The organism is Bradyrhizobium sp. IC3123 (assembly GCF_020193625.1).
GTDB lineage: Bacteria > Pseudomonadota > Alphaproteobacteria > Rhizobiales > Xanthobacteraceae > Bradyrhizobium > Bradyrhizobium yuanmingense.
The window spans coordinates 171,598-286,940 of record NZ_JADYVF010000005.1; the positions used below are offsets into that span (position 1 = coordinate 171,598).

At 65.2% G+C, this 115,343-nt stretch carries 95 protein-coding genes and 2 pseudogenes (2 of these 97 only partly in view); 44 read left to right on the plus strand and 53 right to left on the minus strand.

Annotated features, from left to right (window positions below; translation table 11 throughout):
• Positions 1–278: the 3' portion of a hypothetical protein gene (locus I6F20_RS18400; RefSeq protein ID WP_036006098.1), read on the plus strand. 220 nt of this gene lie to the left of the window's left edge; only the last 278 of its 498 coding nucleotides appear in the window; its start codon lies off the left edge, out of view; the stop codon is at positions 276–278.
• 91 nt (positions 279–369) lie between these two features.
• Complete coding sequence (locus tag I6F20_RS18405; protein ID WP_225127275.1) at positions 370–1,203, plus strand: hypothetical protein; 834 nt, start codon at positions 370–372, stop codon at positions 1,201–1,203.
• Between the two features lie 16 nt (positions 1,204–1,219).
• On the opposite strand, the gene I6F20_RS18410 is transcribed toward I6F20_RS18405, so the two are convergent.
• From I6F20_RS18410 to I6F20_RS18430, 5 genes are all read right to left on the minus strand, one after another.
• Complete coding sequence (locus I6F20_RS18410) at positions 1,220–2,002, minus strand: class I SAM-dependent methyltransferase (protein ID WP_225127276.1); 783 nt, start codon at positions 2,000–2,002, stop codon at positions 1,220–1,222.
• A gap of 73 nt (positions 2,003–2,075) precedes the next feature.
• Positions 2,076–4,442, minus strand: a complete 2,367-nt coding sequence (locus tag I6F20_RS18415) for an efflux RND transporter permease subunit (protein WP_225127277.1) — start codon at positions 4,440–4,442, stop codon at positions 2,076–2,078.
• A gap of 207 nt (positions 4,443–4,649) precedes the next feature.
• Positions 4,650–5,435, minus strand: coding sequence for an ethanolamine ammonia-lyase subunit EutC (gene eutC / locus I6F20_RS18420; protein WP_225127278.1), 786 nt, complete (start codon positions 5,433–5,435; stop codon positions 4,650–4,652).
• Between the two features lie 6 nt (positions 5,436–5,441).
• The gene (locus I6F20_RS18425) at positions 5,442–7,028 is read right to left on the minus strand and encodes a B12-binding domain-containing radical SAM protein (RefSeq protein ID WP_036006106.1); all 1,587 of its coding nucleotides are present in this window, start codon (positions 7,026–7,028) and stop codon (positions 5,442–5,444) included.
• Positions 7,029–7,176: 148 nt separating this feature from the next.
• Complete coding sequence (locus tag I6F20_RS18430) at positions 7,177–8,559, minus strand: ethanolamine ammonia-lyase subunit EutB (RefSeq protein ID WP_225127279.1); 1,383 nt, start codon at positions 8,557–8,559, stop codon at positions 7,177–7,179.
• A 235-nt stretch (positions 8,560–8,794) separates the two neighbouring features.
• On the opposite strand from I6F20_RS18430, the gene I6F20_RS18435 reads away from it, so the two are divergent.
• Positions 8,795–10,534, plus strand: a complete 1,740-nt coding sequence (locus I6F20_RS18435; protein ID WP_225127280.1) for a methyl-accepting chemotaxis protein — start codon at positions 8,795–8,797, stop codon at positions 10,532–10,534.
• Positions 10,535–10,748: 214 nt separating this feature from the next.
• On the opposite strand, the gene I6F20_RS18440 is transcribed toward I6F20_RS18435, so the two are convergent.
• The 8 genes from I6F20_RS18440 to I6F20_RS18475 all read right to left on the minus strand — a co-directional run bounded on the left by I6F20_RS18440 (position 10,749) and on the right by I6F20_RS18475 (position 18,627).
• Positions 10,749–11,042, minus strand: coding sequence for a hypothetical protein (locus I6F20_RS18440; RefSeq protein ID WP_225127281.1), 294 nt, complete (start codon positions 11,040–11,042; stop codon positions 10,749–10,751).
• 156 nt (positions 11,043–11,198) lie between these two features.
• Complete coding sequence (locus I6F20_RS18445) at positions 11,199–12,413, minus strand: acyl-CoA dehydrogenase family protein (RefSeq protein WP_225127282.1); 1,215 nt, start codon at positions 12,411–12,413, stop codon at positions 11,199–11,201.
• Between the two features lie 295 nt (positions 12,414–12,708).
• The gene (locus I6F20_RS18450) at positions 12,709–13,920 is read right to left on the minus strand and encodes an ABC transporter substrate-binding protein (RefSeq protein ID WP_036006122.1); all 1,212 of its coding nucleotides are present in this window, start codon (positions 13,918–13,920) and stop codon (positions 12,709–12,711) included.
• Positions 13,921–14,143: 223 nt separating this feature from the next.
• Positions 14,144–14,719: an HdeD family acid-resistance protein gene (locus I6F20_RS18455; RefSeq protein ID WP_036006124.1), complete on the minus strand. Its 576-nt coding sequence runs from the start codon at positions 14,717–14,719 to the stop codon at positions 14,144–14,146.
• 144 nt (positions 14,720–14,863) lie between these two features.
• Complete coding sequence (gene folE / locus I6F20_RS18460) at positions 14,864–15,490, minus strand: GTP cyclohydrolase I FolE (RefSeq protein WP_057027130.1); 627 nt, start codon at positions 15,488–15,490, stop codon at positions 14,864–14,866.
• Between the two features lie 171 nt (positions 15,491–15,661).
• The gene (locus tag I6F20_RS18465; RefSeq protein WP_225127283.1) at positions 15,662–16,555 is read right to left on the minus strand and encodes an alpha/beta fold hydrolase; all 894 of its coding nucleotides are present in this window, start codon (positions 16,553–16,555) and stop codon (positions 15,662–15,664) included.
• Between the two features lie 134 nt (positions 16,556–16,689).
• Entirely contained in the window at positions 16,690–17,517 is an 828-nt protein-coding gene (locus I6F20_RS18470; protein ID WP_036006127.1) for an HD domain-containing protein, read from the minus strand.
• Between the two features lie 210 nt (positions 17,518–17,727).
• The gene (locus tag I6F20_RS18475) at positions 17,728–18,627 is read right to left on the minus strand and encodes a LysR family transcriptional regulator (protein WP_109144435.1); all 900 of its coding nucleotides are present in this window, start codon (positions 18,625–18,627) and stop codon (positions 17,728–17,730) included.
• A gap of 150 nt (positions 18,628–18,777) precedes the next feature.
• On the opposite strand from I6F20_RS18475, the gene I6F20_RS18480 reads away from it, so the two are divergent.
• The 5 genes from I6F20_RS18480 (at position 18,778) to I6F20_RS18500 (ending at position 23,904) form a co-directional block, all read left to right on the plus strand.
• Positions 18,778–19,929, plus strand: coding sequence for an ABC transporter ATP-binding protein (locus I6F20_RS18480; RefSeq protein ID WP_225127284.1), 1,152 nt, complete (start codon positions 18,778–18,780; stop codon positions 19,927–19,929).
• Positions 19,922–20,869 (plus strand): carbohydrate ABC transporter permease, encoded by a 948-nt coding sequence (locus I6F20_RS18485; protein ID WP_225127285.1) that lies wholly within the window; start codon positions 19,922–19,924, stop codon positions 20,867–20,869. The genes I6F20_RS18480 and I6F20_RS18485 overlap by 8 nt, the downstream gene beginning before the upstream one ends.
• On the plus strand, positions 20,866–21,702 hold the full coding sequence (locus tag I6F20_RS18490) for a carbohydrate ABC transporter permease (RefSeq protein WP_225127286.1): 837 nt from the start codon (positions 20,866–20,868) through the stop codon (positions 21,700–21,702). The genes I6F20_RS18485 and I6F20_RS18490 overlap by 4 nt, the downstream gene beginning before the upstream one ends.
• A gap of 28 nt (positions 21,703–21,730) precedes the next feature.
• Complete coding sequence (locus tag I6F20_RS18495) at positions 21,731–23,011, plus strand: ABC transporter substrate-binding protein (RefSeq protein WP_225127287.1); 1,281 nt, start codon at positions 21,731–21,733, stop codon at positions 23,009–23,011.
• A 68-nt stretch (positions 23,012–23,079) separates the two neighbouring features.
• Complete coding sequence (locus I6F20_RS18500) at positions 23,080–23,904, plus strand: phosphodiesterase (protein ID WP_225127289.1); 825 nt, start codon at positions 23,080–23,082, stop codon at positions 23,902–23,904.
• Positions 23,905–24,046: 142 nt separating this feature from the next.
• Here the strand turns inward: I6F20_RS18500 and I6F20_RS38165 are convergent, their stop codons facing one another.
• On the minus strand, positions 24,047–24,634 hold the full coding sequence (locus I6F20_RS38165; RefSeq protein WP_158284419.1) for a helix-turn-helix domain-containing protein: 588 nt from the start codon (positions 24,632–24,634) through the stop codon (positions 24,047–24,049).
• A 674-nt stretch (positions 24,635–25,308) separates the two neighbouring features.
• On the opposite strand from I6F20_RS38165, the gene I6F20_RS18510 reads away from it, so the two are divergent.
• Genes I6F20_RS18510 through I6F20_RS18520 form a run of 3 tightly spaced genes read left to right on the plus strand, consistent with a single transcriptional unit; the run spans position 25,309 to position 29,023 of the window.
• A complete protein-coding gene (locus I6F20_RS18510) occupies positions 25,309–25,935 on the plus strand; it encodes a (2Fe-2S)-binding protein (protein WP_036006185.1) in 627 nt (208 codons plus the stop codon).
• 2 nt (positions 25,936–25,937) lie between these two features.
• Positions 25,938–26,915, plus strand: a complete 978-nt coding sequence (locus I6F20_RS18515) for an FAD binding domain-containing protein (protein WP_225127291.1) — start codon at positions 25,938–25,940, stop codon at positions 26,913–26,915.
• Complete coding sequence (locus I6F20_RS18520) at positions 26,912–29,023, plus strand: xanthine dehydrogenase family protein molybdopterin-binding subunit (RefSeq protein WP_225127293.1); 2,112 nt, start codon at positions 26,912–26,914, stop codon at positions 29,021–29,023. The genes I6F20_RS18515 and I6F20_RS18520 overlap by 4 nt, the downstream gene beginning before the upstream one ends.
• Positions 29,024–29,097: 74 nt before the next feature.
• Here I6F20_RS18520 and I6F20_RS18525 read toward each other — a convergent pair whose 3' ends face one another.
• The 8 genes and pseudogenes from I6F20_RS18525 to hpaR form a co-directional block, all read right to left on the minus strand.
• Complete coding sequence (locus I6F20_RS18525) at positions 29,098–29,976, minus strand: transglutaminase family protein (protein WP_225127295.1); 879 nt, start codon at positions 29,974–29,976, stop codon at positions 29,098–29,100.
• Positions 29,973–32,486, minus strand: a complete 2,514-nt coding sequence (locus tag I6F20_RS18530) for a circularly permuted type 2 ATP-grasp protein (protein ID WP_109144443.1) — start codon at positions 32,484–32,486, stop codon at positions 29,973–29,975. The genes I6F20_RS18525 and I6F20_RS18530 overlap by 4 nt, the downstream gene beginning before the upstream one ends.
• A 27-nt stretch (positions 32,487–32,513) precedes the next feature.
• Positions 32,514–35,783, minus strand: a complete 3,270-nt coding sequence (locus tag I6F20_RS18535) for a transglutaminase family protein (RefSeq protein WP_225127297.1) — start codon at positions 35,781–35,783, stop codon at positions 32,514–32,516.
• A 290-nt stretch (positions 35,784–36,073) separates the two neighbouring features.
• Positions 36,074–37,376 (minus strand): annotated as a pseudogene (locus I6F20_RS18540) (methyl-accepting chemotaxis protein).
• The gene (locus I6F20_RS18545; protein WP_036006163.1) at positions 37,354–37,872 is read right to left on the minus strand and encodes a PAS domain-containing protein; all 519 of its coding nucleotides are present in this window, start codon (positions 37,870–37,872) and stop codon (positions 37,354–37,356) included. Before I6F20_RS18545 ends, I6F20_RS18540 begins: the two are co-directional and overlap by 23 nt.
• Before the next feature lie 236 nt (positions 37,873–38,108).
• The gene (locus tag I6F20_RS18550) at positions 38,109–39,632 is read right to left on the minus strand and encodes a D-arabinonate dehydratase (RefSeq protein WP_225127299.1); all 1,524 of its coding nucleotides are present in this window, start codon (positions 39,630–39,632) and stop codon (positions 38,109–38,111) included.
• Between the two features lie 96 nt (positions 39,633–39,728).
• Positions 39,729–40,505 (minus strand): HpcH/HpaI aldolase family protein, encoded by a 777-nt coding sequence (locus I6F20_RS18555; RefSeq protein ID WP_124160740.1) that lies wholly within the window; start codon positions 40,503–40,505, stop codon positions 39,729–39,731.
• Positions 40,506–40,621: 116 nt separating this feature from the next.
• Entirely contained in the window at positions 40,622–41,140 is a 519-nt protein-coding gene (gene hpaR / locus I6F20_RS18560) for a homoprotocatechuate degradation operon regulator HpaR (RefSeq protein WP_225127300.1), read from the minus strand.
• Between the two features lie 111 nt (positions 41,141–41,251).
• Here hpaR and hpaH point away from each other — a divergent pair, with 111 nt between their 5' ends.
• The 6 genes from hpaH (at position 41,252) to I6F20_RS18590 (ending at position 47,646) form a co-directional block, all read left to right on the plus strand.
• Positions 41,252–42,058 (plus strand): 2-oxo-hept-4-ene-1,7-dioate hydratase, encoded by an 807-nt coding sequence (gene hpaH, locus I6F20_RS18565; protein WP_225127301.1) that lies wholly within the window; start codon positions 41,252–41,254, stop codon positions 42,056–42,058.
• Positions 42,059–42,078: 20 nt separating this feature from the next.
• The gene (locus I6F20_RS18570) at positions 42,079–42,477 is read left to right on the plus strand and encodes a 5-carboxymethyl-2-hydroxymuconate Delta-isomerase (RefSeq protein WP_036023039.1); all 399 of its coding nucleotides are present in this window, start codon (positions 42,079–42,081) and stop codon (positions 42,475–42,477) included.
• Positions 42,470–44,008 carry a 5-carboxymethyl-2-hydroxymuconate semialdehyde dehydrogenase gene (gene hpaE / locus I6F20_RS18575; RefSeq protein WP_036023037.1) on the plus strand — a complete coding sequence of 513 codons (1,539 nt, stop codon included), beginning with the start codon at positions 42,470–42,472 and terminating at the stop codon, positions 44,006–44,008. Before I6F20_RS18570 ends, hpaE begins: the two co-directional genes overlap by 8 nt.
• A gap of 134 nt (positions 44,009–44,142) precedes the next feature.
• Positions 44,143–45,126 carry a 3,4-dihydroxyphenylacetate 2,3-dioxygenase gene (gene hpaD / locus I6F20_RS18580; RefSeq protein ID WP_225127302.1) on the plus strand — a complete coding sequence of 328 codons (984 nt, stop codon included), beginning with the start codon at positions 44,143–44,145 and terminating at the stop codon, positions 45,124–45,126.
• Complete coding sequence (locus I6F20_RS18585) at positions 45,126–45,995, plus strand: fumarylacetoacetate hydrolase family protein (RefSeq protein WP_225127303.1); 870 nt, start codon at positions 45,126–45,128, stop codon at positions 45,993–45,995. The genes hpaD and I6F20_RS18585 overlap by 1 nt, the downstream gene beginning before the upstream one ends.
• Before the next feature lie 25 nt (positions 45,996–46,020).
• Positions 46,021–47,646, plus strand: a complete 1,626-nt coding sequence (locus I6F20_RS18590) for a thiamine pyrophosphate-dependent enzyme (protein WP_225127304.1) — start codon at positions 46,021–46,023, stop codon at positions 47,644–47,646.
• On the opposite strand, the gene I6F20_RS18595 is transcribed toward I6F20_RS18590, so the two are convergent.
• From I6F20_RS18595 to I6F20_RS18615, 5 genes are all read right to left on the minus strand, one after another.
• Positions 47,624–48,865 carry an MFS transporter gene (locus tag I6F20_RS18595; RefSeq protein ID WP_225127305.1) on the minus strand — a complete coding sequence of 414 codons (1,242 nt, stop codon included), beginning with the start codon at positions 48,863–48,865 and terminating at the stop codon, positions 47,624–47,626. The two genes, I6F20_RS18590 and I6F20_RS18595, sit on opposite strands and share 23 nt — an antisense overlap.
• A gap of 53 nt (positions 48,866–48,918) precedes the next feature.
• A complete protein-coding gene (gene alkB, locus I6F20_RS18600) occupies positions 48,919–49,572 on the minus strand; it encodes a DNA oxidative demethylase AlkB (protein ID WP_225127306.1) in 654 nt (217 codons plus the stop codon).
• A 9-nt stretch (positions 49,573–49,581) separates the two neighbouring features.
• Positions 49,582–50,328, minus strand: coding sequence for a 2OG-Fe(II) oxygenase (locus tag I6F20_RS18605; protein ID WP_225127307.1), 747 nt, complete (start codon positions 50,326–50,328; stop codon positions 49,582–49,584).
• Between the two features lie 354 nt (positions 50,329–50,682).
• Entirely contained in the window at positions 50,683–51,369 is a 687-nt protein-coding gene (locus I6F20_RS18610) for a DUF2848 domain-containing protein (protein WP_225127309.1), read from the minus strand.
• Complete coding sequence (locus I6F20_RS18615; RefSeq protein WP_225127310.1) at positions 51,362–52,711, minus strand: amidase; 1,350 nt, start codon at positions 52,709–52,711, stop codon at positions 51,362–51,364. Before I6F20_RS18615 ends, I6F20_RS18610 begins: the two co-directional genes overlap by 8 nt.
• Before the next feature lie 176 nt (positions 52,712–52,887).
• On the opposite strand from I6F20_RS18615, the gene I6F20_RS18620 reads away from it, so the two are divergent.
• From I6F20_RS18620 to I6F20_RS18630, 3 genes are all read left to right on the plus strand, one after another.
• Positions 52,888–53,301, plus strand: coding sequence for a Zn-ribbon domain-containing OB-fold protein (locus tag I6F20_RS18620; protein ID WP_027558650.1), 414 nt, complete (start codon positions 52,888–52,890; stop codon positions 53,299–53,301).
• A 4-nt stretch (positions 53,302–53,305) separates the two neighbouring features.
• A complete protein-coding gene (locus I6F20_RS18625; RefSeq protein WP_225127312.1) occupies positions 53,306–54,445 on the plus strand; it encodes a thiolase C-terminal domain-containing protein in 1,140 nt (379 codons plus the stop codon).
• Positions 54,446–54,632: 187 nt separating this feature from the next.
• Positions 54,633–55,547 carry an SDR family NAD(P)-dependent oxidoreductase gene (locus I6F20_RS18630; protein ID WP_225127313.1) on the plus strand — a complete coding sequence of 305 codons (915 nt, stop codon included), beginning with the start codon at positions 54,633–54,635 and terminating at the stop codon, positions 55,545–55,547.
• Between the two features lie 70 nt (positions 55,548–55,617).
• Here the strand turns inward: I6F20_RS18630 and ppc are convergent, their stop codons facing one another.
• Positions 55,618–58,416 (minus strand): phosphoenolpyruvate carboxylase, encoded by a 2,799-nt coding sequence (gene ppc, locus I6F20_RS18635; RefSeq protein ID WP_225127315.1) that lies wholly within the window; start codon positions 58,414–58,416, stop codon positions 55,618–55,620.
• Between the two features lie 2,378 nt (positions 58,417–60,794).
• Complete coding sequence (locus I6F20_RS18640) at positions 60,795–61,130, minus strand: hypothetical protein (RefSeq protein WP_225127317.1); 336 nt, start codon at positions 61,128–61,130, stop codon at positions 60,795–60,797.
• 15 nt (positions 61,131–61,145) lie between these two features.
• Between I6F20_RS18640 and I6F20_RS18645 the strand changes: the two genes are divergently transcribed.
• The 3 genes from I6F20_RS18645 (at position 61,146) to I6F20_RS18655 (ending at position 64,331) form a co-directional block, all read left to right on the plus strand.
• On the plus strand, positions 61,146–62,252 hold the full coding sequence (locus I6F20_RS18645; RefSeq protein ID WP_036006206.1) for a TRAP transporter substrate-binding protein: 1,107 nt from the start codon (positions 61,146–61,148) through the stop codon (positions 62,250–62,252).
• A gap of 94 nt (positions 62,253–62,346) precedes the next feature.
• Positions 62,347–62,910, plus strand: a complete 564-nt coding sequence (locus I6F20_RS18650) for a TRAP transporter small permease subunit (RefSeq protein ID WP_085968941.1) — start codon at positions 62,347–62,349, stop codon at positions 62,908–62,910.
• A 26-nt stretch (positions 62,911–62,936) separates the two neighbouring features.
• Entirely contained in the window at positions 62,937–64,331 is a 1,395-nt protein-coding gene (locus I6F20_RS18655) for a TRAP transporter large permease (RefSeq protein WP_225127319.1), read from the plus strand.
• 73 nt (positions 64,332–64,404) lie between these two features.
• On the opposite strand, the gene I6F20_RS18660 is transcribed toward I6F20_RS18655, so the two are convergent.
• The 3 genes from I6F20_RS18660 to I6F20_RS18670 form a co-directional block, all read right to left on the minus strand.
• The gene (locus I6F20_RS18660; protein WP_225127321.1) at positions 64,405–64,809 is read right to left on the minus strand and encodes a YccF domain-containing protein; all 405 of its coding nucleotides are present in this window, start codon (positions 64,807–64,809) and stop codon (positions 64,405–64,407) included.
• A gap of 171 nt (positions 64,810–64,980) precedes the next feature.
• On the minus strand, positions 64,981–66,525 hold the full coding sequence (locus I6F20_RS18665; protein ID WP_225127323.1) for an acyl-CoA synthetase: 1,545 nt from the start codon (positions 66,523–66,525) through the stop codon (positions 64,981–64,983).
• 140 nt (positions 66,526–66,665) lie between these two features.
• On the minus strand, positions 66,666–67,475 hold the full coding sequence (locus I6F20_RS18670) for a crotonase/enoyl-CoA hydratase family protein (RefSeq protein WP_225127324.1): 810 nt from the start codon (positions 67,473–67,475) through the stop codon (positions 66,666–66,668).
• Positions 67,476–67,591: 116 nt separating this feature from the next.
• Here I6F20_RS18670 and I6F20_RS18675 point away from each other — a divergent pair, with 116 nt between their 5' ends.
• Positions 67,592–68,464: an SDR family oxidoreductase gene (locus tag I6F20_RS18675; protein WP_109144463.1), complete on the plus strand. Its 873-nt coding sequence runs from the start codon at positions 67,592–67,594 to the stop codon at positions 68,462–68,464.
• Positions 68,465–68,761: 297 nt separating this feature from the next.
• Positions 68,762–70,339 carry a fatty acid--CoA ligase gene (locus I6F20_RS18680; protein ID WP_225127325.1) on the plus strand — a complete coding sequence of 526 codons (1,578 nt, stop codon included), beginning with the start codon at positions 68,762–68,764 and terminating at the stop codon, positions 70,337–70,339.
• A 142-nt stretch (positions 70,340–70,481) separates the two neighbouring features.
• On the opposite strand, the gene I6F20_RS18685 is transcribed toward I6F20_RS18680, so the two are convergent.
• Complete coding sequence (locus I6F20_RS18685) at positions 70,482–71,756, minus strand: acyl-CoA dehydrogenase family protein (RefSeq protein ID WP_225127326.1); 1,275 nt, start codon at positions 71,754–71,756, stop codon at positions 70,482–70,484.
• Between the two features lie 211 nt (positions 71,757–71,967).
• Between I6F20_RS18685 and I6F20_RS18690 the strand changes: the two genes are divergently transcribed.
• A complete protein-coding gene (locus I6F20_RS18690) occupies positions 71,968–72,747 on the plus strand; it encodes an enoyl-CoA hydratase-related protein (protein WP_036016254.1) in 780 nt (259 codons plus the stop codon).
• 252 nt (positions 72,748–72,999) lie between these two features.
• Here the strand turns inward: I6F20_RS18690 and I6F20_RS18695 are convergent, their stop codons facing one another.
• The 3 genes from I6F20_RS18695 to I6F20_RS18705 are packed head-to-tail and all read right to left on the minus strand — an operon-like array spanning position 73,000 to position 75,152.
• The gene (locus tag I6F20_RS18695) at positions 73,000–73,377 is read right to left on the minus strand and encodes a DUF6285 domain-containing protein (RefSeq protein ID WP_036016253.1); all 378 of its coding nucleotides are present in this window, start codon (positions 73,375–73,377) and stop codon (positions 73,000–73,002) included.
• Positions 73,378–73,380: 3 nt separating this feature from the next.
• Positions 73,381–74,367: a phosphotransferase family protein gene (locus I6F20_RS18700; RefSeq protein ID WP_225127327.1), complete on the minus strand. Its 987-nt coding sequence runs from the start codon at positions 74,365–74,367 to the stop codon at positions 73,381–73,383.
• On the minus strand, positions 74,364–75,152 hold the full coding sequence (locus I6F20_RS18705; RefSeq protein ID WP_225127328.1) for an enoyl-CoA hydratase/isomerase: 789 nt from the start codon (positions 75,150–75,152) through the stop codon (positions 74,364–74,366). The genes I6F20_RS18700 and I6F20_RS18705 overlap by 4 nt, the downstream gene beginning before the upstream one ends.
• 166 nt (positions 75,153–75,318) lie before the next feature.
• Here I6F20_RS18705 and I6F20_RS18710 point away from each other — a divergent pair, with 166 nt between their 5' ends.
• From I6F20_RS18710 to I6F20_RS18725, 4 genes are all read left to right on the plus strand, one after another.
• Positions 75,319–76,098, plus strand: coding sequence for an SDR family NAD(P)-dependent oxidoreductase (locus tag I6F20_RS18710; RefSeq protein ID WP_036044683.1), 780 nt, complete (start codon positions 75,319–75,321; stop codon positions 76,096–76,098).
• A 106-nt stretch (positions 76,099–76,204) separates the two neighbouring features.
• Positions 76,205–76,585: a VOC family protein gene (locus I6F20_RS18715; protein ID WP_036023004.1), complete on the plus strand. Its 381-nt coding sequence runs from the start codon at positions 76,205–76,207 to the stop codon at positions 76,583–76,585.
• Positions 76,586–76,959: 374 nt separating this feature from the next.
• Entirely contained in the window at positions 76,960–78,237 is a 1,278-nt protein-coding gene (locus I6F20_RS18720; protein WP_036023003.1) for an acyl-CoA dehydrogenase family protein, read from the plus strand.
• 168 nt (positions 78,238–78,405) lie between these two features.
• Complete coding sequence (locus tag I6F20_RS18725; protein WP_036016244.1) at positions 78,406–79,020, plus strand: flavin reductase family protein; 615 nt, start codon at positions 78,406–78,408, stop codon at positions 79,018–79,020.
• A gap of 195 nt (positions 79,021–79,215) precedes the next feature.
• Here I6F20_RS18725 and yghU read toward each other — a convergent pair whose 3' ends face one another.
• The gene (gene yghU, locus I6F20_RS18730) at positions 79,216–80,088 is read right to left on the minus strand and encodes a glutathione-dependent disulfide-bond oxidoreductase (protein WP_036023001.1); all 873 of its coding nucleotides are present in this window, start codon (positions 80,086–80,088) and stop codon (positions 79,216–79,218) included.
• Positions 80,089–80,373: 285 nt separating this feature from the next.
• Between yghU and I6F20_RS18735 the strand changes: the two genes are divergently transcribed.
• Both I6F20_RS18735 and I6F20_RS18740 read left to right on the plus strand, forming a co-directional pair.
• A complete protein-coding gene (locus I6F20_RS18735) occupies positions 80,374–81,507 on the plus strand; it encodes a nitronate monooxygenase (RefSeq protein WP_225127329.1) in 1,134 nt (377 codons plus the stop codon).
• A 123-nt stretch (positions 81,508–81,630) separates the two neighbouring features.
• Positions 81,631–83,139 (plus strand): acetyl-CoA acetyltransferase, encoded by a 1,509-nt coding sequence (locus I6F20_RS18740; RefSeq protein ID WP_036044696.1) that lies wholly within the window; start codon positions 81,631–81,633, stop codon positions 83,137–83,139.
• 140 nt (positions 83,140–83,279) lie between these two features.
• On the opposite strand, the gene I6F20_RS18745 is transcribed toward I6F20_RS18740, so the two are convergent.
• The 6 genes from I6F20_RS18745 to ltnD form a co-directional block, all read right to left on the minus strand.
• Positions 83,280–84,974 carry a methyl-accepting chemotaxis protein gene (locus I6F20_RS18745; RefSeq protein ID WP_225127330.1) on the minus strand — a complete coding sequence of 565 codons (1,695 nt, stop codon included), beginning with the start codon at positions 84,972–84,974 and terminating at the stop codon, positions 83,280–83,282.
• 231 nt (positions 84,975–85,205) lie between these two features.
• Positions 85,206–86,894 (minus strand): methyl-accepting chemotaxis protein, encoded by a 1,689-nt coding sequence (locus I6F20_RS18750; RefSeq protein ID WP_225114883.1) that lies wholly within the window; start codon positions 86,892–86,894, stop codon positions 85,206–85,208.
• A gap of 244 nt (positions 86,895–87,138) precedes the next feature.
• Positions 87,139–88,830, minus strand: a complete 1,692-nt coding sequence (locus I6F20_RS18755) for a methyl-accepting chemotaxis protein (RefSeq protein WP_074447503.1) — start codon at positions 88,828–88,830, stop codon at positions 87,139–87,141.
• Between the two features lie 168 nt (positions 88,831–88,998).
• The gene (otnK, locus tag I6F20_RS18760; RefSeq protein ID WP_225127331.1) at positions 88,999–90,273 is read right to left on the minus strand and encodes a 3-oxo-tetronate kinase; all 1,275 of its coding nucleotides are present in this window, start codon (positions 90,271–90,273) and stop codon (positions 88,999–89,001) included.
• The gene (gene otnI / locus I6F20_RS18765; RefSeq protein ID WP_128263420.1) at positions 90,270–91,052 is read right to left on the minus strand and encodes a 2-oxo-tetronate isomerase; all 783 of its coding nucleotides are present in this window, start codon (positions 91,050–91,052) and stop codon (positions 90,270–90,272) included. Before otnI ends, otnK begins: the two co-directional genes overlap by 4 nt.
• Positions 91,053–91,065: 13 nt before the next feature.
• On the minus strand, positions 91,066–91,983 hold the full coding sequence (ltnD, locus tag I6F20_RS18770; RefSeq protein ID WP_225127332.1) for an L-threonate dehydrogenase: 918 nt from the start codon (positions 91,981–91,983) through the stop codon (positions 91,066–91,068).
• 106 nt (positions 91,984–92,089) lie between these two features.
• Here ltnD and otnC point away from each other — a divergent pair.
• A pseudogene (gene otnC, locus I6F20_RS18775) lies at positions 92,090–92,761 on the plus strand (3-oxo-tetronate 4-phosphate decarboxylase); the annotation flags it as partial.
• Positions 92,762–93,049: 288 nt separating this feature from the next.
• On the opposite strand, the gene I6F20_RS18780 reads toward otnC, so the two are convergent.
• From I6F20_RS18780 to I6F20_RS18805, 6 genes are all read right to left on the minus strand, one after another.
• Positions 93,050–93,754 (minus strand): ABC transporter ATP-binding protein, encoded by a 705-nt coding sequence (locus I6F20_RS18780; RefSeq protein WP_036025699.1) that lies wholly within the window; start codon positions 93,752–93,754, stop codon positions 93,050–93,052.
• Positions 93,738–94,469 (minus strand): ABC transporter ATP-binding protein, encoded by a 732-nt coding sequence (locus I6F20_RS18785; RefSeq protein WP_036025702.1) that lies wholly within the window; start codon positions 94,467–94,469, stop codon positions 93,738–93,740. The genes I6F20_RS18780 and I6F20_RS18785 overlap by 17 nt, the downstream gene beginning before the upstream one ends.
• Complete coding sequence (locus tag I6F20_RS18790; protein WP_036004933.1) at positions 94,466–95,449, minus strand: branched-chain amino acid ABC transporter permease; 984 nt, start codon at positions 95,447–95,449, stop codon at positions 94,466–94,468. Before I6F20_RS18790 ends, I6F20_RS18785 begins: the two co-directional genes overlap by 4 nt.
• A complete protein-coding gene (locus I6F20_RS18795) occupies positions 95,449–96,327 on the minus strand; it encodes a branched-chain amino acid ABC transporter permease (RefSeq protein ID WP_036004931.1) in 879 nt (292 codons plus the stop codon). The genes I6F20_RS18790 and I6F20_RS18795 overlap by 1 nt, the downstream gene beginning before the upstream one ends.
• A gap of 174 nt (positions 96,328–96,501) precedes the next feature.
• The gene (locus tag I6F20_RS18800; protein WP_036043192.1) at positions 96,502–97,746 is read right to left on the minus strand and encodes an ABC transporter substrate-binding protein; all 1,245 of its coding nucleotides are present in this window, start codon (positions 97,744–97,746) and stop codon (positions 96,502–96,504) included.
• 89 nt (positions 97,747–97,835) lie between these two features.
• Positions 97,836–98,651 (minus strand): putative hydro-lyase, encoded by an 816-nt coding sequence (locus tag I6F20_RS18805; RefSeq protein WP_225127334.1) that lies wholly within the window; start codon positions 98,649–98,651, stop codon positions 97,836–97,838.
• A gap of 120 nt (positions 98,652–98,771) precedes the next feature.
• On the opposite strand from I6F20_RS18805, the gene I6F20_RS18810 reads away from it, so the two are divergent.
• The 5 genes from I6F20_RS18810 (at position 98,772) to I6F20_RS18830 (ending at position 103,787) form a co-directional block, all read left to right on the plus strand.
• On the plus strand, positions 98,772–99,689 hold the full coding sequence (locus I6F20_RS18810; RefSeq protein ID WP_036004923.1) for a LysR family transcriptional regulator: 918 nt from the start codon (positions 98,772–98,774) through the stop codon (positions 99,687–99,689).
• Positions 99,690–99,721: 32 nt separating this feature from the next.
• Complete coding sequence (locus tag I6F20_RS18815; protein WP_225127336.1) at positions 99,722–100,972, plus strand: Zn-dependent hydrolase; 1,251 nt, start codon at positions 99,722–99,724, stop codon at positions 100,970–100,972.
• A 12-nt stretch (positions 100,973–100,984) separates the two neighbouring features.
• Complete coding sequence (locus I6F20_RS18820; RefSeq protein ID WP_036004881.1) at positions 100,985–101,896, plus strand: NAD(P)-dependent oxidoreductase; 912 nt, start codon at positions 100,985–100,987, stop codon at positions 101,894–101,896.
• An 11-nt stretch (positions 101,897–101,907) separates the two neighbouring features.
• On the plus strand, positions 101,908–102,981 hold the full coding sequence (locus I6F20_RS18825) for a malate/lactate/ureidoglycolate dehydrogenase (RefSeq protein WP_109144483.1): 1,074 nt from the start codon (positions 101,908–101,910) through the stop codon (positions 102,979–102,981).
• 164 nt (positions 102,982–103,145) lie between these two features.
• The gene (locus I6F20_RS18830; protein ID WP_225127338.1) at positions 103,146–103,787 is read left to right on the plus strand and encodes a suppressor of fused domain protein; all 642 of its coding nucleotides are present in this window, start codon (positions 103,146–103,148) and stop codon (positions 103,785–103,787) included.
• 247 nt (positions 103,788–104,034) lie between these two features.
• On the opposite strand, the gene I6F20_RS18835 is transcribed toward I6F20_RS18830, so the two are convergent.
• Complete coding sequence (locus I6F20_RS18835) at positions 104,035–105,108, minus strand: tartrate dehydrogenase (RefSeq protein WP_036004872.1); 1,074 nt, start codon at positions 105,106–105,108, stop codon at positions 104,035–104,037.
• Between the two features lie 153 nt (positions 105,109–105,261).
• On the opposite strand from I6F20_RS18835, the gene I6F20_RS18840 reads away from it, so the two are divergent.
• On the plus strand, positions 105,262–106,038 hold the full coding sequence (locus I6F20_RS18840; RefSeq protein ID WP_036004871.1) for an SDR family oxidoreductase: 777 nt from the start codon (positions 105,262–105,264) through the stop codon (positions 106,036–106,038).
• A gap of 116 nt (positions 106,039–106,154) precedes the next feature.
• On the plus strand, positions 106,155–107,573 hold the full coding sequence (locus tag I6F20_RS18845) for an amidase (RefSeq protein ID WP_225127340.1): 1,419 nt from the start codon (positions 106,155–106,157) through the stop codon (positions 107,571–107,573).
• A gap of 114 nt (positions 107,574–107,687) precedes the next feature.
• On the opposite strand, the gene I6F20_RS18850 is transcribed toward I6F20_RS18845, so the two are convergent.
• The 3 genes from I6F20_RS18850 to I6F20_RS18860 all read right to left on the minus strand — a co-directional run bounded on the left by I6F20_RS18850 (position 107,688) and on the right by I6F20_RS18860 (position 111,518).
• Positions 107,688–109,124, minus strand: a complete 1,437-nt coding sequence (locus I6F20_RS18850) for an extracellular catalytic domain type 2 short-chain-length polyhydroxyalkanoate depolymerase (protein WP_225174842.1) — start codon at positions 109,122–109,124, stop codon at positions 107,688–107,690.
• Between the two features lie 100 nt (positions 109,125–109,224).
• Positions 109,225–110,334: an amino acid ABC transporter permease gene (locus tag I6F20_RS18855; RefSeq protein ID WP_225127344.1), complete on the minus strand. Its 1,110-nt coding sequence runs from the start codon at positions 110,332–110,334 to the stop codon at positions 109,225–109,227.
• A 2-nt stretch (positions 110,335–110,336) separates the two neighbouring features.
• A complete protein-coding gene (locus tag I6F20_RS18860) occupies positions 110,337–111,518 on the minus strand; it encodes an amino acid ABC transporter permease (RefSeq protein WP_225127347.1) in 1,182 nt (393 codons plus the stop codon).
• Between the two features lie 87 nt (positions 111,519–111,605).
• On the opposite strand from I6F20_RS18860, the gene I6F20_RS18865 reads away from it, so the two are divergent.
• The 4 genes from I6F20_RS18865 to I6F20_RS18880 form a co-directional block, all read left to right on the plus strand.
• Positions 111,606–112,478 (plus strand): MurR/RpiR family transcriptional regulator, encoded by an 873-nt coding sequence (locus I6F20_RS18865; RefSeq protein WP_225127349.1) that lies wholly within the window; start codon positions 111,606–111,608, stop codon positions 112,476–112,478.
• 3 nt (positions 112,479–112,481) lie between these two features.
• Complete coding sequence (locus I6F20_RS18870; RefSeq protein WP_225127351.1) at positions 112,482–113,831, plus strand: aspartate aminotransferase family protein; 1,350 nt, start codon at positions 112,482–112,484, stop codon at positions 113,829–113,831.
• A gap of 12 nt (positions 113,832–113,843) precedes the next feature.
• The gene (locus I6F20_RS18875; protein ID WP_225127352.1) at positions 113,844–114,854 is read left to right on the plus strand and encodes an amino acid ABC transporter substrate-binding protein; all 1,011 of its coding nucleotides are present in this window, start codon (positions 113,844–113,846) and stop codon (positions 114,852–114,854) included.
• 168 nt (positions 114,855–115,022) lie between these two features.
• A protein-coding gene (locus tag I6F20_RS18880; protein ID WP_225127353.1) for an aspartate/glutamate racemase family protein crosses the window boundary here: on the plus strand, positions 115,023–115,343 show its 5' portion. The gene runs 318 nt beyond the window's last position; the window shows 321 of its 639 coding nt (coding positions 1–321); its start codon is at positions 115,023–115,025; its stop codon lies beyond the right edge, outside the window.

Genomic DNA, 115,343 nt, shown 5'->3' on the forward strand with positions numbered 1-115,343 from the left:
AGCAGGCGCTGAGCTGCGCCTCCGACAGCTACAAGTTCAACCTCACCAGCGACGTGACGAGCCAGGGCGACCGCATCTCCGGCAACTGGAGCGAGTCCAGCCGCAACATCTTCGGCAATCTCCAGGGCACCGCCGGCGGCGGCCAGATCGAGGTCTTCGTCGAGGCCAACGGCTTTGCCGCCAACCTGTCGCTGCGCACCAACGGCACCAAGCAGACGGTGCAGATCTCGTCCAAGGGCGAGATCCGTGGCGTCAACATCACGATGACGAAGGGCTGAAGGCCTTTCGCACGCAATGAGGAACATGCCCCCGGTTCTCGCGAGCCGGGGGCTTTTTGCTGACACGAACTGACCGGCTGGATTTGCTGAGATGGACCCGATCCGCAGACATCTGCTGAAGGCCGCCGGGCTCTTCGTGGCCAGCCGCGCCTTCGCCAGCGATCAGCAGGGAGCGAACATGCAGCCTTCGTCCGTGAAGCCGCGTCACGTACTCTGCTTCCTCGGCAAGAATGAAAGCCTGCTGCATCCGCCCAAGGCGGTGGCGAAGACGATCGCCGATTTCGGCTTCGAGATCGACCGCACCTATTCGCAAGCCAAACCCGATCCGCACATGGAGCGCTCTTTCGGTGTGTGCTGGGACCGCGTCTTTCCGAAAGCGTGGTCCGAGGCGGACGAAATGGCCGTACTCAATCACAAAGCGGTCCTCTACGTGCTGAGCCCGCCGATGGAGCAGCACAAGACGGTCGCCTATTCAGCTGCCGCCTTGCGAATTGTCGAGGAGATGATCGAGGCCGGCGCCACGGCCGTGAAAGGAGAAAGCGCGGGCGTTGCCCACGGCCTGGCGCGATGGCGGCAACTGGCCCGCGAGTGCAAGGCCGCCGCAAACACGAACCAGGGCCTTACCGTCACGCCAGCGATGGGCCGATCCTGTCGCCTCGCCTTCGCCAAGCGTCCGCTTGCCGGCGACACCTACAACGAAAGCGTCGGCTTCCACCTCGTCGGACTGCCGGAAATCTATGTCGCGCGATCGCGCGGCAGCGACCGGAACGCAGCGAATCTGATGGACGAAATCGCGGACGCAATGGCCGAGCGCGGCATCGAGGCAACGCTGCGCGACCGCAAGCTCGCGCTGTCGCGGGAGCAGGACTACGCCGAGGGCGACTTCAAGTTCAATCCCTATGGAATCGTCCGCGTCGAGGCGTGAGCCGAACCGCGCCGGATCAGTCCTTTCGCGCGATGCATTCGCAGCGGCATCGGAAATAGACCGCGTCCGGATCGCGTTCCCAGGCCTTCCAGCCGGCAAGCGCGGCCCGGATCTCATCGTCTGTCGCGAGCCGCCTGGCCACGAGTTGCGGTCCGAGCCCCAGCAGGCTCCGCTGCGCATCGGCAACGGCCTCGCTGCGGCTCTGCGCATCGGCACTGTGGTTGACGTAGCTCGCACCGGCCCAGACCGGCGCGAAGCCGTGGGCTCGGAGGATGGAGCCCTGCCGGCGCCCGAAGCGAAGCGCCTCCGGATCGTCGTGCTGGTACCAGCGTTGCCAAAGATCGAGCGCGAGCCGCACGCCGTCGATTTCAGGGTGAAGAACGTTGCCGCCGACGTCGGCATCGCGCGTTGCGACGAGGCCGCCCGGCTTCAGCACACGTCGCGCTTCGGCCAGCGTTCGCGCCAATATCTCTCGGCTCTGATGGTAGAGCACCGCGTGAAAGAACACGGCATCGAACGTTCCATCGTCGAACGGCAGCGCCGTCATGTCGGCTCCGACAAAGGCCAGATTGGTCGAGCCCGCCGCCGACACGAGCCGATTGGCGGCGGTAATGGCCGTCGGCTCGATATCGAGGCCGACGGCCCTTTCGACGTGCCCCGCCAGCGCTGCCGTAATGGTGCCGGGCCCGCAGCCGGCGTCGAGCAGGGTCATACCCGATGTCAGGAACGGGACGAAAAAGGCGGCTGAATCGCCGCCTCGCTTCTGCTGAAACGCCACGATCGCGCCGTCGTGCTGCATGATTCGTCCCCGACCGGAACTCCGGCGCAGTCATTCAGACTGCGCCGATTCCATGTCCGGTGGATGAAGCCCCTCAGATCGCCTGCTTGTCCGCGCCATGCAGCTTGGCGTGCAGATTGATCAGCCACATCGCCGTCGGCCGGAGGATGAAGAGATCAGCGACCAATGCCATCACCATCGAGAAGGCGCTGAGCCAGCCGAACAGACGCAGCGATGGCAGGTCGGAGAACACGGTGACGACGAGGCCGCAGGCGAGCACCACCGTGGTCAGGATCAGCGCAGGTCCCACCAGCACGGTGGCCCGCTCCACCGCGAGCGCCGAGCCGACACCCGGCTTGTTCTCCAGCCGCAGGCGGTTGAGGAAGTGGATGGTAGCGGAAAGGCCGAGGCCGAACGAGACCGTGAGCGCAACGACGCTGGCGAATTGCAGCCCCTCGCCCATCGCCCACAGCACCGTGCCCGACATCACCACCGGGAAGATGCCCGGCAGGATGCAGGCGAGTGTCACCACCCAGGAGCGGAAGGCGAGGCCGATGAAGATCGCGACCAGCGCGAATTCGATCGTGAGGCCGTGGTTCAGCTTCTCGATCATGTTGGCCGAGTTACGCGCGGCGATAGCGGCGAGACCCGTCACGGCGATCTCATAGCCCGGATGCTTCTTGCGGACGGCGTCGAGCTCCGAATCGAGCTTGTCGACGATCGGCAGGAGCTGGCTGGAATCCTTGTCCGGCACGCGGCCGGCCACCACGACAGCGTCCTGCTCGGCGTCGATGAAGCGGCGCACCAGGTGCTCGGGGATGACGCTGACATATTCCTTCAGCGTCGCGACGTCGGCACTGCCGGCCTTCTCCGCCAGCCAGCGGCGCAGCGTCTCCAGCGACCACACGTTGCCGACCCCTGCGGATTTCTCGACTGTCGCGTGCACCTCGGCGATGGTCTGGAGCGTCTGCGGCGAATAAAGCGATTCACCCTTCGGGAACGCGATCAGCACGTTGACGGGATTGGCGCCGGTCAGCTTGGCGTCTAACCGGTCGCTGGCGGCAACCGCCTGGCGCTTGTCCGGCACCTGGTCGGCGAGCCGGTAGCGCGGCTCCAGATTGGCATAGATGACGCCGAGGCCGCCGACGAACAGCACCGCCAGCAGGCTGAACAGGCCGGGCCGGCCGACCATGCGCACCGCAATCCAGTAGCAGAAATTGCGCAGCGCCTGTACGCCGGCATCAGCGCCCTGGAACTTGACTGCAAAGACCTTCTCGTTGCGCACGAACAGCACGCCGAAGACAGGCACCAGCGACAGCACCGCGACCAGCGCGATGATGGTGGCGGCAAGGCCCGCCTCGCCGAACTTGCGGATCAGATCGGAGTCGGAGAATTGCAGCGCGATGAAGGAGATGCCGGCGGTGCCATGCGTCAGCACGCAGGCCGGGCCCACCACCAGCACCGCGTTCTTGAACGCGGTGAACTTGTCCTGGCCCGCGATCAGCCTATCGCGCGCGGCGAAGGTCAGCTGCATCGAGTCGGAGAAGCTGATCACCATGATGAGCGGCGTCATCACGTTCAGGAACATGTTGAGGTTGAAATTGGCCCAGCCGAGCGCGCCTAGCGCCAGCAGGATAGCGATCATCGGCGGGAATGCCGCCGCGATCATGAAGGAGATCTTGCGGAAGAAGATGATGGCGATGATGCAGCCGGCGAGGATGCCGAGGATGTTGTAGGTCAGCCCGTCGCGCTCAACCGCGTTGCGGATCTCGAGCTGCATCACCGGGACGCCGGAGAGCTGCACGTTGAGGCCGGTGTCCCCGAGCGTCTCCTTCATCAGCGCACGGATGTCGGCGACGGTCTTGGTCAACTTGTTGGAAGCGACCACCTCCGGATCGAGCGACAGCACGACCAGCGCCAATGTGCCGTCCTCCGACAGCAGCTTGCCGCGGATGATCTCGTTGTTCTTGACGGTCTCGATGAACTTGTCATAGGCCGCGCCCTCCGGTAGCTCGGGCGGGAACAGGGCCGCCGGCAGCTTGCCGGGGGCCGGCGCCTGGCGCGCCGAGAACAGCGAGACCAGCCCGCGCGTGCCTTCGACCAGCTGCAGGTCGGTGACGAAGTCGCGCAGCTTCTCGAGGTTGCTGCGTTCCAGGAGGGTCTTGCCCTCGACCACGACGAGGACGTCGAACTCCTCCGCCGGGAATTTCTTGGTGACCTCTTCGTACTGGCGGAACTCGCGGGTGTCGGAGCGGAACAGCTGCGACAGCGAATCGTCGATCTTGATCCGGTAGATGCCAAACACCGCGCCGACGATCAGCGCGAGCAGGATGATGCAGGAGACGATCGGGGCCCGAACGGCGATCAGCCCGAGACGCTCCAGCCCGAAGGCGATGGAGGACGTAGATCCCTGCTCGACCTTGTCGACATGAACCTCACTCTCGCTGTGCTTTTCGAGCATGCCTTGTCCAGTTCCTAAATCGGCTCGGGCTGTGAGCTTATCGCGCCGCGCGACCGGCTTGAAAACGCCATACCAATGGGAGGCTTGCCCTTTGAAAATGCGCGGAAAATCGCCGGCAGCGGTTTAGCAGGTCAACAGGTCTTTTCGCAAGCAGGCCAAGCCCGGCCGAATCGATCGAAAAGCGGCGATCCGGGCCTGGAATGACCGTCATCCCGGCGAGGATGTGCCAATCTGGCGCGGCGCGCGGTCCGCACTCTCGTCCTTCAGCGCCACGCCGGTGATCTCCCGGGCCAGCCCCTCGCGGACCAGCCAGGCGATCTTGAACGCCGCTTCCTCGTGGCTCAACCCGGCGTGGTGGATGTTGGAGACGCAATTGCGCTCGGCATCGGTGCGGCCGGGCCTCGGCGCAAAGGTCAGATAGGCGCCGAGGCTGTCGGGCGCGGACAGGCCGGGCCGCTCGCCGATCAGCATCACGACCATGCGTGCACCGAGAATAGCGCCGATCTCGTCGCCGAGCGCGACGCGCGCGCCCGATGCGACGACGACACGGCGAACCGCGACAGCATCCCCCTGCGCAAGCGATTGCAACAGGCGCCTTACCACGATCGCCGCATGGCTATGGACCGCCGCCGCGGACAGGCCGTCTCCGATCACGACCGCGAGCTGGCACGGCGCCGAGATGCTTCGTGCCAGACGCTGAGCCGAGCCGGGGTCGAGCTGTCGTCCCAGATCCGGCCGCCGCAGATAGTCGCCGCGATCGACCGCCCGGCTCCTGACCTCGGTCACCGCAACACCGAGTGCGTCGAGATCGGCGATGAGACGCGGCGTGTCGAAGGCCGCATGCACAGCATCGCGCGCGCGGGCATGGTCCAGCGTGAAATCGAGCAACGCTCTCGTCGGCAGGCTCGCGCCGCTGCGCCCCAGCGCGACGCGCGCAGGCGTAAACGAGCGCAAATCGAGGGTCGGACGGCGCGGCAGGGCCGGGTCAGACATGTGGCATCATTCGGCGGGCACGGCGGCCTCGCGCAGCCGGATCGAATAGTTCGAGGCGTTCTGCTTGCCGCTGGAGGCCGCGCGCGCAAAGGTGATGAGATGGTGCGCGACCAGCGTGCAGCCGATCAGGCCTTCGATGTCGCCGCGCTTGATGCGGCCCAGCGCGAACTTCCAGAACACGCGCCTATAGTCGCCGAGCACGCCGACCTTCCAGAAGATGTTGCGCAGTATGACGAGGCCGCGCCGGATGCTGCGCCAGGTCTTCATCTCGTCCGGCACCGGTACCTTGAGCCGGTTCACATAGACGTGGTCGCATTGGTGCTGATAGCGCGCGTAGACCTTGTCGGGCGCGTAAGCGACTGCCATGGCGTGCTTCCAGGACGCGACGACCTCGTCATAGGGCAGCAGGAAGTCGACGTTGGAATCGCGGCCATCGTCCTCGACCAGCCGCCCCTCGCGCTCAAGCCGGTCCCATAGCGGCGTCTTCGGCAGCGCCTGCAGCAGATTGATGGTGAGCAGCGGAATCCGGGACTCCTCGACGAAGGCGAGCAGCGCCTCCGAGGTGTTCGGCTTGTCGGTGTCGAGCCCCATGATGATGCCCGAGACCACCTCCATGCCGTAGGAGTTAATGGTGCGCACGCCCTCCAGGATCGGGACCATCATGTTGTGGTCCTTCTGCATCGCCTTCAACGCGTCGGGATCCGGCGTCTCGATGCCGCAGAAGATGGTGATGAAATAGGCCTCGCGCATCTTCTCGAGGATCTCGGGGCGCTTGGCGATGTTGAGCGTGGCCTCGCAAGCGAGCCGCACCACGTAGCCGGTCCGCTTCTGCCACTCGATCAGGTGCGGCAGCAGGTCCATGGCCGCCTTGCGGTTGCCGATGAAATTGTCGTCGACGAAATAGACCGTGTCGGTCATGCCGCATTCGCGCAGGCGGTCGAGCTCGGCGATGATCTGCTGCGGCGTCTTGATGCGCGGATTGCGGCCGTAAAGGCCGGGGATGTCGCAGAACTCGCACTGGTAGGGACAGCCGCTGGAATATTGGATGCTGCCGAGGAAGTACTTCTTCACGTCGGCGAGCTCGTAGGCCGGGATCGGAAACTCCGTCATCGGCACGCGGTCCTTGGTCGTGAGCACGACTTGGCTCTCCGGACGCGAGGTGTCGCGCGACAAGATCTCGATCAGCTGGTTGGTGGCGTCGCCGAGCTCGCCGACATGCAGATAATCGAAGGACGGGTAATAGTCGGGACAGGCGCTGACGGAAGGCCCGCCGAGCGCGACCGGCAGATCGAACTCATGAGCGCGGCGGCAGATGTCGTTCATCTGCTGGCGCTGGATGTGCATGCCGCTGACGAAGACCGCTTCCGCCCATTCGAACTCCTCCCTCGTCGTGCGGCGCAGGTTCTCGTCGACGAATTTGACCTGCCATTCCTTCGGGAGATAGGCGGAGATCAGCAGCAGGCCCTGCGGCGGCATGAAGGCGCGGACGCCATCGGTCAGGGGATAGGAATGCTCGAACGTGCCGAAGGACGAGGTGTAGCGCGGAAACACGCAGAGAATCCGCCGGGACGTTCCGTTACTTTCAGCTCGCATCAAAGCTCCCCCGCCACACTCAACCGATGGTGCGGAAATTGCCAGCCCGACACATAGCGTAATGCTGTCGCCGGAATTTCTCAATATTGTGGCGTAAGCATAATTCCGAGAGGCGCCGATGGTTTCCCAACCGAGTTGACCTTCCGCCTCATGCGATCAGCCGCGCGGCAAAATCGGGCAGCAGGCCTGCATCGCCGGCAATCCGGAAATCGGCACCTGCAATGCCCGAGCGCGCCAGCCAGTCGTCGAATTCCGGCGCGCGGCGCAGCGCGAAGACGTCCCTGACATAGAGCGCGTCGTGAAAAGACGTCGACTGGTAGTTCAGCATGACGTCGTCGGCACCGGGAACACCCATGATGAAGGTGACGCCGGCGGCGGCGAGCAGCGTCAGGAGATTGTCCATGTCGTCCTGATCTGCCTCGGCGTGGTTGGTGTAGCAGATGTCGACCCCGAGCGGCAGGCCGAGCAGCTTGCCACAGAAATGATCCTCCAGCCCCGCGCGGATGATTTCCTTGCCGTCATAGAGATATTCCGGGCCGATGAAGCCGACCACGCTGTTGACCAGCAGCGGAGCGAAGGCGCGGGCGACCGCATAGGCGCGCGCCTCGCAGGTCTGCTGGTCGACGCCGTGATGGGCGCCCGCCGACAGCGCCGAGCCCTGGCCGGTCTCGAAATACATCAGGTTCCGCCCGACCGTGCCGCGCGACTGCGACAGCCCGGCCTCTTGCGCCTCCTTCAACAGTGCGAGGTCGATGCCGAAGCTGCGGTTGGCGGCCTCGGTGCCCGCGACCGACTGGAAGACGAGGTCGACCGGCACGCTTTGCCCGATCAGCGACAGCGTCGTCGTGACATGGGTCAGGACGCAGCCTTGCGTCGGGATCTGCAGCCGCGCGATGATCTCGTCGAGCAGCCGCAGCAATTGCGCGATGACGGCGGGGTCGTCGCTGGCGGGATTGATGCCGATGCAGGCATCGCCCGCCCCCAGCAGGATGCCGTCGAGGATTGAGGCGGTGATGCCCCTTGCATCGTCGAAGGGATGGTTCGGCTGCAGGCGTGTGCTCATCCGCCCCCTCAGGCCGATAGTGTTGCGAAAGGCGGTGGTGACCTCGCATTTCCGCGCCGCCAGGATCAGATCCTGGTTGCGCATCAGCTTCGACACCGCGGCCGCCATCTCCGGCGTGATGCCGGGCGCCAGCTTGCGCAGGATCTCGGGCGTTGCGGCGTCCGACAGCAGCCAGTCGCGGAAGGCGCCGACCGTCAGCGATGCCACCGGCGCGAACGCCCTGGCGTCATGGCTGTCGATGACGAGGCGGGTGACCTCGTCGGCCTCGTAGGGAACGACGGCTTCCTGCAGGAACTGGCCGAGCGGCACATCGGCGAGCGCCATCCGCGCGGCGATCATCTGCTCGGAGCTGGCAGCGGCAATGCCGGCCAGCCGGTCGCCGGAGCGCGGGGGTGTCGCCTTGGCGAGCAGGTCGCGCAGGTCAGGGAAGCTGTAGGTCGTGGCGTCGATGCTGTGGCGGTAGACCAAGGGTCTCTCCGGGGTTGCTCGGCCAACGGCCGACTCCAAGACTATCCCAAAAGACTATCCTGAAACTAAACCTTCGGATCAAGACGCTGAAATGACTTGCCTTTCCTTCGACCAAGGACGGAGGCGGCCAGGCCGCGCGTTAACGAGGCGTCCATCTTCGTTCTGCATAGTTTTGCAACAATTTGCCTGACCCCGTTCACCGGCCGGTCAGGCCAATCCGGGCTCCTTGAACATCATGACATCCGACCGATCTGGGAATGCCGCCAAGCCGGCAGGCCGCTTCACGCTTGCCAGCAAGCTCTATGCGATCTTCGCGCTGTTCGCGCTGCTCACGGCAGCGATCGCGATCTTGTCCGACTACAACAGCCGCCGCAGCGCGGACCTCGCAGTCGCCATTGAGACGGCCAATGCCGCCGCGCTGAACGTCGAGCGGGTCAACTCCCTCGTCTATGCGGTGGTGATGGAATCGCGCGGCATCTACATGTCGACCGAGCCGGCCGTGGTGAAGAAATACGGCGACGGCCTGCTCAAGTTCAACGCCCAGATCCTCGACGTCGTGAAGCGCTGGGAGACCATCGTCAAGGCCGACGATGCCGAGCAGTTCGCGACCTTCAAGAAGCGCATCGAGCAGTTCGTCGAGTTCCGCAAGGAGCTGGTGCGGCGCGGCGTCGAGATCAACGCGGCAGCGGGCCGCGAATGGGGCGACAACGACGCCAACCGCAGCGTCCGCTCGGCGCTGAACAAGGACCTCGAGGCGCTGTCCAAGGTCTATGCCGAGCGCGGCAGGCAGATCGCGCAGCAGACCGAGACCGCCCGCACATTGTCGTTCATCCTCACCTGCCTCGGCGGCGTGGCGCTGGCCCTCGTCGTCGCTGGCATCGTCATCATTGCCCGCTCGATCGCCCGGCCGCTCGCCGCGATCACCGCAACCATCAAGCAGGTCGCCGACGGCGCCGCCGATGTCGTGGTGCCGCACTCCGACCGCGCCGACGAGATAGGCGCGCTGGCCCGCGCCATCCAGGTGTTCCAGGACTCGATGGGGCGCAACCGCAACCTCGCCTCGCAAGTGTCGCAAGACGCCGCCGCGCGCGAGGAGCGCGCCCGTCACGTCGAGCGGTCCGTCGAGCAATTTCGCGAGGCGATCGGCGCGATCATGCGCGGCCTCAGCGACAACGCCTCCGTCATGCGCGAGACCGCGCAGACCATCACGCGTGTCACTGCGGATGCGAGCAGCCGCGCCGGCACCGCGGCGAACGCCACCGAGCAGGCCTCGCACAACGTCACCGCGGTGGCGGGCGCGGCCGAGGAGCTTTCGGCCTCGGTGGTGGAGATCGGCCGCCAGGTGCGACAGAGCGCCGGCGCGGTCGAGCAGACCGGCCAGCGCACCGAGAAGTCGATCTCCGAGATCGAGAGCCTCGCTGCAGCCACGCAACGCATCGACGGCGTGCTCAACCTGATCCAGGCGATCGCCGAGCAGACCAACCTGCTCGCGTTGAACGCCACCATCGAGGCGGCGCGCGCCGGCGATGCCGGCCGCGGCTTTGCCGTCGTCGCCCACGAGGTGAAGGCGCTCGCGGGCCAGACCGCCAAGGCCACGGCCGAGATCAGCGAGAACGTCGCGATGATCCAGGCCTCGACGCGGAACGCCGTCGACGCCGTGCGCGAGATCGGCGGGGCGGTGCGCGAGATCAACGAGGTCACGTCCGCGATTGCCGGCGCCGTCAGTCAGCAGGACCAGGCCACGCGCGAGATCTCCTCCAACGCGCAAAGCGCTGCCCAAGGCAACGAGACGCTGGTGGCGAACATCACCTCGTTGCGCGATGCCATCGGCGAGACCGATACCGCGGCGGCTTCGGTGTTCACCGCAGCCAGCAGCCTGACCGAGACGGCGCAGACGCTGTCGCGGGAGGTGGAGACGTTCTTCCAGAATCTGCGCGCGGGGTCGGCGGACGGTCGCATCGCCAAGGCGGGGTAGCGGCCCGCCTGGCGCCGCGAAAACGGTCGCTCCAGCAAAAACGGAAAAACAACCCCATGCACAGTAGACGGGGGTCAGCTTTTTCAATGGCTTGGCGGCCCGGCGCGAAGCCCTGCTGTTTTTACGGACCGATTTTGACTCGTCGGGCAAAACAGGGGCATGATGTCAGCATGCCGAGCGTGGCGCCTGTGCCGCGGCTGGCAACCGAACGGGGTTACCGCTCCGAACCCGATCGAGCGACCAAGATCCGGACGCGGCCGCCGGCATCCTCGAGCTCGCGGTAACGACTTAGTTCGGCCTGGAGCTCCGGATCGGACCTTGCCCAGGCCAGCCAGTCGAACGGGACCGCGCTGAGCAGCCGGGTATCCACGAGGATCACATCCGGACGACCGGCGCGCAGGTCCGCGAGCAAGTGCCGCCGCTCGAAATCGATGATGCTGTCCAGTCTTGCGCGCTCGCCTTCGGCATCGGACGTTTTCTCGCGCAAAAGCGATCTGTGCTCTTTCACCTGGGTGAACCCGCCATGGCGTGCAGGGTCACTCTCGGTCAGCAGTTACTATCGTACTACACTGATCTGAGGCCATACTGCATCGCGGCCAAAAGACTTGCCCGTCGCGGCGCTTCGAAGCGCCGCCGATGCGCAATCCGGCCAAGGGCCACGGCGCTACCCCATCACCCCGCCGCGCCTGATCAGCTCCTTGCCGACGGCCGCGAGATGCACTTGGTCCGGCCCGTCGCCGATGCGGATGAAGCGGGCGTAGACGTAAGCCCGCGCGAGGAACGTGTCCTGCGAGACGCCGGCGGCGCCGTGGATCTGGATGGCGCGGTCGATGACGCGGGCGGCCATGCTGGGGACCACGATCTTGGCCGCGGCGATCAGGTCGCGCGCGGCCTTGTTGCCCTCGCGGTCCATCTTGTCGGCGGCCTGCAAGGTAAGCAGGCGGGCTTGCGCGATCTCGCAGAAGGAATGCGCGATGTCCTCGCGCACCGAGCCCTGCTCTGCGAGCGGCTTACCGAAGGCGACGCGCGAGACCGCGCGCTGGCACATCAGTTCGAGCGCACGCTGGGCGCAGCCGATCAGGCGCATGCAATGGTGGATGCGGCCGGGGCCGAGCCGGCCTTGCGCGATCTCGAAGCCGCGGCCCTCGCCGAGCAAAACGTTCTCGGCGGGCACGCGGACGTTGTCATAGACGATCTCGGGATGGCCGACCGGCGCATCGTCATAGCCGTAGGTGAGCATGTCGCGGACGATGCGCACCCCACGCGTATTCTTCGGCACCAGGATCATGGATTGCTGGCGATGGCGGTCGGGATGGTCGGGTGCGGTCTTGCCCATCACGATCAGGATCTCGCAATCCTCGTTCATCGCGCCCGAGGTGAACCATTTGCGGCCGTTGATCACGTAGTCGTCGCCGTCACGCCGGATCTCGCACTGGATGTTGGTGGCGTCGCTGGAGGCGACCTGCGGCTCCGTCATCGAGAAGCCGGAGCGGATGCGCCCCTCCAGGAGCGGCTTCAGCCAGCGCTCCTGCTGCGCCTTGGTGCCGTAGTTTGCGAGCACCTCCATGTTGCCGACATCGGGCGCGGAGCAGTTGAAGACCTCGGGCGCCCAGAGGATGCGGCCCATGATCTCCTTCACCGGCGCGTATTCGAGATTGGTCAGACCCGGCCCGTGCTCGCCGGACAGGAACAGGTTCCAGAGCCCCTGCTCGCGCGCCCGCCGCTTCAGATCCTGAAGGATTTGCGGAGTCATGTAGCGTGAAGCTTCCGGCTTGACCTGCTCGTAGTAGAGCTCCTCGACCGGCTCGACATGGGCCTGCATGAACTGGCGAACGCGGTCCTGGAGCTCCAGCGAACGGGCGGAGTGGTGAAAGTCCATGGTGGTCTCCTGTTCGCTACATTTGAGGTCGTCATGCCGGGCTTATCCCGCCTGCGCGGCCGAAGCCGCTTCGGCGAGGCGAAGGCCCGGGCATCCACGTTCTTCGTGCCGCGGGGAAATGCGTGGATGGCCGGGACAAGCCCGGCCATGACGTGATGGAGACATCAGTCTCGTAGGCTGGGCAAAGCGAAGCGTGCCCACGCTCTTTCTCGGTCATCATTGATAGATCGTGGGCACGGCGCAAGTGCGCCTTTGCCCACCCTACGATTTCGCATCCGCCGCGAGAACCCGCCTCTCACGTCCCGCGCAACAGCTCGCTTGCCACCACCCAGTCGTTGCCGTCGAACTGGAGCATGTAGCCGTCCTTGATCGGGCGGAAATCCTGCGGCGTGGTGTTGAGGGTGATGCCCGGCATCAGGAGCGACAGCGGCACGTTCTTCAGATTCGCGGCCTGCGCCATGATGTTCTCGCGCGTCAGATTGTCCTTGCACTGCTTCAGCAGCGCCACCAGCGCCTCGGCGACGGTGTAGCCATAGAGGCCGGCGACGTTGTTGATGTCGGCATTGGGCAGGCGCTTCTTCATGAAGTCGATATAGGCCGTCATCGCCGGATCGTCCTTCGGCGCCTCGACGAACGGCTTGAGCGCGCCGAGCGACAGCACACCCTTGCCGGCCTCCAGGCCAGCGGGCGCCATCACGGTAGCCTTGTTGGCGCAGCCGGAGGCCAGAAAGCGCGTCGGCTGCCAGCCGACCTCGTGCGCCTTGCGGATCGCCTGCGCGCAGGCGCGCGGCGTCACCGAATAGATCATGAAGACGTCGGCCTTGGTATTGGCGAGCGTCAGGACCTGGGAATCGACGGTGGGATCGGCGACCTCGAAGCTCGAGGCCATCGCGATCGCCTTGTCGGCGTCGGCACCGAGCGCCTCCTTGACGCCGCGAAGATATTCCTTGCCGGCGTCGTCGTTCTGGTAGAGCACCGCAAAGCGCGCATTCGGGTTCCTGGCGCGGGCATAGGCGACGTCGATCGCAGCCTCGCTGGTGTAGTTCGGCGCCCAGGGCAGCGCGATCGACCAAGGCATGTTGGCGGGATCGTTCCACTTCGAGGCCGAGCTGATCAGGAAGATCTGCGGCACCTTGTTGCTGTTGAGATATTTTGCGATCGCCGAGCTCGGCGCCGTGCCCATGGTGGCGAAGATGAAGGCGACGCCGTCGCCTTCGACGAGGCGCCGCGCGGCTTCCATGGTCTTGGGCGGCGAGAAGGCATCGTCGAGCGAGATCAGGTTGAGCTTGCGGCCGCCAACGCCGCCCTTCTCGTTGATCTCGTCGAAATAGGCGGAGATCACCCGTCCCGTGATGCTGAGCGGCGATGCCGGGCCGCTATAGGGCATAGTGTTGCCGATCTTGATCTCGGTGTCGCTAACTCCAGGACCGTAGGATTTTTGCGCGGAGACAGGAGCGGACAAGCAGGCGGCAGCCAGCGCTGCGGCCAGGGCCAAAGCGGCTTTCATGGTTTCTCCCCAATGATTGTCGCCGCGGCGAAACGACCGCGCGGCGCGCTGCTTCTTGTCAGCGCGTCAGATCAGCGGAGTTCATCAAGATGGTCTTGCGTCGAGTTGCTGATGGCATCGCCTGAAGCGCGACGAGATTTTGATGAATCGTCATCGTGCGTCAGGTTGTTCTTGACGCATGAGCTTTCCGGAAAACCGCTTCGGCACTTTTCCGGATCATGCTTTAGCCGCGCCGCTTCAAGGCGAAGCCCAAGCTGACCCATCCGGCACCGGCCATGATCAGGTCGATGCCGAGGAACAGGCCGAGGATGTAGACGCTGTTCACCGGCCAGCGCACCAGGATCAGCAGCCCGAGCAGCAGCGTGACGACGGCCGACACCGCCACCCAGCCCCACGGGCTTTCGCGCTTCATGCTGAAGGCGAGAAACAGCCTGACCGCGCCGGAGGCCAGCAGCGAGGCGCCGAGGAACAGCGTGAGCAGAACCGCGGCGAAGAGCGGGTTCGCGAAGGTGAGGAAGCCGGCAACGATGTAGAGCACGCCGAGCAAGGCCCAGATCAGGAACTTTCCCCAGCTCTTCATCTGGAATGCGCCGATCACCTCGGTGACGCCGGCGACGATCATCATTGCGCCGACCACGATCACGCTCGCCACCGTTGCCATCACCATGCTGCCGAGCGCGACGAAGCCGGCAATCAGGTAGACGACGCCGAGCGCGACGATCCAGCCCCATTTGGCGTGTAGCGCAGCCATTCCCGAGCCGAGACCGGACGGATGAGACGTATCTGACGCAGTTGTCATGGGCCACTCCTGCATGCGAAGCCCCCGGGCACACGCCATGATAGCACGCACCCGACCGAGACAACACCCAGCAGAGCAGACCTCGCCTGCCGCAACCTTGACGCAAATCAAGATCGAATGCGGCGGGTCAGCGCCGAGCGCAGGTCAATCGTCCGAACTGGCGAGCCCCAGCAGTTCCTGGCGCGTCAGCGCATTGTCGCGGAACACACCCAGCATACGGCTGGTGACGAGATCGGTCCCGGGCTTGTGCGCGCCGCGCGTGGTCATGCAGTGATGCGTCGCCTTGATGATGACGCCGACGCCTTCGGGCTTGAGCACGTCGTTGATGGTGTTGGCGATCTGTGCGGTCATCTTCTCCTGGATCTGGAGCCGTTTTGCGTAGACGTCCACCACGCGTGCGAGCTTGGAGATGCCGACGACGCGCCCCTGCGGAATATAGGCGACCCAGGCGCGACCGACGATCGGCGCCATGTGGTGCTCGCAATGACTCTCGAAGCGAACGCCGCGCAGGACGATCATCTCGTCATAGCCCTCGATCTCCTCGAAGGTCTTTTGCAGGATCTCGGTCGGATCCTGCGCGTATCCGGAAAAATACTCTGCGAACGCGCGTGCAACGCGAGCAGGTGTCTCGCGCAAACCGTCGCGCGCGGGATCATCGCCGGCCCAGCGGATCATGGTCCGGATCGCCTGTTCGACCTCCGCCCTGTCAGGCCGATCGGTCGGCGTCTGCGCCACGGCGACACGTTCCAGCTTGCGCACTTGTGACTTCATCAAGCTTCTCCCCTGCAACGAGCCCGCATATGGAAGCGGGCCCACAGCTTGGACGGCCGCAATCGGAAAAGGTTCCCGAAAGTCGGGGAAATTTGGGGAACGGATGGATGGCCTAGTGCCGACCCGCCAATCCCCTCATGATGAGGTGCGCCGAGGGCGCCTCGGGGCCGCCTATGACGCAGCCGCTTTCCGCACGTCGATCACGGCCTGAGCCCATTCGGCCGGCCGCTCCTGCGGCAGATTATGACCGGCATCGATGAAGACGCGCCGCTCGAAAAATGCCTCGAACTTGCGCGCGTGGTGGGCGGTGCCGGAATTGACGCCGTCGCTGTCGCCGTCGACCGCGATCGTCGGGACACGGATCGGCGGCTGCGCGGCGAGCTTTGCCTCGATCCCCGCATAGGCGGGATCGCCGGCCACGAGCGCGTAGCGATGGCGGTAGGAATGGATCACGACATCGACGAAATCGGGATTGTCGAAGGACACGGCGCTTGTCTCGAACGTCGCGTCCTCGAAGGCCCATTTCGGCGACCACATCGTCCAGAGCTGACGGGCAAAGCCGCGGCGGTTGCGCTGCAGCGCGCGGCGGCCGCGCTCGTTGTGGAATAAATATTGATACCAGAACGCCGCCTCCTCCGGCGGCGAAGCCGGCTCCATGGCGAGGGCGATGTTCTGGATATTGTAGGAATTGCCGGAGACGAGACCGACCACGCGCTCCGGATAGAGCGCCGAGACCACACAGGCGGCACGCCCGCCCCAATCGTAGCCGCCGACGACGGCGCGCCTGATACCGAGCGCATCCATGAAGGCCAGGAGATCGGCACCTAACGCCGCCTGCTCGCCGGAGCGCAGCGTCTCAGCGAAGCGAAACCGCGTCGGCCCGTACCCGCGCAGCCAGGGCACCAGCACGCGTGCGCCGGCCTCGGCGAGGATCGGCGCGGTCTCGGCATAGGCGTTCGCGTCATAGGGAAAGCCATGCCCCATGACGCAGGGCCAGCCGTCCGGCGCACCGTATTCGCGATAAGCGATGTCGAGGATATCAGTGGTGATGGTTTTTTGTTGCATGATTTGCTCACGGATGATTTCGTTGCGCAGAGCTCTTGTAGCCCGCATGGAGCGAAGCGCAATGCGGGGACGCCTGTATCCGCGAATCCCGGATTTCGCTTACGCTCCGTCCGGGCTACGAGGCTACAAGGCGCCTATTTCTGCGGACCGGACAGCGAGATGTCACGTTCGGCGCGGAACACGTTGCTGTAGAGGTTGGCGATCCATTGGCGGCCGATCTCGGTCTTGTTGAGATAACCGATCTCGGTCTGGATGTGCGGAGCAACGCTGTTCCAATAGAATTGCGGGTAGCGGTTCACGATGTCGGCGGGCGAGTCGTAGCCGAGCTGGCGGTTGATGCCGACCTCCTCGAACTCGTAATAGAGCGCGTTGGCCTTGCGCAGATAGTTGGGATCGCCGAGCTGGCCGATGAAGTCGGCCGCACGCAGGATCGAGGCTTCGTCGTCGTATTCCTGGCCTTCACGGGCGGGAAAGCGCGTCCCCTCGATGGCGCGGGCAACGCGCTCCGGATCGACTCCCGGGATATGCCGCAGCCTCCGCGTCACGTACAGCTTCGAACGATCGACATGATACATCATCAGGCTCGCGTCCGACGCGCCGCGCGGCAACGAGATTTTGGTTTCGGCCGCATCGATGACGAAACCGTCGGCGTCGTCCTCCTCGAACAGCCCGCGGACATAGCCGATGTCGTGGGCGAGGCAGGCGATCAGGACATGAACGTAATCTTCCGCCGAAAGATGGGTATGAAGGCTTCGGCCGCGGAGGATCGCCTGGGCGGCCAGGGTCACCAGCATCGTATGCTCGATATTGTGGTAGAGCGCATCGCTGTTGCCGATGCATTCCATCGCGGTACGGGTTGCGCTGGCAACGATGCTTGCGGAAGTCTCATCGTACCGGCGGCGCATGAAGTTGCCGAGGAACTGCTCCAGCGATTCAGCTGCCAGTCTGGGTAAGGTTATCATGGACGCAGCCCCGTCCGCCGCTGGTATCCCATGCCATCTCCCGACGTCTCATTCTTGTCGTCGACGCAGCGGGGAGCATAGCCCATCTTGGGCCGGGTAACCAAACTTCGGGGACGGAAAATACGCAAATACCTTACCGTCCCGCTGCGCAACATCACGGCTGCCGTCACAGTTCAGCACAACCCAAAGCGGCGGGAAGGCGGCCGCCGCTCAGGGCGCAGCCAGGATATCGGCGCCGTCGGCCGGGCGCGAAAGGCTTCGGGCCAGGTAGAACAGCTCGACCAGCTTGCCGCGCTTGCCCGCCAGCGAGAAGATGTATTCGGGCGACTCCGCCTCGATTTCCGCGATCGCCACCTTCGCGATCCGGTCGATGCGGCTCGAGCCGTGCTCCCAGACGAAGCCGACGCCAAGCCGGTTGGCGACCGCCTCCAGCATCCCCTCGCGCGTATTGACGATGATCGCCGGACTGGCGCGCAGGTTGAGGGCGCGAAACGCCCGGTCGACGGCGCGCTGGGTCGCGGAATCCCGGGTCCGGAACACCAGCGGATATTGCACGAGGCCGGCGATGGACACGCGCGACTGGCGGCTGAGGTCGTGAACGGGATGGCAGATCGCAACGACGCGTTGCTGCACGCAGGGCTCGCGCCGGAAGCGGTTGTCCTGCGGCACCTCCGGCAGTACGGCGACGTCGACGCGCTGGTCGACCACCGCGGCCATGATCGCCGACCAGCTGCCGATCTCGATGTTGATCTGGATCTTCGGATAGAGATTGCGGAACGCCGCGATCAACGCCATGCCGGGCATGGCGTTGCCGAGCCCGATGCGAAGCTCACCCCCCGTGAGCTCGTCGCGCTGCTGCAGGATGGCGAGCGCATCCGCCTCGACCGCCTGCATGCGGCTCGTTGCGGCATAGAGCCGCCGGCACAGCGACGTCGCGATCAGGGTCTGGCCGTGCCGGTCGAACAGCGCCACCCCGAACTCGGCCTCCAGATCCCGCACCAGCTGCGCAACGGCCGGCTGCGACACCCCGAGCCGCCTTGCCGCAGCGGCAAAGCTGCCGGTCTCGAACACCGCATTGACCGCCCGGACACGCGACGACGTCAACGCCACGACAACAACCCCAAGATGATATTCCCCGTCGGACCGGGCGAAAGCAAAACCTGGGATGACCATAAGGAAGGCCATTGACCGTTATGTGAATGTCAGACGCGCTTCCTACTCCTCATGCGCCGCAAACGGGCCAGCAGGGGATCAGCGCGCATGGCGCAAATCGAACTTTCCGCAATCCGCAAGTCCTTTGACGGCACCGACGTCCTGAAAGGCATCGATTTCCGCATCGCCGACGGCGAGTTCATCTCGCTGGTCGGCCCGTCCGGCTGCGGCAAGTCGACCCTGCTTCGCATCATTGCCGGGCTCGAGCCGCAAGATTCCGGCGAGGTCCACATCGACGGCCGCCCCGTGGACGGCATTCGCCCGAGCGCGCGAAACCTCGCGATGGTGTTCCAATCCTATGCGCTTTATCCGCATTTGAGCGCCTTCGACAATATCGCGGTGCCGCTGCGGATGCGGCGCCTCTCCGCGATCGAGCGACTGCCACTGCTGGGTGCGCTGCTGCCGGGCCGGCGCGCCAAGGAACGGCACATTCGCGCCGACATCGAAGGCATCGCCGAGCAGCTCGACATCAGCCCATTGCTGCGGCGCAAGCCCGGACAATTGTCCGGCGGACAGCGGCAACGCGTCGCGGTCGGACGCGCCATGGTGCGCGAGCCGGTGGCCTTCCTGTTCGACGAACCGCTCTCCAATCTCGACGCCAAGCTGCGCGTCCACATGCGCGCAGAGCTCGCCGAGCTGCATCGCCGCCTCAAGGCAACGTTCGTCTACGTCACGCACGACCAGGCCGAGGCGATGACGATGTCGAGCCGGATCGCCGTCATGATGGGCGGTGAGCTGATCCAGGCCGGCACGCCGGCCGAGATCTACAACGAGCCCGGCGACATCCGCGTTGCCGAATTCATCGGCAGCCCCAAGATCAACGTCCTCCCCGGCCGGATCCGCAAGGACGGCGGCGTCGATGTGCTGGGGACCGCCTTGAAACTTACGTGCAATGCGGCGGCCGGCGATTGCCGCATCGGGGTCCGCCCGGAGCGGGTCGAGCTCGGCACCGGGCCGTTCTCCGGAACCGTCGTCCATCTGGAGAATCTCGGCGCCGAGGCCTTCGTGCATCTCGCGGTCGAAGGCACCGGGTCGCGCCTGATCGCGCGGCTCGCGGACCTCAAGCATTTGCCGGCGTTGGCAAGCTCCGTCGCCTTCGGCTTCGCACCAGACGCGGTGCGGATGTTCGATCCGGCCGGGAAACGGATCGAGCTCAGAGTGGAGCAGGCCGAGCGCATCCGTGAGCCCGCCCATGTCTGACGGCTCCATGACGATCGGGGCGACCATCGCTCCCACGGGCACGACGAGGCGCAGGCTGCCGGCCCATGGCAGCCGACGGACCCATACCGCCTACGCGCTGGTGACCCCGGCCGCCGCGCTCATGCTGGTCATGCTGCTCGGTCCGCTCGCCGGCGTGATCGCTCTCTCCTTCACCGATTATCAGCTCGGCGCGCCGCATTTCTCCTGGATCGGGCTCGCCAACTACCAGGACCTGTTCGCCGACAAGGTGTTCTGGACCGCACTGCGCAACACGCTGACTTACGTCGTGATCGTGGTGCCCGGCGCCGTGATCGCCGGCCTTGCGATCGCGCTTCTGATCCAGAGCGGCACCAGTCTGCGCAGTCTCTACCGGACGATCTATTTCCTCCCCGTGATGGCGACCCTGATCGCGATGGCGGTGGTGTGGGAATTCATGCTGCATCCACAATTCGGCCTGGTGAACGGGCTGCTCCGCGGCGCAGGCCTGCCGGCCTTCGCCTGGCTGCAGGACCGCAACACCGCGCTCTATGCGCTGTGCGCGATCGGCATCTGGCAGGCCGTCGGCTTCAACATGGTGCTGTTTCTCGCCGGCCTCGTCTCCATTCCCAAGCAGCTTTACGAAGCGGCGGAAATCGACGGTGCCTCGAGCGGCTGGGCACGCTTCCGCCTCGTGACCTGGCCGATGCTGGGGCCGGTCACGACCTTCGTCGTCGTGATCTCGGGCATCCGCTCGTTCCAGGTGTTCGACACCGTGCACGTCTTGACCAAGGGCGGCCCGTCGAAGTCCACGGAGGTGCTGATCCACAGCATGTACACGGAAGGCTTCGAGTTCTTCCGCTCGGGCTACGCCGCGGCGATCACCGTGGTCTTCCTGGTCTTCGTCCTCCTGCTCACGCTGATCAAATCGAGGCTCGCCGATCGCGGCGTGCACTACACATGAGCAACGCGCATCCCATCCCGTTCCGGGCGATCCTCCGTCACGTGCTGCTGATCGCGGGCGCCGCGCTCATGCTGGCCCCCTTCATCTGGATGATCTCGACCGCGTCCAAGCCGCAGACCGAGATCTTCTCCAGCGAATTGCACCTGATCCCCTACCGGTTCGCGCTGATGGAAAACCTGCGCGAGGCCTTCGCCAAGGCCAATCTGCTGCGCTTCCTGCTCAACGGAATCATCGTCACGGCCTCGATCTTCGTGCTGCAGGTGATGGTGGCGCTGCCGGCGGCCTACGCGCTCGCAAAACTCCGCTTCCTCGGCCGCGAGACGCTGTTCGCGCTCGTGCTGTTCGGGATCCTGATCCCGCCGCAGGCGACCGCGATCCCGGTCTTCCTGCTGCTGCACAAGATCGGCCTGCTCGACAGCTATGCCGCGCTGGTGCTGCCCTTCACGATCTCGGTGTTCGGCATCTTCCTGATGCGCCAGTTCTTCAAGACCGTGCCCGACGATCTCGTCGACGCCGCGCGCATGGACGGCATCTCCGAATTCGGCATCGTCTGGCGGGTGATGCTGCCGGCCGCGATTCCCGCAGTGACCGCCTTCGGCATCTTCTCCGTGGTCGCGCATTGGAACGACTATTTCTGGCCGCTGATCGTGCTCAACAGCGAGCATTTGCGCACGCCGCCGCTCGCGGTCGCCCATTTCCGCAACAGCGAGGCCGGCACCAGCTACGGCCCGCTGATGGCGGCGGCGATGGTGATCATCGCGCCGCTCGTCATCGCTTTCCTCTTTGCCCAGCGCCGTTTCATCGAGGGCATCACCCTCACCGGGATCAAGTAGCCACGTCACCTCAAACAAGGAGTCTATCATGCTGAAGACCATCATCGCCGCGGCGGCTCTGTCGCTTGCGGCCGGATCTGCGCTCGCGCAGACAAAGACCGAGATCGTGATGCAATATCCCTATCCGGAGCTGTTCACCGAGACGCACAAGCGCATCGCCGAGGAATTCACCAAGGTGCGCCCGGAGATCAAGGTCACGATGCGGGCGCCTTACGAATCCTACGAGGACGGCACCCAGAAGGTGCTGCGCGAGGCCGTGACCAATCAGACGCCTGACGTCTCGTTCCAGGGCTTGAACCGCATCCGCGTCCTGGTCGACAAGAACATCCCGGCCGAGCTCGACGGCTACATCGCCGCGGAGAAGGATTTCGACAAGCAGGGCTTCCACCAGGCGATGTTCGACATCGGCACCGCCAGCGGCAAGGTCTACGCCCTGCCCTTCGCGATCTCGCTGCCGATCGTCTACGTCAACCTCGACCTGGTCAAGCAGGCCGGCGGCGACGTGAACAATCTGCCGAAGAGCTGGGACGAGCTGATCGCGCTGGCCAAGAAGATCAAGGCGCTCGGCAACGACACCAACGGCGTCACCTATGCCTGGGACATCACCGGCAACTGGCTGTGGCAGGCGCCGGTGTTCGCGCGCGGCGGCACCATGCTCAATGCCGACGAGACCAAGGTCGCGTTCGACGGAGCGGAAGGCAAGTTCGCCATCAATACGATCGCGCGGCTCGTCAACGAGGCCGGCATGCCCAATCTCGACCAGCCGTCGATGCGCGCGGCGTTCGCGGCCGGCAAGACCGGCTTCCACGTCACCTCGACCTCGGACCTCAACAAGGTCACGCAGATGACCGGCGGCAAGTTCGCGCTGAAGACGATTCCGTTCCCGGACGTCGCCTCCACCAAGGGCAGGCTGCCGGCCGGCGGCAACGTCGTGCTGATCCTCGCCAAGGACAAGGCCAAGCGCGATGCCGCCTGGGAAGCGGTGAAATTCTGGACCGGCCCCAAGGGCGCCGCGATCATGGCGGAGACCACCGGTTACATGCCGCCGAACAAGGTCGCCAACGAGGTCTATCTGAAGGACTTCTACGTCAAGAACCCCAACAACTACACCGCGGTCAGCCAGCTCGCGCTGCTCACCAAATGGTACGCCTTCCCCGGCGACAACGGCCTGAAGATCACCGACGTGATCAAGGATCATCTCAATTCGATCATCTCGGGCGCCCGCGCAAAGGAGCCGGAGGCCGTCCTCGCCGACATGACGGCTGACGTGCAGAAGCTGCTGCCGAAGACCACAGGCGCGGCGCGCTGACCATCCTCACATCCCCCGGCACGGGACGTCCTCGGCGCCCCGTGCCGCCTCGATGACCGGAGCTGGCGATGAAACTGCTGCATCTGAGCGACATTCACCTGACGGCGCCCGGTGCGACCATCGGCGGCCGCGATCCGCGCGTCAATTTCGAGCGGGCGCTGGCGCATGCGCTGCACGATCATCACGACGCCGAATTGATGGTGATCACCGGCGACCTCTCGGATTGGGGCGATCTCGCCGATTATCAATGGCTCAAGCAGCGCCTCGACGCATATCCGCTGCCGGTGCGCCTGTGCATCGGCAACCATGATCGGCGCGCCGCCTTCCTGAGCGTGTTCCCCGACCTCGCCGACGACAACGGCTTCGTCCAGGGCATCCACGATACGGCTGCCGGCCGCTGCCTGTTCCTCGACACCGCCCATCCGGAAACGCACGCCGGCCGTTATTGCGACGATCGTCTCGGCTGGCTCGAGGCCCGGCTTACCGAGCATGACGGGCCGTTCCTGCTTTTCATGCACCATAACCCGATGCCTGTGCATCTCGTCCCGTTCGACCAGATCGGCCTGATCGACGAAGCTCCTTTCCGCCATCTCGTCAGCCGTCATCGTGCGAAGATCCGCCACGTCTTCTTCGGGCATTGCCACTTGCCTCTCGCAGGCTCGATTGCAGGCGTCCCCGTCTCGTCGCTGCGCGGCACCAACCATGCGAGCTTTCCGCTGTTCTCCGAGACGCAGCTGCTGAGCGCCTGCGACCTGCCGCAATCCTACGGCGTCGCATTTTTCGGGGAGGACTATGTGACCGTGCACATGGTGGAATACGGCTACGACGGTCCGATCCGCATCCAAGGTTCGCCCGACTACAAGGCCTGGGATCGCGAGACCATGGTGCGGTGACGGCGAGCGCCGACCCTTTCCAGGGGCGCGTATTCATAAGCCCGCGCTGCACTCCTTGGAGAGTCCGCTCCACCTCGATAGCAGCGCGCTGGCGTCCTCGCCCGGGTCGGAGATGGGCCAGAAGCTGACATCCGATGTGAGGCTACAAGGATCGGCGGAAATTTCGCGGCGTCGTGCCGACAATTCTGCGGAAAGTCTGGGCGAAAGCCGACGGCGTTGAATATCCGACTGCGAGCGCAACTTCACTGATCGATAGATTTGGATCATTCAGCAGGCGTTGTGCAAGCAACATGCGTTGCCGAGTTAGCCAGACATGCGGCGTCAATCCTGTCGAGAGACGGAACGCCGAGCAAAAATGATAGCGGCTGCGGCCGACCAGGGACGCTAGTTCGTCAAGGCCGATCGGCTTGTCGAGATGCGCCAGCATGTATTCGGTCACACGCCTGAGCTGCCAGCGCGCGAGCCCGCCGCGAGTATAAGCGAGGCTCTGCGGCATCTGCACTATGCTGTGCGAACGCAATAGCTGGATGCAGAGTAGGTCAACCGCGCGATCGACCAGCAACTTTGCCGAAGGATCGACAATGACGTCGGGGTCGCTGAGGATTGCAAGAAGCTGTGAGGTCACAGCGTCTTCGCTGCCGACGCGTGGCGCCAGCTCTACCTTGCCTCGCCCACCGATGAGTGTTCGGCAATGCTCCAGTCGTTCGTTGGTGAGATAGACATGGGACACGTGGAGCGGTCCTTCAACTTCCCAATCTCCATCATGCCGGTCGGGAATCACAGTGATAGAATTCGGCCGCAGCGGGGCAGAGAGCCGCCGTCGCTCAACCGTCCACGCACTGTGCTGAGGCTCTCCATAGTAGGTGCCGACAAGGTGTCCGGGCATGCCTGGGGCATAGCCATAACGCGTGCCGCGAACAAAACGATGAGTGAGTTGTGTGCCGCAGTTTAACTGGATGGGTGCCAAAGGCGGCGGGGCTTCCGATAGCAGCCGGACCATCGTCTGAAAAGGATTTCGATCAGGCATCGCTTTGGTTATGTCATATTTGGCCGCACCCGCGACAGGCGCTTCATCGACATACCATGTTTCACGACATGGCGGGAATGGAAGCTGCGGTCGAAATGTCGCAATGTCTGGCTGATTGCACAAATAGTGCGCATGATTGACTTCGCGGTATCGAGACAACTCCGATGGCAAGTGGCACGTGGGTTGGGCTTGATCTCATTGCGCCCGGTCTACCACTCACAGCTGGGCTGCCTTGGCCGCGATGGGCGAGAAGCAGAGTCCACAGGCGCGGGCGCCACTTCGTCGCAAGATTGCGATAGTCGCCGCAATATCGGAACGGTGCGTCCGTCGGGATCATGGCCTACTGGGCCGGATCATCCGAGGGGATCCCGACCACCATGACAAACCAAGAACCGTTCGCCGCCGGCGCTGCTGAGACCGAAAGCACGCGGGGCGGAGTATCGCGCCGTTCGCTCCTGCTGACTGTCGGCGGAGCGGCTTCCATGGCGGTGGTGCCCCAGGTTACCGCGCAACCCGCATCCGAAAGCAAGCCCGCTGCATCGACGGCACGGGTTCGTCTGAACGTGAACGGAACGAGACAGGAGCTCGACTTGGATACGCGGCAATCCCTGCTCGACCTTCTGCGCGAAGATCTCGGTCTCACCGGTACGAAGAAGGGCTGCAATCAGGGCGCCTGCGGCGCTTGCACCATCCTTCTCAACGGCAGGCGGGTCGTGTCGTGTCTGACGCTGGCTGCGATGCATGACGGGGCCATTGTCGAGACGATCGAGGGCCTCGAGAAGAATGGTGAGCTTCATCCGCTCCAGAGCGCATTCGTCGAGCACGACGGCTTGCAGTGCGGCTTCTGTACCCCCGGGCAGATCATGTCGGCCGTCGGCTGCATCGCCGAAGGCCATGCGGGCTCGCCGGAGGACATTCGGTTCTGGATGAGCGGCAATATCTGTCGCTGCGGGGCGTATCCCGGGATCGTCGCCGCCGTTGCCGACGCCGCCAAGAGGGTCTGACCATGCTCCCGTTCACGATCGAGAAGGTGACCTCCATCGAGGCCGCCGTCGCCGCCGCATCCTCCGGAGGCCGCCTCATCGCCGGCGGCACGACATTGGTCGATCTCATGCGCGACGAGGTGGAGCAGCCACAGCAGCTCGTCGACATCAACGCGCTTCCGCTGTCCGGTATTCGCGTCGACCGGTCCGACCTCGTCATCGGCGCGCTCGCGCGGATGGCCGACATCGCCGCCCATTCCGATGTTCAGCGTCTTTACCCGCTGATCTCCGAGAGCCTGATCGAGGGCGCCTCGCCGCAACTGCGCAACATGGCCTCGATCGGCGGCAACCTGCTCCAGCGCGTGCGCTGCCCCTACTTTCGGATGCTCGACGCATCCTGCAACAAGCGCAGCCCTGGCTCGGGTTGCGCCGCACGCGACGGCCTGAATGCCGGTCACGCCATTCTCGGCACCAGCGATCACTGCGTGGCGACGCACCCCTCGGACGTTGCGGTCGCGCTGGTCGCGCTCGATGCCACTATGCGGGTCAGGGGGCCGAAGGGCGAGCGCACTTTCCCGGTCGAGGAGCTGTTTCGCTTGCCCGGCGACACTCCCCATCTCGAACACACGCTGCTGCCGGGCGAGCTCATCGTTGAAGTGCGGGTCCCCGAGGGGCCTGATAGCCGCCGGGCGCGCTATCTCAAGGTGCGCGACCGCGCGTCCTACGAATTTGCGCTGGTCTCCGCGGCAGCGGCGCTCGACGTTGTGGACGGCGTGATCCGCGGCGCGCGGCTCGCGGTTGGCGGGGTCGGCACCCGACCTTGGCGCATGCGCGCGGTGGAAGCGGCGCTAATCGGCAAGGTACCGGGCCGGCAGGTGTTTGAGGCGGCCGCCCGATCGGCGTTGGAAGGGGCCCGCCCGCTGTCCGGCAATCATTACAAACTCGAACTCCTGCCGCGGACGATCGTCCGCGCCTTCGAAATGACGGGAGGAATTGCATGACCATCAGCGTCATCGGACAGCCGCTGCCCCGCGTGGATGGCCGTGCCAAGGTCACGGGCTCCGCGCGGTACGCGGCCGATTTTAATCAGCCCGGCCAGGCCTATGCCGTGATCGTCAGCGCCACAATAGGGCTTGGACGAGTGACCGGCGTGGACAGCGCGGCGGTCGAGAAGATGCCGGGCGTTCTCGCCGTCCTCTCGCATCTCAACGCGCCACGCCTGGCGTACCGCCCGCACAAGAGCTACATCGATCCGGCGACGGGCGAGCGGCTGCATGTGCTGCAGGACGACCATGTGCGCTTCCACGGACAGCCGGTGGCGCTCGTCGTTGCCGCAACCATTGCGCAGGCGGAGCGCGCCGCCGCGGCGCTGCGCCTCACCTACAAGGCCGAGCGGCCAATCATCGATTCCGCAGGTCCCGAAGCCCGTCCCATCGTGCCCGAGGCTGGCAAACAGCCGGACGCCCGGCTGCCCGCCGACAAGGCGCGCGGAAGTGCGGATAAGGCCCTGGCCGACGCGCCGGTGAAGGTCGATGAGACCTATGACATCGCGCGCGAGAACCACAATCCGATGGAGCCGCATGCGACGATCGCCAGCTGGAACGGCGACCGCCTGACGCTTTGGAGCAAGAGCCAGTTCGTCGTCAACGAGCAGGCCGAGATCGCGGCGATCTTCGGTCTGTCGCCCGAAAAAGTGACGGTCTTCTGCCCGTTCATCGGCGGGGCCTTCGGGACCTCGCTCAGAACCTGGCCCCATGTGACGCTCGCGGCCATGGCCGCCCGGCACGTGGGGCGCCCGGTGAAGCTCGTCCTAACGCGTAAGCAGATGTTCTTCACCACCGGACATCGGCCGCGCACGGTGCAGAGGATCGCTCTCGGCGCCACGGCGGACGGAACGCTCATCAGCGTGGTGCACGAAGGCACGGGCGAGACCAGTCGCTACGAAGAATTCATGGAAGCTCTGACCTCGGTCACGACGTTCCTCTACTCCTCGCCCAACGTGCGGACGCGCTACCGTCTGGTCCCGCTCGATACCGGAACGCCAAACCACATGCGTGGTCCCGGTGAGGCCAGCGGCGTTTTCGCGCTCGAATGCGCCATGGACGAGTTGGCTTATAAGCTCCGCCTGGATCCGATCGATCTGCGGCGCCGGAACGAGCCGGAGATCGACGAGGGAGAAAACAAGCCCTTCTCCAGCCGATCGCTGATGAAATGCTACGATCTCGGGGCCGAACGGTTCGGCTGGTCGCGCCGTACGCCCGAACCGCGCTCGATGCGCGACGGCCGCCTGCTGATCGGGATGGGAGTAGCCTCGGCAAGCTATCCCGCCTTTCACGCACCGGCCACTGCGCGGGCGCGGCTGCTTCGCGACGGGACAGCCGAGGTCGAGATCGCGGCCAGCGACATGGGTCCGGGCACCTATACGTCGATGACGCAGGTCGCCGCCGAGACTCTCGGGCTCCCTGTCGAAAAGGTGCGCTTCAGCCTTGGTCGCTCGGATTATCCGCCTGCCCCATCCCACGGCGGCTCTTGGACCATGGCCTCGGTGGGCTCCGCGATCCGCGCCGCCTGCATCGCCGTGCGGGAACAGGCCGCGAAGGGCCGGAACGATCGACCGATCGAAGCCACGGCATCGTCTCAGCGCGACCCCGAGGCCGCTGCCAGGTTCTCGATGCATTCATTCGGCGCCGTCTTCGTCGAGGTCGCCGTCGATCCCGACGTCGGCACGATCCGCGTCCGCCGCGCGGTCGGCGCCTATGGCATCGGCCGCGTCGTCAACCCGCGTCTCGCCCACAGCCAATGCACCGGCGGCATGGTCGGCGGCATCGGTATGGCGCTGATGGAGCGCACCGTTCTCGACGCGCGCGACGGCCGGCCGGTCAACGCTCACATGGCCGACTACCTGATGCCCGTCAACCTGGACATTCCCCAGATCGAAGCGCACTTCGTCGAGGAGGCTGATCCGCACGTCAATGAACTCGGGGTCAAGGGTCTCGGCGAAATCGCCCTGGTCGGTATCGCCCCCGCGATCGCAAACGCCGTCTTTCATGCGACCGGCAAGCGCGTCCGCACCCTGCCGATCCGGATCGAAGACGTGCTGACCGCTTAGCGCTGTAAAGAGGGCGGCATACGCCACTCCTGGGCATGTGGTTGTGCTGCATCGAAGAGGCTGACGTACCCACCCTACTCCACCAGCAGCACGTCGACGGCGACGCCGAGCTTCTGCTTGGGCGAGCCGACGATGATGCCGTCGACCGGCGAGACGTCGGAAAAATCGCGCCCCATTGCGAGCACGATGTGATCGTTGCCGATGAGGAGATCGTTGGTCGGATCGAGATCGACCCAGCCAAGCTCGGCCCCGCACCAGAGAGACACCCAGGCATGGGTGGCGTCGGCCCCTTGCAGCCGCGGCTGGCCCGGCGGCGGAATGGTGCGCAGATAGCCGCTGACATAGGCCGCCGGCAGGCCGAGCCCGCGCAGCCCGGCAATCATGACATGCGCAAAGTCCTGGCAGACGCCGTGACGCTTGTCGAAGACTTCGTCGAGCGGCGTCGAGATCACGGTCGCCTTCGGATCGTAGCGGAATTCGCCGCGGATGCGTCGCATCAGGTCGACGGCGCCGGTGAGGATGCCCACGCCGGGCGGAAAGCTCACCCCGGCATAGGCGCTGACCGGGCGCAGCACCGGCACCAGGGGGCTGGCAAAGACATAACCGACCGGCGAGGACGGCCCGAGGCTGGTGGCTTCGAACGCGATGTCGCGGACGCTCTCCCAGGGCGGGCTGACCGCATCGCGCGCCGGCGGTCGGCGCGAGATCGAAACCCGCGAGCGCGAGTCGATGCGCAGATTGCGATGCGCGGCTTCGATCGTCACGCTCTCGGTCAGCGTGCCGAAGAAGTCGCGCCGCACATTGCGCTCGGCCGGGCGCGGTTGGATCTCGACCTCGTGCGAGATCAGCTCCTGGCCGACGCCGATTCTGGGCTCCAGCCGCAGCGTGCAGCGGGCGAAGCTGACGGGATTCTCGTACTCGTAGGTGGTGACGTGACGGATGTCGTAGATCACGCCAGCCCCGTCAACTTTTCCGGCCGGCTGGCATTGGGACCGTGCGGGAAGTAGTGCTGCCCGATCGCCTCGCCGAGGCTGAGCAGATCCTGCTCCAGGGCGAACAGCGTCTTGACCTCGAGCTTCTCGGCCTCGGCGGTCGCGAGCATCGCCTGCATCGCCACGGCGAGACGCTGCGGTTTCTCGATCAGGCCATGCTCCTTCAGGCTCGGCAGCGCCGCAATGTGCTCGTTCAGCGTCGTCACCTGAAACGCCACCGAACGCGGATTGTAGCCGTCGAGCACCGCGAGGTCGCGCACCGGGGCCAGAATGGGCGCCAGCAGATAACGCGAGCGGTAGGTGATCTGGCAATCCACGAGCGTCAGCAGGATGTCGAGATCCTCGTCGCCGGCCTCGTCATAGGCGAACTGGCGGGTGAAGCGCGTGGTGTTGATGGCGCGCTCGATGCGGCGGCCGATGTCGAGGAAGCGCCAGCCCGCGGCGCGATTCATATTCTCCTGCGCGAGCCCTGCGAAGCTCGCCAGCTCCTGCAAGGTCAGCTCGGCGGCGCTCAGCACGCTGTCGTCGTCCTCCACCTCGATGGCGAGGCGCTCGGCCATCTCGGTGATCACCTGCCAGGCATCGGGCGACAGCCGCTCGCGCAAGGAGGTCGCCGTGCGCTGCGCCGCCCTCACCAGCGACAGGGCCGAGCCGAAACGCTCCGCGCCCTGCAGCGCTTCGGCGACGATACGCCCCGCGGCCGTGCGCGAGGATTGCGAGACCGCGCCCCAGGCGACAAGGAGGCGCTGGATGCGTTCGGCCGATTGCACCGAGGCCGCCGTGCCCTTGTTCGGCCCGCTCGGCGAGCCCAAAGCGCGCACCAGCCGCAGCGTCGCCTCGGCGCGCTCGAGATAGCGGCCGAGCCAGAACAGATTGTCGGCGGCGCGGCTCGGCAGCACGCCAGCGATGCGGCGGATGCGCACCTTGTCGGTCGCCGGCAGGAGCGTCGCGGTCGCGACCTGCTTGTCGGAGACGACCCAGACGTCGGCGGCGCGCGCGCCGTCGCCCATCGACACCGCGCGCGCGTCCGGCTGCTCGGCGATGCGGCAGAAGCCGCCGGGCATGATGGCCCAGCCGTCCGGCGTGGCGGCGGCGAACACGCGCAGCACGAAGGGGCGCGGCGTGAGCTGCCCGTGCTCCCACACCGGCATGGTCGAGAGCCGCACCACCTCCTGGCCGACATAGTCCATGCCGCGCGCGCTGATCGCATCGATCAGGCGCTGCCGTCCGCTGGCGTCGAGCTCGCTCGCGAGCACCGGACCATTGCTGTCGAAACCGGGAACGCCGCGCCGATAGGCGCCTTCGATCGCGACCTCGTCGAGCCGCGCCAGCACCTCGTCGCGCGCCACGCGCTGGCCGCACCACCAGGTCGCGATGTGCGGCATCTTCAGGTCTTCGCCGAGCAGGCGGCGGCTCAGGGCCGGCAGGAAGCCGAGCAGCGCCCGCGCCTCCAAAACGCCCGAGCCCGGCATGTTGGCGACGACGACGCCGTCCTTGCGCAGCACGTCGATCAGGCCGGGCACACCGAGCCGGGAGGAGGCATCGAGCTCGAGCGGGTCGAGCGAGTTGGAATCGACCCGGCGCAAGAGCACATCCAGCCGCTTCAGGCCGGCGACGGTGCGGATGTGGACGCGGTCGTCGCTGACCGCGAGATCGTCGCCCTCGACCAGCAGGAAGCCGAGATAGCGCGCCAGCGTCGCGTGCTCGAAATAGGTCTCGCTGAAGCTGCCGGGGGTGAGCACGCCGATCCTGGGCTCGTCGCGATCGGCGCGCGCGCGCAAGCTGTCGCGGAACGCCTCGAAGAACGGCGCGACGCGCGGCACGTTCATCGACTTGTAGAGATCGGAGAAGGCGCGCGACAGCACCAGGCGGTTCTCCAGCGCGTAGCCCGCACCCGATGGCGCCTGGGTGCGGTCGCCGAGCACCCACCAGCGGCCGTCGGGCCCGCGGCCGACATCGGCGGCATAGATCGAGAGATAACGTCCGCCGGGCGGCGGCACGCCGCAGACCGGACGGAGATATTCGGGACTGCCGGCGATCGCCGCGGCCGGGAGCGCGCCTTCGGCCACGAGGCGCCCCTCGCCATAAATGTCGCGCAGCACGCGCTCGAGCAGCTCGGCGCGCTGGGTGATGCCGGCGCAAAGCTGCTGCCAGTCGGCCTCGTCGATCAAAAGCGGCAGATGGCTGATCGACCAGGGCCGGTCGGCGCTATCGCCGGGCGCGCGGTAGGTGACGCCGGCCTCGCGGAGATGGCGATCGGCCATGCCGAAGCGGCGCTCGATCTCGTCGGGCGCCAGCGCGCCGAAGGCGTCGAAGAAGCGGCTCCAGACCGCGCGCGGCGCACCGTCGGGCCCCAGGAACTCGTCGGGGATGCCGGGCAGGCGGCTATAGTCGCGGACCCACTGCGCAATCCGCTGCTGGGCATTTGCCCTGCCCGCCTGGTCGTTGTCTTCGGCTGCGCCCTCGCCCATGGGCCTTTCCCTCCCCCACCATCATACTCATTGCAGGAGCGGGGTCCGCAAGTCGAGGGTCAGCGGAAATTCATTTGTGCGTTCCTCGGGCGGCGGCTGCATCGGACCCGGGGTGTGGCCGTGGTCCTGGAAGCGCGCCAGCCGCCGGGCCTCGGCCTCGTAGGTATTGACCGGCTTGGTGTCGTAGTTGCGCCCGCCAGGATGGGCGACGTGGTAGACGCAGCCGCCGAGCGAGCGGCCGTTCCAGGTATCGATCAGGTCAAAGGTCAGCGGCGCGTGCACGGGGATGGTCGGGTGCAGGCCGGAGGCCGGCTGCCAGGCCTTGAAGCGGACGGCAGCCACAGCCTCGCCGGAGCGGCCGGTCGGGGTCATCGGCAGGCGGCGGCCGTTGCAGGTGACGACATGGCGGCCCTCGACGAAGCCTTCGGCCTTGACCTGGAGCCGCTCGACCGAGCTATCGACATAGCGCACGGTGCCGCCGGCCGAGCCCTCCTCACCGAGCACGTGCCAGGGCTCCAGCGCCTGCCGCAGCTCCAGCGTCACGCCGCCATGGTGGATGCGGCCGAAAGCGGGAAAGCGGAATTCGAGCTGGGCCAGATACCATTCCGGCTCGAACGGATAGCCCGATTGCTTGAGCTCGCCGAGCACATCGAGAAAATCTTCCCAGATGAAATGCGGCAGCATGAAGCGGTCGTGCAGCGCGGTGCCCCAGCGCACGAACTTGCCGCTCAGCGGCTCACGCCAGAACTTTGCGATCAGCGCACGGATCAGGAGCTGCTGCGCCAGCGACATGCGTGGATCCGGCGGCATTTCGAGCGCGCGGAATTCGACGAGGCCGAGCCGGCCCGTGGGTCCTTCCGGCGAATAGAGCTTGTCGATGCAGATCTCGGCGCGGTGGGTGTTACCGGTGATGTCGACCAATAGATGCCGGAACAGCCGGTCCACCAGCCAGAGCGGCGTCTGGTAGCTGGGCGGCGGCACGTGCGAGAGCGCGATCTCGAGCTCGTAGATGCTGTCGTGGCGCGCCTCGTCGATGCGCGGCGCCTGGCTGGTCGGGCCGATAAAAAGACCGGAGAAGAAATAGGACAGCGCCGGATGGCGCTGCCAATACAGCACCAGGCTCTTCAGAAGATCGGGCCGGCGCAGGAACGGCGAGTCCTGCGGTGAGGAGCCGCCGACCACGACGTGATTGCCGCCCCCGGTGCCGGTGTGACGGCCGTCGACCAGGAAACGGTTGGCGCCGAGGCGGACCTTGGCCGCATCCTCGTAGAGGCCGGTGGTGATCTCGACCGCATCGCGCCAGCTCTTGGCCGGCTGGATGTTGATCTCGATGACACCGGGGTCGGGCGTCACCTTGATCATCTCGATCCGCGGATCGAACGGCGGCGGATAACCCTCGACATGGACCGGAAGCTGCATCTCCTCGGCGGTGTCCTCGAGCGCCGAGATCAGCTCGAGATAATCCTCGATGCGCTCGACCGGCGGCATGAAGGCGCAGATTACGCCGTCGCGGATCTCCACGGCCATCGCCGTGCGCACGGGTATAGCGGTGTTGAGATGCTCGGGGGCCGTACGCGGCGGCGATGGCGGACGCGCCATGCGGGTGAACACCGGCAGCCTGCCCCGCGGCTCCATCGGGTCCTGCTCGACGATGTAGGGATATTGGTTGGGCGGGACGTGACCGAGCGAGCCGATCGGCAGGCGCAGGCCGAGCGGTGAATCGCCCGGCGTCAGGAACAGATGATTGCGCCGCAGCGGCCAGCGTTCGCTGCGCCAGCGCGGCGGCGCATTCCAGCGCTGGATCGGCAGCACGAAGCCGCGCGGCGTATTCAGACCCTGATCGAACACCCGCGCCATCCGTGCGCGCGCTTCGGGATCGGACAGCTTTGAATCGGTGGGATCGACGTTGACCGGAAGCTCCGCTTCCTTCTGCAGCCAATAGGCGGGATCCTCATAGGCCGGCATGATGTAGCCGAGGTCGACGCCGAGCCGCGCCGCCGTGCCTTCCATGAAGGCCTCGGCATCCTTGACCTCCGGTCTCCTGGGCTTCTCGATTCTGGCGATGAGGTCGGCGTTCTTCCAGATCGGCACGCCGTCCTTGCGCCAATAGAGGCCGAAGGCCCAGCGCGGCAGGCTCTCGCCCGGATACCATTTGCCCTGGCCGTAATGCAGCAGCCCGCCCGGCGCGAAGCGCGTGCGCAGGCGGCGGATCAGATCGTCGCCGAGCGTGCGCTTGGTCGGACCGACGGCCTCCGTGTTCCACTCGCCGGCCTCGAGATCGTCGACCGAGACGAAGGTCGGCTCGCCGCCCATGGTGAGGCGCACGTCCGCGCTGGCGAGATCGCCATCGACCTGCTCGCCGAGATCGTCGAGGCGCGCCCAGGATTCGTCGGAGAACGGCTTTGTGATGCGCGGCGCCTCGCGGATGCGCCTCACGCTCATGTCGAAGGAAAACTCGACCTCGGCAAAGCCGGCCCCACCAGAGATCGGCGCCGCCGAACGGTAGTGCGGCGTGGCTGCGACCGGGATGTGCCCCTCGCCTGCGAGCATGCCCGAGGTCGCGTCGAATCCGATCCACCCCGCGCCGGGCAGATAGACCTCGGCCCAGGCGTGCAGATCGGTAAAATCGTTCTCGACTTCCGGCGGCCCCTCGATCGGATCGATGTCGGGACGGATCTGGACCAGATAGCCCGAGACGAAGCGGGCGGCGAGCCCGAGATGGCGCAAGGTCTGGATCAAGAGCCAGGCGGAGTCGCGGCATGAGCCTGCGCCGGAGACAAGCGTCTCCTCCGGCGTCTGCACGCCCGGCTCCATGCGGATGATGTAGCGGACCTTCTTCTGGATCTCGCGATTGAGGTCGACCAGGAAATTGACCGTGTTCGGGGCTTCGTGCGGGATCGAATCGAGGAACTTGGCGAACAGGCGATCGGGCTTGATGGTCTCGAGATACGGCGCGAGCTCCGTCTTCAGATCCTTGGGATAGTCGAACGGGAAGCTGTCGGCATAGGGCTCGACGAAGAAGTCGAACGGGTTGACCACCGTCATCTGCGCCGTGAAGTCGACCTCGAATTTCAGCTCGGTGGTCTTCTCCGGAAAGACGTAGCGCGCCAGCCAGTTGCCCTGCGGGTCCTGCTGCCAGTTCACGAAATGATTGGAAGGCGTGACCTTGAGCGAATAGCTCAGGATCGGCGTGCGCGTATGCGGCGCCGGTCGCAGCCGGATGGTCTGCGGGCCAAGGTCGATCGGGCGGTCGTATTTGTAATGCGTGACATGGTGTAGCGCGACGTAGATCGACACGGGTTGCGGTGCTCCAGCAGCTTTTTTGAGCAGAACACCTGAGGTGAACGCGATCAAGCACTAACAACGGGCACGGGGTGCCTAGGTAAGGTGCGGGGCGGGTGATGGTGATTGTTATTGGGCCGCGCCGGCGAGGCTCTTCCCTTCTCCCCTTGTGAAAAGGTGGCGCGAAGCGCCGGATGAGGGGTCTCTCTCAACCCGCAAAACCGCTCGTGAGGATAGAGACCCCTCACCCGGCTTCGCTTTCAGCGAAGCCACCCTCTCCCACAAGGGGAGAGGGTTTGAAAGCCCTACGCCGCCGAGGTCAGCCTTTGCAGGAATTGGGTCACTTCGCGGCGGAGCGTCTCGACTTCGCCGTGGACGCGTTCGGAGGCGTGGTTGACGCGTGCAGCGACGCGGCCGGTGTCGGCGGCGGCCTCGCTGATGCCCGTCACGTTGGAGGAGACCTGCGAGGTGCCGGCGGAGGCTTCGTGAACGTTGCGGGCGATCTCGCCTCGCCGCGCCCTGCTGCTCGATCGAGGCGGCAATCGAGGCAGTGATGCCGTTGATCTCGGCGATGGTCTGCGCGATCGCCTCGACGGCCGCGACCGAATTGGTGGTCGATTGCTGCATCTCGCCAACCTTGGCGCTGATCTCTTCGGTCGCCTTGGCGGTCTGGTTGGCGAGGCTCTTGACCTCGGAGGCCACCACCGCGAAGCCGCGGCCGGCGTCCCCTGCCCGCGCCGCCTCGATGGTGGCGTTGAGCGCGAGCAGGTTGGTCTGCGAGGCGATCTCGCTGATAAGCTTGACGACGTCGCCGATCTGCATCGCGGCGTCCGCAAGGCTCCGGATCTCGCTGCCGGCGCGATTGGCTTCGTTCACCGCCCGTCCCGTGCTCGCGGTCGAGCCGGCCACTTGGCGATTGATCTCGGCGATCGACGATGCGAGCTGCTCGGCGGCGCTGGCGACAGTGGCGACGTTGCGCGAGGCCTGGTCGGACGCGGAGAGCACGCCGGAGGTTTGCAGGCTGGTCTTCTCCGCCGCCGCCGCCATCTGGCCGGCATCGGATTCGAGATCGGTCGCGGCGCCCATCAGCGTGCCCGCAACCTGATCGAGATGCGTGCCGAACCGCCTGGCGAGGTCCGCGATCTCGACGACGCGGCGGCCGAGACTGTCGGTGCCGGCATTGATGACGGTCGCCGAGCGGCGGAACGAGCCGGGCAATCCGCGCGCCAGGATCTTGCGGAAATACTTGCCGCGGCTGGCATACTCCATCGACGCCGAAGCTTCGCGCTGGAACGCATCGGTAATGTCGAGCATGTCGTTGACCGATCTCTGGATGGCGCCGATCCGCCCGGCCTGCCGCTCACTGAGGATGCGCGCCTCGAGATCGCCGCCCGCCGCCTTGCGGCACACAGCGGCGACCTCGTCGACGGCAACCGCGGTGCGGTGCTGGCACCAGACGGCATAGCCGGAGAGCGCGATCGTCGCGCCGAGAGAAGCGGCACTCGCGATCCCGGTCATGCCGAGAAGCGAGAGAACGAACGCAAGGACGGCAAGACCACACGCGAGCGCGGTTGCTCCCTGCGCCTTAGAGAGAGAGCACAAATTCATCGTAACCGACACCCTGTTGCTTGAGCAGCCCGACCATCGCCTCGAAGCTCGCCTGCATGCCCTCCTTGGCGTTGGCATGCCGCGCCTCCTCAGTGCACAGCGTCTTGTAGATCGGCTTGATGCGCTCGATCTGCGCGGGATCCGGCTTGCGACGGTTGGAGTGATAGCCGACGATGTTGCCGCGCTCGTCGAATGTCGGCGTGACGTGGGCGAATACCCAATAGTGACTGCCGTCCTTCGCCAGGTTGACGACGTAGGCGAAGATCTCCTGCTTGGACTGCAGCGTGTCCCAGAGCAGCTTGAAGACGGCGCGCGGCATGTCGGGATGGCGGATCAGGCTGTGGGGCGCGCCCATCAGCTCCTTCCACGAGTACTTCGCCATGCGGATGAAGACGTCGTTGGCGTAGGTGATGCGGCCTTTGAGATCGGTCTTCGATACGATCAGCTCCTCCTCACCGAGGAGATTTTCCACCCCAGTGGGACGTATCGCTTGCATCGGCTCGATCCTCAAATCACGCCGGCCCCACCACGCTGTGAAGCCGCATCGCCTCCTGTCTACGGCAACAGTGTTAACCAGGTGTAAGCCGGGAACTTCTCACGGGAGGCGCCCACCTCCGTATCATTACTTAGCGAACGGCCGTTGCATTTCGGATCGCCACACGCGCTCCGATTCCGGTTGCGATCATCGGATACCGGCGGCGCTTGATGGGTTGCGCGGCGATGCTCGCGCGACTACATCGTCGCGCCGAGCACCCAGGGCGCGAACTCGGCGCCGCCGAAATCGAAGCTCTCGCTCTTGGTCGGCTGGCCCGAGGCGGTCTTGAGGATGAGATCGAAGATGCGCTGGCCGCATTGTTCGACGCTCTCCTCGCCTTCGAGGATGGTGCCGCAATTGACGTCCATGTCCTCTTCCATGCGCCTGTACATGGGCGTGTTGGTGGCGAGCTTGATCGACGGCGCCGGCTTGCAGCCGAACACACTGCCGCGGCCCGTGGTGAAGCAGACGAGGTTGGCACCTCCTGCGACCTGCCCGGTCGCGGCCACGGGGTCGTAGCCGGGCGTGTCCATGAACACGAACCCCTTCTTGGTGACGGGCTCGGCGTAGCGCAGCACCTCGACGAGGTTGGTGGTGCCGGCCTTGGCCATCGCGCCGAGCGACTTCTCCAGGATGGTGGTGAGGCCGCCGGCCTTGTTGCCGGGGCTCGGATTGGCGTTCATCTCGGCGCCTTCACGTGCGGTGTACTCGTCCCACCAGCGCATCAGGTCGACCAGCTTCTCGCCGACCTCGCGGCTGACGGCGCGGCGCGTTAGCAGGTGCTCGGCGCCGTAGGTCTCCGGCGTCTCCGACAGGATCACGGTGCCGCCATGACGGACGATGAGATCGCTGGCAGCGCCGAGCGCCGGATTGGCTGACACGCCGGAATAGCCGTCGGAGCCGCCGCATTGCAGCGCCACGGTGAGCTCGCTTGCCGGCACCGTCTCACGCTTGACCTTGTCGGCATCGGCGAGCGCCTCGCGCACGAAGGCGATGCCCGCCTCCACCGTCTTGCGGGTGCCGCCGACCTCCTGGATATCCATCGCGCGCAGGCGTCCCGCGAGCTTCTGCTCTTCCATCAGGCCGCCGATCTGGTTCACTTCGCAGCCGAGGCCGAGCACGATGACGTGCGAGAAATTGACGTGCCGTGCATAGCCGCCAAGCGTGCGGCGAAGCAGCGCCAGCGGCTCGTTCTGCGTCATGCCGCAGCCGGTCTTGTGGGTCAGTGCGACCACGCCGTCGACATTGGGGAAGTCGGCCAGCGGATTGTCGCCGGTGAAGGGGTTCTTCTTGAAGACGTCGGCGACGAGGCTGGCGACATGGGCGCTGCAATTCACCGAGGTGAGGATGCCGATATAGTTGCGCGTGGCAACGCGGCCGTCCGGGCGGCGGATGCCTTCGAAGGTCGCCGGCAGGTCGAAATTCGGCGTTGGCTTGACGTCGGCGCAATAGGCGTAGTCCTTGGCGAAATCGCCCATGCCGCAGTTCTGCGTGTGCACGTGCTGGCCCGGCGCGATCGCCTGGGTGGCAAAGCCGATGATCTGGCCGTAGCGCTTGACCGGCTCGCCCACCGCGATCGGCTTGATCGCGACCTTGTGGCCGGAGGGGATGCGATCGACCGTGGTCACGCCCTCTGCCACCAATGTCCCCGGCGGCAGGCTGGCGCGCGCGATCACCACGCCATCATCGGGATGCAGGCGGATGACGGGACTGATGGTCATGGGAGTCTCCTTCGGAGGCGAATAGCGAATGGCGAGTGGCGAATGGAAAAGGGAGTAGCCCTATTCGCTACTCCCCATTCGCCGTTCGCGAGTTTATCAGGCCTTGCCGCCCGAATCCTTGCGGGTGGCGTTCACCTGCATCTTGGCGTAGGTCGTCATCAGGCCGACTTCATTGGACAGCGTCACCAGCTTGAAGCCCATGTTGATCGCGCGCGCCGCGCCTTCGGCGCCGCTGCAATGGATGCCCGGGTTGAGGCCGCGCTTGCCGCACTCCTTGATGATCTTCTCGTAGATCGCGAGAATCTCGGGCTCGCTGCGGTCGAGCTTGGGCTCGAGGCCATAGGAAAAGCCGAGATCGGACGGGCCGATATAGACGCCGTCGATGCCTTCGACGTCGAGGATCGCTTCCATGTTCTCGACGGCGGTCCGCGTCTCCATCATCGGCAGCAGCACGATCTCGTCGTTGGCCGTCTTCTGATAGGAGCCGGCGGTGCCGTACATGCCGGCGCGGATCGGGCCGTTGGAGCGCACGCCCTTGGGCGGATATTTCGAATAGGAGACCAGGTTCCGGGCTTCCTGCGGCGTGTTGACCATCGGGCAGATCACGCCATAGGCGCCGCCATCGAGCACCTTGCCGATGATGCCGGGCTCATTCCAGGGCACGCGGACCATCGGGGTGACCGGATGCTTGTCCATGGCCTGGAAGCACTGCACCATCGAGAGATAGTCCTGCACGCCATGCTGCATGTCGACCGTGACGCTGTCGAAGCCGCATTGCGCAACCATCTCGGCCGAGAAGCCGGAGGGAATGGCAAGCCACGCGTTGACGACCGCCTTGCCCGACTTCCAGATCTCTTTGACTTTATTGGCCACGTTGCCTTTCCTTCCCTGTTGCTCTCACTTCGCCGCGGATCGGGTTGGGCCGCACTTTGAGCGAAAAAAAGCGTCAATGTCCATGGCTCTCGCCGCGCACGCACGCATATCAGGGTTCATCCCTCCGCGAGGGTATCATCGGTGCTGCCGAGCCCCGCAAGGCTCCGTTCGAGTTCGCCGAGCATCTCCTGCAATTCGGCGAGCTTGCGGGCGCCGAAGCGCCGCGTGATTTCGGCATAGATCGCTTCCGACGTCGGCGCGACCGACGCCATCAGCTTGAGCCCCTCCTTCGAGATCGAGACCATGCTGCGGCGCTGGTCGGCTTTCGCCGTCTTGCGCTCGATCAGGTTGCGCGCCTCGAGGTCTCGCAGGATGCGCGACAGGCTCGGCCCGAGCAGGAACGCGGTGCGCGCGAGTTCCGTGACCTCGACCACCTCAATCGCCGCCAGTGCGCGCAGGATGCGCCATTGCTGCTCGGTCAGGCCGTGCTCGCGCAGCGAGGGACGAAACTGCCGCATCACAGCTTCCCGGGCCCGCAGCAGCGACATCGGCAGCGAACGCGAGAAATCGCGCATCGGCACCTGGCGCGTAGCAGGCGGGTGACCGTTGACGGGATCGGCGGATTTCTTCGTCATGACGCCCTTTCAAGCCGCAAAACGTTTGCAGTGCAGCAAGCCGAATTTGTGTTTGACGCATTCACTTAACATGTTAAGTATCTCGCGGCACCACGATTTGTAAGATCACAAATGGCGCTTTCCAACGACGATATCCAAGCTTGTGCGAGGCGTCTGCACCAGGCGGAGAAGACCCGCACGCAGATCCGGCAGCTCTCGCAGGACTTCCCGGACATCAGCATCGCGGAGGCCTACGCGATTCAGAAGGCCTGGGTCGACGTCAAGATCGCCGAGGGGCGCGTGGTCAAAGGCCACAAGATCGGCCTGACCTCGAAGGCGATGCAGAGCGCGCTTGGCATCGACGAGCCGGATTCCGGCGTGCTGCTCGACGACATGTTCTTCGCCGATGGCGGATTGGTGCCGACCGAGCACTTCATCGCGACGCGCGTCGAGGCCGAGCTCGCCTTCGTCATGAGCAAGCGCCTTTCTGGGCCCGACTGCACGCTATTCGACGTGCTCAACGCCACCGACTTCGTGGTGCCGGCGCTGGAGATTTTGGATACACGGATCGAGCGCGTCGATCCCAAGACCAAGGCGACGCGAAAGATCTTCGACACCATCGCCGACAATGCGGCGAATGCCGGCATCGTGCTCGGGGGGCGGCCGATCCGCCCGCTGGATGCTGACCTGCGCTGGATCGGAGCGCTGTGCTTCAAGAACGGCCAGCTGGAAGAGACCGGCCTTGCCGCCGGCGTGCTCAACCATCCCGCGACTGCCGTCGCCTGGCTCGCCAACAAGATCGCCCCGCTTGGGCTGGCGCTCGAGCCGGGCCAGGTCGTGCTCGCCGGCTCGTTCATCCGTCCGATCGAGACCCGCAAGGGCGACACAATCCAGGCCGATTATGGCGCCTATGGCTCGGTCAGCTGCTACTTCGCCTGACGACAGGGAGTGAAACCGCGATGCCGCATTTCACCATCGAATATTCGGCCAATCTCGACGGCCGCCTCGACATCGCCGCGGTGTGCGAGGTCGTGCGCAAGGCAGCTAGCGAGACCGGTATCTTCCCGCTCGGCGGCATCCGCGTTCGTGCCATCCGCTGCGAGCACTATGCGATTGCGGACGCAAAGCAGGATTACGGCTTTCTCGACATGGTGCTGCGCATCGGCGAGGGCCGCGACCTGCCTACCCGCCAGAAGGCCGGCGAGCACGTCTTCCAGGCGCTCTCAAGACATCTCGATCCCGTCTTCGCCGCCAGCAAGTTCGCCCTGTCGTTCGACATGCAGATCAACGACAAGGACACCAGCTGGAAGCGCAACAACATTCACGACGCCCTGAAAGCGGAGGCCGCTCATGGATAAGCCCACGCCGAAAGCCGATCTGTTCCAGGCCAACCGTGACCGCCTCGCGCCGCTTTTGAAGACTCTGCGCGCGGACGGCATCGGTCACATGATCGACGGAAAGACCGTCGCCTCGATCTCCGGCGAGACGTTCGAGACCAGGTCGCCGGTCGATGGTGCCGTGCTCGCCAGTGTCGCGCGGGGCAAGGCCGAGGATATCGACGCGGCGGCGACTGCGGCTGCGCTCGCCTTCAAGTCCTGGCGCGACATGGGTCCGGCCATGCGGAAGAAGCTGCTGCATCGGGTGGCCGACGCCATCGAGGACAACGCCGACGACATCGCCGTGCTCGAATGCATCGACACCGGCCAGGCCTATCGCTTCATGGCCAAGGCCGCGATCCGCGCCGCCGAGAATTTCCGCTTCTTCGCCGACAAATGCGCTGAGGCGCGCGACGGCCTCAACACGCCGAGCGATGAGCATTGGAACGTCTCCACGCGGGTGCCGATCGGCCCGGTCGGCGTGATCACGCCATGGAATACGCCATTCATGCTCTCGACCTGGAAAATCGCCCCGGCGCTTGCGGCCGGCTGCACGGTCGTGCACAAGCCGGCCGAATGGTCGCCGGTGACGGCCTCCATTCTCGCCAGGCTCGTCAAGGAAGCCGGCGTCCCCGACGGCGTGCTCAACACCGTGCACGGTTTCGGCGAGGAAGCGGGCAAGGCGCTGACCGAGCATCCCGCCATCAAGGCAATCGGCTTCGTCGGCGAGAGCGCGACCGGCTCGGCCATCATGATGCAGGGCGCGCCCACGCTGAAACGCGTGCATTTCGAACTCGGCGGCAAGAATCCGGTGATCGTGTTCGACGATGCCGATCTCGACCGCGCGCTCGATGCCGTCGTGTTCATGATCTACTCGCTCAACGGCGAGCGCTGCACCTCTTCCAGCCGCCTGCTGATCCAGCAGAGCATCGCGAAAGAATTCGTGGAGAAGCTGACGGCGCGGGTGAAGGCGCTCAAGGTCGGCCATCCCCTCGATCCCGCCACCGAGATCGGCCCGCTGATCCACGAGCGGCACTTGGCAAAGGTCTGCTCGTATTTCGACGTGGCGCGCCAGGACGGCGCGACGATCGCGGTCGGCGGCAAGGCCTATGACGGGCCCGGCGGCGGGCATTATGTCGAGCCGACACTGGTGACCGGGGCGCACGGCAAGATGCGGGTGGCGCAGGAGGAGGTGTTCGGGCCGTTCCTCACCGTGCTGCCGTTCCGCGACGAGGCGGACGCGGTCGAGATCGCCAACGACATCCGTTACGGTCTGACCGGCTATGTCTGGACCAATGACATGGGACGCGCGCTGCGCGTTGCCGATGCGCTGGAGGCCGGCATGATCTGGCTGAACTCGGAGAATGTCCGCCACCTGCCGACGCCGTTCGGCGGCATGAAGGCTTCAGGCATCGGGCGCGACGGCGGCGATTATTCGTTCGACTTCTACATGGAAACCAAGCACGTCTCGCTGGCGCGGGGCACGCACAAGATTCAGAAGCTGGGAATTTAGCGGCGGTGTCATTCCGGGGCGGCTCGAAGAGCCGAACCCGGAATCCATCGAGCAGCAGAGTTGGTGGATGAATGGATTCCGGGTTCGTGCTTCGCACGCCCCGGAATGACGAAGCCGAGAGAGGGGAAACGCACATGCCGGTACCGCAACACGTCTTCGAGCCGCCGTTCAACATCATTCGCTCGAGCCACGCCGTGCTCGACGTCACCGATTTGAAGCTGAGCCGCGAGTTCTACGAAAGCATGGTCGGCCTGCATGTCGAGGACGCGGACGACGAGGTCGTGTACCTGCGCGCGGCCGAGGAGCACCAGCATCACTCCCTGGTGCTACGGAAAGCCGCCGCGCCGGCTTGCGCCCGGCTCGGCTTCAAGGTCGGCAACGACAAAGATCTCGACAAGGCCGCCGCGTTCCTGTCCGAGAACGGCCTCGCCTACGCCTTCGTCGACCAGCCGTTCCAGGGCCGCACGCTGCAATTCACCGATCCCTTTGGCTTTAGAATCGAGCTCTACGCGGCGATGGAGCGGCGGCCGCATCTCTTGCGCCGCTACGACCTCTATCGGGGCTGCCACCCGCAGCGGCTCGACCATTTCAACGTCTTCGCCGCCGAAGTGCAGGACACCATGGAATTCTACGCCCGGCTCGGCTTTCGCCTCACCGAATATGCCGAGGAAGACGGGCCGGACGGGCGCATCGCCGCGGCCTGGATGCATCGCAAGGGCAATGTCCACGATTTCGCCATCACCAACGGCAAGGGCCCGCGCCTGCACCACTTCGCCTATTGGACGCCAACGGCGATGAACATCATCCATCTCTGCGACGTCATGGCTTCGCAGGGCTTCGTGAAGAGCATCGAACGCGGGCCCGGACGCCATGGCATCTCGAACGCGTTCTTCCTCTATGTGCGCGATCCCGACGGACACCGCCTCGAGCTCTACACCAGCGATTATTTCACCGGGGACCACGACCACGAGCCGCTGCGCTGGTCGCTGCGCGATCCGCGCCGTCAGACGCTGTGGGGCGCCCCTGCCCCGCGTTCCTGGTTCGAGCAGGGCTCGCCGTTCACGGGGCAGGCCGTGCGCGAGCCGAAATTCGTGGCCGATGTGCTGGTGGCGGATTGATGAAGCTGCCTCGTCTCGCCACCTATTCCGTCAAGGGTGATGTCAGCTATGGCGCCGTCCTGGAGGGCGGCATCGTCAATCTCTCCGCGCGTCACGCCAGAGACTATCCCACGCTGCGCGAGGTGATCGCTGCGGGCAAGCTGATCAGCTTTGCCGAAGAGGCCGCCGGCCGCAAACCGGATCACGCGCTCACTGAGATCACCTGGCTGCCGCCGGTCCCGGCGCCGGAGAAGATCATCTGCATCGGCGTCAACTATCCCGACCGCAATGCCGAGTACAAGGACGGCCAGGAGGCGCCGAAATATCCGAGCATGTTCATGCGCTCGCCCCGCTCCTTCGTCGGCCACGACACGCCGCTGGTGCGCCCGCGCGCCTCCGCGCAGCTCGACTATGAGGGCGAGATCGTGCTGGTGATCGGCAAGCCAGGCCGGCATATCCCCGAAAGCACAGCGCTCGATCACATCGCGGCGCTGACACTGTGCAACGAGGGCTCGGTGCGCGACTGGCTGCGCCACGCCAAGTTCAACGTGACGCAAGGCAAGAACTTCGATTCCAGCGGCAGCCTCGGCCCGTGGCTCGTGCCCTACACGCGGGAATCGCAGGTCGCCGACATCAGGCTCACCACGCATGTCAACGGCGAGCTCAGACAGGATGATCGCACCAGCCGGCTGATGTTTTCGTTCCGCTATCTCCTGAACTATATCTCGACCTTCGCAAGCCTCGTCCCCGGCGATATCATCGTCACGGGCACGCCGACCGGCGCGGGTGCGCGGTTCGATCCGCCGCGATATCTGAAGCCCGGCGACATCGTCGAGGTCGAGGCCGAGGGGATCGGACGCTTGCGCAACGGCGTGATCGACGAAGCCTGAACAACAAGCGAAGTGGAAGAGCCAAATGACCAGCCTCACCGGCGGCGAAGCGATCGTAAGCGGGCTTGTCGCCCACGGCGTCGACACCGTGTTCGGCCTGCCCGGCGCGCAGGTCTACGGCCTGTTCGACGCCTTCCACCAAGCCCAGCTCAAGGTGATCGGCGCGCGGCACGAGCAAGCCTGCGGCTACATGGCATTCGGCTATGCGCGCTCCAGCGGCCGGCCCGGCGTGTTCAGCGTGGTACCCGGCCCGGGCGTGCTCAATGCCAGCGCCGCGCTGCTCACCGCCTTCGGCTGCAACGAGCCGGTGCTGTGCGTCACCGGGCAGGTGCCGACGCAGTTTCTCGGCAAAGGTCGGGGCCATCTGCATGAGATGCCGGACCAGCTCGCGACCTTGCGCACCTATGTGAAATGGGCCGAGCGCATCGAATATCCGGGCAATGCGCCTACGATCGTCGCGCGCGCGTTCCAGGAGATGATGTCGGGACGGCGCGGCCCCGCGTCGGTCGAGATGCCCTGGGACGTCTTCACCCAGCGTGCCGACGCGCCCGTGACGAAGGTGCTGGAGCCGCTGCCGGCGCCGCAGCCTGATCCTGATATGATCAAGCAGGCCGCCGCGCTCATCAGGACCAGCAAGGCGCCGATGATTTTCGTCGGCAGCGGCGCGATCGAAGCGGGTGAGGAGATCCTCGAACTCGCCGAGATGATCGATGCGCCCGTGGTCGCCTTCCGCAGCGGCCGCGGCATCGTCTCCAATGCACACGAGCTCGGGCTCACCATGGCCGCGGCCTACAGGCTGTGGCCGAATACCGATCTCATGATCGGCATCGGCACGCGGCTGGAGCTGCCGACCATGTCGCGCTGGCCGTATCGGCCCGCTGGCCTGAAGAGCATCCGCATCGACATCGATCCGGTCGAGATGCGGCGGTTCTCGTCCGACACTGAGATCGTCGCCGATGCCAAGACCGCGACCCGCGATCTCGCTGCCGCCGTGGGCAAGGCCGGCTACAGCAAGACCTCCGGACGGCGCGGCGCGATCCGCGAAGCAACCGCGGCCGCGCAAGCTGAGATCCAGCGGGTCCAGCCGCAGATGGCCTATCTCAACATCCTGCGCGAGGTACTGCCGGCGAACGCGATCGTCACCGACGAACTATCGCAGGTCGGCTTCGCCTCCTGGTACGGCTTTCCGGTGTACCAGCCGCGCACCTTCATCACCTCGGGCTACCAGGGCACGCTCGGCTCGGGCTTTCCGACCGCGCTCGGCGCCAAGGTCGCCAATCCCGACAAGCCGGTGGTGGCCATCACCGGGGACGGCGGCTTCATGTTCGGCGTGCAGGAGCTCGCCACCGCCGTGCAGTTCAACATCGGTGTGGTGACGCTGGTGTTCAACAACAACGCCTATGGCAATGTCCGCCGCGACCAGCGCCAGCATTTCGATGGCCGCGTGGTGGCGTCCGACCTCATCAATCCGGATTTCGTCAAGCTCGCGGAATCCTTTGGCGTCGCCGCGGCGCGCGTCACCGCGCCGGAGCAGTTCAAGGCGGCGATGGAGAAGGCGCTCGGCCACGGCGGGCCGGTGCTGATTTCAGTCGAGGTGCCCAGGGATTCCGAAGTCAGCCCGTGGGCTTTCATTCACCCGCCGAAGCCTTGAGGCCGGACGCTCCCTGTAGCCGCGCGGCTGCAATCACCAGCAGACCGGCGCCTGCGACCGACCAGCAGGCGACCGGCGCCCAGTGCAGCAGCGGCGCGTATTCCGGCATCTTCTGCAGGCCGCCGGCAACCGCCGCCATCCGCGCGAAGGTGCCGAGGGCGAGCGCGGAGAAGACGAGGCCCGTGACCTTGCCTTCAGCGCCGGTCGAGCCGATCGCGAGCGCAGCCGAGACCGCGCTCATCAGCATGCAACCCCACGCGGCTCCGGCGAGAAATTGCGCGGCGATCAGCATGTTGAGATTGCCGGCGAATTCGGCCGCCGCAATCGCCACCGCACCGAACAAGCCCGCGGCACCCATCACGACGAGGCCGCCACGATGCTTGACGACGAGGCTTGCCGGAAACATCGCGATGTTGAAGCCGATCCAGAACACCGGCATCAGCCATTGCAGGTCGCCGGGAGCTGCAAAGCGCAGATAGAACGGCGCGCTGTTCATGGCAAAGTGCAGCTGGTAGCCGAGTGCGAGCGCGACCATCGCGACGATGAAGGTGATCGGGACGAGACCGAGCGGTGCTGCCGCTTCGTCCGGTGTGGGCGGCACGGTGTCGCGCGCCACGTCGTGCTCGATCCTGGACAGCCCGAGCGCGGTCAGGAGCAGCACCACGCTGGAGATCACGAACGGCAACCGCGCATCGTGCTCGCGCAGCACCACGCCGAGATAGGGCGAGACCGCGCCGGCGACGCCGTAGCCGAGCATGGTCAGCGCGGCGAGGAACGGCACCTGCGGCTTGGCGCGGTACTTGCCGAGCAAGGTCAGCGGCGGCGCCCGCAACGCGGAGGACGTGATCGACCAGACCACGATCAGCGCGATGAACCAGCCCTGCGCCGCCGCACCGGCTCCGGCAACGAACGGCAGCGCGACGAAGGCGCCGCAGGAGACCGCGGCCACGACGGCGACGAACAGGCCGAGCCTGCCGACATGGGGCGCGAGCCTGTCGGCGGCTACTCCCATCGCGGTGTCGGCAATGGTGAAGATCGCCTGATCCAGCATCAGGATCAGGATCACGGCGGACGGCGCGATGCCGACCTCGGCGGCCAGCTTTGGCAGGTAGACGACATAGGTCGTCCAGCCCAGCGTGAACACCAATTGCAAGCCTGCGAGATAAAGCCCCGTGCGGTTCGCCGTGCCCGTGCCGGCCGAGCTCTGTGTGGTGGTCATGTCGCCGCCTCCCCGCCCGAAGCTTAGACGAGCGAAGGCGGCGAGGAAACGCGTCAGCGCGTCCTGCGGAAGGTCAGATTGATCCGCGTCCGGCCGAGCAGCGGATGCTCGCCGTCGGCGAGCGGCGCGACGCCGTGATAGGCGAGCCTGCTGGCCCCGCCCCAGACCACGACGTCGCCATGGACGAGGCGGAAGCGGCGCGGCTTGTCGGCGCGCGCAAGGCCGCCGAACAGGAAGGTCGCAGGCAGGCCGAGCGAGACCGAGACGATCGGCGCGGAATAGTCCAGCTCGTCCTTGTCCTGATGGAGCGACAGCCGCGTGCCCGGCTCGTAACGGTTGACGAGGCAGGCATCGGGGGCAAAGCCTTCAAAGCCGCCCTGCTCCGCGGCGCGGCGGGCGAGATCGCAGAGCAGCGGCGGCATCGCCGGCCATGGCGCACCGGTGCGCGGATCGATGGGGTCGTAGCGATAGCCGGTGTGATCGGTGATCCAGCCGCGCTCGCCGCAATTGGTCATCGCCACCGACATCAGATGGCCGCCCGGCGTCGTCATCCGCCGGAACGGCGACTGCGCCACGATGGCGCGCACGGCGTCGATCAGTCCGCTCTCGATCGGCTTGACGAAGCCGCGCAGCAGCACGGCGCCGTCGGCGATGTTTTCGCGCGACGGTTGGGCTTCGGCGACGCTATCGAACAAATCAGCCGTCAACGGCTCCGCTCATTTGGCATCGTGAAAAATCACACCCAACGTGTGGCGCTGGCCGGACCTGATCCGGCTGACGCCGTGGCGGAGATTAACGCGGTAGGTGCCGCGTGTCCCCTGCACCGGCCGATGATGCACAGCGAAGGCGACCGCATCGCCCTGTGCCAGCGGCACCACCTCGGCGCGGGACTGCATGCGCGGGCGCTGCTCGGTCAGCACGAACTCGCCACCGGTGAAATCGCGTCCGGGCTCGGAGAGCAGGATCGCGACCTGGAGCGGGAACACGTGCTCGCCATAGAGGTCCTGGTGCAGGCAATTGTAATCACCGGCCTCATATTGCAGCAGCAGGGGCGTCGGCCGCGCCTGCCCGGCATCGTGGCAGCGCTTCAGGAACGCCGCGTGTGCGGCGGGATAGCGGATATCGATCCCCATCGCCTCGTTCCAGCGATTGGCGACGGCTTGAAGGTGCGCGTAGAGCGCCGGGCGGAGCTGCGCGATCAGATCGGGCAGCGGATAGGCGAAGTACTTGTACTCGCCGCGGCCGAAGCCGTGGCGGCCCATGACGATGCGGCTGCGGAAGTACGCATCGTCCGGGTAGAGCGCGGCGATGGCGCGGCATTGGTCCGGCGTCAGCAGGTTCTTCAGGACGGCGCAGCCCTGGGTGTCGAGCTCGGCGGTGATCTGCGGCCAGTCGAGGGCGTCGACATGGGCGGCGAGGTTGGGAACGGAGTCTGGTGCGGAAACGCGTTTCGCGATGGCCATAGCAATCATCCCATTCACATCCGTCATTCCGGGGCGCGACGAAGTCGCGAGCCCGGAATCCATAACCACGATCGGGAGTATGGATTCCGGGCTCGCGCCCAAGTGGGCGCGCCCCGAAATGACGAGGTGTGGCAGACGGCGACCGCCACGGCCACCCGATTTCCGTATCTCTCCCGTCATTGCGAGGAGCCCTTGCGACGAAGCAATCCAGACTGGTTCCGCGGAGAGAGATCAGCCCCTCACCGGCAGTTTCGTAGGGTGGGCAAAGGCGCTCTTGCGCCGTGCCCACGTCTTCGCAATACGTGGGCACGCTTCGCTTTGCCCACCCTACAAGGCCGTCGCTTGTGGCGCGAGTTACCCCCGCACCGGCAGCGTCACCACGTCATAGCCGTGCCTGATGGTCCGCTTCAGCACCGGGTCTTCCAGCTCGAAGTCGAAGCGGTCGGCCGGGCGGATGCCGCCCTTGGCGGCGAACGTGCCGCCGAACATGGCGCAGCCGTCTGGGAACTTGCCACCGTCAAAGCCGCGCGCGATGAGGTCGGCGACCGGCAGCATCGCATCCAACGTGCCCTCCTGGTAGAGCACGCGCTCGCCTTTGATGGTGGCGTAGGAGCGCAGGATCATCTTGTCCCAATGGCCGATGACGTCCTCGAGCTCCCACAGCGTCGAGGCGATCGGCTTGTCGCACATCTGCTTGGACACCGTGACGTTGTAGGCCTCGACCTTGCGGTCCGTGTGATCGGAGCCGCAGCCGACGAAGATGCGGCCCTGCCAGCCGATCAGCACGAATTCGACCTCGCCGGAGGAATCGCCACCGGTGCATTCGATGCTGTCTTCCTGGGTCAGCCGCCGCGCCGAGGCGCGGTAGTAGATCGGCGTCGAGGCCGGGCGGGCGATGCCCATCTCCTCCAGCTCGGCGATGTGCTTGTCGCGCGCGACCGCGTCGCGGCCGGTCCAGCCGGCGATGACCAGCTGGTCGATCGCCAGCGTCAGCGGCGTGGTGGTGTCCTGGGCATCGACGGTGAAAGTCAGATCAAACACGAATGACGGCCTCCATGCCGGCAGCAAGCTCGAAGATACGGCGGTCCGAGCCGCCTGCGCCCGCCAGCATCAGGCCGACGGGAACCTCGCCCTCGCGATGACAGGGCAGCGAGATGGCGCAACCGTCGATCAGGTTGATCAGGCTGCAATTGCGCAAGGCGCGGATGTTCTCGCGGGTGAACGCCTGATCGTCGGCGAGGTCGGCGATCTTCGGCGGTGTGTTGGGCGTGGTCGGCAGCACCAGCGCGTCATAGGGCGCGATGCGCGCATTGACGCGCGCGATCAGCGAGCGGCGTTCGTTGAGCAGGTCGATGTAGTCGGCCGCGCTCTGCGCCTCGCCGCGCATGATGCGCACCGCGACCCTGGGATCGTAGACGTCGCCCTTGGCCGTGATCAGATAGCGGTGCCAGGCATAGCTCTCGGACGCCGCGAAACCGCCCTTCGCGTTCATCGGACCGACGTCATGGAACTCCGCCATCTCGATACGCTCGACGATGGCGCCGTGATCGGACAGCGTCTTCAGCGCGCGCTCGAAGGTCTTGGCCACCTCGGCGTCGAGGTCGTCGAGCGCGATCGTGGTGGGCACCGCGAGGCGCATGCCCTGGATCGGCCGCGGCCTCAAGGCGACGATCGGCTCGCCCGCGAGCACGGCATCGAGTATGGCACAGCAGCTGACCGATCGCGCCAGCGGCCCGATGCTGTCGAGCGAGAACGACAGCGGCACCGAGCCGTCGAGCGGCACGCGCCGCTGCGTCGGCTTGTAGCCGACGATGCCGTTGAAGGCGGCCGGAATCCGGCAGGAGCCGCCGGTGTCGGTGCCGAGCGCGCCATGCGCCATGCCGTCGAGCACGGACACCGCTGCGCCGGCGGACGAGCCGCCCGGCACGTGGCCTTCGGACCGGTTCCAGACCCCCTTCGGCGTGCCAAAATGCGGATTGATGCCGATGCCGGAATAGGCGAACTCGGTCATGTTGGTGCGGCCAATCACGACGAAGCCGGCCTTGCGCAGCCGCGCCACCGTCGCGGCATCGTGCTCGGCAGGGGCTGAGTCATCCAGCGCGCGCGAGCCGGCGCGCGTCACCTGGCCCTTGATGTCGAACAGATCCTTGATCGAGACCGGGATACCCGCATAGCGCGACGGCGCCGCCTTGGCCTTGCGCAAGGCATCCATCGCATCGGCGGCGGCGAGCGCGGCGTCCTTGTCGACATGGATGAAGGCGCGCTGGCCCTCGCCCGCGGGGTCGGCGATCCTGGCGAGGCAGGCCTCGACCAATTTGCGGGAGGTGATGCGGCCGCTTTCGAGGCCTTCGGCAAGCTGCGCCAGTGTCGGAAAATCAGGCATGTCTGTCTCACGGAATATTTCGCGCGCAATCTATAGCGCTGGCTCAGCTCGACACAAGCATTGTGCGCATGATGGCATGCATGCGCATTGCTGGACCGTTGACGCGCCATGGTCGATTGTCGCATCAAGTTCGAAACCGGCGGGCGCGAGGCCTGTCTTTGGGAGGAGCCGCCCACATGGCCGAACCGCAGCGCGCGCGACCGAAACCGACGCCGGAGACCCAGCATTTCTGGGACGGCACCAAGGCCGGCGAATTGCGCCTGCAGCGCTGCGATGCCTGCGCCCATGTCTACTTCCCGCCGCGCCCGTTCTGCCCCTCCTGCGCCTCGCGCAAGGTCAGCATCTTCAAGGCCAGCGGCAAGGGCTTTCTCTACAGCTACGTGATCAACCATCGTCCGGCCGCGCCGGGCTTCACGCCGCCTTACGCCATCGCGGTGGTCGAGCTCGACGAGGGCCCGCGGATGATGAGCAACATCATCGACTGCCCGCAGACCCCCGAGGCGCTCGAACTCGACATGAAGCTCGAGGTCGCGTTCCAGGAGCTCGACGACAAGATCACCCTCCCCGTCTTCCGCCCGGCGAAGGGGTAAGGCCATGCGCAAGAACCAGGTTGCCGTCGTCGGCGCAGCCGAGACCACCGAGCTCGGTGTCATCCCGACCGCCTCGCAGCTCCAGCTGCACGCGGATGCCGCGCTCAACGCCATTGCCGACGCCGGGCTGAAGCTGTCCGACATCGACGGCTTTGCCACCGCCGTCGAAACGCCGCAGCAGGTCTGCCACTATCTCGGCATCAAGCCGACCTGGGTGGACGGCACCTCGGTCGGCGGCTGCTCCTTCATGCTGCATGTCCGCCACGCCGCGGCGGCGATCGAGGCGGGTCTGTGCAAGACCGTGCTGATCACCCATGCCGAGAGCGGCAAGTCGATGATCGGCAAACTGCCGCGCTCGACGCCAGCCGACAGCCTCAACGGCCAGTTCGAGGCGCCCTACGGCGTCTACGGCCCGCCAAGCATGTTCCCGATTCCCGTGCTGCGCTTCATGAAGACCTACGGCATCACCCACGAGCAGCTTGCCTCAGTGGCGGTGGTGCAGCGGGAATGGGCGGCGAAGAATCCGCGCGCGATGATGAAGGAGCCGATCACGGTCGCCGATGTCCTCAACTCGCGCATGATCGCCTATCCTTTCCGGCTTCTGCAGTGCTGCCTCGTCACCGACGGCGGCGGCGCGCTGATCCTGACCTCGGCCGACCGCGCCAGGGATTTTCCGCGCAAGCCGGTCTACATCATGGGCACCGGCGAGAGCGTCGAGACGCCGATGGTCAGCCAGATGGAGACGTTCAACTCCTCGCGTGCGTTCAAGACCGCCGGGCCGCTGGCGTTCAAGGAAGCCGGCATCGCCCACGGCGACGTCGACCATCTCATGATCTACGACGCGTTCGCGCATCTGCCGCTGTTCGGCCTCGGCGATCTCGGCTTCATGCCCTATGAGGAGACCGGCCAGTTCATCGCCGACGGCAACACGCGTCCCGGCGGGAAACTGCCGCTCAACACCAATGGCGGCGGCCTGTCCTACATGCATTCGGGCATGTACGGCATGTACGCGCTGCAGGAGAGCGTGCGCCAGATGCGCGGCATCGCGCCGGCACAGGTGCCGAACGCGAAGATTTCGGTGTGCCATGGTGTCGGCGGCATGTTCGCCGCGAGTGGCACGATCGTGTTTACGAACGAGAGGTAATGCGCCGCTCGCCTCTCCCTCTCCCCGTTCTTACGGGGAGAGGGTTGGGGTGAGGGGCCTCTCTCCACGGATGAGATGGCCGCGAGACCTGTACCCCCTCACCCGGATCGCATCTTCGATGCGATCCGACCTCTCCCCGCAAGCGGGGCGAGGTAAGAAACGCCGGAACGCATAGCGGAGAACCCACATGAGCAAATCACTGCAAGACAAGGTCATCATCGTCACCGGCGCAGGCCGTGGCATCGGGCGCGAGATTGCGCTTCTGTGCGCCGCCGAGGGCGCCAAGGTCGTCGTCAACGATCCCGGCGGAGCCGCCGACGGCGCCGGCGCGAACGCGGCGCCCGCCGAGGAGGTGGTCGAGGAGATCAAGAAGCGCGGCGGCACGGCGGTCGCCAATTTCGAGAGCGTCGCGGAAGCGATCCCCGCCAGCAAGATCGTGAAGACCGCGACCGATCATTTCGGCCGGCTCGACGGCGTCGTCAACAATGCCGGCATCCTGCGCGACATGATCTTCCACAAGATGAGCGTGGAAGCGTTCGAAGCCGTCATCAAGGTGCATCTGATGGGCTCGTTCTACGTCAGCCACGCCGCGGCGCGCATCTTCCGCGAGCAGGAGTCGGGCTCGTTCGTGCACTTCACCTCGACCTCCGGCCTGATCGGCAATTTCGGACAAGCCAATTACGCGGCGGCCAAGCTCGGCATCGTCGGGCTGTCGAAGTCGATCGCGCTCGACATGGGCCGCTTCAACGTCCGCTCCAACTGCGTCTCGCCGTTCGCCTGGACCCGCATGATCGGCACCATCCCGACCGAGACCGACGCCGAGAAGGCGCGTGTCGAGAAGATCAAGCAGATGGGCCCGGAGAAGATCGCGCCGCTCTGCGGCTACCTGCTCGGCGATTCCGCCAAGGACGTCACCGGCCAGATCTTTGGCGTGCGCATGAACGAGATCTTCCTGTTCAGCCAGAACCGTCCGATCCGCTCGGTGCAGCGGAACGAAGGCTGGACTCCGCAGTCGATCGCGGACCACGGCATGCCGGCGCTGAAGGGCTCGTTCTACAAGCTCGATCGTTCGGCCGACATCTTCACCTGGGATCCGGTGTGAGATTGCGCGAATAGGGGGTGGCGAATGGCGAATAGGGTTTCTATTCGCTACTCGCCATTCGCAATTCGCCCTACCCCGTATTCCGCAAGCCCGCCGAGATGCCGTTGATGGTCAGCTGGATCCCGCGCAGCACCTGCTCGTCGGGGTTCTGCGCGCGGTGCTCTCTCAAGAGCTCGACCTGCACGTGGTTGAGCGGATCGAGATAGGGGAAGCGGTGGCGCACGGAGCGCTCCAGCAGCGGGTTGCCCTGGAGCAGACGGTCCTGACCCATGATGTCGAGCAGCGTCTCGATGCAGGAATGCCATTCGCGGCGGATGCGGCCAAAGATTTTTTCGCGCAAGGCCTCGTCCGGCACCAGCTCGGCATAGCGCGAGGCGATCGCGATCGAGCTCTTGGCTAGCACCATGTCCATGTTCGACAGCAGCATGCGGAAGAACGGCCATTCCTGGTAGAGCTCTTTCAGGAACGGCATGCCCTGCTCTGGATGCTCCGCGATCCACTGTTCGACCGCGCTGCCGAAGCCGTACCAGCCCGGCAGCATCAGTCGGCATTGCGCCCAGGAGAACACCCAGGGAATCGCGCGGAGGTCCTCGATCGCGCGGGTCTTCTTGCGCGAGGCCGGACGGCTGCCGATGTTGAGCGTGGCGATCTCGTTGATGACGGTGGACGACCAGAAGTACTCGACGAAGCCTTCGGTCTCGTAGACGAGGCCGCGATAGGCCTTGAAGGCGAGGTTCGAGAGTTCGTCCATCGCGGTCAGATATTCGCGGCGCGGCGCGCTCTGGCGCGGATGCAGCAGACTTGCCTCCAGCGTCGCCGCGGCGAGGATTTCCAGATTGTTGCGGCCGACCTCGGTGTTGGAATATTTCGACGAGATGATCTCGCCCTGCTCGGTGATGCGGATCTGGCCGTTCACCGCGCCGCCGGGCTGCGCGATGATGGCGTCATAGCTCGGCCCGCCGCCGCGCCCCACGGAGCCGCCGCGGCCGTGGAACAGACGTAAGCGCACGTGGTGCCGCTCGAACACTTCGACGAGGCCGATCTCGGCCTTGTAGAGCTCCCAGCCCGAGGTGACGAAGCCGCCGTCCTTGTTGCTGTCGGAGTACCCAAGCATGACCTCCTGCACGCTGCCGCGGCTGTCGACGAGCCGGCGGTAATCGTGCAACGACAGCATGCGGTCCATGATGCCGCTGGAAGCCTGCAAATCCTCGATGGTCTCGAACAGCGGCACGATGTTGATGGCGCTACGGCCGGAGGGATGGACGAGGCCGACCTCCTTCAGGAGCACGGCGACCTCGAGCATGTCGGACATGCCCTTGCACATCGAGATGATGCATTGGGGAATGGCGTCCGAGCCGAATTTCGCATGCGCTTCCGCGGCGGCATGGAACACGTTGAGCTCGCCCATGGTCTCGTCGCTGTATTTGACGAAGGGCGAGACCAGCGCGCGCGTCGAGCGCAGCTCGTTCGTCAGCAGCGAGATGCGGGCGTCCTCGCCAAGCGCGAGATAGGACATGCCGGGATTGGCGGCGTCGATCAACTCGGCGATGGTGCGCTCGTGGACGGCCGAGTTCTGGCGAATGTCGAGCCGGGCCAGGTGAAAGCCGAAGCAATCCACCGCGCGGCGCAAGAGCCGCAGCCGGCCGCGGGCGATGACGCGGGCGTTGTTGGAGATCAGCGAGCGATGCAGCACGTCGAGATCGGCCAGCAGCTCCCTGACGCTCTCGTAAGGCGCCGCTTTGCCGACAGGCCGGCGCGTGATCTCGACTTCGAGCTTTTCGGCCGTCGCGGTGAGGCGGGCATAGATGCCTGAGACTGCCAGGCGATAGGGCTCGCCGCTCCGGTGCGGCGAGGTGTCCGGCGAGCGCTCCGCCAGGGTGCGCAGCTCCTCGGAGACGTCGGCGAGATGGGCTGCGATCGACAACTCCGCGCCGAGCACGTGCAGCTCGTTGAGATAGAACTGCATCACCCGGCTCGACTGCAGCCGCAGCGTGCCGCGCATCACGTCGGCGGTGACGAAGGGATTGCCGTCGCGGTCGCCGCCGATCCAGCTGCCCATGCGCAGGAACGAGGCGAGCTCGCCGGCCGCCTGCTCGCCGCCCTCCTCCAGCCGATCCTCCAGCGCGTTGATGAGCCGCGGCACCTCGCGCAGGAAGGTGTAGTCGTAGAACGACAGCCCGTTGGCGACCTCGTCCAGCACGGTGAGCTTGGTCCGGCGGAGCAGATTGGTCTGCCACAGCGTCAGCACCTCGCGGCGGAGCTGCTCGTCGCCGGCATCGGCCTCCTCCGCGGTCATGGCGACACGCTCGCGGCGATCGAGCAGGGCTGCGATCTCCATCTCGCGGTCCATGGTGCTCTTGCGGCGGACCTCGGTCGGATGCGCGGTCAACACCGGGCTGACCAGCGCGGTCTTGAAGAAGGTGCGGAGCTGATCGGGACCAATGCCCGCCGCCTTGGCGTGCGCCAGTGTCTCCGCCAGCACGCCGGAGCTGCCATTCTTGGCCGCCGCGCGTGCGCGCATCTGTCGAATATTGTTCTGGTCCTCGGCGATGTTGGCGAGGTGCGAGAAATAGCTGAAGGCGCGGACGATCCGCACCGTCTCGGAGGTCGACATGCTGTCGAGGATCTGCTCGAGCTCGCGGCGGGCGAGCCGGTCCTCGTCGCGGTGGAACCTGATCGAGGTCTGCCTGATGCGCTCGACCAGGTCGAACACGTCGGCGCCCTCCTGGTCGCGCACGGTGTCGCCCAGAATGCGCCCGAGCAGGCGGATATCGTCCCGCAGCCGGGCATCGGCCTCCATCGCCTGGACATCCTCAGGGCGGTTGGGGCGCTGCTCAGTGCTGTCGGATGGTACGGTCTGGAGGGACATGGCTCGCTCCCCTGCTCGCGCCCTTGGCGGCCCGGTCCGGCGGAGTGTGCGATATTTTTCTACCGCAGTGCAAGATGAACTTGATGGCGGCGCGGCAGGGCCGGGGTGATGATCGCGTGTCCCGGACAAGCAGCAACGCCGCAAGCGTTGTTGCGCCGAGCCGGGATCCAAGAGCCGCAGGGCACATTGCTGCAATATGGGCCCCGGCTCTGCAGCGCATCGCTGAAGAAGCGCTGCGCTGCGTCCGGGGCACGAGATGAGCTAGTTCTGGAAATAAAAACGCCTCCGCGGTCTCGCGGCGTGGTCCGCCCGAAGTTTTGCTGTCCGTTTCGCCCTCAGCGAGAAGCAAGGGCGCAGGGAAGGCCGGGCGCCGGCTGGCACCCAGGTCCGCACGCGAAAAACGCACGCGGGGTGACCACAGGTGATGCCGGACATCCCGGCCTTCCCTGCGCAATGGTTTTACGGCTTATGGCGCGCTCTCCCCGGGGAGCGATGCACTATTGCCCCCGTCGCCTTGCGGATAATCGATGCGCGCACCCGGTCGGGCCGCTTCACCACCGCAAGCCTTGACGCACAGACCCCGGGCGTCAGGACCACACGCTTTTGCCGTCCGCGGACGTCCCTCCCCAGACAGTCGGAAGCTCGCGCGTGCTCGCCCCAATGCCGAAAAGAAACGCTGTGACCGCGCCGTGTCGTACCGCGGATCGCGACGGCTCACGGGCCTCAGCCCGCCCTGCCACCCCGTCACGCGCCGGCGCTGCCGCGTCCATCGCATCCCGGCCTACGTATCGTGACGATCGCGAAACGTCCCTTTGACGGGCTGGGATGCGCTACGGTTTAACCGAAACAACGAATTCGGTCAATCAGAATATTTTGCACTCCCGCCCCTTGACCTGCATTTGGCGTGTTTTGCCCGACGGGCAGCGCGAGGGATTGGGGCGCAGACCACGAGCCATGGCGCTGAAAAATAGGCTCCGCTATCTCGAAATGCGTAGGATGGGTAGAGCGCTGCGAAACCCATCACGTTGCGTCATCGGCGGACAGGTTGATGGGTTTCGCAGACGCTCTACCCATTCCACGAGCTTGCTCGGGCTACAAGCGGACGCCGCGCACTTGGCTGAATGGCACCAGAACTGTAGATTGAACTGCCGCGAAACAAGCAAAACGGCAAGGTCGTTCATATTCGGAGCAGTTCGACTAAATGGCGCGCCCCTTCTTGATCGTCTTCGATTGGATTTGGCTCGCCCCCATTTTCGTGACAATGGTGGGCGGAGTATCTGCTCTGCGGACGCAAGGCCCACCATGGATCATCCACCTGTGCGTCTTTGGATGTTTGCTCGCAGCGTTGCCAGCGTTCATTGGTCTATGGAGCACAATAGATCCGGACGCCGCGGGTGAGCCGACAAACGCATTCACGGCGCTGCATTACCTCATTGTGATGGTGGGGTGTGGCCTTGCATACTCAATCTTTGCCTTGATGCTTTTCTTGAAGAGAAGGCGAATAGCCTGAGCATGGCAATCGGCGAACAGATGATGGGTTTCGCTGCGCTCTACCCATCCTACGAGCTAGCGCAGTGCAAGATGAACTTGGTGGCGGCGCGGCAGGGCCGGGCTCATGATCGCGTGTCCCCAAGCAGCAACGCCGCAAGCGTTGCTGCGCCGAGCCGGGATCCAGAAGCCACAGAGCACAACGCCCGCAATATGGGCCCCGGCTCAGCAGCGCACCACGCCGCGAAGACGCGTCGCGCTGCGCTGCGTCCGGGGCACGGAAGCTTTCTCTTTGTCTTTCATAGAACATGCCTTCGCGGTCTCGCGGCGCAGGCGCCCGAAGTTTTGCTGTCCGTTTCGCCCTCATCGAGAAGCAAGGGCGCAGGGAAGGCCGGGCGCCAGCCGGCACCCAAGGTCCGCACGCGACAAGACGCACGCGGGGTGACCACAGGTGATGCCGGAACATCCCGGCCTTCCCTGCGCAATGGTTTTACGGCTTATGGCGCGCTCTCCCCGGGGAGCGATGCACTATTGCCCCCGTCGCCTTGCGGATCACTGATGCGCGCACCCGGTCGGGCCGCTTCACCACCGCAAGCCTTGACGCACAGACCCCGGGCGTCAGGACCACACGCTTTTGCCGTCCGCGGACGTCCCTCCCCGGACAGTCGGAAGCTCGCGCGTGCTCGCCCCCAGTGCCGAAAAGCAACGCTGTGACCACACCGTGTCGTGCCGCGGATCGCGATGGCTCACGGGTTTGCCCGCCCTGCCATCCCGTCACGCGCGCGGCGCTGCCGCGTCCATCGCATCCCGGCCTACGTATCGTGACGATCGCGAAACGTCCCTTTGACGAGCCGGGATGTGCTGCGGTTTACCCGAAACAGCGAATTCGGTCAATCAGAATATTTGCACTCCCGCCACTTGACCTGCATTGGCGTGTTTTGCCCGTCGGGCAACGCGAGCATGGTGTGCGCCGCATCGCCTGGCCCCGTCCCGCCGCAGCCAAAGGCTGCCCCCGGCGTCTGGTTTGCCACCGACAGCCAGCGCAACAAACGAATGAGGTTCGTGGCCAAGAGCTGAGTCGACCATGTCCAATTCCAGCGCTTGCTACGGCCAGAAAGCAAGATGACAACTTGCGGCGATGGTGGCAGAATGATGACAGACGTGGTTTGAAGACTTGGCGACCAAGAACAACGAAGAGAATAGTTCGCCGCGGTCACGTTGTCCAAGGGAGGAGATGGCTCATGAAACGCATGTTTCTGGGACTGGTCGCCGTTGCCCTGATCGCTTCGGCGTTTGTCGTATCCACCACAACAGTCATGGCGCAGACGAAGGTGTTGAAGATGCAGGCCACATGGCCGGCGTCGCTCACGCTCTATGACAACTTCACCTATTTCGTCGATCGAGTGAACAAGCTGTCAGCCGGCGCGCTGAAGATCGAGGCGATGCCCGCCGGCCAGGTCGTGCCGGCGTTCGAGGTGCTGGACGCAACCAACAAGAAGGTGCTCGACGGAGCGCATGCGTGGGCCGGCTACTGGACCGGCAAGAACAAGACCGCGATCCTGTTCACCGGCGGTCCCGGCGGCACCTTCGGCATGGACTTCATGGACGTGATGGGTTGGCTCTATCACGGCGGCGGCCTCGAGCTTTACAACGAGTTTTATCAGAAGGAGCTCAAGCTCAACCTCGTCGTGTTTCCAATCCTGCCTGCAGGGCCGCAGGCGTTCGGCTGGTTCAAGAAGCCGATCCAGACGGTCGAGGACATGAAGGGCATGAAATGCCGCCAGACCGGCATGGCCGGCGAAGTGTGGCAGGCGCTCGGCTTCACGGTGGTCAACATGCCGGGCGGAGAAATCATTCCCTCCGCGCAACGCGGCGTGATCGATTGCGCCGAATGGGTCGGCGGCATCGAGGACATGCAGCTCGGCTTCCACAACGTCTGGAAGTATCACTATTCACCCGGCTTGCATGAGAACGTGACGGTCGGCGAGCTCGTCATCAACGGCGATGTGTGGAAGGAGCTCAGCCCGCAACATCAGGAGATCATCAAGTCGGCGGCCAACGAGACATTCCTCGTCTGGTGGACCAAGTGGCAGCGCCAGAACGCCGATGCGCTGATTGAGATGCAGCAGAAGCACGGCGTACAGATTCTCCGCACGCCGACGGAGATCCTGCTGGCCTTCATCAAGAAATGGGACGAGATCGCGGCCGCCGAGGGCGCCAGGAACCCGTTCTTCAAGAAGGTGCACGACTCGCAGAAGGCGTATGCCAGCGCTGTGGTCCCGTACAAGAGGTCTTACTTCCCGCCATACTCCTTCATGGCGAACTACTACTTCCCAACCGAGAAATAGGACTTCCTCCGAGGGCGGCCGATTTGACCGCCCTCAATTCGCACGCAGGCGGCCTGCTTTGCGCCGCACGAATGATCGGCGAAAGGGGCGAGGCATGGCTGAGATAACAGGCGGGCAGCCACCGGCGCTTCTGGCTATCATCAGGATGATCGACGGCTTCACCGACCGGACCGGCACGATCATCTCATGGCTCTCGGTGCCGCTGGTTCTCGCCGTCGCCTATGAGGTTGGGGCGCGTTACCTGTTCAACGCGCCGACCATATGGGCCTACGACGCAACCTACATGCTGTACGGCTCGCTCTTCATGCTTGGCGCCGCTTACGCGCTGCACAAGGGTGCTCATATCCGTACCGACTTCTTCTGGGAGAAGTTCTCGATCCGTAGGAAGGGCTGGATCGATACGATCTCCTATGTCGTCTTCTTCTTCCCGAGCCTGATCATGCTGTTCCTGATCAGCTGGAACGAATTTCACTACGCCTGGCTGATCAACGAGACTTCGGACCAGACTCCCTGGCGGCCCGTGCTGTGGCCGTTCAAATTCGTCGTGCCGCTCGCCTGCCTCCTGCTGCTGGTCCAGGGCGTGTCCGAGTTGATCAAGAGCATCTACATGGCGCGCACCGGCGTCGAGCTGGAGCATAAGGAGAAAGTCGAGATATGACCGCAGAAGCGCTCATCGGCCTCATCATGCTGCTGGTGCTGCTGGGCGCGATCTTCATCGGTGTGCCGATCTCGTTCACGTTGCTGTTTCTCGCCTTCTCGTTCGGCTACTGGGGCATGGGCGGGACGGTCTTCGAGCTTGGTTACTTCCAGACCATCGGCATGATGAAGGAAGAACTTCTCGCCGCCGTACCGCTGTTCATCTTCATGGGCTTCATCACCGAGCAGGCGGGACTGATGGAGCGCCTTTTTACGGCGTTCCGCATGCTGCTTGCGCCGGTGCGCGGCGCACTCTTCCTCGTCGTCATCCTGACCTCGACCGTGTTCGCGATGGCGACAGGCATCGTCGGCGCAGCCGTCACCGTTCTTGGCATCATGGCATCGCCGATCATGACGAAGGCGGGCTATGATGCCAAGCTTTCAGCGGGCACCATCACGGCGGGCGGCACGCTCGGTATTCTCATTCCCCCGTCGGTCATGCTGATCGTGATGGGGCCGGTGCTCGGGGTTTCGGTCGCCGATCTCTATGCTGCAGCCTTCGGACCGGGCTTTCTGCTGGCCGGCGTCTACATCATCTATCTGATGGGCCGCTCCTTCATCAATCCCAAGCTCGGGCCGCCAGTGCCAAAGGATGAGCGGATCTACTCCGCTGGATACATTGCACGCGAGGTGGCCGTCGGAACGCTGCCGCTGCTCGGGCTTATCACGGCGACGCTCGGCTCGATCATCGGGGGGCTTGCGACGCCGACGGAGGCCGCTGGCATCGGCAGCGTCGGCGCGCTGATCCTGGCCATCGCATATCGCAGGTTCTCGCTCAGCGGACTGCAACGGGCGCTGATCTCGACGATGGCGACGTCGAGCATGGTCCTCCTGCTGGCGGTCACGTCGAACATTTTCGGTGCGGTGTTCGCCCGCCTTGGCTCAGCGAACTGGATCACCGAGACGATGCTCGGCCTGCAGTTGCCGCCGAGCCTCATGCTGATTGTCGTGCTCCTTCTCATTTTCCTGCTGGGGTGGCCGTTTGAGTGGCCGGCCATCATCCTGGTGTTTCTGCCGATCTTCTATCCTGTCGTGAAAGGCATGGGCATCGACCTCATATGGTTCGGAGCGTTGGTTGCGGTGGTGCTGCAGACCGCTTTCCTGTCGCCGCCCGTCGCCATGTCAGCGTACTATCTCAAGCAGGTGGTCAAGGGCTGGAGCCTCGGAACGATCTACGCTGGCATGTTCCAGTTCATGGTGCTGCAGGTGATCTGCGTTGGCCTGATGATTGCCTTCCCCGGCATTGCGACCTGGTTCCCACACACGCTGCATGAAGCATCTCGCAGCCAGGTGATCCCGGAGGAGTACAGAAAAATCCTGGAACAGCAGAAACAAGCACCGTCCCTGGAAGACGAGGACTGGTTGACACCAAAAAAGAAGTAGCCCGCGTGATTGAATCCGCGACGGCGCCGCACGGCTCCGCTCTGCCGCCGAACGCCGACGTTGAGGCAACGTCCTAAGCCGGCACGATCACCTTGCCGATCGGCCAGAGCGCGATGCGGGCGAGCTTCAGATGGGCCCAGGCGAAGGGGATGCCGATGATGGTGACGGCGAGGACCAGCGCGGTCAGGAGGTGACCGAGCGCCAGCCACCAGCCGGCGAGCACGAACCAGATGATATTGCCGATCACCCCGAGCGGGCCGGTGCCGATATCCTCGACGCCGGTGACATCGTAGCGGTTGACCGCCCGGGAGCCGAACGGCAGCAGCGTGTAGACGGCGATGTTGAACGCCGCCCGCGCCCAGGGCAGGCCGATGATGGTGATCGCCATGACGATCGCGGCGATCAGCCAGCCGAACGCCATCCAGGCGCCGCCGATGAGGATCCAGAGGATGTTGAGCAGGATGGAAACGGGGGCCATGGGACGATCCGGAGGTGGATGATCCCATCCATATAGGCTCGGAATTTGTTCGTGCCAGGACGCTTCCAGCGCGCGGGGCGTAGCCCGGATGGAGCGAAGCGTAATCCGGGATGATCTTTCCACGGCGAGAGATCCCGGATTACGCTTCGCTCCATCCGGGCTACGAAGTAGCTAGATCTTCCGGCCCGCCTGCTCCCAATAGGGATCGCGCAGGCGGCGCTTGAAGATTTTTCCGGAATCTTCGCGCGGCAGGCCGGTGCGGATCTCGATGTGCTTGGGCACCTTGTAGTCGGCCAGATGCGCCTTCAGCGCGGCGCGGACATCGGAAGCAGCGAGCGTGACCCCGGGTTGCGGCTCCACCACCGCCATCAGCGCCTCGCCGAACTCGGCGTCGGGGATGCCGAACACGGCGCAATCATGCACGCCGGGCACCGCATGCAGCACGGATTCGATCTCGGCCGGGTAGATGTTGACGCCGCCTGATATCACCATGTCGCGCTTGCGGTCGCAGATGAAGACGTAGCCGTCTTCATCGATATAGCCGACGTCGCCGGAGGTGATGAAGCCGTCGCGGTCGATCTCGGCGCGCTTCTCCGGCTTGTTGTGATAGGTGAAATCGGCCATCTCGGCCATGCGCGAATAGATCTCGCCGATCTCGCCGACCCCGAGCACGCGTCCGTCGTCGCCGACGAAGCGCAGCTCGGCGCCCGGCGAGATCCTGCCGACGGTGCCGGGCTTCTTCAGCGCATCCTCGGAGGTTGCGAAGGTCACGGCGCTGGATTCGGTCGAGCCGTAGAACTCGTAGATCACCGGCCCCCACCATTCGATCATGGCGCGCTTGACGTCGGCCGGGCACGGCGCGGCGGCGTGGATGACGTGGCGGAGCGAGGAGACGTCGTACGTCCTGCGCACCTCCTCGGGCAGCTTCATCAGGCGGATGAACATGGTCGGCACCATGAAGATGGTGTCGATCTTGTAGTGCTCGATCGCCTGCAGGAATTCCTCCGCCTCGAAGCGCGGCATCAGCACCAGCACCCCGCCGAGCTTGCCGGCGCGGATGCCGAACGAGTTCGGCGCGGAATGATAGAGCGGCCCCGGCAGCAATGCGCGGGCGCCGGCCTTGAGCCCATAGATCATCGCACGCATGCGCTCACCGGCAGCCTGCTGCTCCGGCGTCGGCGCGTTACGGCGGACGCCCTTGGGATGGCCTGTCGTGCCCGACGTGTAGATCATGTTCATGGGCTGCGGCACGATCGGGCCGTCATAGGGCGGGTGTTGCGCGAGCCAGGCTTCGAAATCGATCGCGAAGTCCGGCGTCTTCAGATGATCGGGATCGATCTTGTAGTTGGAGCGGATTTCCGGCGGCGTCGGCACGCTGAGCACGGTGACTCCCTCAGGAATCGCATCGCGCAAACCGTGCAGCATGTCGGCATGAGCGATCAGCACGGCGGCGCCGGAATCCTTCAGGATGTAGGTGATCTCCTCCGGTTTGAAGTGCCAGTTGATCGGCACGCCATAGGCACCCAGCCGCATCGCCGCGTAGGCGGCTTCCAGGAAGGCGATGTCGTTGCGCATCAGCATGCAGACGCAATCGCCTTGGCGGACGCCGATCTTGGCGAGGCCGGAGGCGATGCGGTCGGCGCGCTCAGTGACCTCGGCGTGAGAGCGGCGGCGCTCGCCGGAGACGATGCCGAGGAAGGGGGGCGTTTGGCTCATTGTTGTTTTTCTTTGTTGTTGTTTGTGCCGTCATTCCGGGTCGATGCGCAGCATCGAACCCGGAATCCATTTCACAGCGAACGATGCGGCTCGATGGATTCCGGGCCTGCGCCTACGGCGCATCCCGGAATGACCCAAAGCTAATCCGCAAAATTCGGCGCGCGCTTCTCCAGATTGGCGCGTACCGCCTCGGTCTGGTTGGGGCTGCCGATCAGCTTCTGCTGCTCGACGGATTCAGCGAGCAGCGCCGGGCCCGGATCGACCGAGAGATTGTTCAGCATCCGCTTGGCCGCGCGGATCGCATCGGGGCTTTTCCCTGCGATCTCGCGCGCGACATCAAGCGCCGCAGCGCGCGGATCGTCGCAGATGCGCGTGGCGAGGCCGTAAGCCAGCGCCTCCTGCGCCGAGAAGATCCGCCCGGTGTAGGTGAGATCGCGCAGGATGTCATCGCGCACCAGCGAGGCCAGGATCGGCGTGCCAGCCATGTCGGGCACGAGGCCCCATTTGATCTCCATGATCGACATGCGCGCATCCGAGCTGAGAAAGCGCATGTCGGCGCCGAGCGAGAGCTGGAAGCCGCCGCCGAAGGCGACGCCGTGCACGGCCGCGATCACAGGCATCGGTAGCTGGCGCCAGCCCCACACTGCTTGTTGCGCGAAGTTGGCCTTGCCATATGTGCGCACCGTGAGATCCCGATTTTCGCCACCCGGAATTCCGTTGCCCCCCTTCTCCTTCATGGCGGCAAAACGCCCCATGTCCAGCCCGGCGCAGAAGGCGCGGCCTTCGCCCGAGAGCACGACGGCGCGCACGCCCTTCTCCTTCGACAGCCGGTCGGTTGCGGCGACGAGGGCCTCGAACATGGGCTGATCCAGCGCGTTCATCTTGTCGGCGCGCACCAGGCGCACGTCGGCAACGCCTTCCGAGATCGAGATCGAGACGCGATCGTCCATGGACGAATTCTCCCCTAGTTCTTGCCTGTTCTTGTTCAGTGCCGCTTTACAGGCCGCCGGCGGCCGGATTTAGTCAATCGACCAATTAACTGACAATCGCGACAGAGGAAACAGCCATGTTCAAGGAAAATCTTCTGGCGGGCCGACGCATTCTCGTGACCGGCGGCGGCACCGGTCTCGGCAAATCGATGGCGGCGCGCTTTCTCCAGCTCGGCGCCGAGGTGCACATTTGCGGTCGGCGCAAGATCGTGTGCGACGAGACCGCAACCGAGCTGATGGATCTCTACGGCGGCCGCGTCACCAGCCACGGCGTCGACATCCGCAACGCGCTCGCAGTCGAGGAGATGATCGAGAGCATCTTCCGCGATGGCCCCCTCACCGATCTCATCAACAATGCGGCCGGCAATTTCATCTCGCGGACCGAGGAGCTCTCGCCGCGCGGCTTCGATGCGGTCGCCAACATCGTCATGCATGGCACGTTCTACGTGACACATGCGGTCGGCAAGCGCTGGATCGCCTTGAAGCAGCCCGGCAACGTCGTCTCGATCACCACGACCTGGGTGCGCAACGGCTCGCCTTACGTGGTGCCCTCGGCGATGAGCAAGTCGGCGATCCACGCCATGACGATGTCGCTTGCCACCGAATGGGGACGACACGGCATCCGCCTCAACACCATCGCCCCGGGCGAGATCCCGACCGAGGGCATGAGCAAGCGCATCAAGCCCGGTGACGAAGCCGGCGCGCGCACCAAGGCGATGAACCCGATGGGCCGCGTCGGCACCATGGAGGAACTGCAGAACGTGGCCGTGTTCCTGATCTCCGGCGGCTGCGACTGGATCAACGGCGAGACCATCGCCATGGACGGCGCCCAGGCGCTCGCCATGGGCGGCAACTTCTACCAGCTCCGCGACTGGAGCGACGACGACTGGAAGACCGCGCGCGAGAGCATCATGGCTCAGAACGAGAAGGACCGCGCGAAGCGGGGGTGACGGCGCATTGCAAATGCGCGGACGTGTAAGGGGCTGACGTTTTCACCACGCCCCCAGTTGTCGTCCCCGCCTAGTGCGCAAAGCGCAAGGGGGCGGGGACCCATAACTACAGGGAGCAGTCGTGGCGCGAGACAGGTAACTGCGTGTCTTCGCCAAACAACTTCCTGTGGCTATGGGTCCGGATCTGCGCGCGCTTGAGGCGCGCGCTTGTCCGGGACGACAGCGGAGCCCATCTTGTCTTCACCGGCGGATGACGCCACACTCCCGGGCATAAAAACAAACGCCTCCGGGAGAAACATGTCCACACAGAAACTGGCGAACCTCGCCGACATGGTGCGCGAGCGTGCGAAGAGCCGCGACAGCGCCATCGCCTATGAATTCGAGGGCCGCACCACGAGCTTCGCCGAGTTCGACATCAAGACCAACAAGGTCGCGAACGCGCTCCTCGCAATGGGCGTGAAGAAGGGCGACCGCATCGCCTATCTCGGCAAGAACAGCGACATCTATTTCGAGCTCCTGATGGGTGCGATGAAGGCTGGCGTCGTGATGGCGCCGGTGAACTGGCGGCTGGCAGGGCCCGAGGTCGCCTTCATCGTCTCGGATTGCAGGGCGCCGGTGCTGTTCGTCGGGCCGGAGTTCATCACTCAAGTGCGCCAGATCCGGGAGCAGATACCAAGCGTGCGCACCGTCATCACCACCGAGGGCGGCGCGCCGGAATGGCCGGATTTTACGGAATGGCGCGATGCGCAGAGCGGCGATGATCCGAAGGTGCCGATCGACACCACGGACATCGCGATCCAGCTCTACACGTCGGGCACGACGGGCAAGCCGAAGGGCGCGATGTTGTCGCATGCCAACTTCCTCAACCTGGTGCAATCCGGCAATGCCGAGGACAAGCCGGAGTGGAACCGGTGGTCGACCGACGATGTCTCGCTGGTGGCGATGCCGATCTTTCACATCGGCGGTTCGGGGTGGGGCGTCATGGGGCTCTATCACGGCGCCCGCGGGGTGATCGCACGCGAGTTCGACCCGACCAAGGTTTTGGATTTCTTCGAGCAGTCCGCCATCACAAAACTGTTCATGGTGCCGGCGGCGATGCAGTTCGTGGTGCGGCAGCCACGCGCCAGGACGGTCGACTTCTCGCGGCTGAAATACATGCTGTACGGCGCCTCGCCGATTCCCGCAGCGCTGCTGAAGGAATGCATCGAGGTCTTCAAATGCGGCTTCGTGCAGCTCTACGGCATGACCGAGACCACCGGCACCATCGTCGCGCTGCCGCCGGAGGATCACGTCGAGGGGCTGGAGCGGATGCGCTCGGCCGGCAAGGCGCTGCCGGGCGTCGAGATCGCGATCCTGGATCCGGACGGCAAGCCGCTGCCGCCGCGGCAGGTCGGCGAAATCGCAACGCGCTCGGGCTCCAACATGGCCGGCTACTGGAACCTGCCGGAGGCGACCGCATCCACGCTGCGCAGCGACGGCTGGCTGCGCACCGGCGATGCCGGCTACATGGACGAGGACGGCTATCTCTACATCCACGACCGCATCAAGGACATGATCATCTCGGGCGGCGAGAACATCTATCCGGCCGAGGTCGAGAGCGCTCTGTGCGACCACCCCGATGTCGCGGAAGCCGCCGTGATCGGCGTGCCTGACGACAAATGGGGCGAAGCCGTGAAGGCGATCGTGGTGATGAAGCCGGGCAAGCAGGCGACTGCCACCGAGATCATCAACTTCACCCGGACGCGCATCGCCGGCTACAAGACGCCGAAGAGCGTGGAATTCCTGCCTGCGCTGCCGAGGAATCCGTCAGGCAAGATCCTGCGGCGGCAGCTGCGCGAGCCGTATTGGGCGGGGAAGGATCGGCGGGTGAATTGATCCGCGGTGCCGTAGGGTGGGTTAGCCGTAGGCGTAACCCACCTCTTTGCAATCCACGCGGATGGCGCTGGTGGGTTACGCCCTGCGATCGCGCTTCGCGCAATCGCAGCGCTAACCCACCCTACGATAGCGGTGCGAGCGTCTAATGCTTCCCCGGCCCCATATACCCGAACAGGAATCCCGCCACTTTCCGCATCTGGATCTCCTCGCTGCCTTCGGTGATGCGATATCTCCGGTGGTGGCGGTAGATGTGCTCGAACGGCTTGTGGCGTGAATAGCCCATGCCGCCATGGACCTGCATGGCGCGGTCGGCGGCCTCGCAGCAGAGGCGGTTTGCCCAGTAGTTGCACATCGAGACCCGGTCGGACAGGGTGCGCTCGATTTGCTCCTCATTGAGCTGGTCCATCTCCCAGGCGGTCTTGCGGATCAAGAGGCGCAGCATCTCGGCTTGGGTCGCAAGCTCGACCAGCGGGAACTGGATCGCCTGGTTCTCGGCCAGCGCCTTGCCGAACGGTTTGCGCTCACGCGCGTATTTCACACTCTCGTTGATGCAGTAGACCGCGGCGCCGAGCGAGCTTGCCGCCTGGCGAATGCGGTTCTGGTGGACGAAGCATTGCGCCAGCGACAGGCCGCGGCCGACCTCGCCAAACAGCGCATCCTCCGGCACGAACACGTCGGTGAAGCTGACGCGCGGATGGTCGGTCGGCATGTTGAAGGTCCACATGTACTCCTCGACCTTCACACCATGGGTCTTCGCCGGCACCAGGAAGCAGGTGATGCCGCGGGCGTCGCCATCGTTGCCGCTGGTGCGCGCGAACAGCGCGCAGTGCGTGGCGACGTGCATGCCGGTCGTCCACATCTTCTCGCCGTTGATGATCCAGCCCTTGACGTTGTCGCGGGTGGCTGCCACCGCGCGCGTCTCCATGTGGGTGGCATCCGAACCGTGATGCGGCTCGGTCAGGCCAAAGGTGATGCGGTACTTGCCCTTAATGGAGCCGTCGATCATCGCCTTCTGGTCGTCGCGGCCGTAGCGGTCGAGCATGGTGACGACGGGGAAGTTGCCGACGATCGAATGCTCGTTCTGGAGGTCGTTGTGCAGGCCGAGACCCCTTGCGGCAAAATGCTCGCGGATCACGGCCATCCAGAGGTTGGAGCCGTCCTTGCCGCCGTATTGCTTCGGCACAGGAAAGCGCAAATGCCCGGCGGCATCCGCGAGGTCCTTGGCCTTGCGCAACAGCGCCTCCCATTCGTGGCGCGGCAGGCCGCCATTCTCGAAATCGGTCCGCGCCCATTCGCGGCGATGGTCGAAGAAGCGGATGTTGTCGTCGGCCCGTTCCAGCGGCTTGATCTCGCGTTCGATGAAACGGTCGAGCTCTCCGAGATAGGCGACGAGATCGGCAGGCAATGAGAAATCCACAGGTTCTCTCCCGGATTGATTTTATCGTTTTGCGTTAAGGCGCTGGGCGCATTCTTGCTTGGTGCGATTAAGGTGAGAAGAGCGCGTGCAAGTCAAGCAAGCCGAGATGTGAGGAGCGCAAGGCGCGCCCGCGCAATTCGATGGTGCTCTGGCGCACCCGCACGGTAGTATGGGGCCAATATTCCTTCGAAAGAAAATCCGGGAGCGCGCGATGGAGCTGAAATTCTCAAAGGTGGAACGCAAGGGGCCGATCACGATCGTGACGCTGTCGCGGCCCGAGGTCTACAACGCGCTGCACACCGATGCGCACTTCGAGCTTCAGAAGGTGTTTGACGATTTCTCCGCCGATCCCGAGCAGTGGATCGCGATCGTCACGGGCAGCGGCGATAAGGCGTTCTGCGCCGGCAACGATCTGAAGTGGCAGGCAGCGGGGGGAAAACGCGGCTGGGACAAGGGCGGCTTCGCCGGCCTCACCTCACGCTTCGACTGCGACAAGCCGATCATCGCCGCGGTGAACGGCGTTGCCATGGGCGGCGGCTTCGAGATCGCGCTCGCCTGCGACCTCATCATCGCCGCGGAGAACGCGACCTTCGCCCTGCCCGAACCGCGCGTCGGCCTTGCCGCGCTCGCCGGCGGCTTGCACCGGCTGCCGCGCCAGATCGGGCTGAAGCGCGCCATGGGCATGATCCTCACCGCGCGCCATGTCAGCGCCAAGGAAGGGCTCGAGCTCGGTTTCGTCAACGAGGTGGTGCCGCAGGGCGAGGCGCTCGCGGCCGCGCTGCGCTGGGCCGAGATGATCGCCAAGAATTCGCCGATGTCGATCCGGGCCTCGAAGCAGGCGATTCAGAAGGGGCTTGGCGTGTCGCTGGAGCAGGCGATCGCGGAGCAACGGGACTATCCGGCCGTGCAGGCGATGGTCGCCTCGCAGGATTATATCGAGGGCCCGAAGGCATTTTCCGAGAAGCGGCCGCCGAAATGGGTGGGGAAGTAGGAAACGGGTCTCCCCACTCGTCATTCCGGAGCGCGCCGACAGGCGCGAGCCCGGAATCCATTGAGCGACAGAACGTGCGGATGAATGGATTCCGGGTTCGTCGCTTCGCGACGCCCCGGAATGACGGCGGAGAGAGGAGCGCCCCCTCTCTCAACACTGTCATTGCGAGCGTAGCGAAGCAATCCAGGCTGCCCAGCAGAGACAGTCTGGATTGCTTCGTCGCAAGGGCTCCTCGCAATGACGGGGAGAGACCTACCCGCTTCGTCCTAGTTCGCGCTTGTACGAGGCATAATTCGGCTGATCGACCGCCAGCTTGTCCATCGTGGTTGCCCACAGGTGCTCGGCGAGGCCTGGGGTCGCGAGATCCATCTCCCCGCTCGCGATGCGATGTGCGAGAACACGGTTGAGCTCCATGACCGAGCCGTCGATGCCGAGCAGCGCGCGCAGGCGCTCCACCTCCTTCGCATCGCTTCCCTCCTCCCGCGTCAGCTGCCGCGTGACGAGGTCGAGGATGTTGATGGCGACGCGCAGCTTGAAGGCTTGGTGGCCGGAGATCAGCGGCGTGATGTCGCTGCGGAGGAAATCGGCGACTGCCTTGGTCAGCTCGATCGGGGTCGGCTCGTCCTGCATGTGTCAGCTCCCGCGCGGCGCCAGAAGCCGCAACAGATCGATCTCGGTCTCGCTGGCGCGGCGGCCGATCATGGCGCGCTCCATGGAATGGTCGGGCCCCTCGCGAAAGCGCTGCATCATGCCGCCGCACATGATGCCCCAGCGCAGCGTGCCCATCACTTCCCAGAACTTGACGCGCTCAGGGTCGACCTTGCGGCCCGAAGCCTCGTAACCGGCGAACAATTCCTCGCGCGAGCCAAAGCCGCCGACGGGCTTGTCGATCTCGCCGAAGCGCCAGGAGTTCACGCAGACCCAGCCGAGGTCCTCCATGGGATCGCCGAGATGGGCGAGCTCCCAGTCCAGTACCGCGCGAACGCCGTCGGCGCCGATGATGAGATTGCCGTTGCGGAAATCGCCGTGCACCAGCGTGGTCTCGGCCGCGGGACCGGGATCGTGATCGTGCAGCCAGCGCAGCGCCAGCTCGAATACCGGCTTGGGCCAGTTCAGACTGCGATAGTCGCGCTCGAACTCGGCGATCTCCTGGGTTGCGCCGCGGCTGCGCAGCTCGGGCAGTCTGTCCAGCGGCAGCCTGTGCAGGCCCGCGAGGATGCCACCGATCTGCCACGCCAGATGCGGCCGCGCCGCCGCATACTCTTGATCGCGAAGAATCTTGCGCGCGATGGTCTCGCCCTCGACGCGCTGCATGATGAAGCCGGTGCCGAGATCGTCCTCCGGCACCAGCACATGCAGGACGCGGGGCGACGGCACGCCGGCCTCATAGGCGAGCTGCATCAACTGCGCTTCCGCGGCAAGACCGGCCGCGCGGGTCGGCGCGGCGCCATAGCCCTTTGGTGAGCGCCGCAGGATCGCGCCGATCGGCCCGTCGGGATGGGAGATGTCGAAGCGCCAGGTTTCCTGGCTGGCGCCGCCGGAGAGCTTTGCCGCACAGGTCGCGCCGGTCGCCCCTTTGCACCAGCGCTGGACGCTGCGTGAAAGCGCCGCCTCGATCATTTGCCCTTGAACTGCGCGGGCCGCTTCTCGAGGAAGGCGCCGACGCCCTCGCGGAAATCCTCGGTGTCGCCGGCGCGGAGCTGGCACTGGAATTCCAGATTGAGCTGATCCTCGAAGGAATTTTCCGGGCTGTCCCAATAGAGCTTGCGGATCAGCGACAGCGCCACGGTCGGCCCGCTGGCGAGATCGCGCGCCAGCTTCATCGCTTCCTCCATCAAGACGCCGTCATCATAGACGCGGTTGACAAGGCCCCATTCCAGCGCCTTCTCGGCCGGCAGGCGCTCGCCCATCAACGACAATTCGATCGAGCGCGCGCGGCCGACGAGGCGCGGCAACAGCCAGGTCGAGCCGCAATCCGGCACGAGGCCGATGCGGCGGAAGGCCTGCAGGAAATAGGACGAGCGCGCGCATAGGATCATGTCGCCGAGCAGCGCGAAGCTCATGCCGGCGCCGGCGGCCGGGCCATTGACCGCGGTGACGATCGGGCAGTGCAGGTTGCGGATGCGGCGCAGGAAGGGATGAAAGCCGGTCTCCAGCGTAAGGCCGGCCTTGGTCTTCTTCGCCTGGTTGTTGCGGCCTTGCAGATTGGCGCCCGTGCAGAACGCCCGCCCCGCACCGGTCAGCACCACGCAGCGCACCTCGTCCTTCTTCTCCTCGATCGCATCGAGCGCCTCGGAAAGACCGCCCAGCATGTCGACGGAGACCGCGTTCATCACCTCCTGATGGTCGAGCTTGAGGATCGCGACCGAGCCATCGAAGTCGAGCGCGACGTGTTTGAACTGCATGGTTTCCTCATCAGTTGCGGCCCGCACCAGTTTCGCAGGCCGGAATTCGTTTTGCCGGGGCGCATATTTGATTTTTGGCGCGGTCTTGTCCATGGTGATCGGAGCATAGCAAGCAATCTTGTGCGCAGCGGCTGATGCGCCGCAGTCAAAAAACAGGAAACGCGCCATGAACCTCTTCGACCTTTCCGGCCGCGTGGCCGTGATCACCGGTGGCAATGGCGGCATCGGGCTCGGTATCGCGCAGGCGCTCGCGGGCCAGGGCTGCAACGTCTCGATCTGGGGCCGCAATGCTGACAAGAACAAGGCCGCTGCCGCGAGCATGGAGGGCCTGTCCGGCAAGGTCGACAGCCGCGTCTGCGACGTCACCGATCCGGCCTCGGTCGCTTCAGCGATGAAGGCGACGCTCGACACCTTCGGCCGGGTCGATGGCTGCTTCGCCAATGCGGGCATCGGCGGCGGTGGCCGGCGCGCCTTCATCGAGCGCACCGAGGAGGAATGGCGCACGATGTTCGCGACCAATCTCGACGGCGTGTTCCACGCGTTCCAGGCCGCCGCCAAGCACATGACGGATCGCGCCAATGCCGGCGATCCCTTTGGCCGGCTGGTCGCGACCTCGAGCCTCGCCTCGATCTTCGGCACGGCGCGCAACGAGCATTATGCCGCGACCAAGGCCGCCATCAACGCGCTGGTGCGCGCGCTCGGCGTCGAGCTGGCACGTCACGGCGTCACCGCCAATGCGATCCTGCCGGGCTGGATCAAGAGCGACATGACCGCAGGGCTCATGGCGAACGACAAGTTCGTAGCCAACGTGATGCCGCGGATTCCGATGCGGCGCTTCGGCGAAGCCTCCGATTTCGGCGGCATCGCGGTGTATCTGATGAGCAAGGCATCGTCGTATCACACCGCGGATACGTTCGTGATCGACGGCGGCTATACCGCGTTTTGATTCTCGTAGCCCGGATGGAGCGCAGCGAATCCGGGACGGCCAAAAGCAAGCAAGACCCGGATTTCGCTCTGCTCCATCCGGGCTACAACACTGAGGGAACGGGCAAATGTTTTCACACGTCATGATCGGTACCAACGACCTGGACAAGGCCAAGGCGTTCTACGACCAACTGCTCGGCACGCTCGAGGTGCGGCCGGCCAGGGTCGACGGCCACCGCATCTTCTACATCACCAAGACCGGAGTGTTCTCGGTATCGAAGCCGATCAACGGGGAGCCGGCGACCTGCGCCAACGGCGGCACGATCGGCTTTGCCGCCAATTCGCCGGAACAGGTCGATGCGTGGCACGCGGCGGGCGTTGCAGCCGGCGCAAAATCGATCGAGGATCCGCCCGGCATTCGCCAGGGCCCGGGCGGCAAGCTCTATCTGGCCTACCTGCGCGATCTCGATGGCAACAAGATCTGCGCGATGCATCGGATGGCGAACTAGCCACATCCACTGCTGTCATTCCCCGCGACCCGGCTACGCCAAGGCTTCGCCAGGGTTGAGGTCCAGGGGCGCCGAAGCTTTAGCGTAGGCGGCAGGCGGGGAATCCAGTACGCCGCAGCTACTCTGTTCAATCACTGCCGTCTCGGAGTACTGGATCGCCCGCCCCAGTGCGCAAGTGCGCACAAGGCGGGCGATGACGGCGGAGAGCGTGGCGGGCGTGCCCAGCGCGCCGCGCCCATTCAAACAACATTTCAAACGGCCTTGCGATATTCCATCGCATGGCATGGCCTCACGCGTGAAAATGCGCCCTCGCACTTTGCCGGCGCTGCGACTATTCTTGCGCACAACACATTCTAGCGATCCCGGGAGGACCAATGACAAAACACACCTACATTCCCCGCACCACCAACTACACGCTCAATCCCGGCGACGAGCTCAACGACTTGCGGATGTCGGACCAGGTCCGGCCGCTTTACGATCACGTCAAGAAGTTCATCCGCGATACCGTCGAGCCGATGTCGATCGAGTTCGCCAAGGCCGGCGAGGGCAAGGAAGATCGCTGGAGTTTTACGCCGAAGCAGCTCGAGGTGCTGGAGAAGGCCAAGAACAAGGCCAAGCAGGAAGGCCTCTGGAACTTCTTCCTGCCCGATGACGAGACCGGCCAGGGCCTGAAAAATCTCGACTACGCCTATATCGCGGCAGAGCTCGGCAAGAGTCCGCTGGCCTCGGAGACCATGAACTGCTCGGCGCCCGACACCGGCAACATGGAAGTGCTGGAACGGGTCGGCACCAAGGAGCAGAAGGAGAAATGGCTGAAGCCGCTGCTCAACGGCGAGATCCGTTCGGCCTATGTCATGACCGAGCCGAACGTCGCCTCCTCCGACGCCAAGAACATCTCGACCACCGCAAAGCTCGTCGGCGACGAATGGGTGATCAACGGCGAGAAGTACTACATCTCGGGCCTCGGCGATCCCCGCTGCAAGATCCTCATCGTGATGGTGAAGACCAACCCGGACGCGGCGCCGAGCAAGCAGCAGTCGCAGATCCTGGTGCCGCGCGACACGCCCGGCGTCGAGGTGCTCGGTCCCATGTACGTGTTCGGCCAGGACCACGCCCCGCGCGGCCACATGCACATGCGCTTCAACAATGTGCGCGTGCCGAAGGAGAACATCCTGCTCGGCGAAGGCCGTGGCTTCGAGATCTCGCAGCTCCGCCTCGGCCCCGGCCGCATCCATCACTGCATGCGCACCATCGGCAAGGCCGAGAAGGCGCTCGACCTGATGGTGCAGCGTGGCCTCACCCGTGAGGCCTTTGGCAAGAAGATCGCCCATCTCGGCGGCAACATGCAGATCATCGCGCAGGCGCGCTGCGAGATCGAGGCGATGCGGCTGATGGTGCTGAAAGCGGCGAAGGCAATGGACGTGCTCGGCAACAAGGAGGCCCGCGTCTGGGTCTCCATGGTCAAGGCCATGGTGCCCGAGCGCGCCTGCAAGATCATCGATCAGGCCATCCAGATGCACGGCGCCACCGGCATCTCGCACTGGACCCCGCTCGCCGAGATGTATCAGGACGTGCGGCACCTGCGCTTCGCCGACGGTCCGGACGAGGTGCACTGGATGGTGGTGGGCCGCCACGAGCTGAGCATGGCGTAAGGCGCCTTATCTCTTTCCCCTCTCCCCGCTTGCGGGGAGAGGGTGAGGGGGATTCTCCGCGAGGACGGTGACAGTCGGACTCGCGGAGAGCCCCCTCACCCGCCGCGCATTCCGCGCATCGGCCTCTTCCCGCAGGCGGGGAGAGGCGAAGAAAGCCGAGGAGCCACCATGGACTACGCCGCCAGCGAGCTGACGCCACGCGAGCGCTACAAGGTGCTGACGTCCTTCATTCTGCCGCGGCCGATCGCGTGGGTGACCACGCTCGGGCCGACCGGCGTGGTCAACGCCGCCCCGTTCAGCTTCTTCAACGCCTTCTGCGAGGATCCGCCGCTCTGCATGTTCGCGGCCAACCGCAAGCCGAACGGCGAGGACAAGGACACGTTTCTCAACATCCAGCGCACCGGTGAATTCGTGGTCAACCTCACGGACGAGCCGCTGGCGCGGGCGATGCACGAGAGCAGCGGCGATTTTCCGCCTGAGATCAGCGAGCCCGATTATCTCGGGCTGAAGCTTGCGCCCTCGACGAAGATCGGGGTGCCACGGCTAGCTGACACGCCCTGGGCGATGGAGTGCAAGCTCTGGAAGCTGATCGACGTCAACGACGATCGCCGGCTGATCATGGGCGAAGGCCTCCACTTCCACATCCGCGACGAGCTCTGGGACGACAAGGCGATGCGGGTGCACATGGACCGCTATCACCCGATCGGCCGCATGTTCGCCGACCGTTACTGCCGCACCGATGACCGCGTGGTGTTTCCGGCGGCGGAGGGCATGAAGAAATAGGCCGCAGCAACGGTGCGCTCCCTCGCCCCATTCCTACGGGGCCGCGACGAGCTTGGCTCGCGCTGAGAGGGTTGGGGTGAGGGGCCTTTCTCCACGCGCGAGACTGTCGAGGGACCTGTACCCCCTCACCCGAATTCGATCTGCGATCGAATTCGACTTCTCCCCACTTGCGGGGAGAGGTGATGAACCCGTTAGCTACGTCGCGGGCACGAGCTTGTCCTGGGTCTTGGTCTCGAAGTCGCTCGCGTCGTGGCGCTCGTGGAGCTGGCTGGCGGGATCGCCGGAGACCCGGTTGACCATGCGGCCGCGCTTCACGGCGGGGCGCTGCGCAATCTGGTCGGTCCAGCGCTGCACGTTCTTGTAGTCCTGCACCGACAGAAATTCGCCGGCGCCATATACGAGCCCCTTGGCGAGCGCGCCATACCAGGGCCACACCGCCATGTCGGCGATGGTGTAGTCCTTGCCCGCGAGATATTCGTTGTCAGCGAGACGCCGGTCGAGCACGTCGAGCTGGCGCTTGGTCTCCATTGCGAAACGGTCGATGGCGTATTCGATCTTGGTCGGCGCATAGGCGTAGAAGTGGCCGAAGCCGCCGCCGAGATAGGGCGCACTGCCCATTTGCCAGAACAGCCAGGACATCGCCTCGGTGCGGGCCTTGACGTCCTTCGGCAGGAAGGCGCCGAACTTCTCGGCGAGGTAGAACAGGATCGAGCCTGACTCGAACACCCGGACAGGCTCGGGGCCGGAGCGATCCATCAGCGCCGGGATCTTGGAATTTGGATTGATGTCGACGAAGCCGCTGCCGAACTGATCGCCATTGCCAATCTTGATCAGCCAGGCGTCATATTCGGCGCCCTTGTGGCCGAGCGCCAGGAGCTCCTCCAGCATCACGGTGACCTTGACCCCGTTCGGCGTCGCCAGCGAGTAGAGCTGAAGCGGATGCTTGCCGACTGGCAGCTCCTTGTCGTGGGTGGGCCCGGCAATCGGGCGGTTGATGTTGGCGAATTGCCCGCCGTTCTCCTTGTTCCAGGTCCAGACTTTGGGCGGCACGTAAGGGGCGTCGGTCATGCGGGGCTCCGGGCAAAAAGGATGCGTCTGCATTAATTAGCCCGCAAACGGCCGATGACAAGGGCGCCGCAATGCATTGCCGGATGGGACAACTCTGCGTTTTGTCATGGCAGCCCCTCCCCTCCGTCATTCCCGGGTGCCCGCAGGGCCTGCGGCCCGCGGATAGAGCGCGACGTCTGCACACAAGATGCCTCCCCAGATCCGGCATGTCATCGATCGGCTAGCGTCACTTTGCTTTGCCAGCGAAAGCAACGAGAATGCGAAGCCTGCCGCCGGGAGAGAGCCATGAAATCGCCGATCTGCGACATGCTGGGGATCGAATTCCCGCTGCTCGCCTTCAGCCATTGTCGCGACGTCGTTGCCGCCGTCAGCCGCGCCGGCGGCTTCGGCGTGCTGGGCGCGACCGTGCATACGCCGGACACGCTCGAGCGTGAGCTGACGTGGATCGATGATCACGTCGACGGCAAGCCTTACGGCATCGACGTGCTCATCCCGGAAAACATCTCGACAGCCGGCGAGAAGGACGTCACCTGGAAGAGCCTGGAAGCGCGCGTGCCGCAGGAGCACCGCAACTACACGCGCGATCTCCTGAAGAAGTACGACATCGAGCTGACCACCACCGAGGTCGCGGACAACCAGCCGCAGCCGTTCGACGGCAAGACCGCGCTTCAGCTGCTCGAGGTCTCCTTCAATCATCCGATCCGCCTGATCGCCAATGCGCTGGGCGTGCCGCCGAAGGCGATGATCGAGATGGGCAAGAAGCACGGGGTGCCGGTTGCAGCGCTGGTCGGCGCCAAGGAGCACGCGCTGCGCCAGGTCGCCGCCGGCGTCGACATCCTCGTGGTGCAGGGCACCGAGGCCGGCGGCCATTGCGGCGAGGTTTCGACCATGGTGCTGGTGCCGGAGGTGATCAAGGCGATCAAGCCGATCCGCGACGTGCCGGTGCTGGCGGCCGGCGGCATCATGACGGGGCAGCAGATGGCGGCCTGCATGGCGATGGGCGCGGCCGGCGCCTGGACCGGCTCGGTGTGGCTGGCCACGGTCGAGTCCGAGACAAGCGAGATCTTTCGCGAGAAGATGATCGCGGCATCCTCGCGCGATGCGGTGCGTTCGAAGGGCCGCACCGGCAAGCCGGCCCGGCAGCTCCGCTCAGTCTGGACCGACGCCTGGGACCGCGCGCCGGATAGCCCGGGCGCGCTTCCGATGCCGTTGCAAAGCATCATTAGCCGCGACGCCTTCCATTCGATCGACCGAGCCGCCGCAAGCGGCAACGCCAAGGCGCGCGATCTCGTCAGCTATTTCGTCGGCCAGGGCGTCGGCCTGATCGACAGCGTGAAATCGGCGGGTGCGGTGGTACAGGAGTTCAAGCAGGATTTCGCCGAAGCCGTCGAGCACATGAATGCGCTGGTGGCGGAGTGACGATCCCACTTGTCATTGCGAGCGCAGCGAAGCAATCCAGACTGCCTCCGCGGAAAGATCCTGGATTGCTTCGCTGCGCTCGCAATGACGAACAACTGACATCGTGAACTGAAGCAAGAAGAAATGACCAATATCCCCGAAGACCGCATCCCCGTCATCGTCGGCATCGGCGAGATCGTCGATCGCCCGAAGGAGATCGCCGAGGGTCTCGAACCGCTCGACCTGCTCGAACAGGCGCTGCGGCGGGCTGAACAAGACGCCGGCGCAAAGCTGCTCGGCGAGGTGCAATCGCTCGACGTCGTCAATTTCCTGAGCTGGCGCTATCGCGATCCGGAGCAGCTTTTGGCTCAGCGCCTCGGCATCTCGCCCGCGCATTGCTATTACGGCCCAGTCGGCGGCGAGAGCCCGATCCGCTACATCCACGAGGCGGCCAAGCGCATCGCGCGCGGCGAGTGCAGCGTGGCGGCGGTGTGCGGCGCGGAAGCGCAATCGAGCGCGACCAAGGCGGAGCGCGCCGGCGTCAAGCTGCCGTGGACGCCGTTCGCCCATGACGTCGAGGAACCCAAGCGCGGCGCGGCGTTCCAGAAGCCCTTAGCAGTGAAGCTCGGCGTATTTCGGCCTGTGACCGTCTATCCGTTCTATGAGGCGGCCTCCTCGGCGCATTGGGGGCAGACGCCGCGCGAAGCTATGGCGGAATCAGGCACGCTGTGGTCGCGCTATTCGGAAGCCGCCGCGGAGAATCCATACGCCTGGCTGAAGCGGCGTTATGCGCCGGAGGAGATCACGACGCCGACCGCAGACAACCGGCTGATCGCCTGGCCCTACAACAAGCTGATGGTGGCCAATCCGAGCGTCAACATGGGCGGTGCGCTGCTGCTCACCAGTCTCGCCAAGGCACGCGCGGCCGGGATCGCCGAAGACAAACTGGTCTACCCGCTCGGCGGTGCCTCGGCGGAAGAGCCGCGCGACTATCTGATGCGCGACCAGTTTTACGAGAGCCACCCGCAGAATGCCGTGCTCAAGAGCGTGATGGACCTCGCCGGCGGCGACCGCAAGACCTTCGACGCGATCGAGCTCTACAGCTGCTTCCCCTGCGTGCCCAAGATGGCGCGGCGGACGCTGGGCTTGGGCCCCGACGTGCAGCCGACCGTGACCGGCGGCCTCACCTTCTTCGGCGCGCCGCTCAACACCTATATGACGCACGCGGCCTGCGCGATGGTGCGACGACTGCGCGACGGCGCCAAGCTCGGCCTGCTCTATGGCCAGGGCGGCTTCGTCACCAAGCACCACGCGCTGGTGGTGTCGAAGACGGCGCCGCGCGAGGCGCTGGTGCAGGAAACGAGCGTGCAGGCCGAGGCGGACCGCAACAAGCGCGCGGTGCCGGAGTTCGTCACGGAGACCACGGGCAAGGGCAAGGTCGAGAGCTTCACCGTGCTTTACGGCCGCGGCGGCAATATCGAGCATGGCGTCGTGATGCTGCGGACAGAGGACGATCGCCGCACGCTGGCGCGGGTCCCGGCGAGCGACGGCGCGACGCTGGCGCATCTGCTCGCCATGGATCGCACCCCGGTCGGCTCGCTCGGCGAAATCGCTATGGCAGAAGATAACGTGCCCGAGTGGCGGGTGGCGTGATCTCGTAGGGTGGGCAAAGCGAAGCGTGCCCACGGCCTTCGTGTGATCCGGAAAGAATGGTGGGCACGGCGCAAGAGCGCCTTTGCCCACCCTACGAGATCTCAGCCCTTCGGCGCCTGTTTTTCCGACGCGGTCGAGAGTCAGGCGGCGCGAACCGAGTTCAGGAACTTGCCGACCTCGAGCTTGAGGCGGTTGGAATCGCGGGACAGCATCTGGGCCGCCGACAGCACCTGCGTGGACGCTGATCCCGTCTCCGAGGCGCCGCGCTGCACGTCGCCGACGTTGGACGAGACCTGCTGGGTGCCCAGGGCGGCCTGCTGCACGTTGCGGGCGATCTCCTGGGTCGCTGCGCCCTGCTGCTGCACGGCCGTCGCGATGGCCGAAGCGATCTCCGACAGACGCGCGATGGTGCCGCTGATCTCCCCGATGGCGCTGACCGAATCCTGCGTCGCCGCCTGGATGCCGCCGACCTGCTGGCCGATCTCGCCGGTGGCCTTGGCCGTCTGCTCGGCGAGCGCCTTGACCTCGGAGGCCACCACCGCGAAGCCGCGGCCGGCTTCGCCAGCCCGCGCCGCCTCGATGGTAGCGTTGAGTGCCAGCAGGTTGGTCTGGCCGGCAATCGCATTGATGAGCTCGACGACATCGCCGATCCGCGCCGCAGCCCGCGACAGCTCGCTGACACGCTCGGTGGTGGCATGCGCCTGGCTGACCGCCTCGCTCGCGATCCGGGAGGAATCCTGCACCTGCCGCCCGATCTCGCGCACCGAGGACGACATCTCCTCGGCAGCCGAAGCCACCGAATGGACATTGCTGGAGGCGGCCTCCGAGCCGGACGCAACTACCGTGGCCAGCTCCTGCGCCCGGCCCGCGGTCGAGGACAGGGTCGAGGCCGATGCCTCAAGCTCGGTCGCGGCGGCCGATACGGTCTCGACGATTTCCCCGATCGCCGCCTCGAAACCGTCGGCAAGCTTGGTCATGTCGGCCTTGCGCTGCGCCTCGGCGCGGCGCTGCACCGCCTGCACCTCGTCGCGGCTGAAACGGACGATGGTCTGCACGGTCTGAAGGTTGCGCAGCGCCTCGCCGATCTCGTCGTCGCGCTCGATCACGATGCGATTGTCAAGCTTGTCCTGCACGAGGTTGACCAGCGTGTCGTTGAGCTGCCGCATCGGTCCCTGAATAGCACGCATGGTCGCAAGGCCTGCGAAGCCGACGATAGCCGCACCGGCGACAGCCAGCAGCGACAGGATCAGGCTGGTCGAACCGCCGGTGGCGACCGCGCCACCGATGCCGAGCGCGAGCATGAACAGCGACTGCAGCACCATCATCGTGATCAGGCGCGCCTTCAGCGTCCCGGTAAAGATGCTGAAGTGGTCGAGCCAGGAGCGGCGGCGGATGATGCCGGCGTCGATGCGATAGCCATGCGGCTTCTTCTCGCGGATGGCGGCATAGACCTCTTCGGCGAGCTTGCGCTGGTCGGCCGGCAGCTTGGTGCGGATCGACGTATAGCCCTTGATCTCGCCGTTCTCGCGGATCGGAGAAGCCGTCGCCAGCACCCAATAGAAGTCGCCGTTCTTGCGTCGGTTCTTGACTGCGCCGAGCCAGGGCTTGCCGGCCTTCAGCGTGTCCCAGAGATTGTCGAATGCCTCCGGCGGCATGTCGGGGTGGCGGACGATGTTGTGCGGCTGGCCCATCAGTTCCGCCGACGTGAATCCGGCGGCAGCGAGGAAGTCCTCGTTGAAGTAGGCGAGCTTGCCCTTCAGGTCGGTCCGCGAAACGATCAACGTCTCATCACTGACCGGATATTCAACGGTGGTGACGGGAAGATTTTTGCGCATCAGAGCCCCCAAACAATGCGGTATGCGTTCATTCCAAGACAGGACGGCCGCTGCTCGAGGCGCCTTCCGCCGATTCTCGTGAATCGAATTTAACTATCCATGAAACGGGCGCCCCGTATGTTTACGGTCGGCTCCCCATGATCCTACCGCCAGACGACATCACGCTACGCAGAAAAAAAAGAGCGGCGCTTTTGGCGCCGCTCCCGGTTTGATCTATCCTTCGGCCGCGCCTTACGCGGCGCGGACGTTGGTCAGGAACTTGCTGACCTCGCTCTTCAGCCGGCTCGAATCGTTCGACAACATCTGCGCCGCCGACAGCACCTGCGAGGAGGCCGTGCCGGTCTCGGTTGCGCCGCGCTGCACGTCGGTGATGTTGGACGACACCTGCTGGGTGCCATGCGCCGCCTGCTGAACGTTGCGGGCGATCTCCTGCGTCGCGGCGCCCTGCTCTTCCACCGCAGCGGCGATGGCCGACGAGATCTCCGACAGGCGCTCGATGGTCGAGGAGATCTCCTTGATGGCGCCGACGGAATCGTTGGTCGCCGCCTGGATACCGGAGATCTGCTGGCCGATCTCGCCGGTCGCCTTCGCGGTCTGCTCGGCGAGCGCCTTCACCTCGGAGGCGACGACGGCAAAACCGCGGCCGGCTTCGCCGGCGCGCGCCGCCTCGATGGTCGCGTTGAGCGCCAGGAGATTGGTCTGGCCGGCGATGGTGTTGATCAGCTCGACGACGTCGCCGATGCGCGCGGCCGCCTTGGACAATTCGCTGACGCGCTCGGTGGTGGCACGGGCCTGACCGACTGCATCGCCCGCCATCCGCGCCGATTCCTGCACCTGGCGGCTGATCTCGCCGACCGACGAGGCCATCTCCTCGGTCGCCGAGGCCACCGACTGCACGTTGGTGGAGGCTTCCTCCGAAGCGCCGGCCACCGTGGTCGCGAGCTTCTGGGACCGCTCGGCCGTACCTGTGAGGGTGGTGGCCGATGCTTCCAGCTGGGTCGATGCCGACGACACTGTTCCGATGATCTGGCCGACGGCGCTCTCGAAGTCGTCGGCGAGCCTGACCATGTCGCGTTTGCGCTGCTCGGCATTGCGACGCTCGGTTTCAGCCTGTTCCGCCTTCAGCCGCTCGACCTCGATGGCATTGGTCTTGAACACCTGGACCGCCTGAGCCATCTCACCGATCTCGTCCTTGCGTTCGATACCCGATACGATCACCGAGGTGTCCCCATTCGCGAGAACACCCATCTCGGTCGTGATGCGCTGGATCGGGCGGGTGACCGCGAAGGCGACGCCGAAGGCGCCCACGAGCGAGAGCAGCAGGGTGACGAGGCCTCCGATCAGCATGGCCATGGTGGCGCTGGACGAGGCGGCGTCGGAGGCAGCCGCCCGCACTGACAACAGCGACCGCTCTTCCCTGTCCATTTCCTGGACGACGGCGCGGAGGCCATCCATCGACTTCTTGCCGGCTCCGGAAGCCTCGAGCTCACGCGCCTTCGCCTGGGTTGCCGGATCCTTCATCAGCGCGATTTCGCGCTGCGCGACGTTGGTTGCCCAGTCGTTGGCAAGCGCCTTGACCTGCTCGAGTCGCTTCTGCTGCGTGGCGTTGTCCGAGGTCAGGCTGCCGACTTTGGCCGCCGCAGTCTGAAATTGTTTCAGCCCGGCTTCGTAAGGAGCGAGAAAGCCGGCATCGCCAGACACGAGATAGCCGCGAACGCCGGTTTCCTGATTGACCATCGCACCGACAAGCTCGGAAAGCTGCTCCAGCACCTGATAGGTATGCACTGTCATCTTCGCCGTGGAATTCATTACGCTCAGCGAGTTGTAGATGGCTGCGGTGCTGCCGGCGACGACGAGACAGATCGCCGCGAATACGGCGGAAACCTTAATGGAAATACGAAGGTTGTTGATCCAAGACATTAAATCCTCCCCAATGCTGACGGTCGGGAGTTGCTGGTCCGGACCGGCTCCGATCGTGCTACGACTTCCGCCACGATCTTACCGTCGCTCAGGATTGTTAGGTTTAACGACGCTACGCAGTAGTACGGAGCTTTCGCTGAAGAGTACGTCGCAATTCTACGGGCATATCGACAGCGCAACGCGCGCAGGAAAAACTATGAGCGGCGCCGATGGCGCCGCCCTTGCTTGTGGAACCCACGTCTGTCTACGCGGCGCGGACGTTGGTCAGGAACTTGCTGACCTCGTTCTTCAGCCGGCCCGAATCATTCGACAGCATCTGCGCCGCGGACAGCACCTGCGAGGAGGCCGTGCCGGTCTCGGTCGCGCCGCGCTGCACGTCCGTGATGTTGGACGACACCTGCTGGGTGCCATGCGCCGCCTGCTGAACGTTGCGGGCGATCTCCTGCGTCGCGGCGCCCTGCTCTTCCACCGCAGCGGCGATGGCCGACGAGATCTCCGACAGGCGCTCGATGGTCGAGGAGATCTCCTTGATGGCGCCGACGGAATCGTTGGTCGCCGCCTGGATACCGGAGATCTGCTGGCCGATCTCGCCGGTCGCCTTCGCGGTCTGCTCGGCGAGCGCCTTCACCTCGGAGGCGACGACGGCAAAACCGCGGCCGGCTTCGCCGGCGCGCGCCGCCTCGATGGTCGCGTTGAGCGCCAGGAGATTGGTCTGGCCGGCGATGGTGTTGATCAGCTCGACGACGTCGCCGATGCGCGCGGCCGCCTTGGACAATTCGCTGACGCGCTCGGTGGTGGCACGGGCCTGACCGACTGCATCGCCCGCCATCCGCGCCGATTCCTGCACCTGGCGGCTGATCTCGCCGACCGACGAGGCCATCTCCTCGGTCGCCGAGGCCACCGACTGCACGTTGGTGGAGGCTTCCTCCGAAGCGCCGGCCACCGTGGTCGCCAGCCGCTGCGAGCGGTCGGCGGTCGCGGTCAAGGTCGAGGCGGAGGCCTCTAACTGGGTCGAGGCCGATGACACGGTCTGGACGATCTCGCCGATCATCGTTTCGAATTCGCGGGTGATGTCGTCGACGCGGCGGCCGCGCTCGATCTTGGCTTCGGCGTCGGCCGCGGCGGCTTCGTCGGCGGCCTTCTTGGCGATCAACGCCTCCTTGAAGATCTGGAGCACGTCGGCCATGGCGCCGATCTCGGTCTTCTCGCCGCGATGCGGGACTTCGGCGGAGAGGTCGCCTCGGCCCAGGGCCTGCATCGGCAGGGTGATCGAGTTGATGCCGCTAGAGACGTCGCGGACGAGATAGAAGCTGACGGCGATGCCGATGACGATAGCAGCGCCGAGAATGGCCGAGACCAGCATGAAGGCGTAGGCGTAACTGTCGGCGGCGTCCTGGGCGGCCTGTTCTCCGCCTTTGGTGTTGAGCTCGATGTCCTTGGTCAGGACCTCGTCTGCCTGAAGACCGAGCTTGTTGACGGTCTTCGTATTCAGCTCCCGGGCCTCGTGTGGGATCTTGCCGGCTTCCTTGCGCGAGAGCGCCATCACCTCTTCGGTGCCCCTCTTGTAATCGTCCCAGAGCTTTGCCCATTGGGTGTAGAGCGCCCTCTCCTCCGGCGAGGTGATCATCGGCTCGTAGCGGCTGCGGTATTTGGCAAGCGCCTCGAGCACCGTCACGGCCGTCTTTTCGTTGGCGAGCTTCTCGTCCAGCGTGTCGGAAAGCATGTGCTGGCGGACCACGTTGCGATAGGTGATGACGCTCGCCCGAAGCTCGCCCAGCACCCGCACGCTGGGCATCCAATTCATCGTGATGTCGACCGTGTTGGCGTTCATCGACCGCATTTTCATGATGGCGAGCAGGCCCATGCCGGCCATCGCGACGAGCAGGAATGCCACGACACTGATGATCTTGGCGCGGATGGAAATATTGGCGAACATAATCGGATCTCGTTGTGCTGGCGCGGATGCGCGTCGAAGCTCTAAGAATCAACCAAAGAGGAGCTGCGGCGACATCTGAGCGCAGAGCACCTGCGCAAATGTTAACTGCGGCTCCGTACGAGTACCGAAGCCGAAAGAAATGAACGATGGACTAAGGAGGCTCTGCGCTCAGCGCATGAGCCTAAGCGCGTCGGAGAAGAAGTCCGGACCGCCAAAGTTTCCAGATTTCAAAGCGAGCAACATCTCGCCGGAGCTTGCACCGACCGCGCGCAGCACCGGGACTCCCGCCGCGATTTCTACTCCTACGAGAAATCCAGGAATTTTCAACCGATCGACCACGGCGCCGGATGTCTCGCCACCGGCGACGATCAAGCGACGGACGCCGGCCTGCACCAGACCCTCGGCGATGCCGGCCATGGCCTGCTCGATGGCGTGGCCTGCGGCATCGCGGCCATGGCGTGCCTGCACGGCCGCAACGGCGTCCGGCGTCGCGCTCGAAGCGATCAGCACCGGACCTTCCGCAAGCCGCGGCCTCGCCCAGTCCAGCGCACGCTGCGCTTCAGCGGCGCCCGCGACGATCCGCTCCGGATCGAGATGAAGCACCGGCATGATGCGTTCGGCGCTGGCGATCTGCTGAAGCGTCGCCTGCGAGCAGCTGCCGGCAAGGCATGCCGCCAGGCCGCCGACGGCCGCGCCGGTTTCGCTGCTCGGTGCCGGCTTCACCTTGCCCGTCGACACCAGCGCGCGCGCAAGCCCGAGGCCCATGCCGGACGCGCCGACCGACAGAAGATGTTCAGCGGCGACGAGACCGATGGTCTCGAGGTCGCGGTCGAACACGGCGTCGATGATCGCAGCACCGATGCCCCTGGCGGCGAGCTCGGCCAGCCGTGCCCGCACGGCCTCCGCGCCGCGCGCGACGGTGGCGAGATCGACGAGGCCGATCTGCGTGCTGCTCTGGCGCGCCAGCACGCGCACCAAGTTGGAATCATGCATCGGGTTGAGCGGATGGTCCTTTAGCGGGCTCTCGCTGAGCGGCACGGCGCCGACGAACAGATTGCCCTGATAGACGGTGCGCCCGGTCTCCGGAAAGGCAGGCGTCACCAGCACGGCTCCCTCGCCGCAATCGGCGCGCAGCGCATCCATGACCGGACCGATATTGCCGGCGTCGGTGGAATCGAAGGTCGAGCAGATCTTGAACAGCACGTGGCCCACGCCGCGGCCGCGCAGCCATGTTTCAGCGGCGCGCGAGCGCGACACCGCGAGGCCGGCTTCGATCGAGCGGCTCTTCAGTGACACCACGACGGCATCGACCTCGGGCAGCGCGAGATCGTCGGCGGGCACGCCGATGGTCTGCACGGTGCGCAGGCCCGCGCGCGTCAGCGTGTTGGCGAGATCGGAGGCGCCGGTGTAGTCGTCGGCGATGCAGCCCAACGCAAGTGTCACGACTTCACTCCCGCATAAGGCTTGAACCAGGCAAGCCCATCGGTGGTCTTGCCGCGGGGATTGTATTCGCAGCCGACGAAGCCGGCATAGCCGAGCCGGTCGAGCTCATCGAACAGGAAGGGATAGTTCAGCTCCTCGCCATCGGGCTCGTTGCGCGAGGGAATGCTGGCGATCTGGATGTGGCCGATGATCGGCATCATCTCGCGCAGCCGCATGGTGACGTCGCCATGGATGATCTGGCAGTGATAGATGTCGAACTGGAGCTTCAGGTTCGCAAGCCTCAGCTCCTGGATCAGATCCCGCGCAAAGCCGAAATCGTTGAGGAAGTAGCCGGGCACGTTGCGGGCGTTGATCGGCTCGATCACGACATCGATGCCGTGAGGCGCGAAGAACTCGGCGGCCCAGGCCACCGATTTGTAGAAGGCCTCGATCGCGACGCGCTCGCCGCGATTGGCGATGCCGGCCATCAGGTGCAGGCGCTTGACGCCCGTCGCCTTGGCATAAGGCAGCGCCGTCTCCAGGCTCGCCTTGAGATCGGAAAAGCGCGATGGCAGCGCCGCAAAGCCCTTCTCGCCGGCGTTCCAGTCGCCCGGCGGCAGGTTGAACAGCGCCTGGGTCAGGCCGTTGCGCTTGAGCCGTTCGCCGACGGCCTCGGCGGCATGCTCGTACGGAAACAGGAATTCCACCGCGGTGAAGCCCGCTTGCGCGGCGGCATCGAAGCGGTCGAGGAATGGCACCTCGGTGAACATCATCGAGAGATTGGCGGCGAAACGGGGCATTGGAGATCCTCTGTTACTTGTCGCCGGGCAGCTTGACGCCGGTGACCTGCGCATACATGCGCGCGACCGATGCGTCGTCGTCGCGGCCCATGCCGGCGGCCGATGTCATCAGGAACATCTGGAGCGCGGCGGCGGAGACCGGCACCGGGAATCGGGCCGTGCGCGCCATGTCCTGGATGATGCCGAGGTCCTTGACGAAGATCTCCACCGCGCTTCGCGGCGTGTAGTCGCCGTCGAGCACATGCGGCATGCGGTTCTCGAACATCCAGGAATTACCGGCCGAGGCCGTGATCACCTCGTAGACCTTGCGGATGTCGAGGCCCTGCTTGGCTGCGAACGCCATGGCTTCGCTGGCGGCGGCGATGTGAACGCCGGCGAGCAGCTGATTGATCATCTTGAACGCAGCGCCCTGCCCGGCGGCATCGCCGAGCTCGTAGAGCTTTGCAGCCATGGCATCGAGCGCCGGCCGCGCCTTGGCAAAGGCGGCCGAGCTGCCGGAGGCAAGAATCGTCAATTCGCCTTGCGCGGCGCGCTGCGCCCCGCCGGAGATCGGCGCATCCAGATAGTACCGGCCGGTCGCCTCCAGCTGCTTGGCAAGACGGCGCGCCACGTCGGGATCCATCGTCGCCGAGGAGACGAACACGCTGTCCTTCGGCATGGTCTCGGCGGCGCCATCCTTGCCGAACAGGATGGTTTCGGTCTGCGCGGCATTGACCACCACGCTGACGACGATGTCTGCGTCCTTGGCCGCTTCGGCCGGCGTCTTGGCCCCCGCGCCGCCGTCCTTCACGAAGCGCGCGACGGCATCCGCCGAGACGTCGCAGCCGGTCACGGCATGGCCGGCGCGCTTGAGCGAGGTCGCCATGCCAAATCCCATCGAGCCGAGCCCGACGACGGCAATACGCTGATTTTGTGAGGTGGAGGCGGACATATGCAACTGACCCTTGCGAGCGTTTCCCGGATGGCCGCCCTTTGCGGCAGCTTGGCAACCGAATAACACGGCTTGGCCGCGCTGCCAAAGCGTGAGACAAGCAGGCATGACGGCCATGAGCAATGAGACATTGCTGCGCGAGGACATCTGCCGCTTCGGACGATCCCTGTTCGAGCGCGGGCTGACGCCGGGCTCCTCCGGCAATATCAGCGTCAAGCTGGACGATGGCGGCTGGCTGGTGACGCCGACCAACGCCTCGCTCGGCTTCCTCGATCCCGCAAGACTATCACGGCTGGACCAGCAGGGCCGGCTGGTTTCGGGCGATGCCCCGACCAAGGAAGTTCCGCTGCACAATGCGCTCTACGACACGCGCGGCGGCGCGCGGGCCATCGTGCATCTGCACTCCACGCATTCGGTGGCGCTGTCGATGCTGCCCGAGATCGATCCGCGCGCCGCGCTGCCGCCGATGACGGCCTATTATTTGATGAAATGCGGCGCCACCGCGCTCGTGCCCTATTACCGCCCTGGCGATCCCGCGGTCGCAGATGCGATCAAGGGGCTGGCTGGGAAATATTCATCCGTGCTGCTCGCCAATCACGGCCCGGTCGTCGCCAGCAACACGCTGGAAGCTGCGGTGTTCGCGACGGAGGAGCTGGAGGAGACGGCCAAGTTGTACCTGCTGCTGCGCGGGATGAACCCGCGGTACCTATCGCCGGAGCAGGTGACAGATCTGGTGAAGGTGTTCGGGGTGACACTGCCGGAGCATGGGCACGAGCATGTAGCGATGCAGGCAACGAGCCCGACGGACGCAGAGGTTGAAGCAGCGGCCCGGGTCCTTGATCGGGCCGGGCGTCACTATCGTTGGTGGCCAGAGACAAGCCCGGCATATGACGAGATCGGCAAGGCAGACCCGATTGCCAAAAGCGAATTTGATGGAATCGTCGAGCAAATGTTGAAGGCCGCTTCCGCGGCGAAGAAAGCGTAGCCCGCATGAGCGAAGCGACATGCGTGACCACCTGCCCCGGATATCGCTGCGCTCATCCGGGCTACGGTAGCACGCTCGGAGCTACAGCCCCAGATACGCCTTCCGCACATCCGGATTGCCTTTGATCTCCGCCGCCGAGCCCTGCATCAGCACGCGGCCGGTCTGCAGGATGTAGGCGCGGTCAGCGATTTCGAGACACTCGGCCATGCGCTGCTCGACGATTAGGACGGTCATGCCGGAGTCACGGATGAGCTTCACGGCCTGAAAGATCTCGTCGACCAGCTTCGGCATGATGCCCTGCGACGGCTCATCCAGCATCAACAGCCGCGGGCGGGTCATAAGCGCTCGGCCGATCGCGAGCATCTGCTGCTCGCCGCCGGAGAGCGTCTCGGCGCGCTGCTCCAGGCGCTCCTGAAGGCGCGGAAACAGCTTGAAGACGAGATCGAGCGGCTCTTCGCGGTTCGCTTCGCCCCTGTAGAGATAGCTGCCGAGGCGAAGGTTGTCGCGCACCGACAGACGCGGAAATAGGCGGCGGTTTTCCGGCACATAGGCGATGCCGGTGGCCGTGATGTGATGCTGCGCCATGCCGTCGAGGCGCTTGCCGTCGAACGTCACCGTGCCGGAACGCGGACGCTCGGCGCCGGCGATGGATTTCAGCAGCGTCGACTTGCCTGCGCCGTTGGCGCCGGCGACGCAGACGATCTCGCCCTTCTGGACCTCGATCGAGACCGCGGAGATCGCGACCAGGCCCTGATAGGCGGTGGTGACTTCACGCACCGACAGCATGACGATCTCCCAGATATGCCTTGATCACCTTGGGATCGCGCACGACGTCGGCGGGCTTGCCCTCGACCAGCACCTTGCCGAGGTCGAGCACGATGGCGCGATCGACCAGCGGCATCACGATCTCCATGACATGCTCAACCATCAGCACGGTGATGCCGGCATCGCGCACCTTGCGCACCAGCGCCACGCCGGTCTGCGCTTCGGTCGGCGTGAGACCGGTGAGGACTTCGTCGAGCAGCAGCAGTTTCGGCTCGGTCGCGAGCGCACGGGCGACTTCGAGCCGGCGCTTCTCGGCCGGCACGAGGTCGCTCGCGAGCACGTCGGCGCGCGCGGCAAGGCCGGTGAACTCCAGCACTTCATGCGCCTTGCGGCGCGCCTCGCGCATCACGGTGGTACGCACGAGGGCACCGACGATGACGTTGTCTATGACCGTCATGGTCTCGAAGCTCTTCACGACCTGAAAGGTGCGGCCGATGCCCCGCCGGCAGCGCATCGCCGCCGGCATGCGGGTGACGTCCTCGCCGTCGAACCAAATCGAGCCTTGCGTCGGCGGCAGCACGCCGGCGATCAGATTGAACAGCGTCGACTTGCCGGCGCCGTTCGGGCCGATCAGGCCGACGATCTCGCCGCGGCCGACCGAGATCGAGACGTCGCTGTTGGCGACGAGGCCGCCGAAGCGCTGCCAGACGCCGCGGGTTTCGAGCAGCGCGCTCATCGGGCAGCTCCCGTCTTCTTCGGGCGTGAAAACAGGCTCAGCAGGCCGCGCGGCAGGGCCAGCGAGATCAGAACGATCAGCGTGCCGTAGACAATGAGGTCGACACCCCGCCCCGAGCCGCCGAACTTGAAGCGCGTCAGCTCAGTCAGCGGGATCAGGATGGCCGCCCCTAACACCGGCCCCCACAGGGTGCCGATGCCGCCGAGCACGGCCGGTAGCGCCATCAGCAGCGAGAACTGAAAGCCCATGACGCTTTCCGGATCGATGTAGGAGACGAACTGGGCGTAGAAGCTGCCGCCCACGGCGACAAGGAAGGCGGAGACCGCGGCCGCACCCATCTTGGAATTGAACACGTCGACACCGAGGCTCTCGGCCGCCTCCGGGTTGTCCTTGACGGCGCGCCACCAAAATCCCCACTTGGAGTTTTCCAGCCACCATGTCACGAACCAGGCGAGGCAGCACAGCGCCAGCGCGAAATAGAAGTAGGGCAGCTTGGTGCGCAGAAACTGGAATTTCAGCCAGCTGTCGCCGCGGATCGGAATGGTGATACCCATCGCAGCGCCTGCCCATTCCCAGTTGTGGAACAGAAGCAAGCCGATTTCGGCGATGACGATGGTGGCGATCACGAAGTAATGGCCGCGGAGGCGGAAGAAGGGATAGCCGAGCCCCATCGCGATCAGCGCCGACACCACCCCGCCCGCCAGCATGCCGAACCAGGGCAGCACGCCGAACTTCGTGAACAGCAGCTCGGTGGTATAGGCCCCGAGGCCGAAATACAGCGCGTGGCCGAGCGAGATCTGCCCGCAATAGCCGGACAGGATATTCCAGCTCTGCGACAATCCCGCATACATCAGTGTCAGGATCAGGATGTTCTGGACGACGACGTCCTTCACGAACAACGGCGTCAGCGCGGCAATGGTAGCGAGCGCTGCGGCGATGATGAGGTCGCGGCGGCGCCGCGCTGCAAAATCCTTGTCCATCACATCGATCCGAACAGGCCGCGCGGCCGGATGAAGACGACCAGCAGATAGACCGAGTAAATGCCGACCGATTTCAGCGACGGCGGCAGCACCAGCGCGGTGACCGCTTCGACGAGACCGACGATGATGCCACCGGCGAAGGCGCCGAACACGCTGCCGAAGCCGCCGAGCGCCACCGTGACATAGGCGATCAGCGCAAAGGACGCGCCGACGTCGGGATAGATGTAGAAGAACACCGCCATGATCGCGCCGGCGAGACCAACCAGCGCGGCGCCGAGCCCCCAGCCGAATGCAAACACGCGGTTCTTGTCGATGCCGACAAGCGCGACTGCACCGGGATCCTCGCGGGTCGCTTCGATCGCGCGGCCGAAATCGGTTCGGTGGATGAAGAAGTAGAGACCTGCAAAAGCGGCGATCGAGACCAGCGCGCCGACCAGTTGCGGCTCCGGCAGAAAGATTCCGCCGACCGAGATGGTTTTGCCGCCGAGCCAGGATTGTGGGATGCTGCGATAGTCCGGCGTGAAGAAATACTGCGCAAGGCCGCGCATGACGATGGCGAGGCCGAAGGTGGTGAAGATCTGCACCATGCCGGCGTTGGCCTTGGCCCGCATGGCGAAACGTACAAGGAGCAGGTAGACGACCGCTCCGAATATGAAGAGTGCCGCGGCGACCAACGGGGCCGACAACAGCGGATCGATGGCGAAGAACGCGAACAGGAAGAAAGACAGATACATCGCGATCATCAGGAATTCGCCATGGGCGAAGTTCGTGACGTCCATCAGGCCGAAGATCAGCGCGAGGCCGACCGCGATCAATCCGTAGAGCAGGCCCATCAGGAGGCCGCTCGCGAGACTCTGGATAATGGCTTGGGCTGTCAACTCTGGTCCCCCGTTCGAAACGTCACGACAGGCTTCGTCATTGCGAGCGAAGCGAAGCAATCCAGGAATGTTTCGAAGGAAGCAGTCTGGATTGCTTCGTCGCTTCGCTCCTCGCAATGACGGTGTGGGAGCAGCTTGCTTCCCACCCCGCCTGCTCCGCTGCCCCCGCAGCGCTTACTTCATCGGCCAGATCGCCTCGGCGATCGCGGCCTGCGGCGGGAAGATGGTGACGAACTTGCCGCCGACATATTGCAGTAGCACCGGATCGGCGTCGTTGTTCTGGCCCATCTCGTCGAACTTGACGCGCTTCCAGGGCATGATGGTCTTCTCGCCCGGGATGTCGGTCGCGGCCAGCGCGTCGCGGATCTTCTCGCCGTCGGTCGACTTGGCGCGGCTGATGGCGTCGGCGAGGATGATCAGGCCCATGAACTGCCGCGAGGTGAGGTCGTTGAAATCCTTGCCGGACCTGGCCTTGAACATCTCGTTGATCTTGCCGACCATCGGCCGCTTCTGCGCGAGGTCGAGCGAGAAGGTGCCGCGCGAGATCACGCCTTCGAGCTTGTCGCCGACGGCATCGTAGAGCGCCTTCTCGGAGAAGCCGGCGTCCTGCGCCACGATCGCATTCGGCTTGTAGCCGAGCTCGGCCATGGTCTTGACCAGGAGGATGCCGTCGGTGGTGTAGCTCGACGGCATCAGCACGTCGGCATTGGCGGTCTTGAGCTGCTGCACCTCGGCAGAGAGCGAGGGCGAGTTGGCGCGATACTTGATGTCGGTGACGATCTTATAGGCGCGCTCGCCGGCGATCTTGGTCTGGGCATTGCCGGAATCGGTGCCGAAGATGGTGTCCTCGTGGAACAGCGACAGCGTCTCGATCTTGGTGCCCTTCTTCTTCATGGCGTCGAAGAAGTCGAACATCGCAGCCGAGTACATCTCGTCGTGCGGCGAGGCGCGGAAGTAATATTTCAGGCCGCGGCGGTGCAGGCTCGGCGAGGAATTGTCGGCGGACAGGAACGGGACCTGATAGCGCTCGCAGATCTGGCTGACGGTGACGGCCACCGCGCTCTGGTAAGTGCCGATGACGGCGCAGACCTTCTCCTGCGTGATCAGGCGCTCGGCCTCGGCGCGGCCCTTCTGCGGATCGGCCTGATGGTCGGCGAACACGAGACGGATCTTGGCACCGCCGAGGCCCGGCAGGCCTTCGCCCTTTGCCAGCGGCAGGTCGAAATCGCTATCCTTGTTGATGACTTCGAGCGCGGTCTCATAGGCCTTCTGCGCGTCGACGCCCTGCTGCGCGCTGCCGCCGGAGAAGGGATAGATCACGCCGATCACGACTTCCGAGCTCTGTGCGCGCGCTGCCAGCGGCACTAGGGCGGCAGTGGCGGTGGCCCCCAACAACACGTCGCGGCGAGTGATCGTCATGGCAAAGTCCCCTGTTACTGAATTTCGGCTGATCGAATGAAGCGATTGGTGGATGCGGTAAAGCCCGAAGAAGCAGCAGACGCTGCCCACTAAATCACGGCCATGTTTCTGTTCTTGAGATCGGTCACCAGCATCAGGCCGGGCGAATGCGTGATCGCGAACGGCAGTTTCGCGGCGTTGATGACCGATTGCGGCGTCACCCCGCAGGCCCAGAACACCGGGATCTCGTTGTCGGCGACCGGCACCGGATCGCCGTAGTCGGGCTTGGCGATATCCTTGATGCCGATCAGATGCGGATGGCCGAGATGCACGGGCGCGCCGTGCACGGCCGGATAGCGCGAGGTGATCTGCACCGCGCGGATCGCATCGGCCGGTTTGAACGGACGCATCGACACCACCATGGGACCGGCGAACGGACCTGATACACCGCAGGCGATGTTGGTGCGGTACATCGGCACGCGCACGTTCTTCTCGATGTGGCGGATCGGCATGCCCTCCTCGAGCAACGCCTCCTCGAACGAGAACGAGCAGCCGAGCACGAAGGTGACGAGATCGTCGCGCCAGTAGCTCTTCACGTCGGTGGGCTCGTCCACGACCTCGCCGTCGCGCCAGACGCGGTAGCGCGGAACGTCGGTGCGGATGTCGAGATCGGCGCCGAGCGAGGGGATGTAAGGGCTGCCGACATCGGACATGCCGATGATCGGGCACGGCTTGGGATTGAGCTGGCAGAAGCGGTGGAACGCACCGGCATATTCCGCCGGCAGGATCGCCAGATTGCCCTGGACATATCCGGGGGCGGCGCCGGCGGTGGATGCGACCAGCCCCTCGCGGTAGGCGAGCCGGGCCTTGCGGCTCGGGAGGGCGTCTGGTGTTTCAGTTTGCTGCGCTGCCACCAAAACAGTCATGTGATCGACCTGCCTATAAACTCGACAAAGACAAGCCAACACCAAGCGTGCTATAAAGTCTAATCTTCGTTTCTAATCAATCTCGATAAATCTGATTTATCGATTTGGAAAATCCTTCCAATGCTGGACTTCAGGTCGATCGAGACATTCCTATGGGTCGTGAAGCTCGGCAGCTTTCGTGGCGCCGCGCAACGCCTCAACACCACCCAGCCGGCGATCTCCCAGCGCATCGCCCAGCTCGAGCGCGAGATGGGCGTGAAGCTCCTGAACCGCGATCATCGCATCGCCTCCCCGACCCCGAGCGGCCGACAGATGATGGTCTACGCGGAGAAGCTGATCGGCCTGCGCGCTGCGATGATGGCGGAGATCGGCGATGCTTCCGCGATGCGCGGCGTGATGCGGCTCGGCGTCGCCGAGACCATCGTGCACACTTGGCTGCCGCGGCTCGTCAAGAGCGTCAACGAGGTCTATCCGAACCTGTCGCTGGAGATCGAGGTCGATATCACGCCGAACCTCACCGCGCGCCTTCTCGCACAGGAGATCGAGCTCGCCTTCGTGGTCGGACCGCTGTCCGCCTCCGGCGTGCACAACCGCGTGCTCGCCGATTATCCGATCGGCTTCCTCGCAAGTCCGTCGCTCGGGCTCGGCAAGGGCCCGGTGACGCCGGCGGACCTCGCGCGGTTTCCGATCATCACCTTCCCGCGCAAGACCAAGCCCTACGAGGTCGTGCGCGAGGTGTTCGACCGGCCGGAGCTGCCGCCGATCCGCCTGCATGCGTCCGCTTCGCTGGCGACCGTTATCCACATGGCGGTCGAGGGCCTTGGCATCGCCGTGATCCCCGACGCCATCGTCGAGAACGAACTCGCCGACGGACGGCTGCAGCTGCTCGACACCGATCTTTCCATCGCGCCGCTGACCTTCACCGCGAGCTGGCTGGCCTCGCCTGATGTCGTCGCCGTGGAGCGCGTCGCCGAGCTTGCACGGCAAATTGCGCAGAGCAGCCTCGCGGTTGACGCGCCCGCACAGGCGCGTCATTGAAAAAGGCGCCGGACAAAAGAGAGAACGACCGCATGAGCCGAGCCGCGACCAACCTGCAAATCGATTCCGCCCGCCTGTGGGGCTCCATCCACGAGACCGCGCAATTCGGCGCGACGGCCAAAGGCGGCGTGCGGCGGCTGACGTTGAGCCGTGAAGACAAGCAGGTGCGCGATTGGTTCCGCAAGGCCTGCGAGGATGCCGGACTGGAAGTCCACGTCGACGCGCTCGGATCACAGTTCGGCCTGCGCAAGGGCCGCGACATGTCGAAGCTGCCCGTCGGCATCGGCTCGCACCTCGACACCCAGCCGACCGGCGGCAAGTATGACGGCATCCTGGGAACGCTCGGCGCGCTGGAGGTGATCCGCACGCTGAACGATGCCGGCATCGAGACCGAGGCGCCAATCTGCGTCGTGAACTGGACCAACGAGGAAGGCTCGCGCTTCGCACCGGCGATGATGGCTTCCGCCGCCTATGTCGGCGACTTCACCACAGACGACATTTTGTCGCGCAAGGACGCCGAGGGCACCACCGTCGGCCAGGCGCTCGACGGCATCGGCTATCGCGGCGACAAGCCGGTCGGCTTCCAGAAGCTCGGCTGCTTCGTCGAGCTGCACATCGAGCAGGGGCCGATCCTGGAAGCCGAAGGCAAGACCATCGGCGTGGTCGATTCCGGCCAGGGCGTGCTCTGGTACGACGGCAAGATCTCCGGCTTCGAGAGCCATGCGGGCTCCACGCCGATGCCGCTGCGGCGCGATGCGCTGGCGACCTTGTCCGAAATCGTGCTGGCGATGGAGTCGATTGCGAGGAAGCACGGACCGAACGCCGTCGGCACCATCGGCGAGGCCGTCATCGCCAATCCCTCGCGTAACGTCATTCCCGGCGAGATCGCCTTCACCATGGACTGCCGCAGTGCCGATGGCGCCATCATGGATGCGCTCGACCGCGATCTGCGGGCGGCAATCGCCGAGATCGCCGCGCGCCGCAAGGTCGAGGTCAAGATCGATCTGGTATGGCGCAAGCCGCCGACGCATTTCGATCCGAAGCTGATTGCTGCCGTCGAGAACGCCGCTAAGACGCTCGGCTATTCCTCGCGCCGCATCACCTCCGGCGCCGGCCACGACGCCTGCAACCTCAACACGATCATGCCGGCGGCGATGGTGTTCGTGCCCTGCAAGGACGGCATCAGCCACAACGAGCTGGAGGATGCGACGCAGGGCGACTGCGCCGCGGGCACCAACGTCCTCATGCATACCGTGCTGGCAGTCGCCGGCGTCGCATCCTGAGCGGAGAGAACCATGCGCGGAGTTTTCGTCGACGCCAATGAATCGCTGGCCGTGATCATGGAGCGGCTGGGGAAGCCTGGTGATCCCAAGGTGCGGATCAACAGGAATCCCGACATCACGCCCGAGCAATATCCTGATATTCTCGACGGCGCCGAGATCGCGATCGTCGACCACACCGCACTGCCGACCGAAGTCGCGAAGAAATGCACCGGGCTGAAGCACGTCGTGTTCCTCGGTACCGGCGCGCGCAGCTACATGAATCCGGAAGAGCTCGCCGAGCTCGGCATCTCCGTGCATCTGATCAAGGGCTACGGCGACACGGCGGTTGCGGAATCCGCGATCGCGCTGATGTGGGCGTCGGCCCGCGTCATTGCGATGATGGACCGCGAGATGCGCGCCGGGAACTGGCTGCGGGAGGACGGCATGCAGCTCACCGGCAAGACGCTCGGCCTGATCGGCTTCGGCGGCATCGCCGCGGAGGTCGCGCGCATCGCGTCCGGCAGCGGCATGAAGGTGATCGCCTGGAACCGTTCGCCGAAGAGCTATCCCGGGGTCGAATTTACCGATCTCGACAGCGTGCTGGCGAGAAGCGACGTGGTGTCGCTGCACCTGCTGCTCAACGACGAGACGCGCGGCATGATCACGCGCGAGAAGATCCTTGCTATGAAACGCGGCGTCATTCTCATCAACACCGCCCGCGCCGCTGTTGTCGACGAGGCCGCCATGATCGAGGCGCTGAAGTCCGGCCATATCCGCCACGCCGGCCTTGATGTCTTCAACATCGAGCCGCTGCCCGGCGATCATCCGCTGACGAAGCTGCCGAACGTGACGTTGTCGGCGCATTCGGCCTTCCGCACACCGGAGGCGAGCGAGAACCTGATTGAAGCGGCGTTGGTCCATTGCCGCCGGATCGTGAAGGGATAAGAGCAACAACAATGGCCGACTATCGCATCATCAAGGCAGAGTCGCTCACCAAGGCCATCCATGCCATCGTCAGGGCCGGCGGCTCCTCGGACCGCGAGGCCGAGCTCGTGGCCACCAATCTCGTCGAAGCCAATCTGAAGGGACACGACTCGCACGGCGTCGGCATGATTCCGCGCTACGTCCAGAGCGTCACCAATGGCGGCCTCGCCGTGAACTCGCACGTCAAGATCGTGCTCGACACCGGCCCGCTTCTCACCCTCGACGGCCTCACCGGCTACGGCCAGGTGATCGGCCATGAAGCGATGGAGCTCGCGGCCGAGCGCGCAAAGAAGAACGGTGTTTGCCTTGTCGGCCTCTCAAATTCGCATCACATCGGCCGCATCGGCCACTGGGCCGAGCAGTGCATCGACCACGGGCTGGTCTCGATCCACTTCGTCAACGTGATCTCGCGACCGATCGTGGCGCCCTGGGGCGGCAGCGACGCACGCCACGGCACCAATCCGTTCTGCGTCGGCATCCCGCGCGCCGGCAAGGATCCGATCGTGCTCGACTTCGCCACCAGCAGGATCGCGCAGGGCAAGACCCGTGTTGCCCATAACAAGGGCGTCGAGCTCGAGGTCGGCACCATCATTGATCACGAGGGCAAGCCCACGATCAATCCGCGCTACACCGTGATTCCGCCCTACGGTGCCATCCTCCCGTTCGGCGAGCACAAGGGCTCGGGCCTTGCGCTGGTGTGCGAGATCCTCGGCGGCGCGCTCTCCGGCGGCCAGGTGGTCAAGGGCTCGTCCGACGGCAAGCACAACGTCCTTAACGGCATGCTCTCGATCGTCATCGATCCGGGCAAGCTCGGCACCGGCGAGAACCTTGCACGCGAAGTTGAGAGCTTCGTGAGCTGGCACACCGGCTCGCCGCCTGCCCCCGGCGTCGACAAGGTCAGAATCGCGGGCGAGCCGGAGCGCGAGATCAAGAAGAAACGTCTCGCCGAGGGCATCCCGGTCGACCCAACCACCTGGCAGGAGATCCTGGATGCCGGGAAGAAGTTCGGGCTGGAACAGACGGCGATCGAGAAGATCGCGAGCTGATCGGAGCGAGGCGCGCTCCTCGGCGTCGCCTCGCGCCTCATGACCAATCGCGCAAGAGAGACTGGACGGCGGCGAAATGTCGACGTGCGCACGGCACGGGTTTGAACCGCCCCGCATGACCTTGCGACAATGCGGATATCCGATTGCATCCGCCCGAGGTTCGCATGCTCTCCCGTCTCGCAAAATTCGTGTCCGGCTCAAACCTTCCGTCACCCGGATCCGATCTCTACCGGCAACGGCTCGCCATCTACGAGAGCGAGCTTGGCGAGCCCGAGCGCACATTCACTGATAACGCAGAGCGCCGCATCGACATCCACGCCTTCGGCCGCGATTTCGTCCCGGTCTGCCAGGAGGGCTCCGACGAAGGCTATGTCCTTCTCACCAACGGCATGAGCGAGCAACGGATGCACGGCGTCCCCGGCGACGCGAAGCCCCGGGCCGAGCTGATGTGGTACGTGTGCGAGCCGACGCAGGACGTTTGCGCCAATCTGCGCTGGCTGGCCAATCTGCCGTTCATCGACACGACCTGGTTCGGCTTCGGCCATCGCGTCGCGCTTCCGTGGCCGCCGGTTGCAGGAACGGACTTCCAGACGTTCCTGTTGCTCACACCGATCATCGGCCCCGACAAGGAGATCGCCGAGGCGCTGGAGATTGCGGGCGATCCGGTGGAGATCCTGACCGTAAACCTGATCTCGCATCAGGAGCTCGGGCTGATCAAGTCCAGGGGGCTCGATCCGTTTCTCGATCTGCTCGACGAGAACGACTATCCGCCGATATTCGATCCGTCGCGGAAGTCGTATGTGTAGTCGTAGGCCAAAGCACTGCTGCCGTTCCCTTCTCCCCTTGTGGGAGAAGGTGGCATAGGCGGCCTTGGGCCGCCGTTCCTAAGAACGCCGAAGCGAAGCTTCGGCTATGGCGCCGGATGAGGGGTTCTCTCGGCGAACAATTTTACGGCTGATAGGTCTGCATCTGCGGAAACAGACCCCTCACCCGTCTTCGATGCTTCGCATCGAAGCCACCCTCTCCCACAAGGGGAGAGGGTGAAGCGGCGAACTAATCCACCATATCCGCGACCGCCTTGCCGCACGCCGTCGTGTCGGCATTGCCGCCGAGATCCTTGGTGCGCAGCGTGCGTTCGGCGAGCGTGCGCTCGATCGCCTCGACGATCGACTTGCCGGCTTCCTTCTCGCCGAGATGCTCGAACATCATCGCGCCGGACCAGATCATGCCGATCGGGTTGGCGATGCCCTGGCCTGCGATGTCGGGCGCCGAGCCGTGCACCGGCTCGAACACGGATGGGAAATCGCCCTCCGGGTTGATGTTGCCGGACGGAGCGATGCCGATGGTGCCGGTGCAGGCCGGGCCGAGATCGGAGAGGATGTCGCCGAACAGGTTGGAGCCGACCACGACGTCGAACCAGTCCGGATGCAGCACGAAGTTCGCGGTGAGAATGTCGATGTGGTACTTGTCCCACTTCACGCCTGGAAACTTCTTGGCCATCGCCTCCACGCGCTCGTCCCAATAGGGCATGGTGATCGAGATGCCGTTGGACTTGGTCGCCGAGGTCAGGTGCTTCTTGGGCCGCGACTGCGCGAGCTCGAAGGCGAATTTCAGGATGCGGTCGACGCCGGTACGGGTCATCACCGTCTGCTGCGTCACGAACTCGCGGTCGGTGTCCGGGAACATGCGGCCCCCGACCGAGGAATATTCGCCTTCGGTGTTCTCGCGCACCACCCAGAAATCGATATCGCCGGGCTTGCGACCCGCGAGCGGCGACGGCACGCCGGGCATCAACCGCACCGGGCGTAGGTTCACGTACTGGTCGAACTCGCGGCGGAACTTGATCAGCGAGCCCCACAGCGAGACGTGGTCCGGGATCTTGGCCGGCCAGCCGACCGCACCGAAATAGATCGCATCGTGCTTGCCGATCTTCTCCTTCCAATCGTCGGGCATCATCTGGCCGTGCTTCTCGTAATAGTCGTAAGACGAGAAGTCGAAATGGTCGAAATGCAGCGAGACGTTGTGCTTCTTCGCCGCCGCCTCCAAAACGCGCAGGCCCTCCGGCATCACCTCCTTGCCGATGCCGTCGCCGGGAATGACCGCGATCCGGTATTGTTTCTTGCTCATCGAGAACGTCCTTGGTTGGTCCGGCAGTCGCCGCCTTCTGACTGCACTGCAATGGACCAAACGCGGCGGCAGTGCAACGCTGCACTGCAATGTTGACCATGGCGCGGCCAAGCGCCTACTGATTTGATGCTGTTCCCACGAACGAGTATCCCCATGGATCTGCATCTGCGCGGCAAGCGCGTCCTGATCACCGGCGCGTCCAAGGGCATTGGCGCAGCCGCCGCCGAGGCCTTCGCCGAGGAAGGCGCGCATCTCCTCCTCGCGGCGCGTAGCGGCGATCAGCTCAAGGCGCTGGCCGACCGTTTGCGCGCCGCGCACCAGATCGACGCCACAACGAGCATCGTCGATCTGCGCAAGGAGGAGGACGTGGCCCGGCTGGCGAAGGAAGCCGCCGACATCGACGTGCTCGTCAACAATGCCGGCGACATCCCGGGCGGCTCGATCGACAAGATCGACGAGGCGACCTGGCGGCACGCCTGGGAACTGAAGGTGTTCGGCTATATCAACCTGACGCGCTACGTCTACGCTCAGATGAAAGCCAGGGGCGGCGGCGTCATCGTCAACGACATCGGCGCGGCCGGCGAGAAGTTCGACGCCAACTACATCTGCGGCAGCGCCGGCAATGCCGCGCTGATGGCGTTCACACGGGCGCTCGGCGGCAAGAGCCTGGGCGACAACATCCGCGTGGTCGGCATCAATCCCGGCCCCGTCGGCACCGACCGCCACGTCACCCTGCTCAAGACGCGGGCCAAGCACCAGTTCGGCGACGAGAGCCGCTACAAGGAATTCCAGAAGAGCCTGCCGCTCGGCCGTCCCGCGCATGCGCGCGAGATCGGCGACCTCATGGCGTTCCTGGCGTCGGATCGCGCCGGCTATACGTCGGGCGTGATCTACACCGTCGACGGCGGCATCAGCGCCGGGTGGGGTTAACTCTATTCTCGTCATTGCGAGCGCAGCGAAGCAATCCAGGAATCTTGCCGCAGTGACAGTCTGGATTGCTTCGCTGCGCTCGCAATGACGACACAACAAGCACGGGAGTAAGATAGTTGTCTCAAGACCTGATCCGCGAAACCGCCTGCACCGTCGTCGACAAGCTGCGCTCCGGCGACGTCTCGCCGCTCGAGCTCCTGGACGTGGTGGAGACGCGCATCCAGGAGGTCGACGGCAAGGTCAACGCGCTGCCGACGCTGTGCTTCGATCGCGCGCGGGAGAGTGCGAAGACACTGATGCAGAAGCCGGCCGGTGCGCGCGGGCTGCTCGCCGGGCTGCCGGTGCCGATCAAGGATCTGACCGACGTTGCGGGTGTGTTGAATACGCAGGGCTCGCCGATCTTCAAGGACAACATTCCCGCGAAGTCTGACCTCATGGTCGAGAACCTCGAGGCCAACGGCGCGGTCGTCTACGCCAAGTCGAACACGCCGGAGTTCGGGGCCGGTGCCAACACGTTCAACGAGGTGTTCGGCGCGACGCTCAATCCCTGGGACACGACGAAATCGGCCGCGGGCTCCTCCGGCGGCGCGGCGGTGGCGCTGGCAACCGGCATGGCCTGGCTCGCCCAAGGCTCCGACATGGGCGGATCCTTGCGCAGCCCCGCGGCCTTCTGCGGCGTCGTCGGCATGCGGCCTAGCATCGGCCGCGTCGCGCATACCCCAAAGTCCGGCATCGATCGCAATCTCGGCGTGGTCGGCCCGATGGCGCGCAACGTCGAGGATCTCGCGCTGCTGCTGGATGCCATGAGCGGCGACTATGCCGACGATCCGCTGTCGCTGCCGGCTCCCGCAACCTCGTTCCTGTCGGCGGCCCAGGCGGGCAAGCGGCCGAGGCGCATCGCCTATTCGCCCGATCTCGGCATCACCCCGGTCGATCCCGAAGTGAAGGCGATCACACGAAAGGCCGCCGAACGTTTCGCCGAAGCCGGCGCCATCGTCGAGGAGGCGCATCCGGACTGGCGCGAGGCGCATGAATGCTTCCACGCGCTGCGCGCCTTCGACTTTGCGATCACCAAGGCCAATCTGCTGCGCACCAAGCGCGACCTGCTCAAGCCCGAGGTGATCTGGAACATCGAGGAGGGTCTCAAGCTCACAGTCGAGCAGCTCGCGCGCGCCGAGGCGCAGCGCGTCGGCATGACGGCGCGGGCAGTCGAGTTCTTCAAGAGCTACGATCTGTTGCTGACGCCGACCACGATCGTTCCGCCCTTCCCGATCGAGCATCGCTATGTCGCCGAATGCGCCGGCAAGAGGTTCGACAATTACGTCGAGTGGCTCGGCATCGTCTACGCCATCACGCTGGCCTGCTGCCCGTCTCTCTCCCTGCCCTGCGGCTTCACGGCCTCGGGCCTGCCGGTCGGCGTGCAGGTGGTCGGCGCGCCGCGCGCCGACGCGCAGGTGATCGCCGGAGCGAAGGTGCTGGAGGATATTCTGGGCCTGCGCGGTACGACGCCGATCGATCCGAAGGTGAAGGACTAGCCTCACTCTCGTGTCCCGGACAAGGGGCAGCGCGCCAGCGCTGCGTCGCAGAGCCGGGACACGAGACCTCACCTCCCGCTGGCCGCCTCCAGGCTGGGACGGTTGCTCGGTTCGCTATTTGGCGATCGGGCAGGAGCCGGGATTAGCGCAGCGAGGAGGCGTCGATCGCGTGGTGCCGGTCGCCTCCTCGGAGCTCGGGCCCACCGCCCCGTTCAGAATGACCGAGACACGCCATCGATATGTTGTTTGCGGCGTCAGACCGGAATCCCCAAAGCTCGCGCCTGTCACGTCGCCAACCGATTGGAACGCACCATCGGGTCCCGCACGCGAAACCCGGTAGGTTGTTCCGTCGTCTCCTGGAGACCAGGCCAGGTCAGCGCCGCTATCCGACGTATCGATCACCGTGAGCGACTGCGGCGCCGATAGCGAGGGCGCGGTCGCGCCGGCGGGCGCCGCGGCAGCGGCCGTGAGCGCATCCAGCATCGCCTTGATCGCCTTGATTTGCGATCCGGACTTCGTCACGTAGCTATCCTGATGGTTGACGTAACTCCACCAATCCCAACAGGCCTGCGGATTGCTTGGCCAGTATGGGCTGGTCTTGGTCTGCGGATAGAGAATGATCATGCGGTTCGTGTCCGCCCACTCATTGTAGCCGGCCTCATCCACGAATTTGCGTCCGATATCGGCGACGTCCTGCTTGCATCCGTGGAGCGCGACGTGGACTCGACACGGACTGCCCTGCTCGCAATCCCTGGGTACGAACACATAGCCGGTATCGCCCATGCTCAACGCGTCGGGCAGATGCGGCGTGGTATAGATCGATTGATCAAAGCTCTTCACCGAACCTGCAAGCTGCGCGGCATTGGGCGGATTCAGGCGGCCGTAAATATGCTGCAGGATGACGCCGGCCTGGTCATAGCCGCATTGGTCGATATAGGGCGCCGTGTTGGCCTTGCACTCGTTGAGCCCGGGTGCGCCCTGCTTCGCCACGACGAACGAGTGGCCCGCGCCGAGCGTGGCCTGATAGAACAAGTTGCCGCGATTGGCATCCCGCAGATAATGGCGATAGAAATCGGCGGCCGCATCGGTCGCGGCCTTGTCGACGATCGCGTCATTGTAGCCGTGAAAGAGATAGATCTTCTGCCTGCCTACATTGCTGAGAGGGTCGATCTCGCCCGCTGCGGCCTTCGCGTCGGCCTTTGCCGTAAAATCCTTCGGATTCAGATCCGACGCCGGCCCTTTCATGCATGCACCCGTGGCCCGCCGGATCGGCCCCCAGTACCAGGTGACGGCGTCGAACGCGTCCGCCTTTGCGCACCAGTAAGGGCCGCCCGCGACCACACCGACGCCCTTGATCACCGACGACCATGCCGTGCCGAACTGAACGGCCATGAACGCGCCCGACGAAATTCCCGAAATCGAACTCTCACCGATCGGCGCGCGATAGCGCCGCAACCCCTCCGCGGCGCACGATGACACGCCGAGAGCGGTTGTGAAGATCAGGACGCAAATCTGGGCGGCGGTGAATTGCCGCAAAACGGCCACGCGCATGACAGCCTCGCCAAGTCGACCGCAGGAGCAACCTCTGGTATTAGAGATCAAGATCGGAAATCGGCGCAAGCGCAAACAAGCGGCACCAAACGAGAAACCGTCACTTCGGCGTTGTCGGCGCCTCCAGGCTCCGGCTGTAGCGCGACATCGCGAAACAGAAGACGAAGTAGATCGCGGCCACGAAGATGTAGACCTCGACCGAAAACTGCTGCCAGGCGGGATCGATGATCGCGGTCTTCGCCGTCGTCAGCAGGTCGAAGATGCCGATGATCAGCACCAGGCTGGTGTCCTTGAAGAAGGCGATGAAGGTGTTGACCAGCGGCGGGATGACGTGACGGATAGCCTGCGGCAGGATGATCAGCCGGTGCTTGCGCCAGTAGGACAGGCCGAGCGCGTCGGCGGCTTCATATTGCCCGCGCGGCACGGCCTGAAGCCCGCCGCGGATCACTTCGGCGAGGTAAGCACCGGCGAACAGGATGATCGCGATCTGTGCGCGCAGCAGCTTGTCGATGTTGAATCCGGCCGGCATGAATAGCGGAAACATCACGCTCGCCATGAACAGCAGGCTCACCAGCGGCACGCCGCGGATCAGCTCGACATAGAGCACGCTGAGCGAGCGGATCGCCGGCAGCGTCGAGCGCCGCCCGAGCGCGACCAGGATACCGAGCGGAAAGCCGACAGCGAGGCCGAACGTCGCCAGGATCAGCGTCACGGGCAAGCCGCCCCAGCGGTCCTGCGAGACGAAGGACAGGCCGAGCACGCCGCCCCACATCAGCACGCTGATCAGCGCCAGTGCACCGATCCAGAGATAGACCAGCTCGCGCCGCCACAGCGCGCGGCGGGTCGAGAGGTAGTACAGTGCGATGAACAGCACGACCGACAGTGCCGGCCGCCACTGCTCGTCGAACGGATAGGTGCCGAACAGGATGAAGCGATACTTCTCGGGGACGATGGCCCAGCAGGCGCCGAGGCCACGCGCGGCGCGACAGGCGCTGGAATCGTTGGTGGGCGTCAGCCAGACCGCATTGGCGATGCCCCATTGCACGGAGCTGAAAATGCCCTTGGCGAGCAGCACCATTAGCAGGACGGTGATGATCCCATTCGGGATCGAGGAGAACAGGTTCTTGCGCAGCCAGTGCAGCACCGGATTGCCCAGCTGCGGTCGGCGAGCGGCCCGGGGTGCATCGGGGATGTCCGTGATCGCGGTCATGATTAGCGCTCCACCAGCGCGATGCGCGCATTGTACCAGTTCATGAAGAAGCTGATCGAAAGGCTGATGGTCAGGAACACCGCCATGATCAGCGCGATGGCTTCGATGGCCTGTCCGGTCTGGTTCAGCGTTGTGTTGGCGATCGAGACCACGTCCTGGTAGCCGATCGCGACCGCGAGCGAGGAGTTCTTGGTCAGGTTGAGATACTGGCTCGTCATCGGCGGCACGATGACGCGCAGCGCCTGCGGCAGGATGATCTGCCGCAGCATGAAGCTGCGACGCAGGCCGAGTGCGTTGGCGGCATCCCATTGCCCGCGTGGCACCGACTGGATGCCGCTGCGCACGATCTCGGCGATGAAGGCGGAGGTGTAGGTCACCAGTGCGATCAGCAGCGCGAAATATTCCGGCGCGAGCGTCAGCCCGCCGACGAAATTGAAGCCGCGCAGCTGCGGCCACTCGACCGTCCAGGACACGCCGAGCACCAGCGAGACCGCCGCCGGCACCACGACGATGAGGCCGAGCGCAGACGGCCAGGCCGGCCGCGGCTTGCCGTCGCGCATCTGCTGTGCGACCAACCAGCGACGGAAGAGGAAGAACACCGCACAGCCCAGCACCGCGGTGCCGAGCACCGTGAGCTGCGGCGGACCGAACGGGATCGCAGGCAGGATCAGGCCGCGATTGGACAGGAATATGCCCTCGACGGGCCGCCAGGCGGCACGTGCAGCCGGCAGCGCCTGCATCAGCACGTACCAGAACAGTAGCTGGAGCAGCAGCGGGATGTCGCGGAGCGTTTCGACGTAGACGGCCGCAAGCCGCGACAGCAGCCAGTTGGCCGACAGCCTGGAGATCCCGATCAGGGTGCCCAGGATCGTCGCGAGCACGATACCGATCACGGCGACGCGCAAGGTGTTGGCGAGCCCGACGACGAAGGCCCAGAGATAGGTATCCCCAGGATTGTGGGCGAGCAGGCTGTCGGCAATCGGCATGCCGGCCTCGCGGCCGAGAAAGGCGAAGCCGGTCGTAATGCGGCGGGCCGACAGATTGGTGACGGTGTTGGACCAGAGGAAGGCGATCACTGCGATCGCGATGCCGACCACCAGGACCTGCCAGAACAGGCCCATCAATTGGTTGCGGCCGAGCACGAAGCGGCGGCGCGGCGGCGGCCTGGGATGATCGGCGGTCACAGCACAACAATCCTTCGTCGAATGCAGCGATTTCCGGCGCGCACGTCAACTGTTGCATCGAACTCAGATTCATGCAACAAATGTTTCATGGCCGAGCCCGCGAAATTCTCGCCCTTGAGCGAACTGCGCATCGCGTTGCCGTCGCTCCCCCTGCGCTTACAGGAGGTCGGCCGTTTCGTCGCCGCCAACGACTACGATGCCACCACCCGCTCGATGCGCGATCTCGCGGCGGAAGCCGGTGCCGATCCCGCCGCGTTCACGCGGCTTGCGAAAGCGATCGGCTATTCCGGATGGGACGAGCTGCGTGCGGCGCTGACCGAGGCGCGGCGGCCGTCCCAGACCGCGCCCTTCTCCGGCCGCACAAGAGGCCGCCGTCACGGGCCGAACGCCGATGTTACGCTCATCCTCGACAAGCTCGAGGCCGAGGCCGCCGGCCTTCCGCGCATCCCGGCACAGCCGATCGCGGAAGCGGCGCGCGCGCTGCATGAGTCCAAGCGGATCTGGATCGCGGGCTATCGCAGCTGCCGCAGCGTCGCGGAACTCCTGAACTACGAGCTGCGCCTGTTCCGGCCCGAACAGGTGCAGCTCGTCGGCACGTCCGGGCCCGACGACCTCGATCTCGGCGCGTTCCGGCCAAGCGAAGCCGTCATCGTCATCGGCTTCCTGCCTTACACGCATGCGAGCGTCCGCGTCGCGCAGGCCGCGCATCGCAGCGGCGCGACGCTGATCGCGATTGCGGACAGCCTGTCGGCACCGATGGCCGAAGGCGCCGACCATGTGCTGCTGTTCGAGGCAGCCTCCTCGCCCGGCTTTTTCCCCAGTCTCACGGGCGCGATCGCGATCGCGCAGTCGCTCGCGGCGGTCACGTTCTCGCTCGGCGGCGCCGCCGCGAAGAAGCGGCTGGAAAACACCGAGGCGCGGCTCACTGCTGCCTCCACCTACGTCCCGGAGAAAGGTTGACCCATGAGCACTCGCACCAGCCGCGTGCTGCATCGCTCGCTGCGCGAAACCCCGCCAAAGGCGATCGGCGGCGAGGGCGTTTATCTCTTCGCCGAGGACGGACGTCGCATCATCGATGCCTCCGGCGGGGCGGCGGTCTCCTGCCTCGGCCACCAGCATCCGCGCGTGATCGCGGCGATGGCCAAGCAGGCGTCCACCCTCGCCTATGCGCATACGGCTTTCTTCTCCTCCGAGCCGGCGGAAGCACTTGCTGAAATACTGGTCGGACACGAGCCCGGCGGGCTCGCCTACGCCTATTTCGTCAGCGGCGGATCGGAGGCAATCGAAGCCAGCATCAAGCTGGCGCGGCAATATTTCATCGAGCGCGGCGAGCCGCAGCGGCAGCACTTCATCGCGCGGCGGCAGAGCTATCACGGCAACACCCTCGGCGCGCTCGCCGCCGGCGGCAATGCCTGGCGTCGCGCGCCATATGCGCCGCTGCTCTCGACCGCTTTCAGCCACGTCACGCCGGCCTTCGCCTATCGCGAGAAGCGCGAGGCCGAGTCGGATGCGCAGTTCGTCGCGCGTCTCGCCGCCGAGCTCGAAGCCGAGTTCCAGCGGCTCGGCCCCGACACCGTCGCCGCCTTCCTCGCCGAGCCCGTCGTCGGCGCCACCGCCGGCGCCGTGGCCGCCCCGGACGGCTACTTCAAAGCGATGCGCGAGATCTGCGACCGTCACGGTGCGCTGCTCATTCTCGACGAGGTCATGTGCGGCATGGGCCGCACCGGCACGATGCATGCGTGGGAGCAAGAAGGTGTCGCCCCCGACATCCAGGCGATCGCAAAGGGGCTCGGCGGCGGCTATCAGCCGATCGGTGCGATGCTGGCAAGCGGCAAGATCATCGACACGATCCGCTCGGGTTCGGGCGCGTTCCAGCACGGCCACACTTATCTGGCGCATCCCCTCGCCTGCGCTGCGGCGCTCGCGGTGCAGGATGTGATCCGCGAGGATGGCCTGCTCGACCGCGTGAAGGAGCGCGGCAAGCAGCTCGAGCAGCGCCTGACCCAACGCTTCGGCAATCATCGCCATGTCGGCGACATCAGGGGCCGCGGCCTGTTCTGGGCGATCGAGCTGGTTGCCGATCGCGCTAGCCGCACCTCGTTCGATCCGGCCCTCAAGCTGCACCAGAAGATCAAGGCGGAGGCCTTTGCCGGTGGCCTCGGCTGCTATCCTAGCGGCGGTACCGTCGATGGCGTGCGCGGCGACCACGTGCTGCTGGCACCGCCCTATATCGCCTCGGCGGACGAAATCGACCTGATCGTCGACAAGCTGGGCACGGCCGTCGACAGCGTGTTGCGTAGTGTCAATCAGTGAGGGGAGAGTAGTATGAGGAAAGTGGTTATCGCAGCGGGCCTGCTCGCGGCATCGACGGTGATCGCAGCGGCCGCGACGCTCGATACGGTGAAGAGCCGCGGCACGCTGGTGTGTGGCGTCAGTGCCGGTTTTGCCGGCTTCTCGGCGCCGGACTCGCAAGGCAATTACAGGGGTCTCGACGTCGATTATTGCCGCGCGCTGGCGGCCGGCGTGCTGGGCGATCCTACCAAGGTGCGCTACGTCTCGCTGACGGCTCAGAACCGCTTCACCGCCCTGCAATCGGGCGAGATCGACGTGCTCTATCGCAACTCGACGCAGACCTATTTGCGCGGCGCGACGCTGGGCCTGCGGCAGGGTCCGATCAACTTCTACGACGGCCAGGGTTTTGTCGTGAAGAAGGACCTCGGCGTCAAGGAGCTGAAGGACCTCAAGGGCGCCACCGTCTGCGTCGCGCAGGGCACCACGCACGAGGTCACGCTCGGCGATTACGGCCGCGCCAACGGCATCGACTGGAAGCCCCTGGTGTTCGACCGCGTCGACACCATGTACCAGACCTTCTTCGGCGGCCGCTGCGATGCGATGACCCAGGACGCTTCGGCCCTCGCCGGCGCGGTGACCACGGCCGCGCCGAACGCAGCCGACTACATTGTGCTGCCGCAGACCATCAGTAAGGAGCCGCTCGGACCCTTCACCCGCAACGGCGACGAGGTCTGGAGCGACATCATCACCTGGCTGCATTACGGCCTGATCGAGGCCGAGGAGCTCGGCGTCACGCAAGCCAATGTCGAGGAGATGACGAAGTCGCAAACGCCTGCGATCCAGCGGCTGCTGGGGGCCAGCGGCGACCTCGGCTCGCGGCTCGGGCTCGACAACAAATGGCTGGTCAAGGCGATCAAGGTCGGCGGCAATTACGGCGAGATTTTCGAGCGCAATATCGGCAAGGCGAGCCCGCTCAAGCTCGATCGCGGCCTCAACGGTCTCTGGAGCAAAGGCGGCTTGATGTACGCCATTCCGTTCAAGTAAGGGAGTTCACCTCTCCCCGCTTGCGGGGAGAGGTCGGATTGCGCAGCAACCCGGGTGAGGGGGAGTTTCCGCGCGTCCAACTCTCACCTTTTTGTGCCGAGAGAGCCCCTCACCCCCGACCCTCTCCCCTTAAGAACGGGGAGAGGGAGAAGAAGCATCGAGCCCCCCATGCGCATCGCCCTTATCCACGCCCTCAAGCATTCCATCGCCCCGATCGAGGCAGCGTTTGCGCAGGCGTGGCCCGAGGCGCGGCTGATGAACCTGCTTGACGACAGTCTCTCGGCGGATCTCGCCCGCGACGGGCAACTCAACGATGCCATGACGGAACGGTTCCTCGCGCTCGGCGACTATGCAGCGGCGACGGGAGCGGATGGAATCCTGTTCACCTGCTCCGCCTTCGGCCCGTGCATCGAGGCCGTCGCGCGCGCGCATGCGCCGATGCCGGTGCTGAAGCCGAACGAGGCCATGATCGACAGGGCGGTGACCATC

Excerpts from the sequence above, each read along its gene's own strand:
- I6F20_RS18630 (WP_225127313.1), top strand. The coding sequence starts at position 54,633 with ATGAGCAAATCACTGCAAGACAAGGTCATCATCGTCACCGGCGCAGGC.
- I6F20_RS18870 (WP_225127351.1), top strand. The coding sequence starts at position 112,482 with ATGAGCACTCGCACCAGCCGCGTGCTGCATCGCTCGCTGCGCGAAACC.
- I6F20_RS18620 (WP_027558650.1), top strand. The coding sequence starts at position 52,888 with ATGGCCGAACCGCAGCGCGCGCGACCGAAACCGACGCCGGAGACCCAG.
- I6F20_RS18595 (WP_225127305.1), bottom strand. The coding sequence starts at position 48,865 with ATGACCACCACACAGAGCTCGGCCGGCACGGGCACGGCGAACCGCACG.
- I6F20_RS18445 (WP_225127282.1), bottom strand. The coding sequence starts at position 12,413 with ATGGACTTTCACCACTCCGCCCGTTCGCTGGAGCTCCAGGACCGCGTT.
- I6F20_RS18660 (WP_225127321.1), bottom strand. The coding sequence starts at position 64,809 with ATGGCCCCCGTTTCCATCCTGCTCAACATCCTCTGGATCCTCATCGGC.
- I6F20_RS18490 (WP_225127286.1), top strand. The coding sequence starts at position 20,866 with ATGAGCAACGCGCATCCCATCCCGTTCCGGGCGATCCTCCGTCACGTG.
- I6F20_RS18865 (WP_225127349.1), top strand. The coding sequence starts at position 111,606 with ATGGCCGAGCCCGCGAAATTCTCGCCCTTGAGCGAACTGCGCATCGCG.
- I6F20_RS18705 (WP_225127328.1), bottom strand. The coding sequence starts at position 75,152 with ATGCAGTTCAAACACGTCGCGCTCGACTTCGATGGCTCGGTCGCGATC.
- I6F20_RS18805 (WP_225127334.1), bottom strand. The coding sequence starts at position 98,651 with ATGACTGTTTTGGTGGCAGCGCAGCAAACTGAAACACCAGACGCCCTC.
- I6F20_RS18425 (WP_036006106.1), bottom strand. The coding sequence starts at position 7,028 with ATGCGAGCTGAAAGTAACGGAACGTCCCGGCGGATTCTCTGCGTGTTT.
- I6F20_RS18670 (WP_225127324.1), bottom strand. The coding sequence starts at position 67,475 with ATGGACGATCGCGTCTCGATCTCGATCTCGGAAGGCGTTGCCGACGTG.
- I6F20_RS18725 (WP_036016244.1), top strand. The coding sequence starts at position 78,406 with ATGGACTACGCCGCCAGCGAGCTGACGCCACGCGAGCGCTACAAGGTG.
- I6F20_RS18875 (WP_225127352.1), top strand. The coding sequence starts at position 113,844 with ATGAGGAAAGTGGTTATCGCAGCGGGCCTGCTCGCGGCATCGACGGTG.
- I6F20_RS18800 (WP_036043192.1), bottom strand. The coding sequence starts at position 97,746 with ATGACGATCACTCGCCGCGACGTGTTGTTGGGGGCCACCGCCACTGCC.
- yghU (WP_036023001.1), bottom strand. The coding sequence starts at position 80,088 with ATGACCGACGCCCCTTACGTGCCGCCCAAAGTCTGGACCTGGAACAAG.
- eutC (WP_225127278.1), bottom strand. The coding sequence starts at position 5,435 with ATGTCTGACCCGGCCCTGCCGCGCCGTCCGACCCTCGATTTGCGCTCG.
- I6F20_RS18815 (WP_225127336.1), top strand. The coding sequence starts at position 99,722 with ATGAGCCGAGCCGCGACCAACCTGCAAATCGATTCCGCCCGCCTGTGG.
- I6F20_RS18405 (WP_225127275.1), top strand. The coding sequence starts at position 370 with ATGGACCCGATCCGCAGACATCTGCTGAAGGCCGCCGGGCTCTTCGTG.
- I6F20_RS18480 (WP_225127284.1), top strand. The coding sequence starts at position 18,778 with ATGGCGCAAATCGAACTTTCCGCAATCCGCAAGTCCTTTGACGGCACC.
- I6F20_RS18780 (WP_036025699.1), bottom strand. The coding sequence starts at position 93,754 with ATGCTGTCGGTGCGTGAAGTCACCACCGCCTATCAGGGCCTGGTCGCG.
- I6F20_RS18855 (WP_225127344.1), bottom strand. The coding sequence starts at position 110,334 with ATGACCGCGATCACGGACATCCCCGATGCACCCCGGGCCGCTCGCCGA.
- I6F20_RS18470 (WP_036006127.1), bottom strand. The coding sequence starts at position 17,517 with ATGATAACCTTACCCAGACTGGCAGCTGAATCGCTGGAGCAGTTCCTC.
- I6F20_RS18750 (WP_225114883.1), bottom strand. The coding sequence starts at position 86,894 with ATGTCTTGGATCAACAACCTTCGTATTTCCATTAAGGTTTCCGCCGTA.
- I6F20_RS18850 (WP_225174842.1), bottom strand. The coding sequence starts at position 109,124 with ATGCGCGTGGCCGTTTTGCGGCAATTCACCGCCGCCCAGATTTGCGTC.
- I6F20_RS18820 (WP_036004881.1), top strand. The coding sequence starts at position 100,985 with ATGCGCGGAGTTTTCGTCGACGCCAATGAATCGCTGGCCGTGATCATG.
- I6F20_RS18435 (WP_225127280.1), top strand. The coding sequence starts at position 8,795 with ATGACATCCGACCGATCTGGGAATGCCGCCAAGCCGGCAGGCCGCTTC.
- I6F20_RS18735 (WP_225127329.1), top strand. The coding sequence starts at position 80,374 with ATGAAATCGCCGATCTGCGACATGCTGGGGATCGAATTCCCGCTGCTC.
- I6F20_RS18790 (WP_036004933.1), bottom strand. The coding sequence starts at position 95,449 with ATGGACAAGGATTTTGCAGCGCGGCGCCGCCGCGACCTCATCATCGCC.
- I6F20_RS18825 (WP_109144483.1), top strand. The coding sequence starts at position 101,908 with ATGGCCGACTATCGCATCATCAAGGCAGAGTCGCTCACCAAGGCCATC.
- I6F20_RS18740 (WP_036044696.1), top strand. The coding sequence starts at position 81,631 with ATGACCAATATCCCCGAAGACCGCATCCCCGTCATCGTCGGCATCGGC.
- I6F20_RS18755 (WP_074447503.1), bottom strand. The coding sequence starts at position 88,830 with ATGTTCGCCAATATTTCCATCCGCGCCAAGATCATCAGTGTCGTGGCA.
- I6F20_RS18550 (WP_225127299.1), bottom strand. The coding sequence starts at position 39,632 with ATGACCATCAGTCCCGTCATCCGCCTGCATCCCGATGATGGCGTGGTG.
- I6F20_RS18720 (WP_036023003.1), top strand. The coding sequence starts at position 76,960 with ATGACAAAACACACCTACATTCCCCGCACCACCAACTACACGCTCAAT.
- I6F20_RS18615 (WP_225127310.1), bottom strand. The coding sequence starts at position 52,711 with ATGCCTGATTTTCCGACACTGGCGCAGCTTGCCGAAGGCCTCGAAAGC.
- I6F20_RS18410 (WP_225127276.1), bottom strand. The coding sequence starts at position 2,002 with ATGCAGCACGACGGCGCGATCGTGGCGTTTCAGCAGAAGCGAGGCGGC.
- I6F20_RS18835 (WP_036004872.1), bottom strand. The coding sequence starts at position 105,108 with ATGAGCAAGAAACAATACCGGATCGCGGTCATTCCCGGCGACGGCATC.
- I6F20_RS18415 (WP_225127277.1), bottom strand. The coding sequence starts at position 4,442 with ATGCTCGAAAAGCACAGCGAGAGTGAGGTTCATGTCGACAAGGTCGAG.
- otnI (WP_128263420.1), bottom strand. The coding sequence starts at position 91,052 with ATGCCCCGTTTCGCCGCCAATCTCTCGATGATGTTCACCGAGGTGCCA.
- I6F20_RS18545 (WP_036006163.1), bottom strand. The coding sequence starts at position 37,872 with ATGCAAGCGATACGTCCCACTGGGGTGGAAAATCTCCTCGGTGAGGAG.
- hpaE (WP_036023037.1), top strand. The coding sequence starts at position 42,470 with ATGGATAAGCCCACGCCGAAAGCCGATCTGTTCCAGGCCAACCGTGAC.
- ltnD (WP_225127332.1), bottom strand. The coding sequence starts at position 91,983 with ATGTCCGCCTCCACCTCACAAAATCAGCGTATTGCCGTCGTCGGGCTC.
- I6F20_RS18700 (WP_225127327.1), bottom strand. The coding sequence starts at position 74,367 with ATGATCGAGGCGGCGCTTTCACGCAGCGTCCAGCGCTGGTGCAAAGGG.
- I6F20_RS18665 (WP_225127323.1), bottom strand. The coding sequence starts at position 66,525 with ATGAGCCAAACGCCCCCCTTCCTCGGCATCGTCTCCGGCGAGCGCCGC.
- I6F20_RS18680 (WP_225127325.1), top strand. The coding sequence starts at position 68,762 with ATGTCCACACAGAAACTGGCGAACCTCGCCGACATGGTGCGCGAGCGT.
- hpaD (WP_225127302.1), top strand. The coding sequence starts at position 44,143 with ATGCCGGTACCGCAACACGTCTTCGAGCCGCCGTTCAACATCATTCGC.
- I6F20_RS18675 (WP_109144463.1), top strand. The coding sequence starts at position 67,592 with ATGTTCAAGGAAAATCTTCTGGCGGGCCGACGCATTCTCGTGACCGGC.
- I6F20_RS18695 (WP_036016253.1), bottom strand. The coding sequence starts at position 73,377 with ATGCAGGACGAGCCGACCCCGATCGAGCTGACCAAGGCAGTCGCCGAT.
- I6F20_RS18570 (WP_036023039.1), top strand. The coding sequence starts at position 42,079 with ATGCCGCATTTCACCATCGAATATTCGGCCAATCTCGACGGCCGCCTC.
- I6F20_RS18450 (WP_036006122.1), bottom strand. The coding sequence starts at position 13,920 with ATGAAAGCCGCTTTGGCCCTGGCCGCAGCGCTGGCTGCCGCCTGCTTG.
- I6F20_RS18625 (WP_225127312.1), top strand. The coding sequence starts at position 53,306 with ATGCGCAAGAACCAGGTTGCCGTCGTCGGCGCAGCCGAGACCACCGAG.
- I6F20_RS18645 (WP_036006206.1), top strand. The coding sequence starts at position 61,146 with ATGAAACGCATGTTTCTGGGACTGGTCGCCGTTGCCCTGATCGCTTCG.
- I6F20_RS18715 (WP_036023004.1), top strand. The coding sequence starts at position 76,205 with ATGTTTTCACACGTCATGATCGGTACCAACGACCTGGACAAGGCCAAG.
- I6F20_RS18485 (WP_225127285.1), top strand. The coding sequence starts at position 19,922 with ATGTCTGACGGCTCCATGACGATCGGGGCGACCATCGCTCCCACGGGC.
- I6F20_RS18785 (WP_036025702.1), bottom strand. The coding sequence starts at position 94,469 with ATGAGCGCGCTGCTCGAAACCCGCGGCGTCTGGCAGCGCTTCGGCGGC.
- I6F20_RS18830 (WP_225127338.1), top strand. The coding sequence starts at position 103,146 with ATGCTCTCCCGTCTCGCAAAATTCGTGTCCGGCTCAAACCTTCCGTCA.
- I6F20_RS18840 (WP_036004871.1), top strand. The coding sequence starts at position 105,262 with ATGGATCTGCATCTGCGCGGCAAGCGCGTCCTGATCACCGGCGCGTCC.
- I6F20_RS18455 (WP_036006124.1), bottom strand. The coding sequence starts at position 14,719 with ATGACAACTGCGTCAGATACGTCTCATCCGTCCGGTCTCGGCTCGGGA.
- hpaR (WP_225127300.1), bottom strand. The coding sequence starts at position 41,140 with ATGACGAAGAAATCCGCCGATCCCGTCAACGGTCACCCGCCTGCTACG.
- I6F20_RS18465 (WP_225127283.1), bottom strand. The coding sequence starts at position 16,555 with ATGCAACAAAAAACCATCACCACTGATATCCTCGACATCGCTTATCGC.
- I6F20_RS18650 (WP_085968941.1), top strand. The coding sequence starts at position 62,347 with ATGGCTGAGATAACAGGCGGGCAGCCACCGGCGCTTCTGGCTATCATC.
- I6F20_RS18515 (WP_225127291.1), top strand. The coding sequence starts at position 25,938 with ATGCTCCCGTTCACGATCGAGAAGGTGACCTCCATCGAGGCCGCCGTC.
- I6F20_RS18590 (WP_225127304.1), top strand. The coding sequence starts at position 46,021 with ATGACCAGCCTCACCGGCGGCGAAGCGATCGTAAGCGGGCTTGTCGCC.
- hpaH (WP_225127301.1), top strand. The coding sequence starts at position 41,252 with ATGGCGCTTTCCAACGACGATATCCAAGCTTGTGCGAGGCGTCTGCAC.
- I6F20_RS18585 (WP_225127303.1), top strand. The coding sequence starts at position 45,126 with ATGAAGCTGCCTCGTCTCGCCACCTATTCCGTCAAGGGTGATGTCAGC.
- I6F20_RS18500 (WP_225127289.1), top strand. The coding sequence starts at position 23,080 with ATGAAACTGCTGCATCTGAGCGACATTCACCTGACGGCGCCCGGTGCG.
- I6F20_RS18690 (WP_036016254.1), top strand. The coding sequence starts at position 71,968 with ATGGAGCTGAAATTCTCAAAGGTGGAACGCAAGGGGCCGATCACGATC.
- folE (WP_057027130.1), bottom strand. The coding sequence starts at position 15,490 with ATGAAGTCACAAGTGCGCAAGCTGGAACGTGTCGCCGTGGCGCAGACG.
- I6F20_RS18495 (WP_225127287.1), top strand. The coding sequence starts at position 21,731 with ATGCTGAAGACCATCATCGCCGCGGCGGCTCTGTCGCTTGCGGCCGGA.
- I6F20_RS18520 (WP_225127293.1), top strand. The coding sequence starts at position 26,912 with ATGACCATCAGCGTCATCGGACAGCCGCTGCCCCGCGTGGATGGCCGT.
- I6F20_RS18655 (WP_225127319.1), top strand. The coding sequence starts at position 62,937 with ATGCTGCTGGTGCTGCTGGGCGCGATCTTCATCGGTGTGCCGATCTCG.
- I6F20_RS18745 (WP_225127330.1), bottom strand. The coding sequence starts at position 84,974 with ATGCGCAAAAATCTTCCCGTCACCACCGTTGAATATCCGGTCAGTGAT.
- I6F20_RS18530 (WP_109144443.1), bottom strand. The coding sequence starts at position 32,486 with ATGGGCGAGGGCGCAGCCGAAGACAACGACCAGGCGGGCAGGGCAAAT.
- I6F20_RS18710 (WP_036044683.1), top strand. The coding sequence starts at position 75,319 with ATGAACCTCTTCGACCTTTCCGGCCGCGTGGCCGTGATCACCGGTGGC.
- I6F20_RS18810 (WP_036004923.1), top strand. The coding sequence starts at position 98,772 with ATGCTGGACTTCAGGTCGATCGAGACATTCCTATGGGTCGTGAAGCTC.
- I6F20_RS18510 (WP_036006185.1), top strand. The coding sequence starts at position 25,309 with ATGACAAACCAAGAACCGTTCGCCGCCGGCGCTGCTGAGACCGAAAGC.
- I6F20_RS18605 (WP_225127307.1), bottom strand. The coding sequence starts at position 50,328 with ATGGCCATCGCGAAACGCGTTTCCGCACCAGACTCCGTTCCCAACCTC.
- ppc (WP_225127315.1), bottom strand. The coding sequence starts at position 58,416 with ATGTCCCTCCAGACCGTACCATCCGACAGCACTGAGCAGCGCCCCAAC.